This is a genomic window from Escherichia sp. E14S1 (assembly GCF_004211995.1).
In the GTDB taxonomy this organism is placed as follows: Bacteria; Pseudomonadota; Gammaproteobacteria; order Enterobacterales; family Enterobacteriaceae; genus Escherichia.
In genome coordinates this window covers 104,059-219,401 of the sequence record NZ_RHJQ01000006.1, presented here as the reverse complement: position 1 = coordinate 219,401, position 115,343 = coordinate 104,059, and the positions used below count along the sequence as shown (strand labels likewise).

Sequence of the window (115,343 nt, the reverse complement as noted above, 5' to 3'; positions counted from 1 at the left end):
GGCAAAATCGGTTACGGTTGAGTAATTAATGGATGCCCTGCGTAAGCAGGGCATGTGACTGCTGACAAACGCAAAACTGCCTGATGCGCTACGCTTATCAGGCCTACGTGGTTACTGCAATATATTGAATTTGCACTATTTTGTAGACCGAATAAGAGGTTCACGCCGCATCCGGCATGAACAACGCGCACTTTGTCAATAATCTGATGCCCTGCTTTCGCAGGGCATTTTTCGATCCCCTCTCTCATCGTCTCATCTTCAGCTATTTTTAAACTGTCACAGAAAGAAAATTTTTCTGCCAAGCTATTGTCACTTTCACTTCTAACTTATTGATTTTTCACCAGCCAAAAAGAGTTTTCTTTCGTGTCATAAAACTGTCATAAACCTTACATATAACTGTCACCTGTTTGTCCTATTTTGCTTCTCGTAGCCAACAAACAATGCTTTATGAATCCTCCCAGGAGACATTATGAAAGTTATGCGTACCACCGTCGCAACTGTTGTCGCCGCGACCTTATCGATGAGCGCTTTCTCTGTATTTGCAGAAGCAAGCCTGACAGGCGCAGGTGCAACCTTCCCTGCGCCGGTGTATGCCAAATGGGCTGACACTTACCAGAAAGAAACCGGTAATAAAGTTAACTACCAGGGTATCGGTTCTTCTGGTGGCGTAAAACAGATTATCGCCAACACCGTTGATTTTGGTGCTTCTGACGCGCCGCTGTCTGACGAAAAACTGGCTCAGGAAGGTCTGTTCCAGTTTCCGACCGTAATTGGCGGCGTGGTGCTGGCGGTTAACCTGCCTGGTCTGAAATCTGGTGAACTGGTTCTGGATGGTAAAACCCTCGGTGACATCTACCTGGGTAAAATTAAAAAGTGGGATGACGAAGCGATCGTCAAACTGAATCCGGGTCTGAAACTGCCTTCACAGAACATCGCCGTGGTGCGCCGCGCAGATGGCTCCGGGACTTCCTTCGTCTTCACCAGCTACCTGGCAAAAGTGAACGAAGAGTGGAAAAACAAAATTGGTTCTGGCTCTACCGTAAACTGGCCAACCGGTCTGGGCGGCAAAGGTAATGACGGTATTGCTGCGTTCGTTCAGCGTCTGCCGGGTGCGATTGGTTACGTTGAATATGCTTACGCTAAGCAGAACAACCTGGCGTACACCAAACTGATCTCCGCTGATGGTAAACCTGTTGCGCCGACCGAAGAAAACTTCGCAAATGCGGCAAAAGGCGCAGACTGGAGCAAAACATTCGCTCAGGATCTGACCAACCAGAAAGGCGAAGATGCGTGGCCTATTACCTCTACCACGTTCATTCTGATCCACAAAGATCAGAAGAAACCAGAACAAGGCACAGAAGTGCTGAAATTCTTCGACTGGGCGTACAAAACCGGGGCTAAACAGGCTAACGACCTGGATTATGCCAGTCTGCCGGATAGCGTAGTTGAACAGGTTCGCGCTGCGTGGAAGACCAATATTAAAGACAGTAGCGGTAAGCCGCTGTACTAATAAAACTCCAGGCCGGATGAGGCGTTAACGCCGCATCCGGCATTACAAAATGACTTTGTAAACGCGTTTAACTGAAGAGTAACTTATGGCTGCAACCAAGCCTGCTTTTAACCCACCGGGTAAAAAGGGCGACATAATTTTCAGCGTGCTGGTAAAACTGGCGGCGCTGATTGTGCTATTGATGTTGGGTGGCATTATTGTCTCTCTGATCATCTCCTCCTGGCCGAGCATTCAGAAATTTGGTCTGGCTTTCCTGTGGACCAAAGAGTGGGATGCGCCGAACGATATCTACGGGGCGCTGGTACCGATCTACGGTACGCTGGTGACTTCGTTTATCGCGCTGCTGATCGCCGTTCCGGTGAGTTTCGGTATCGCCCTGTTCCTGACCGAGCTTGCGCCTGGCTGGCTGAAACGCCCGCTGGGTATCGCCATTGAGCTGCTGGCAGCCATTCCAAGTATCGTTTACGGCATGTGGGGCCTGTTTATCTTCGCGCCGCTGTTTGCTGTTTACTTCCAGGAGCCGGTCGGCAATATCATGTCGAATATCCCGATTGTCGGCGCGCTGTTCTCCGGCCCGGCCTTTGGTATCGGTATCCTCGCAGCAGGCGTCATCCTCGCCATCATGATCATTCCGTACATTGCGGCAGTTATGCGCGATGTGTTTGAACAAACCCCGGTGATGATGAAAGAGTCGGCCTACGGTATCGGCTGCACCACCTGGGAAGTTATCTGGCGTATCGTTCTTCCGTTCACCAAAAATGGGGTCATCGGCGGCATTATGCTGGGTCTGGGGCGCGCGCTCGGTGAAACTATGGCGGTGACCTTTATCATCGGTAACACCTACCAGCTCGACAGCGCCTCTCTGTACATGCCGGGCAACAGTATCACCTCTGCGCTGGCCAACGAATTTGCCGAAGCGGAATCCGGTCTGCACGTTGCCGCACTGATGGAACTGGGCCTGATCCTGTTTGTGATTACCTTCATCGTCCTCGCTGCATCGAAATTTATGATTATGCGCCTGGCTAAGAATGAGGGGGCTCGCTAATGGCTATGGTTGAAATGCAAACCACTGCGGCGCTGGCAGAATCCCGCCGCAAAATGCAGGCGCGTCGCCGCCTCAAAAATCGTATTGCACTGACGCTCTCGATGGCGACGATGGCCTTCGGTCTGTTCTGGCTGATCTGGATTTTAATGTCCACCATCACTCGCGGTATCGATGGTATGTCGCTGGCGCTGTTCACTGAAATGACGCCGCCGCCAAATACGGAAGGCGGTGGTCTGGCGAACGCCCTGGCGGGTAGCGGGCTGTTAATTTTGTGGGCCACGGTATTCGGTACGCCGCTGGGCATTATGGCGGGGATTTATCTGGCGGAATATGGTCGTAAATCCTGGCTGGCAGAAGTGATTCGCTTTATTAACGACATTCTGCTCTCCGCGCCGTCGATTGTGGTTGGTCTGTTTGTTTACACCATCGTGGTGGCGCAGATGGAGCACTTCTCCGGCTGGGCGGGTGTGATTGCACTGGCGCTGTTACAGGTGCCGATTGTTATCCGCACCACCGAGAACATGCTGAAACTGGTGCCGGACAGCCTGCGTGAAGCGGCTTATGCGCTGGGTACGCCGAAGTGGAAGATGATCTCCGCGATTACGCTGAAAGCGTCGGTGTCCGGGATTATGACCGGTATCCTGCTGGCGATTGCCCGTATTGCTGGTGAAACCGCGCCGCTGCTGTTTACCGCGCTCTCCAACCAGTTCTGGAGCACGGACATGATGCAACCGATCGCCAACCTGCCGGTAACGATCTTTAAGTTTGCGATGAGTCCGTTTGCGGAATGGCAGCAACTGGCCTGGGCCGGGGTGTTGATCATTACCCTGTGCGTACTGCTGCTGAACATTCTGGCGCGCGTTGTATTTGCGAAGAATAAACACGGTTAACACTTTGCCGGATGCGGCGTGAACGCCTTATCCGGCCTACGGTAAGCCTGATTAGCGAAGTGCATCAGGCACGATGAGGAAAAGATTGCAATGAGTATGGTTGAAACTGCCCCGAGTAAAATTCAGGTTCGTAATTTGAACTTCTACTACGGCAAATTCCATGCCCTGAAAAACATCAACCTGGATATCGCTAAAAACCAGGTTACGGCGTTTATCGGGCCGTCCGGCTGCGGTAAATCGACGCTGCTGCGTACCTTCAACAAAATGTTTGAACTGTATCCAGAGCAGCGCGCGGAAGGTGAAATTCTGCTCGATGGCGACAACATCCTGACCAACACTCAGGATATCGCTCTGCTGCGTGCGAAAGTGGGCATGGTGTTCCAGAAACCGACGCCGTTCCCGATGTCCATTTACGACAACATCGCCTTTGGCGTGCGTCTGTTTGAGAAGCTCTCCCGTGCTGACATGGACGAGCGCGTGCAGTGGGCATTGACCAAAGCCGCATTGTGGAACGAAACCAAAGATAAATTGCACCAGAGCGGTTACTCTCTCTCTGGCGGTCAGCAACAGCGTCTGTGCATTGCGCGTGGTATCGCCATTCGCCCGGAAGTGCTGCTGCTCGACGAACCGTGTTCGGCGCTCGACCCCATCTCTACCGGGCGTATTGAAGAGCTGATCACCGAACTGAAGCAGGATTACACCGTGGTGATCGTAACCCACAACATGCAGCAGGCTGCGCGTTGTTCCGACCACACGGCGTTTATGTATCTGGGCGAATTGATTGAGTTCAGCAACACGGACGATCTGTTCACCAAGCCAGCGAAGAAACAAACAGAAGACTACATCACCGGTCGTTACGGTTGATTCAGGAGTGCGTTATGGACAGTCTCAATCTTAATAAACATATTTCCGGCCAGTTCAACGCCGAACTGGAAAGCATCCGCACGCAGGTGATGACCATGGGCGGCATGGTGGAGCAGCAGCTTTCTGATGCAATCACCGCGATGCACAACCAGGACAGCGATCTGGCGAAGCGGGTCATCGAAGGCGATAAAAACGTCAACATGATGGAAGTGGCAATCGATGAAGCCTGCGTGCGCATTATTGCCAAACGTCAGCCGACGGCGAGCGACCTGCGTCTGGTTATGGTTATCAGTAAAACCATTTCCGAGCTGGAGCGTATTGGCGACGTGGCGGATAAAATCTGTCGCACTGCACTGGAGAAATTCTCCCAGCAGCATCAGCCGTTGCTGGTAAGCCTGGAATCACTGGGGCGTCACACTATCCAGATGTTGCATGACGTGCTGGACGCGTTTGCGCGCATGGATATTGACGAAGCGGTGCGTATTTATCGTGAAGATAAAAAAGTCGATCAGGAGTACGAAGGGATTGTTCGTCAGTTGATGACCTACATGATGGAAGATTCGCGCACCATTCCGAGCGTACTTACTGCGTTGTTCTGCGCACGTTCAATCGAACGTATTGGCGACCGCTGCCAGAATATCTGCGAGTACATCTTCTACTACGTGAAGGGGCAGGATTTCCGCCACGTCGGTGGTGATGAGCTGGATAAATTGCTGGCAGAGAAAGATTCGAAAGCGTAACGCAAACTGTAGGCCGGATAAGGCGTTTACGCCGCATCCGGCAATCTGCGAGTACGAAATCAGCCCGGAGAAATGCTCACCGGGTTTCTTTATTTATCGCGTAATATCCCATCCCCTGGCCTTCCAGAGTGCAGGTAACTGCGCCAACTCGGTAAAGGTGGTGACTTTCGGATGAACGATCGGCTTATTGTGCGGGTCAGCGCAGAAGTAAAACACCTCCATACCGGCATCGATTCCTGACTGCGCACCGGCGCTGGAGTCATCGACCAGAATGCAGTTTTCAACGTTCACATTCATCGCTTTTGCCGCATGGAACATTAACGCCGGGTCGGGCTTCCAGCGTTGGATGTCATAGCCACTGAACAACTTTTTCGGGAAATAGTGCAGCATATTGAGCTTACCAAGCGAATGCTGCATCTTGCTGACCGGACCGTTAGAGACGACGCACATCGGCACTTTCACACTAGCCAGCAATTCGTTCGCTCCTGCAATCACCTCAAGCTCGCTATCAAACAGGCGCGCCACTTCCGCACGGTAAACGTGTTCGGCATCGGCACGGACTATTTCTACGCCCTGTTCTTTGCTAATGATGTCGATGATTTCGTAGAGTTTTACGCCTTTAAAGCGGGTAAAAATTTCTTCAAGGTCAACGTTAATGCCAAATTCCCTGAACATCGTGACATAGGCTCGAGAGCAAATAACCTCACTGTCGACCAGCGTACCGTCGCAGTCGAAAAATACCGCTTCTATCTGGGACATGTCTTTCCTTTATCGTTAGTTTAACGTTTTCGTCAGGCATATTCGCATGACGCAATCGTTGCCGTATAAGCAAATACAATGAAAAAAAGTTATCTTCAGCCGTCCATATTGTCTCATTTTGGTATACGATAGCGACGTATTTTCCCTCCTTGTTCGGAAATAGATAATGAGTCAACAACACACAACCCAGGCTTCTGGCCAGGGGATGCTGGAACGCGTGTTTAAACTGCGCGAACATGGCACGACGGCACGGACCGAAGTGATCGCCGGTTTTACCACCTTCCTGACGATGGTTTACATCGTTTTTGTTAACCCGCAAATTCTCGGCGTTGCTGGCATGGACACCAGCGCCGTCTTCGTCACCACCTGTCTGATTGCTGCGTTCGGCAGTATTCTGATGGGGCTGTTTGCTAATCTTCCAGTTGCGCTAGCACCAGCTATGGGCCTGAACGCATTCTTCGCCTTTGTCGTTGTGCAGGCGATGGGCTTACCGTGGCAGGTCGGGATGGGTGCAATCTTCTGGGGCGCAATTGGTCTGCTGTTACTGACAATCTTCCGTGTTCGCTACTGGATGATTGCCAACATTCCGGTGAGTCTGCGTGTGGGGATCACCAGCGGTATCGGCCTGTTCATTGGCATGATGGGGCTGAAAAACGCAGGTGTGATTGTCGCTAATCCGGAAACGCTGGTGAGTATCGGTAATCTGACTTCTCACAGTGTGCTGCTGGGTATCCTCGGCTTCTTCATCATCGCCATTCTGGCTTCACGTAACATTCACGCAGCGGTGCTGGTTTCTATCGTGGTGACAACGCTGCTGGGCTGGATGTTGGGTGATGTGCACTACAACGGCATTGTCTCCGCGCCGCCGAGCGTGATGACCGTGGTGGGGCATGTGGATTTAGCTGGTTCATTCAACCTCGGACTGGCTGGCGTGATTTTCTCTTTCATGCTGGTTAACCTGTTTGACTCCTCCGGTACGCTGATTGGCGTGACTGATAAAGCAGGTTTGGCGGATGAGAAAGGTAAATTCCCGCGCATGAAGCAGGCGCTGTATGTCGACAGTATCTCTTCCGTGACCGGTTCGTTTATCGGTACGTCTTCTGTTACGGCGTATATTGAATCTTCTTCCGGCGTTTCCGTTGGTGGGCGTACTGGTCTGACGGCAGTGGTTGTTGGTTTGCTGTTCCTGCTGGTTATCTTCCTGTCGCCGCTGGCGGGGATGGTGCCTGGCTACGCCGCGGCTGGCGCGCTGATTTACGTTGGCGTACTGATGACATCAAGTCTTGCGCGTGTGAAATGGCAGGATCTCACCGAATCCGTTCCGGCGTTTATTACTGCCGTGATGATGCCGTTTAGCTTCTCGATTACCGAAGGTATTGCGCTGGGCTTTATCTCCTACTGCGTGATGAAAATCGGTACAGGCCGTCTGCGCGACCTTAGCCCGTGCGTGATTATCGTGGCGCTGCTTTTTGTGCTGAAAATTGTCTTTATCGACGCCCACTAAAATCGATAGCGCCTTAAAAACCCGCCATGCATGATTGCTGGCGGGTTTTTTATTTAGATCTTAACGCGTTGAATAAACTCTCCAAATGCGGTCAACTGCCCGGTCAGGTGGTCTAGCGTTCCCTGATCAATCACTTCTCCTGTCTGCGGATCGACTTTGTTCTGAATCACACCGCCCATAAACTCTGGTTTGTTCATTACCATTGCATCCAGGAAGACCAGAATCTGGCGCAGATGATACTGACAGCGTGCGCCGCCAATTACGCCCATTGAGCTGGTCTGAATCAACACCGGTTTACCGGCCAATGGCTGATCGGGCAGGCGGGAAAGCCAGTCGATGGCATTTTTCAGTCCACCCGGCACCGAGTAGTTATATTCCGGCGTCACGATCACCACACCATCTGCCTGACGAATCTGTTCCGCCAGAGCTTCAACCGTTGCTGGAAAACTGTCTTCCTGCTGTACGTCTGCGTCATATAAGGGAATGTCAGCAATAGATGGCAACGCGTTAACTTCCATACCCGCTGGGGCAATTTTCGGCAGCGTACGTGCAACCATGCCATTAAATGAACCTTTGCGCAGGCTTCCCAATAACGTAACCACCTTCAATTTTTCAGACATGATGACTCCTGTGGTTGTCTATCAATTTGGCAAAAATGACTTCACGGTAGAGAGCTGGGCAAAACGCATCATCCGGCTGGTTGGATTATTGGCGCGGCTGTGAATATCCGGCAGGCTTTTCCAGCCTTGCTTGCCATCAAACTCCCAGACATTGAGCTTTTCAATCGCTGGGCTGACCGCCACGGACCATACCAGCACTTCCTCTGCGTCGCATATCGCTTCTACATGATTTACATGGGCACATTTCAGGCGTCCCGCAATGGGCATCAACTGCAGATTTCGCGGGTCGTCATTCAAAACATCACCGGTAAGTTTTAGCACGCTTCGGCGCAGCGTGATGAGCTGCGCTCGCGCTTCGTTAGGATCGTTTTGCTTACTGATCCATAGTGATTCATTGCTGGAAAAAGCATGGTTATCGGGCGCGTGAGGGCTATGAAACCCGCGAGTCGCGCGCTGTAGTTCCATATCGAGGCCACATTCACCTTCGGTTGTTAACGCCACTCCGACCATGTTTCCGGCATAGGCTATTGAAAATGATGGTAAATTTTTATCGTGGAAAACCGGCTTTCCTTTAGCCTGGGTGACGATTTCCGGCAATTCACTAATGCCGTACAGCAAGAACATCAGTTCTGCGAGTAAACCTCTGGACGCCAGGAAACGACTTTGACGATGAGGGGGAAGATTTAGGGCTTCTTGATGACACTGGGAGGGTAGACGAACAGATATCAGGTGTCCTTCCGTTAAAATCCCTCGGGCAAAGTGAGTCGCCATTTTTCGCTCCATGCTTAATGGTCCATTATGAATACAGAGTAATCATTTACTAAAATTATGGACAGACTAAAGCGGCGAAAAGTTCGATTCAGACAAATTTATTACATGTTTTTTACATTTTATCGCGAAATGTGGTCGCATTTTATACGATTTAATTATGCCATCGAGGCGTAAAGATTTTTAATGGTTTCCCGTAACCAGACGATCTTCGGGTTATGGCTGTTCCGTTTGTGCCACAGCAGAGTAAACGGCACTTCCAGCTTTTTTTGCTGGATTTCGTCAAACGGGAGAGGGAGTGCAACCAGTGGAAGCTGGTGGAGTTGGTTGTAGTACTGACAGTAGCGCGGTGCGGTCGCCAGTAGCAGATTGTCGGGCTGCGCCGCCATAAATAGTGACTGCTCGAATTCCGGCAGACTCATGGCAATCGTGCGTTCGCGTCCTGATTCCTGCAACACATTGTCCAGCGCCCAGGTATCGCTCAGTTCCCAGCAAATGCTGATATGTGGATAACGTAAAAAAGCATCCAGATCCCATTCTTCACGCAGCGCCGGATGATCTTTGCGTAACCAGACGCACGGTAAGTCTGTAAATAATACGTCATAATCAATAGACAACGGCAGAAGACTAAGCTGTTCTCGCGAGCGGGGGTGGCTTTCTCGTCCGGTAAAGCCGATATCCACTTCGCCACGAATAATTGCATCCAACGAGTCATAATCCCAGTTGCGTAGTTTAATCGTCGCCTGTGGGTAACGTTGGTAAATATGTTTCGACAGCGCATTAAACATAATCATCATCAGCGGCGATTCTGCTGCCAGCTCAAACTTCAGACCACGTGGCGTTTGGTGGTGCGGTTTATCCAGCAGCAGATTGCTCATTTGCATCCACTCCGCCAGATTTTGCTCCATGCTGACCATCAGCGGCGTTGGCGTCAGGCCCAGCGGTGAGTTCACAAAGAGCAGGTCATCAAACCATATCCGAAGCTTTGCCAGAGATTTGCTCACCGCCGAAGGCGTCACGTTCATCCGTTTCGCCGCTTTGGTCACGCTGCGCTCCTGCATCAGCAGTTGCAGGCAGAGCAGCAAATTCAGATCAAGTGTGGTGATGGATTTCTTCATGAGCGGTAACGGGGCGTCCAGGCGCGACGAGCATAATCAGCAACAGGCTCACTATGCTACAGGCAATCAGAATCCCGATCAGCATATTCCATGCGCTTACGCCGACTACCGCCGCTAGCCAAATCCACAGTGATGAACCGCAAACCTGTGCAATGCCTAATGTCGAACTGGCTACGCCCGCGCGTAATGAAAACGGCCCTAATGCCTGACTCATTGCCACGCCGAATCCCACCGAAAAACCAGCGCAAATCAACGTGATGCCAAACAGCGAAACTGCATGGGAAGGCGAAACCGCAAGGATGATTCCCGCCGCCAGAAATAACACCTGCGAGGTGATCATCAACGTACGTGGCTTAAAAATTCCCAGCGCAAATGGCGTAGAAAATGAAACGGTCATGCTGACGCCAGCGGTCAACGCCATAATGGTGGCGTATTCTCCGCGCGCAAATCCCATGATTTCCATCAGCAATACTGGCGACGTATTCACGAAGGTAAGGATGACTGAGACGCTGAGGGTGGTGATAAGCACTCGGCTGAGGAAAAAGCGGTTAAGCAACGACTCGGTATTTTCTCGTGTTTTGCCCGAAGCGGCAGGTGCCGCAGGGCGGGTTTCTTTTAAAATAAACAATGACAACATGAGTACCGCGACACCCATCAGCGCCATTACCCAGAACAGGCTCTGCCACGGGAACTTAAGCATAATCAGGTGGCCAAGCACTGGCGCTAACACCGGAATGATGCAGGTAATGCCGTTGAGTAATGACAGCACTTTTGCCCGACGTCGATCGTCCAGCGTGTCGCGTAAAATCGCGAATGCCACCACGTAACAACAGCCCGCGCCGAGTCCCTGCAGAAAGCGTCCTGCAAGAAATAACGCGCTGGTTTCAGCCAGTGAACAGAGCACAGAGGCGATAATAAATAGCGCCGCGCCGGGGATGGCGACAGGTTTTCTCCCTGAACGGTCGGCCACTTTACCGGCAAATAACATTGCTGCTGCCATCCCCGCAAGGTAAACGGAGAACGCAATATGCAACTGCGCTTCGCTGGCATTGAGATCGGCGGCGATGCGCGGTAAGCCGACCAGGTACATATCAATACCTGCGGGATAGAGTAAAACCAGGGCAAAACTACAAATTAAAAAGCGGGACATGGGATAAAGCGTCCTGACGGAAAGGTGACGCAAAGCATACGTGGTGAAGGAGAATCAGGCGAGTTGCCATTTGGACAAAAGAGATTTCCTGACAGGCAAGAAGCCAGCGAATGACCGCTGGCTTCTTTAAGGGCTTAGCCAAATTTAGGTAACACGTTAAAGACGTTGCCGAACCAGCACAAAATCACGGTGATACCAAAGAGAATGACAATCGCCGGAATAAGATTGCCGCCCCAGACCGTGAATATCTGATTGGGAAACTTCTTGCGAGCTTTGATTGCCAGTACCGCGGGGATAATGACCACCCAGATGGTGGCGCACAGTCCGGCACCGCCAATCCCGTAAATAAAGCCATTCGGGAAGACGAGATACAACAAAGCGGGTGGCAGGAAGGTTAACAGCACGGTTTTGAAACGTCCGCCGTGGGAGTTATCAATCTTAAACAGATCCGCCAGGTAATCGAACAGCCCAAGCGTGACGCCAAAGAACGAACTGGCGACAGCTAAGTTGGAGAACACCAGCAGGCAAAATTCGATAATGCCATGCTGTTTGGTGCCGAGGAACGTTTTTACCAGTGAATCAACGTTGCCGCCCGAGGAGATGATCGCTTTAAAACTTTCTCGCGAGATATTCCCCATTGTGCAATAAAGCCAGAAGAGATAAATCACCAGTGCCAGCAGCGAGCCGAAAACTACGCTTTTGATTAGTTTATCTTTCTTTTTGCCATAGCAAATAATCAGACTGGGAATATTGCCGTGGAAACCAAATGACGCCAGACACACCGGCAAAGCCATAAAGATATACGGGAAGTAAGACGTCCCCGCAGTCGTGCTGGTGGAATCGCGCAGAATGGAATAATCGACCTGGAAGAAGAATGAACCAAACACGATCACAAAGGAGATAATCTTCAGCCCGAGGAACAACGAGGTAATACGACTGGCGGCTAAAGAGCTTATCCACAATACGCTGGCAACGAAAATGGCCGTACAGATCCCGACAATGCGTGGATTAGCGTGATAGCCCAAATTCATCGATATCGTTTCGCTAATGATTGCGCCGTTAGCAGAGATATAGGCATAAGTGAGAATATAGAGAACGAAGGCAACGGTAATACCGCTAATAATGTTCCAGGTGTTGCCAATTAAATCTTTGGTGATGGTGTTAAAACTGGAGCCGACGGGATAATTTAAGTTTGCTTCTAATAATAATAGCCCTGAATGTAACATTGAAAACCAGGCGATAATAAGAATAAAAGCGCCCCAAAAAAACCAGGCACCGGCAAGGTCAACAGGTAAAGCAAACATCCCACCGCCAATTACTGTACCGGCTATAACCATAACACCCCAAAATGCAGAGTGCTTTTTTTCTGATTGATCAGTCATGATGCCACCTTTAGAGGAAGGCTATTTTTGTTATTGAGGATGTAGGGGAAATAGAGTGGCTAACATCCTTATAGCCACTCTGTAGTGTTAATTAAACTTCTTTCAGTTTTGCGGTGAAGTGACGCAATACTTTTGGTTCGTAGGTAAAGGTTAATCCTTTAATATTTGTCGCGTTCTCTTTCACATGTTTGAAGGCTTCAATAATGAAGTCCATATGTGTTTGGGTATATGTTGCGCGTGGAATGGTTAAACGCAGCAGTTCTGCCGGGCAAGGCAGTTGTTTACCGGTTTTCGGATCGCGACCTAACAGGAAGGAACCAATTTCTACCGCACGGATACCGGCAACTTTATACAGCTCGCACGCCAGTGCCTGTGCCGGGAATTGATCTGCCGGGATATGTGGCAACAGTTTACCGGCATCAACGAACGCCGCATGACCGCCCGCCTGCTGGCATACTACGCCAATCTCTTCCAGACCATCGACCAGATACTGCACCTGCGCAATACGATAAGCCAGCCAGTCATGGTTCATGCCGTCATACAGCCCCACCGCCAGACGCTCCATCGCACCGCCTTCCAGACCACCATAAGTCGGGAAGCCTTCCTGCACTACGCACAGCGTTCTGCATTCGGTGTAGACATCGAAGAAGCTGTCGTCTTTCACGCACAGCAGGCCGCCCATCGGCACCATCGCATCTTTCTTGGCGGACATCGCCAGCATATCGGCATATTTATAGGTTTCGCGAGTGATCTGCTCGATAGTCCAGTCTTTATATTCCGCTTCACGCTGTTTGATGAAATAGGCGTTTTCGGCAAAGCGTGCGGAGTCCATTACCACCGGAATATCGTATTTCTTCGCGATGCTGTACATCGCTTTCATATTTGCCAGTGAAACCGGCTGGCCGCCTGCGGAGTTACTGGTAATGGTTGCAACGATATACGGCACGTTATTCGGGCCAACTTCTTCAATACCGCGTTCTAATCCTTCGAGGTCAAAGTTGCCTTTAAAGTCGTAACGTACGCCAGTATCGAAGGCTTCTTTGATATAGACGTTACGCACGGTACAGCCGTTAATCTGGCTATGGCCCTGAGTGGTATCGAAGAAATAGTTAGAGAACGCCACCATTTTGCTGCGATCCAGACCTTTTTCCTGCTCGCGTTTTTTAATCAGTACCGGAATATAGATTTGCTCTGCGCCACGGCCCTGGTGGGTCGGAATAGTGTATTGATAACCAAAGATATTTTTTACTGACTCGGCTAACGCATAGTAGCTGCGGCTGCCACTGTAGGCTTCGTCGCCGCGCATCATCGCAGCCTGCATACTCTGCGTTACCGCCCCGGTGCCGCTGTCGGTTAGTAAATCGATAAACACATCTTCGCTATCCAGCAGGAACGGGTTCATACCAGATTTAATAATCGCTTCTTCACGGTAAGCGCGAGTCGTACGTTTTACTGGCTCAATAACACGAATGCGGAACGGTTCAGGGAGATGTTTAAAGTTTTCCATTGCATAATCCTTCATTTATTTTAATTACAGTGATCCCTGTGAATATTGCGTCTGCAATAACCATTAATTCACCATAATTATGTATACGAGTACATTTATTTAGACGAGCAAATAGATAAAACAATAATGGCTTGTCTAAAAGGTAAAATTAAGGCATGGCAAACTAATAGATCACATTGAATCTAATTGGTTTGGCTCTGGTGATGGCTACAGAAGGGCAAATTAAGGGCGGTGATCGACAATCTTGTTGTCAATATTGAACCACTTTGAGGTCACACATATATGTAAGATATTCATAATGCACTTATCCTCGAAAGACATGTTGCTACACTATTACATTAAGATTTTTATATCTATTCCTAAGTTTATTAAATGTGAATCGAATCACAATCGTTCGAGATGCATTATTAAATGTTTTTTTTCAGAAAAATACGCTGCATTAAAATTTTAATGTTTATAAGATGAATTGATTAATAAAAAGAATGCAAACAGGAAAACAAAGCCGCATCCTGACTACCAGATGCGGCTTCGTAAGTGCGGTTACTTACCGATACAGAAGCTGGAGAAAATCCGCCCCAGTAGGTCGTCAGAGGTAAACTCCCCGGTAATCTCGCTCAAGTTCTGCTGTGCCAGGCGCAGCTCTTCCGCCAGCAATTCGCCCGCCCATGCGCCCAACAGCTGTGCTTTACCTTGCTGCAAATGCTCCGCTGCCTGTTCCAGTGCCTGTAGGTGGCGACGACGCGCCAGGAAGCCGCCTTCCATGTTGGTGTCAAAGCCCATGCTCTGTTTGAGATGGTTACGCAGCACGTCCACACCTTCACCAGTTCTTGCCGAGAGACGAATTAACGCGTGACCGTTCACTTCGCTCATTCCCAGCGTTTCGCCGGTGATATCGGCTTTATTGCGCACGACGGTGATCGGTAGTTTGGCGGGCAGACGGGCGATAAATTCCGGCCAGATCACTGCCGGATCAACGGCATCCGTGGTGGTGCCATCAACCATAAACAGCACACGGTCGGCTTGTTCAATTTCCTGCCATGCGCGCTCGATACCAATACGTTCCACTTCATCGCTGGCTTCGCGTAGCCCGGCGGTATCGATGATATGCAGAGGCATCCCGTCAATGTGGATATGCTCGCGCAGCACGTCACGCGTGGTTCCGGCGATATCCGTCACGATTGCCGCTTCACGCCCCGCCAGCGCGTTTAACAGGCTAGATTTACCGGCGTTAGGACGTCCGGCAATCACCACTTTCATCCCTTCGCGCAACAGGCTGCCCTGACGAGCTTCGGCGCGTACCGCGTCAAGATCGGCAATCACGTCATTGAGCTGGGCTTCAATTTTGCCGTCGGAGAGGAAATCGATCTCTTCATCGGGGAAATCAATCGCCGCTTCGACGTAAATACGCAGGTGGGTAAGGGCTTCTACCAGATGATTAACCCGTGCGGAGAACGCGCCTTGCAGCGAATTAAGCGCCGAACGGGCTGCCTGTTCCGAGCTGGCATCGATCAGATCGGCAATCGCTTCTGCCTGGGCTAAATCAAGTTTATCGTTAAGAAACGCGCGTTCTGAAAACTCGCCAGGGCGGGCAATTCGCAGGCCGGGAATGGTCAGAATACGTTTTAACAGCAGGTCGAGGATCACCGGACCGCCATGACCCTGCAGTTCCAGCACATCTTCGCCGGTGAACGAGTTCGGGCCAGGGAACCATAGCGCAATCCCCTGATCGAGCACGCTGCCGTCGGCGTCTTTAAACGGAAGATAATCGGCGTAGCGCGGCTTAGGCAGTTTACCCAGCACGGTTTCGGCAACTTCACGGGCTTTGAGGCCGGAGATGCGCAGGATGCCAACGCCGCCACGTCCCGGAGGCGTGGCCTGGGCTACGATAGTGTCATTATCGCTCATGATGTTCCTGTTGCTTTGTGTGGCGGATGCGCGGTGCTTATCCGCCCTACGAAAAGAAAAAAGGCGGTCAACTGACCGCCCTTATTTTAGCGAAAACTCACCGAATCAGGATTTTTTCTTCTCGCGGCTATGCAGGCCACGTTTTTCCAGACCACGGTAAATCAGCTGCTGCTGAATAATGGTAACCAGGTTGCTGACGATATAGTACAGCACCAGACCTGACGGGAACCACAGGAAGAACACGGTGAAGATGACCGGCATAAAGGTCATGATCTTCTGCTGCATCGGGTCGGTCACAGTGGTCGGCGACATCTTCTGAATGAAGAACATCGTTACGCCCATCAGGATCGGCAGGATATAGTACGGGTCCTGTGCAGACAGGTCGTGGATCCACAGTGCGAACGGTGCCTGACGCAGTTCAACGGAACCCATCAGCATGTAGTACAACGCCAGGAAGATTGGCATCTGGATAATCAGCGGGAAGCAGCCGCCCAGCGGGTTAACCTTCTCAGCTTTGTACAGCGCCATCATTTCCTGGCTGATACGCTGTTTGTCATCGCCCAGACGCTCACGCATAGCCTGAATCTTCGGCTGCAGCATACGCATCTTCGCCATGGAGGTGTACTGCGCTTTGGTCAGCGGGTACATGATGCCACGAACGATAAAGGTGATGATGATAATGGAGAAGCCCCAGTTACCCACAAAGCTATGGATCCATTTCAGCAGTTTGAACAGCGGCTGAGAAATGAACCACAACCAACCGTAATCAACGGTCAGATCCAGGTGCGGAGCAACAGCTGCCATTTTGTCCTGGATTTCCGGGCCAACCCACAGGGTGCTGTTCATCGCGCCAGTCTGACCAGGCTGAACCAGTACCGGCTGAGATTTATAGCCGATAGCGGCGATGCCGTTACCCAGATTAGCGGTGTAGAAGTTGTTGGTGCCGTCGTTATGCGGGATCCACGCAGTCGCGAAATACTGTTGCAGCATCGCCACCCAACCACCTTTCGAAGAGATGTTCAGGTTTTCGTTATCGGCAATGGTATCGAACTTGTATTTCTCGTACTTCTCGTCAGGCGTGGAGTACGCTGCGCCACGGAAGGTATGCAGTGCGAAGTTGCTGCTTCCAGTGTCGAGATGCGGTGGCAGATTGATGGATTGCTTCAACTGACCAAAGGTGGAGATCTCCAGCGGTTTTTCGCCAGCGTTCTGCACGTTGTAGTTGACGTTGACAGCGTAATCACCACGTTTCAGGACAAACGTTTTGGTAAACGTGTTGCCTGCCGCGTCGGTATACGTCATCGGCACCTGCAGTTCGTTTTGGCCTTCAGCCAGCACATAAGCGTCTTTTTCAACGTTATACAGCGGACGCGGGCCGTTAGCCGGGTTATCCGGGCCATCACGACCGGTCAGACCGCTCTGTGCCTGATAAATAAACTGCGGTGAAGTTTCCAGCAGCTGGAACGGCTGGGTAGAGTTCAGCTCTTTCGGGTAAGCCGGGAGCAGAGCCTGTTCAACATCACCACCACGGGTGTTGATGGTCAGATCAAGCACGTCGGTCTTAACCGAAATCAGTTTCCCCTGGCCACTGGCCGGTACGCCCTGGTCGGCGGCGCTACCCGCTGCGGTGGTCGTTGTCTGCGTGGTCTGTTGGGCCTGAGGTTGCGGGTTTTTATCCTGCTCCCAAGCTTGCCAGATCATGAAAGACACGAACAGCAAAGCGATGACTAAAAGATTGCGTTGCGAATCCATCGTTAGTGTTCTCTGGTATCAAATGGTCCGGGCGGGACGGGATCGTCACCACCAGGGTGTAAAGGGTGGCATTTTAATACGCGTTTCACCGTCAACCAACTGCCTTTTATCACTCCAAACCTGCGCAATGCCTCAATTCCGTAGCTTGAACAGGTTGGAGTGAAACGACAATGCGGCCCGAGTAGCGGACTAATCAGGCGTTGATAGACCCGAATGAGGGCTATCAGGACCCGCGAGCCAGGCGACAGTGGCGGCGCCATAATTTTTCCAACGCTTCCGAGAGAGCACGGTTATCGAGGTCGGCAACCCCTTTTTTCGCCACCACCACGAAATCCATAGCCGGGAGTTCATGTTGGCGCAGACGGAAGCTTTCACGCGTCAGACGTTTAATCCGATTGCGTTCATGCGCGCGTCGAACGTTTTTCTTGGCGACAGTAAGACCGATACGGGGATGCCCCAGCGAATTCAGGCGGCCGAGAATGGTAATTTGCGGCGTGCCAGCCCGTTGTGGCTGCTGGAAGACGAATGTGAATTGACTGGGAGTTAACAAACGTAACTCCCTGGGAAATGCGAGCTTAACCACGCAGGGGTTAGCTATATTACTTAGAAACGGTCAGACGAGCGCGGCCTTTAGCACGACGACGTGCCAGAACCTGACGACCATTTTTAGTAGCCATACGAGCACGGAAGCCGTGAGAACGGTTGCGCTTCAGTACAGACGGTTGAAAAGTGCGTTTCATGGCGATTTCTACCTAAACTTGAATAAATTCAATGGCTTTATTGGATATCCGCCGAAAAATGAAACGATGGACACCGAAGCCATGGGTGATTAAAGAGGCCGGATTGTAATAATTGTACACTCCGGAGTCAATTCTCTTTCCTTATTTACCGCGCTTTTCCGCACCTTTTCGCTGGGAAAATGTACGGCTTCACACCAGTGAAAACCAGCATGGCGCGCCGGGGCGAGGATTATACGGGCTACCGGGTAAAGCGCAAGGATCGTCCAGGATCTTTCTTAGATCGATTAAGCCTAATTTTGTCTAAGGTCATTAAATTTTCCAATATGCGGCGTAAATCGTGCCCGCCTTGCGGCAGGATCGTTTACACTTAGCGAGTTCTGGAAAGCCCTGTGGATAAATCGGGAAAATCTGTGAGAAACAGAAGATCTCTTGCGCAGTTTAGGCTATGATCCGCGGTCCCGATCGTTTTGCAGGATCTTGATCGGGCATATAACCGCAGACAGCGGTTCGTGCGTCACCCTCATGCAGGGTCTTTTCGACGTGCGTCAACAATCATGAATGTTTCAGCCTTAGTCATAATCGACTTTTGTTCGAGTGGAGTCCGCCGTGTCACTTTCGCTTTGGCAGCAGTGTCTTGCCCGATTGCAGGATGAGTTACCAGCCACAGAATTCAGTATGTGGATACGCCCATTGCAGGCGGAACTGAGCGATAACACGCTGGCCTTGTACGCGCCAAACCGTTTTGTCCTCGATTGGGTAAGGGACAAGTACCTTAATAATATCAATGGACTGCTAACCAGTTTCTGCGGAGCGGATGCCCCACAGCTGCGTTTTGAAGTGGGCACAAAGCCCGTGACACAAACGCTGAAAGTCCCTGCCAGCAATACAGTTGCACCCGCTCAGGCAGCGCAGGTGCAGCCGCAACGTGCTGCGCCTTCTACGCGCTCAGGCTGGGATAATGTTCCGGCTCCGGCAGAACCGACCTATCGTTCCAACGTCAACGTTAAACATACGTTTGATAACTTCGTCGAAGGTAAATCTAACCAACTGGCGCGCGCGGCGGCTCGCCAGGTGGCAGACAACCCGGGCGGCGCCTATAACCCGCTGTTCCTTTATGGCGGCACGGGGCTGGGTAAAACCCACCTGCTTCATGCGGTGGGTAATGGCATTATGGCGCGCAAGCCGAATGCCAAAGTGGTTTATATGCACTCCGAACGCTTTGTTCAGGACATGGTAAAAGCCCTGCAAAACAATGCGATCGAAGAGTTTAAACGCTACTACCGTTCCGTTGATGCGCTGCTGATCGACGATATTCAGTTTTTCGCCAATAAAGAACGATCCCAGGAAGAGTTTTTCCATACCTTTAACGCCCTGCTGGAAGGTAATCAGCAGATCATCCTCACGTCGGATCGCTATCCGAAAGAGATCAACGGTGTTGAGGATCGTTTGAAATCTCGCTTCGGCTGGGGGCTGACTGTAGCGATCGAACCGCCAGAGCTGGAAACCCGCGTGGCGATCCTGATGAAAAAGGCCGACGAAAACGACATTCGTTTGCCGGGCGAAGTCGCGTTCTTTATTGCCAAGCGTCTACGATCTAACGTACGTGAGCTGGAAGGGGCGCTGAACCGCGTCATTGCTAACGCCAACTTTACCGGACGGGCGATCACGATTGACTTCGTACGTGAGGCGCTGCGCGACTTACTGGCTTTGCAGGAAAAACTGGTCACTATCGACAATATTCAGAAGACGGTGGCAGAGTACTACAAGATCAAAGTCGCGGATCTCCTTTCCAAACGTCGATCCCGTTCGGTAGCGCGTCCACGTCAGATGGCGATGGCGCTGGCGAAAGAGCTGACTAACCACAGTCTGCCGGAGATTGGCGATGCGTTTGGTGGTCGTGACCACACGACGGTGCTTCATGCCTGCCGTAAGATCGAGCAATTGCGTGAAGAGAGTCACGATATCAAAGAAGATTTCTCTAATTTAATCAGAACATTGTCATCGTAAACCTATGAAATTTACCGTAGAACGTGAGCATTTATTAAAACCGCTACAACAGGTGAGCGGTCCGTTAGGTGGTCGTCCTACGCTACCGATTCTCGGTAATCTGCTGTTACAGGTTGCTGACGGTACGTTGTCGCTGACCGGTACTGATCTCGAGATGGAAATGGTGGCACGCGTTGCGCTGGTTCAGCCGCACGAACCAGGGGCGACGACCGTTCCGGCGCGCAAATTCTTTGATATCTGCCGTGGTCTGCCTGAAGGCGCGGAAATTGCCGTGCAGCTGGAAGGTGAGCGAATGTTGGTGCGCTCCGGGCGTAGCCGTTTTTCGCTGTCTACCCTGCCAGCGGCGGATTTCCCGAACCTCGATGACTGGCAGAGTGAAGTCGAATTTACCCTGCCGCAGGCGACGATGAAGCGTCTGATTGAAGCGACCCAGTTTTCTATGGCGCATCAGGACGTTCGCTATTACTTAAACGGTATGCTGTTTGAAACCGAAGGTGAAGAACTGCGCACCGTGGCGACCGACGGCCACCGTCTGGCGGTCTGTTCAATGCCAATTGGTCAATCTTTGCCAAGCCATTCGGTGATCGTGCCGCGTAAAGGTGTGATTGAACTGATGCGTATGCTCGACGGCGGCGACAATCCGCTGCGCGTGCAGATTGGTAGCAACAATATTCGTGCCCACGTCGGCGACTTTATCTTCACTTCCAAACTGGTTGATGGTCGCTTCCCGGATTACCGCCGTGTTCTGCCGAAGAATCCGGACAAACATCTGGAAGCAGGCTGTGATTTACTCAAACAGGCTTTTGCTCGTGCGGCAATTCTCTCTAACGAGAAATTCCGTGGCGTGCGTCTGTATGTCAGCGAAAACCAGCTGAAAATCACCGCCAACAACCCGGAACAGGAAGAAGCGGAAGAGATCCTCGACGTTACCTATAGCGGTGCGGAGATGGAAATCGGCTTCAACGTCAGCTATGTGCTGGATGTCCTGAACGCACTGAAATGCGAAAACGTCCGCATGATGCTGACCGATTCGGTTTCCAGCGTGCAGATTGAAGATGCGGCTAGCCAGAGCGCGGCTTATGTTGTCATGCCAATGAGACTGTAATGTCCCTCTCCCGCTTGTTGATCCGCGATTTCCGCAATATCGAAACCGCGGATCTCGCTTTATCTCCTGGCTTTAACTTTCTGGTAGGTGCCAACGGCAGTGGCAAAACCAGCGTGCTGGAAGCCATCTATACGCTCGGCCACGGTCGGGCGTTTCGTAGTTTGCAGATTGGTCGCGTTATTCGCCACGAGCAGGAGGCGTTTGTGCTCCACGGGCGTTTGCAGGGCGAAGAGCGCGAGACGGCGATTGGCTTAACCAAAGACAAACAGGGCGACAGCAAAGTCCGTATCGACGGTACTGACGGGCATAAAGTCGCGGAGCTGGCGCACCTGATGCCGATGCAGTTGATCACGCCAGAAGGGTTTACTTTACTCAACGGCGGCCCCAAATACAGAAGAGCATTCCTCGACTGGGGATGCTTTCACAACGAACCTGGATTTTTCACCGCCTGGAGCAATCTCAAGCGGTTGCTCAAGCAGCGTAATGCGGCGCTGCGCCAGGTGACACGTTACGAACAGCTACGCCCGTGGGATAAAGAATTGATCCCGCTGGCGGAGCAAATCAGCACCTGGCGCGCGGAGTATAGCGCCGGTATCGCGGCCGATATGGCTGATACCTGTAAGCAATTTCTCCCTGAGTTTTCTCTGACTTTCTCTTTTCAGCGCGGCTGGGAGAAAGAGACAGAGTACGCTGAGGTGCTGGAACGTAATTTTGACCGCGATCGCCAGCTAACCTACACCGCGCACGGCCCGCATAAAGCGGACTTACGCATTCGCGCCGACGGTGCGCCGGTGGAAGATACCTTATCGCGTGGGCAGCTTAAGCTGCTGATGTGCGCCTTACGTCTGGCGCAAGGAGAGTTCCTCACCCGTGAAAGCGGGCGGCGGTGTCTCTACCTGATAGATGATTTTGCCTCTGAGCTTGATGATGAGCGTCGCGGGCTGCTTGCCAGCCGCTTAAAAGCGACGCAATCACAGGTCTTTGTCAGCGCGATCAGTGCTGAACACGTTATAGACATGTCGGACGAAAATTCGAAGATGTTTACCGTGGAAAAGGGTAAAATAACGGATTAACCCAAGTATAAATGAGCGAGAAACGTTGATGTCGAATTCTTATGACTCCTCCAGTATCAAAGTCCTGAAAGGGCTGGATGCGGTGCGTAAGCGCCCGGGTATGTATATCGGCGACACGGATGACGGCACCGGTCTGCACCACATGGTATTCGAGGTGGTAGATAACGCTATCGACGAAGCGCTCGCGGGTCACTGTAAAGAAATTATCGTCACCATTCACGCCGATAACTCTGTCTCTGTACAGGACGACGGGCGCGGTATTCCGACCGGTATTCACCCGGAAGAGGGCGTATCGGCGGCGGAAGTGATCATGACCGTCCTGCACGCAGGCGGTAAATTTGACGATAACTCCTATAAAGTGTCCGGCGGTCTGCACGGCGTTGGTGTTTCGGTAGTAAACGCCCTGTCGCAAAAACTGGAGCTGGTTATCCAGCGCGAGGGTAAAATTCACCGTCAGATCTACGAACACGGTGTACCGCAGGCTCCGCTGGCGGTTACTGGCGACACCGATAAAACCGGTACGATGGTGCGTTTCTGGCCCAGCCTCGAAACCTTCACCAATGTGACCGAGTTCGAATATGAAATTCTGGCGAAACGTCTGCGTGAGTTGTCGTTCCTCAACTCCGGCGTTTCCATTCGTCTGAAAGACAAGCGTGATGGTAAAGAAGACCACTTCCACTATGAAGGCGGTATCAAGGCGTTCGTTGAGTATCTGAACAAGAACAAAACGCCGATCCACCCGAATATCTTCTACTTCTCCACCGAAAAAGACGGTATCGGCGTTGAAGTGGCGCTGCAGTGGAACGATGGCTTCCAGGAAAACATCTACTGCTTTACCAACAACATTCCGCAGCGTGACGGCGGTACTCACTTGGCAGGCTTCCGTGCGGCGATGACCCGTACTCTGAACGCCTACATGGACAAAGAAGGCTACAGCAAAAAAGCCAAAGTCAGCGCCACCGGTGACGATGCGCGTGAAGGCCTGATTGCGGTCGTTTCCGTGAAAGTGCCGGACCCGAAATTCTCCTCCCAGACCAAAGACAAACTGGTTTCTTCTGAGGTGAAATCGGCGGTTGAACAGCAGATGAACGAACTGCTGGCGGAATACCTGCTGGAAAATCCGACCGACGCGAAAATCGTGGTTGGCAAAATTATCGATGCTGCCCGCGCCCGTGAAGCTGCGCGTCGCGCTCGTGAAATGACCCGTCGTAAAGGTGCGCTGGATTTAGCTGGCCTGCCGGGCAAACTGGCGGACTGTCAGGAACGCGATCCGGCGCTTTCTGAACTGTACCTTGTGGAAGGGGACTCTGCGGGCGGCTCTGCAAAACAGGGGCGTAACCGCAAGAACCAGGCGATTCTGCCGTTGAAAGGTAAAATCCTCAACGTCGAGAAAGCCCGCTTCGATAAGATGCTAGCTTCCCAGGAAGTGGCGACGCTGATCACCGCGCTTGGCTGCGGGATTGGTCGTGACGAGTACAACCCAGACAAACTGCGTTATCACAGCATCATCATCATGACCGATGCGGACGTCGACGGCTCGCACATTCGTACGCTGCTGTTGACCTTCTTCTATCGTCAGATGCCAGAAATCATCGAACGTGGTCACGTTTACATTGCCCAACCGCCGCTGTACAAAGTGAAGAAAGGTAAGCAGGAACAGTACATTAAAGACGATGAAGCGATGGATCAGTACCAAATCTCCATTGCACTGGATGGTGCTTCCTTACATACCAACGCCAGCGCACCAGCTTTAGCGGGCGAAGCGTTAGAAAAACTGGTGTCTGAGTACAATGCGGCGCAGAAAATGATCGTGCGTATGGAGCGTCGTTATCCGAAAGCAATGCTGAAAGAGCTTATTTATCAGCCGACGCTGACGGAAGCCGACCTCTCTGATGAGCAGACCGTTACCCGTTGGGTGAACGCGCTGGTCAGCGAACTGAACGACAAAGAGCAGCACGGCAGCCAGTGGAAGTTTGATGTCCACACCAATGCCGAGAAAAACCTGTTCGAGCCGATTGTTCGCGTGCGTACCCACGGCGTGGATACTGACTACCCGCTGGATCACGAGTTCATCACCGGTGGCGAATATCGTCGTATCTGCACTCTGGGCGAGAAACTGCGTGGTTTGCTGGAAGAAGATGCGTTTATCGAACGTGGTGAGCGTCGTCAGCCGGTAGCCAGCTTCGAGCAGGCGCTGGACTGGCTGGTGAAAGAGTCCCGTCGCGGCCTCTCCATCCAGCGTTATAAAGGTCTGGGCGAGATGAACCCGGAACAGCTGTGGGAAACCACTATGGACCCGGAAAGCCGTCGTATGCTGCGCGTTACCGTTAAGGATGCGATTGCCGCCGACCAGCTGTTCACCACGCTGATGGGCGACGCCGTTGAACCGCGTCGTGCATTTATCGAAGAGAACGCACTGAAAGCGGCGAATATCGATATTTAATGGCGTTAACAATGCGAGCGTGCCTGATGCGCTACGCTTATCAGGCCTACAAGACTCATGCAATATATTGAATTTTCATGATTTTGTAGGCCGGAGAAGGCGTTAACGCCGCATCCGGCAAGAAGCTATAAGAAAAGGGCGGAGATCATCTCCGCCCTTTTTATTCCTGTAATCCGCAATTATCATCCCGCAGAACTATACTTTTTGAGTCAACACGTAACGCTTTACAGGTGATTATCATGGGGCTTTTTGATGAAGTTGTAGGTGCCTTTTTGAAAGGCGATGCGGGGAAATATCAGGCGATTTTAAGTTGGGTCGAGGAGCAGGGCGGCGTTCAGGTACTGCTGGAAAAACTGCAAAGTGGCGGCTTAGGTGCCATTCTCACAACCTGGTTGAGTAATCAACAAAGCAATCAACCGGTGAGCGGCGAACAACTGGAATCGGCACTTGGCACAAATGCGGTGTCCGATCTTGGACAAAAACTCGGTGTTGATACCAGTGCTGCTTCCAACATGCTGGCGGAACAATTACCGAAGATTATTGATGCTCTATCGCCGCAGGGCGAAGTTTCGCCGCAAGCCAATAACGATCTGCTTTCCGCAGGCATGGAGTTGCTAAAAGGAAAACTTTTCAGCTAAGCAAAAGGGGGGCACGCAACGCGCGTTGCATCCCCCTTTTCCCTCGGGTGTTGTACTGATTTTTGAGCGCAATCGCGTTAGCATGGGTCAGGAATCAATCTACCTGGGGAACTCATGGCTATCAAACTCATTGCTATCGATATGGATGGCACCCTTCTGCTGCCCGATCACACCATTTCACCCGCTGTTAAAAATGCGATTGCCGCAGCTCGCGCCCGTGGCGTGAATGTTGTGCTAACGACGGGCCGCCCTTATGCAGGCGTTCACAACTACCTGAAAGAACTGCACATGGAACAGCCAGGCGACTACTGCATTACTTACAACGGCGCGTTGGTGCAGAAGGCCGCCGATGGCAGCACTGTGGCGCAAACAGCCCTGAGCTATGACGACTACCGTTTCCTGGAAAAACTCTCTCGCGAAGTCGGTTCCCATTTCCACGCGCTGGACCGCACCACGCTGTACACCGCTAACCGTGATATCAGCTATTACACGGTACATGAATCATTTGTGGCTACCATTCCGCTGGTATTCTGCGAAGCGGAAAAAATGGACCCCAATATACAGCTCCTGAAAGTGATGATGATTGATGAACCCGCCATCCTCGACCAGGCCATTGCGCGTATTCCGCAGGAAGTGAAAGAGAAATATACCGTGCTGAAAAGTGCGCCGTACTTCCTCGAAATCCTCGATAAACGCGTTAACAAAGGTACGGGTGTGAAATCATTGGCCGACGTGTTAGGTATTAAACCGGAAGAAATCATGGCGATTGGCGATCAGGAAAACGACATCGCAATGATTGAATATGCAGGTGTTGGTGTGGCAATGGATAACGCTATTCCTTCGGTGAAAGAAGTGGCGAACTTTGTCACCAAATCCAACCTTGAAGATGGCGTGGCATTTGCTATTGAGAAGTATGTGCTGAATTAATCAGTGGGCGGGCAAACAGCACGAACGCGTTTGCCCGCAGCGATTAACAATTTCTGGTCGTGCATAAAATCAGGAACTGGAGTGGTGACGTTACTATATCCAGCGTAAGAGTGACTGGCAGCAGAGCATTAGCGAGGCCGCGCGGAACTCCATCTGTTGTTTTGTACGCATAAAATCCCACCGTAAAGGGTTGGTGGAAAACCATCATATTTGAGTAATCTGCTTTTTTATTTTTCTGGTGGATAGAGCCTTTCAGGCTGTCCAGCATCCATGTACAACGCCGGGTATCACAAATAAAACCATATTGTGTCGCCAGTGCTTTATCTTCCTCACCGTTCCAGTCGTAATAGAGCGTAATAGCACCAGAAAAATTCTTATGACCGCTGCTTAAAATAAATTTCGCATTATCGGAAACGGTGATTCTTGCGCCATGAATTGCCGGATCGTTCAGCATTTTAACCACCTCATCGCCGCCGTTGGTCAACAGGTAGTCCAGCGATTCTCCTACAAAAACATAGCCTTTCGTACCATTACTACCCTCTGCCAGCGATAAACCCTTAATTGAGTCTGACCGCCATTGTTCGGCATGTGGAGGGCTTGCGGTATTGAAAAGCAGTCCTGCTGTTAGACATCCGGTCAACGCGAATGCCAAAGAACACAAACCGGCAGCCTTAAAAAATCCCTTAAAATTCCACTTCATAATTAATCCTTTAAACGAGTGGCTAAGCCGTTGAAAGCATACTCTTATTTCCCCCCTGTTTAGCGCCCGACATCCCTTTTCAGATTTCTGCCTGAGGCAGGACATTTTCTTATCTGTTGTTCTTTTTGTGATCTAAATTGTAGTACAACAATATTAACCTGTACTACATTACACACACGGCAAACGCGAATGTCATCACGCTGGTACTACAAAGTTGCCGCGTTATGCATCGATCGGGGTAAAGTAGAGAAGAACATACAGAGCACAAGGACTCTACATGACTCTCAATAAAACCGATCGCATCGTCATTACACTGGGTAAACAGATCGTTCACGGCAAATACGTGCCTGGCTCACCGCTTCCGGCCGAGGCGGAACTCTGTGAGGAGTTTGCAACCTCGCGCAACATCATCCGTGAAGTGTTCCGTTCGCTGATGGCGAAGCGGCTGATTGAAATGAAACGTTATCGCGGGGCGTTTGTGACAGCGCGTAACCAGTGGAATTACCTCGACACTGACGTACTGCAATGGGTGCTGGAAAACGACTACGACCCACGGCTTATCAGTGCAATGAGCGAAGTGCGAAATCTGGTGGAACCGGCGATTGCCCGCTGGGCGGCGGAGCGCGCGACCTCCAGCGATCTGGCGCAGATTGAGTCCGCGCTGAACGAGATGATTGCCAACAATCAGGATCGCGAGGCGTTTAACGAAGCGGATATTCGCTATCACGAGGCGGTGTTGCAGTCGGTGCATAACCCGGTGTTACAGCAACTTAGCATTGCGATCAGTTCGTTGCAGCGAGCGGTTTTTGAACGAACCTGGCGAGGGGATGAGGCTAACATGCCACAAACTCTCCTGGAACATAAAGTGTTATTCGATGCGATACGGCATCAGGACGGCGATGCGGCAGAGCAGGCGGCGCTTACCATGATCGCCAGCTCGACACGAAGGTTAAAGGAAATCACATGACAGTGTGCTATATCGCAATTGACTGGGGAATATCTCCATAATCCCCAGCGTGTGCCTCTCTCATGACGATAACCACAATGATATGCGTGGTGAAGAAACCCAATTGCACGGCGCGCAGGCACCGGGCAATCCGTAGAACGTACCACGTAGCAGGCAGCAGCATTTGTTAAGGCGTATCGAGAGGCAGTGCAATGAAAATCACCAAAATTACCACGTATCGTTTACCTCCCCGTTGGATGTTCCTGAAAATTGAAACCGATGAAGGCGTGGTCGGTTGGGGCGAGCCAGTGATTGAAGGCCGCGCGCGCACGGTTGAAGCGGCAGTTCACGAGCTGGGTGACTATTTGATTGGTCAGGATCCTTCGCGCATCAACGACTTATGGCAAGTGATGTATCGTGCCGGATTTTATCGTGGTGGTCCGATCCTGATGAGCGCCATTGCCGGGATTGACCAGGCGTTATGGGATATCAAAGGCAAAGTGCTGAATGCGCCAGTCTGGCAACTGATGGGCGGCTTGGTTCGCGACAAAATCAAAGCCTACAGTTGGGTCGGTGGCGATCGTCCGGCGGATGTTATCGACGGCATTAAAACTCTGCGTGACATTGGCTTCGATACCTTCAAGTTGAATGGTTGCGAAGAACTTGGGCTGATTGATAACTCCCGCGCGGTGGATGCGGCGGTCAACACCGTGGCACAAATTCGTGAAGCCTTTGGCAATCAGATTGAGTTTGGCCTTGATTTCCACGGTCGCGTCAGCGCGCCTATGGCGAAAGTGCTGATTAAAGAACTGGAGCCGTATCGCCCGCTGTTTATTGAAGAGCCGGTGCTGGCGGAACAAGCCGAATACTACCCGAAACTGGCGGCACAGACGCATATTCCACTGGCGGCGGGTGAGCGCATGTTCTCACGCTTCGATTTTAAACGCGTGCTGGAGGCGGGCGGTATTTCGATTCTGCAACCGGATCTCTCCCACGCAGGCGGTATTACCGAATGCTACAAAATTGCCGCAATGGCAGAAGCCTATGATGTGACCCTTGCGCCGCACTGTCCGCTCGGACCGATTGCACTGGCGGCTTGCCTGCATATCGACTTTGTTTCCTATAACGCCGTACTTCAGGAACAAAGTATGGGCATTCATTACAACAAAGGCGCGGAGTTACTCGACTTTGTGAAAAACAAAGAGGACTTCAGCATGGTCGGCGGCTTCTTTAAACCGCTAACGAAACCGGGCTTAGGCGTGGAAATCGACGAAGCTAAAGTTATTGAGTTCAGTAAAAATGCCCCGGACTGGCGTAATCCGCTCTGGCGTCATGAAGATAACAGCGTAGCAGAGTGGTAATTCCTGCCACGTAAGCCCCTCATCGGGCACTAAAACAGCAATACAAAAATATAACCCTCTGTAAATTACAGGGCATGGTGAGCGGCTTCGCTATGCCCAAAATCTGGAGACAGCTCGCTATGGATATTCCCGTTAATGCAGTAAAGCCGGGGCGTCGGCGTTATCTGACGCTGGTGATGATCTTTATTACGGTGGTCATTTGTTATGTTGACCGCGCTAACCTGGCCGTGGCTTCTGCCCATATTCAGGAAGAGTTCGGCATTACGAAAGCGCAAATGGGCTATGTATTTTCGGCCTTCGCTTGGCTTTATACCTTATGTCAGATCCCTGGCGGTTGGTTTTTAGATCGCGTAGGTTCTCGCGTGACTTATTTTATTGCGATATTTGGCTGGTCAGTGGCGACATTATTTCAGGGCTTTGCCACGGGCTTAATGTCATTAATTGGCCTGCGCGCGATAACCGGTATTTTCGAAGCGCCCGCTTTCCCGACCAATAACCGGATGGTGACCAGCTGGTTCCCGGAGCATGAACGTGCTTCCGCCGTTGGTTTTTATACTTCTGGTCAGTTTGTCGGTCTGGCGTTTCTGACTCCGCTGCTGATCTGGATCCAGGAGATGTTGAGCTGGCACTGGGTGTTCATTGTCACCGGTGGTATCGGCATTATCTGGTCGCTGATTTGGTTTAAGGTTTATCAGCCGCCGCGCCTGACCAAAGGTATCAGCAAAGCTGAACTGGATTACATTCGTGATGGCGGCGGTCTGGTGTATGGCGATGCGCCGGTGAAAAAAGAGGCGCGTCAGCCGTTAACAGCCAAAGACTGGAAACTGGTGTTCCATCGTAAACTGATCGGCGTCTATCTTGGGCAATTTGCGGTGGCTTCTACACTGTGGTTTTTCTTAACCTGGTTCCCGAACTATTTAACCCAGGAAAAAGGAATCACCGCGCTGAAAGCAGGCTTTATGACCACGGTGCCATTCCTCGCTGCGTTTGTCGGCGTCCTGCTCTCTGGCTGGGTCGCGGATCTGCTGGTACGTAAGGGCTTTTCACTGGGCTTTGCGCGTAAAACGCCGATTATCTGCGGCTTGCTGATCTCCACCTGCATTATGGGCGCTAACTACACCAACGATCCGATGATGATTATGTGCCTGATGGCGCTGGCATTCTTTGGCAACGGTTTTGCTTCGATTACCTGGTCGCTGGTCTCTTCTCTGGCACCGATGCGCCTGATTGGTTTAACCGGCGGCGTGTTTAACTTCGCCGGTGGTCTGGGCGGCATCACCGTTCCGCTGGTGGTGGGGTACCTGGCGCAGGGTTACGGTTTCGCACCTGCACTGGTTTATATTTCCACCGTCGCGTTGATTGGCGCGCTCTCTTACATCCTGCTGGTGGGCGATGTGAAGCGCGTTGGATAACCTTTCAACTGTGGAATATGCGCCACACCACTGCGCATAATCCACTGTCTTAAGGCCGGTGTGGTCAGGCATCGGCTTTTTACTATCTTGCCGTAGAGCTTTAAACGAAGTTTGCGGGTGGTGCGCCAGTAGGCGGCGTTGATCTTCTCTGGCTGCTTCAGCAACACCGAACACAGAATCTCTGCACTATCCAGCGCATAGCTAATCCCCTCCAGCGAGCTGGCGCTGATAAATCCCGCCGCTTCACCAATCAGAAAGGCGTTGTCCTTACCGCAGACAAAATCCTGCCAGCGTGAGGGAAACAGCACCGTGCATTTTTCGCTTTTCACCGCCTTACCAAACTGGAACTGAAAGGCGCTCATTTTCTCTTTCAGCGCCGTGAAACGTGTCTGACCGTCTTTCATCGGATAGGCACCGCCAAAGATAAAATAACCGTCTTTGCTGATACTCCATGAGTAACAGTCAGTTATCGCATTATCAAAGATGCAGGAGTAGAACGGCACCGGATGTTTCTCTGCGAACCATTGCTGGATAGCGACATATTTACGAATTTGATGGTCCGGGTAGAGATGTCGCCGCACCATCGAGTTGGCACCATCGGCACCGACCAGATAGCGGGCAGTAATATGCTGCTCCCAGCCGTCTGCACGAAAAATGACATGCCATTTGTCATCCTCACGCCAGATTTTCCGGCACAGGCTATCGTGATAAACCTCAACGCTGGCGGGGATCAGCGATTTCATCCACAAGTCGAAAGCGTGGCGATTAATATTGATATAGCTTCGCTGGTAGTTACGCGTGAGAGATGCGGCGACGTCGACGGTTTTGACGCTGAAAATCTGCGGATTAGCGATCACATCGACAGGAAGCGTCAGTCCATCGCGAATAAAAGATCGCTGCGCGTCCGGTGCCAGCAGACCGCCACAAGGTTTGCTGAAACCTTCAGTACCATGCTGGTGCTTTTTATCCAGCGCGATCACCTGCATTTTGCCTGCTAACTTTCGCGCCAACGCCGACCCTGCCGGGCCGAGGCCAATAATCGCCACGTCAAAATGTTCCATCTTTTCACTCACATTCATCACGATGGCAAAAGACTAATGTCTGAAAGTGAAGTCCTTGTGAAGTATGATGGCGGGAACCGTTTTGTATCAGGACCGCGCCATGAAACAGATAACCTTTGCTCCCCGTAATCACCTGCTCACCAATACCAATACCTGGACGCCCGACAGCCAGTGGCTGATATTTGACGTGCGTCCTTCTGGCGCGTCGTTTACCGGTGAAACCATTGAGCGTGTGAATATCCATACCGGCGAGGTCGAGGTTATCTACCGCGCGTCACAGGGCGCGCACGTCGGCGTGGTGACCGTTCATCCGAAGTCAGAGAAGTATATCTTCATCCACGGCCCTGAAAATCCTGATGAAACATGGCATTACGATTTCCATCACCGTCGCGGCGTGGTTGTTGAAGACGGCAAGGTGAGCAATATCGATGCAATGGATATTACCGCGCCGTATACGCCAGGAGCGCTGCGCGGCGGCAGTCATGTACATGTCTTTAGCCCAAACGGTGAAATGGTGAGTTTTACCTATAACGACCACGTGCTGCATGAACGCGATCCAGCGCTGGATTTGCGAAACGTCGGGGTGGCAGCGCCGTTTGGTCCGGTCAATGTGCAAAAACAGCATCCGCGTGAATACAGCGGTAACCACTGGTGCGTGCTGGTGAGTAAAACAACGCCCACGCCGCAGCCTGGCAGTGATGAAATCAATCGTGCTTATGAAGAAGGATGGGTAGGAAACCACGCTCTGGCGTTTATTGGCGATACGCTTTCGCAAAAGGGCGAGAAAGTGCCGGAGCTGTTTATTGTTGAATTGCCGCAAGATGAAATTGGCTGGAAAGCGGCAGGTGATGTGCCGTTAAGCGGAACGGAATCAACTCTGCCCGCGCCACCGCGTGGCGTCGTGCAGCGACGTTTAACCTTTACGCACCATCGTAATTACCCGGGGTTAGTCAACGTCCCGCGCCACTGGGTGCGGTGTAACCCACAAGGAACGCAAATCGCGTTTTTAATGCGTGATGATAACGGCATTGTGCAACTGTGGCTTATCTCGCCACAGGGCGGCGAACCGCGCCAGTTAACACATAACAAAACGGATATTCAGTCAGCATTCAACTGGCATCCATCGGGAGAATGGCTGGGCGTTGTGCTGGATAACCGTATTGCCTGCGTACACGCGCAAAGCGGCGAAGTTGAGTATTTAACCGAAAATCACGCCAACTCACCTTCAGCGGACGCGGTGGTCTTCTCGCCGGATGGTCAATGGCTGGCGTGGATGGAAGCCGGCCAGTTGTGGATAACCAAAACTGGCCGCTAAATCAGTTCACGGGCATTCTGGCTGGTGGAATGACGGCATTGATGGCTTGCGCGTCGGCTTCGCTTTTTTCCACGCGCGAGCGCACTGAACTGTCTTTGCGGAACGCATCCCATGGCAGAAGTAGCGTATCCATGACTGCGGTAAATGGCATATCGAGAATTGCCAGCGATTTGGTTCCCCAGTTTGTTGTGTCATCACCAATCATGGTGGCACTGGCGCGGGTGCCTGGATACGTTCCCTCCTTCCCCCCGGTATGGGACATTACGCTGGAGCATCCTCCGAGTAACGTCATTCCGCTGCATATCATGAGCGCTAACAACACATTTCTTATCATAATAAATTCATCTGTTGATCGTGGGTGTTGGCATGATGTGTTATAGCGATCCCTTGCTGAAAATAACATCATCATCATGTCGCACTGTGGCGGCTATCGCACTTTAACGTTTCGTGCTGCCCCCCAGTCTATGCAATAGACCACAAACTGCAAAAAAAAGTCCGTCGAAAAGACTTGAAAAGTGCATATCCAGACCCATTTTTATACCATAGCCAATGAGAACACGCCTGATGGGTGTTCTGGCTATCCGACCTGTCCATTGTGGAAGGTCTTACATTCTCGCTGATTTCAGGAGCTATTAATTATGCGTAACTTTGATTTATCCCCGCTTTACCGTTCTGCTATTGGATTTGACCGTTTGTTTAACCACTTAGAAAACAACCAGAGCCAGAGTAATGGCGGCTACCCACCGTACAATGTTGAACTGGTAGACGAAAACCATTACCGCATTGCTATCGCGGTGGCTGGCTTTGCCGAAAGTGAACTGGAAATTACCGCCCAGGACAATCTGCTGGTAGTGAAAGGTGCTCACGCCGACGAACAAAAAGAGCGCACCTATCTGTACCAGGGCATCGCTGAACGCAACTTTGAACGTAAATTCCAGTTAGCCGAGAACATTCATGTTCGTGGCGCTAACCTGGTGAACGGTCTGCTGTATATCGATCTCGAACGCGTGATTCCTGAAGCGAAAAAACCGCGCCGTATCGAAATCAACTAATTCTCTAAGGCCGCAGTGCGCGGCCTGACATTTGATGCTCGCCGTCAGGGAGCATATGCGAATCTTCGGATTTGCAGGTACTTACTCGCTTCTTAGAAGGAGAAATGACTATGCGTAACTTCGATTTATCCCCACTGATGCGTCAATGGATCGGTTTTGACAAACTGGCCAACGCACTGCAAAACGCCGGTGAAAGCCAGAGTTTCCCGCCGTACAACATTGAGAAAAGCGACGATAACCACTACCGCATTACCCTTGCGCTGGCAGGTTTTCGTCAGGAAGATTTAGATATTCAACTGGAAGGAACGCGCCTGAGCGTAAAAGGCACGCCGGAGCAGCCAAAAGAAGAGAAGAAATGGCTGCATCAAGGGCTTATGAATCAGCCGTTTAGCCTGAGCTTTACGCTGGCTGAAAATATGGAAGTCTCTGGCGCAACCTTCGTTAATGGTTTACTGCATATTGATTTAATTCGTAATGAGCCTGAACCCATCGCAGCGCAGCGTATCGCTATCAGCGAACGTCCCGCGTTAAATAGCTAATTAGCTATTCTCTTTGCCCCGCCAGTTTGGTGGGGCTTTTTTTGCCTGCAATCTTCAACAATGTTTTAATTTTCGCCAATTTAAGATGTTCCGGCACTTTCTTTACCGTGATAATGTGCGCCATAAGGCAAATCTGCTTCACCGATTCAGCCATAATCCGTAGCAATTAAAATGTTATTTCAAGAGAAATGGACGATGAGTGATATAGCATTAACGGTCAGTATTCTGGCTTTGGTGGCGGTCGTCGGGTTGTTTATCGGCAACGTCAAGTTTCGCGGTGTTGGATTGGGCATTGGCGGCGTGCTGTTCGGTGGGATCATCGTCGGCCATTTTGTTTCACAGGCGGGGATGACATTAAGCAGCGACATGCTGCATGTTATCCAGGAATTTGGTCTGATCCTGTTCGTTTATACTATCGGTATTCAGGTGGGGCCGGGCTTCTTTGCCTCGTTGCGTGTCTCCGGATTACGCCTCAATTTGTTTGCTGTTTTGGTTGTCATCCTCGGTGGTCTGGTCACCGCCATCCTGCATAAACTGTTCGATATTCCACTTCCCGTGGTACTGGGGATTTTCTCCGGCGCGGTCACCAATACACCAGCGCTGGGTGCAGGTCAGCAGATCTTACGCGACCTGGGGACACCGATGGAGATGGTCGATCAGATGGGGATGAGCTATGCGATGGCGTATCCATTTGGGATTTGCGGCATTTTGTTCACTATGTGGATGCTGCGGGTTATTTTCCGCGTCAATGTTGAGACTGAGGCGTTGCAACATGAGTCCACGCGGACTAACGGTAGCGTGCTGATCAGGACCATTAACATCCGTGTTGATAACCCTAACTTACATAATTTAGCGATTAAAGACGTACCGATTCTCAATGGCGATAAAGTTATCTGCTCGCGATTGAAACGAGAGGAAACCCTCAAAGTACCTTCTCCGGAAACCATTATTCAGTTGGGCGATTTGCTTCATCTGGTGGGGCAGCCTGCGGATTTACATAATGCGCAATTGGTGATTGGTCAGGAAGTGGATACCTCGCTGTCGACGAAAGGCACCGATCTGCGCGTCGAACGCGTGGTGGTCACCAATGAGAATGTGCTTGGTAAACGTATTCGCGACCTGCACTTTAAGGAGCGCTATGACGTCGTTATTTCGCGCCTGAACCGTGCTGGCGTTGAATTAGTTGCAAGTAGCGATATTAGCCTGCAATTTGGCGATATTCTCAACCTGGTTGGACGCCCGTCCGCGATTGATGCCGTTGCTAATGTATTAGGTAATGCGCAGCAAAAATTGCAACAGGTACAAATGTTACCGGTGTTTATTGGTATTGGGCTTGGCGTATTGTTGGGTTCCATTCCGGTGTTTGTGCCTGGATTCCCGGCTGCGTTGAAGTTGGGGCTGGCGGGTGGTCCGCTGATTATGGCGCTGATCCTCGGGCGTATCGGCAGCATTGGTAAGCTTTACTGGTTTATGCCGCCAAGTGCCAACCTGGCGCTGCGCGAACTGGGTATCGTACTGTTTCTCTCGGTAGTTGGCCTGAAATCCGGCGGCGATTTTATCCATACACTGGTGGATGGCGAAGGGTTAAGCTGGATAGGCTATGGCGCATTGATTACTGCAATTCCGTTGATCACGGCTGGCATTCTGGCGCGGATGTTAGTCAAAATGAATTATCTCACGATGTGCGGGATGCTCGCGGGTTCAATGACCGATCCTCCGGCACTGGCGTTTGCCAATAATCTTCATCCTACCAGTGGCGCGGCAGCGCTCTCTTACGCCACGGTGTATCCGTTAGTTATGTTCCTGCGCATTATTACACCACAGTTACTGGCGGTGCTTTTCTGGAGTATCGGCTAACGCTTTTCCGGGTGGAGTCGCCATAAATGGTTCTCCACCTGGCATTCACAATGCATTTCTGAACATTACCGCGTTGCTTAAACCAGTGAACCGCCGGTCAGGAAGGAAAAGATAAGGAATATCAGCAAAATGCTGCACACGATGCCGATACCAAAAAGCAAGGTATGGAAAGCCAGCGTCCCGCCGCCAAATACCAGTGCGCCTCGAATGCCCCAGCGATTTTCCTTACGCATACCGCCAACAAATGCGCAGAGTAGCGCGGCAATGGCCAGTGCGATACCGCCTTGATCGAGGATTTTATCGACATCAACCGTCTCTTTTTTCTCTACCGTAGTAATTTTTTCACCTTTTATTCCGGCGAGAAGACCTCTTTTAATTTCAGCCGTTTTGTCTGCCACGATGCTTTCCAGCGTTGGTGGTGGCGCGGCAAAAGGGCCGAATGAAAAGTGGATAATACCCATCAATAAAGCGATGGCACCGAACAGCATGCCCAGAGAACTGCTTTTATTTTGCGCTATGATACCCATCAGACCTCCTTGTAGTGGATGGCAAAAGCATATCAGGAAACGGGTGGACGAAATTCTTAAAAATAACCGCTATAGGCAGAGCGTTAGTGAAAGTGCAAAGGAGCAACAATGAAAATTTCCCGCCTTGGAGAAGCGCCTGATTACCGCTTTTCGTTGGCTAATGAACGTACATTTCTGGCATGGATCCGTACCGCGTTGGGATTTCTGGCGGCGGGCGTCGGGTTGGATCAACTTGCGCCAGACTTCGCCACGCCCGTCATTCGTGAGCTGCTGGCGTTATTGTTATGCCTGTTTTCCGGCGGGTTAGCGATGTATGGCTATCTGCGCTGGTTACGCAATGAAAAAGCGATGCGTCTGAAAGAGGACTTACCCTATACCAACAGCTTATTAATCATCAGCTTAATATTGATGATCGTAGCGGTAATAGTCATGGGCCTGGTGCTGTATGCCGGATAGTCGCAAAGCCAGACGCATTGCTGATCCCGGACTTCAGCCAGAACGGACATCGTTGGCGTGGTTTCGCACCATGCTGGGTTATGGCGCGCTGATGGCGCTGGCAATTAAACACAACTGGCATCAGGCCGGCGCGTTGTTCTGGATTTCTATTGGCATCCTCGCCATTGTGGCATTAATACTTTGGCGCTATACCCGTAATCGTAATTTAATGGATGTGACTAATAGTGATTTTTCTCAATTTAACGTAATCCGTGACAAATTTATGATCTCCCTCGCGGTGTTATCTCTTGCAATACTGTTTGCTGTAACGCATATACATCAACTAATCGTATTGATTGAGAGAGTCGCATGACAGGAAGTCAGGTTGTAAATGCTGAAGAGGACAGGCATAAACTGGTTGTAGAGTATAAAGATGCGCTACAACCTGCCGATTTTTATCAGAATTTCAAACAGCGGGGTCTTCGCTCCGTGCAACTTATTCCCCATATAGAATTTGATGACCGGGGCGAGCTGACAGCTTCTTCGGTGACAGCTGAACTGTGGGGGCAATTTTTAATCGCTCTGTTCGAGCGTTGGGTACGTGCAGATATTGGTCGTATATCAGTCGAACTTTTTGACGCTACGCTGCAAAAATGGTGCGGGAGCGAAAACGTACAACTTCGGCGGGAGTGTCAGGTGTGCGACTGGCGTCGCTTGTGCCGGCATTCCCAGGAGGATTGTCCTGGCAACGTGCTTTGTGTTGGCTATCAAGCTTTTTATTCCCACTCTGCGCCGCACATGCGGGTGATGCGTGACCTGATAAAGCAGCATCGTTCTCCTATGGAGTTGATGACGATGCTGCGGTGACGTGAGCTTAAACGGGCTGCCCCTGATGCGACATCCGCGTCGCCAGCGGTAGCCAGCACAGCACGATCAACAATCCCATTAAGGTCATCAACAACCCCAGGCTGCCCTGACCGGTTTGCGGCAGCATCGCGGAGAGCGACGCCAGCACGCCGGAACCAATGTTTTGCAGGCCGCCGACCAGCGCACCAGCCGTGCCAGCAAGGAAGGGGAATGGCTCCATTGCGCCGCTGGTTGCCAGCGGAAACAGCATCCCGGCACCGAAAAAGAACAGCGCGGCGGGAACGAGCAACGTCCAGACATTCATCACGCTAAACCAGCCGGGGATCCACATCATCATTCCTGCCAACAGGCAACAGATAACCGACTGCCACATTAACGTAGAGAAACGTTTATTCGGTCGACCAGCAAACCATGCGCCGAAGAATGCCGCTGGAATTGGCAGAATAAACAAAATACTGACTGTCATGCTGCTCAACCCTAACACTGCCCCCATCAACACACCGGAACAGGCTTCGAAAGCGGCAATCCCTGCCAGACCACCAATTAACATCAGCAAATAGCAGTTAAAGCTACCATTGCCAAAGAGTGTTTTATAACTGGTGAGCAGGCGCGTACGCGGCGCATCGACAGGGCGTGTTTCCGGCATCCAGCGCGCCATGCTGAACGTCACACTGGCACAAAGCACCAGTAAAAACAGATAACAGGCCCGCCAGCTCCACAGGGTATTCAGCAGGCCGCCAATGAGTGGTGCGAGCAACGGACTTACGAGAATCCCCATATTTAACATGCTATTAGCGTGACGAAGCTGTGTCCGTTCATATAAATCACGCGGCAATGTACGCGCCATTACGCCGCCGACCCCGGTCCCCATCCCCTGAATCGCACTGGCGGCAATTAACACCGTCAGGCTGGAAGTGGTGACTGCCACCAGTGTCGCCAACATAAAAATGGACATTCCGACGAGGATCACCGGGCGGCGTCCCACTCTGTCGGAAATTGGGCCATAAAATAGTTGTGAGATACCGTAGGTCAGCAGATAAGCGCCCATTACGCTCTGCACCGCCCCTTCACGGACGTTGAGATCTTGTGCCATATCGGCAATAGCAGGAATATAAATAGTTTGTGCCATCTGACCGACGGCCACGAGTAATACCAACATCAATAATAAATTGACGTTTCTATGCCTTTTCATTATCACGGACGCTTTTAAAAATATATTTAGAATAAGTTACTACGCATTCGAATAAATGCAGGAGAGGAATCTATCACATTGATAAATGTTAGCCAGATATATATACGGAATGATGAATAACAAAACGGCAGAAAATATAAACAACAGCGGCAATAAATGTTGCCGGAAGGGACTTTAGCTTAAATAAATACTGTAGGTCGGACAAGATGCGTCAGCATCGCATACGACACCAATCTGCCAGCAGAATATGAAAGGGGAGCGGTTTCCCGCTCCCCTTTAGTGCGGCTTGAATCTGAATCACTTCGGGTATTTCAGAACAGCATCAAGCAGTTGCAGTGCAGCAACAATGAGTTTGAAGATAAGAATGGCAATATCCACCAGGCTCATACGCGTCTCCTGTGGTTCAGGAGCACTGCCAGCTGACGTACCTTTCCGCTGCCTGTTGCCAGCTGTTGCGCACGCAGCTTCTTCAGAAGAAACGTTGTGCTTGTTGACATAACACAGTGTGCTCACGCGGGGTTAAGGCGCTGACGGCACCACCCGTTTCAGCCAGGACTTATTGCGCCGGGTAACGATGCGGCCCCGCATAACACATTGCGTACAGTGATATTATAGAATTATACTGTACAAATAAACAGTAAAAATTAGACAAAATCCAAACTGTGATCGATACTCAATTATGCGCTAAATAAGTCAAAATTCGTGCCGAAATTGCGCGTTCTACGCGGAACACGTATACTTTCAGTGTTGACATAACACAGTGTGCTTTGCGGTTACCAGCCGCGGGCGGCTGACAAAACCTCGCTCCGGCGGGGTTTTTTGTTACCTGCATTTCAGTACAAAACGTGATCAACCCCCCAATTATTCCTTGATGAAAAATTTTCCATTGTCTCCCCTGTAAAGCTGTGCTTGTATAAATATTGTTAAACACAAAACCAACAAGGTCCCCAATGACTACTTCCATGCTCAACGCAAAACTACTACCAACTGCGCCATCCGCCGCAGTGGTCGTCGTGCGTGTGGTGGTGGTCGTCGGCAATGCGCCGTAGGGACTGGAACAACACACGATTCCAAAACCCCGCCGGCGCAAACCGGGCGGGGTTTTTCGTTTAAACACCTCCCGGAAAGTCGGCCCAGAAGAAAAGGACTGGAGCATGGCAAGTTCGGGCAGCACAGCGACACGCAAGCGCTTTACCGGCGCAGAATTTATCGTTCATTTCCTGGAGCAGCAGGGCATTAACATTGTGACGGGCATTCCGGGCGGTTCGATTCTGCCTGTCTACGACGCCTTAAGCCAAAGCACACAAATTCGCCATATTCTGGCTCGCCATGAACAGGGCGCGGGGTTTATCGCTCAGGGAATGGCGCGCACTGACGGCAAACCGGCGGTCTGTATGGCCTGTAGCGGACCGGGCGCAACCAATCTGGTGACCGCCATTGCCGACGCGCGGCTGGACTCCATCCCGCTGATTTGCATCACCGGCCAGGTTCCCGCCTCGATGATTGGCACCGACGCCTTTCAGGAAGTGGACACCTACGGCATCTCTATCCCCATCACCAAACACAACTATCTGGTCAGGCATATCGAAGAACTCCCGCAGGTCATGAGCGATGCCTTCCGCATTGCGCAATCAGGCCGCCCTGGCCCGGTGTGGATAGACATTCCTAAGGATGTGCAAACGGCGGTTTTTGAAATTGAAGAACAGCCCGCGGCGGCAGAAAAAACCGCCGCGCCCGCCTTTAGCGAAGAAAGTATTCGTGACGCTGCGGCAATGATTAACGCCGCCAAACGCCCGGTGCTTTATCTGGGGGGCGGTGTCATTAACGCGCCCGCGCGGGTGCGTGAACTGGCTGAGAAAGCGCAGCTGCCCACCACCATGACCTTAATGGCGCTGGGCATGTTGCCAAAAGCACATCCGCTGTCGCTGGGCATGCTGGGGATGCACGGCGTGCGCAGCACCAACTATATCTTGCAGGAGGCGGACCTGCTGATTGTTCTCGGTGCGCGTTTTGATGACCGGGCAATTGGCAAAACGGAAGAGTTCTGCCCGAACGCCAAAATTATTCATGTGGATATCGACCGCGCGGAGCTGGGTAAAGTTAAGCAACCGCACGTGGCGATTCAGGCGGATGTTGATGATGTGCTGGCGCAGCTGATCCCGCAGGTGGAAGCCCAGCCGCGTGCAGAGTGGCACCAACTGGTGGCGGATTTACAGCGCGAGTTCCCGTGTCCTATCCCGAAAGCGTGCGATCCATTAACACATTACGGGCTGATTAATGCCGTTGCCGCCTGTGTCGATGACAACGCGATTATCACCACCGACGTGGGTCAGCATCAGATGTGGACGGCGCAGGCTTATCCGCTCAATCGACCACGTCAGTGGCTGACTTCTGGTGGGCTGGGAACGATGGGCTTCGGTTTACCCGCAGCGATAGGTGCGGCGCTGGCTAACCCAGATCGCAAAGTGTTGTGTTTCTCCGGCGACGGTAGCCTGATGATGAATATTCAGGAGATGGCGACCGCCAGTGAAAACCAGCTGGATGTCAAAATCATCCTGATGAATAACGAAGCACTGGGGCTGGTGCATCAGCAACAGAGTCTGTTCTACAAGCAGGGTGTTTTTGCGGCCACCTATCCGGGAAAAATCAATTTTATGCAAATCGCTGCCGGGTTCGGCCTCGAAACCTGTGATTTGAATAATGAAACCGATCCGCAGGCGGCATTACAGGAAATTATCAATCGCCCTGGTCCGGCGCTGATCCACGTACGCATTGATGCTGAAGAAAAAGTGTACCCAATGGTGCCGCCAGGCGCGGCAAATACTGAAATGGTGGGGGAATAAGCCATGCAAAACACAACTCATGACAACGTGATTCTGGAGCTCACCGTTCGCAACCATCCCGGTGTAATGACCCACGTTTGTGGGCTTTTTGCCCGTCGTGCTTTTAACGTCGAAGGCATTCTTTGTCTGCCGATTCAGAACAGCGACAAAAGCCACATCTGGCTACTGGTCAATGACGATCAGCGACTGGAACAAATGATAAGCCAGATAGACAAACTGGAGGATGTGGTGAAAGTGCAGCGTAATCAGTCTGACCCGACAATGTTTAACAAGATAGCCGTATTTTTTCAGTAACCGCTCAAGGCTTGAACAGTGGCGCGCTTATCGTTAAGGTAAGCGCGTTTTTTTTACCCGCCAGGACAAGACCATGATAACCGTTGCTCTTATAGACGATCACCTTATCGTCCGCTCCGGCTTTGCGCAGCTGCTGGGGCTGGAACCTGATTTGCAGGTAGTTGCCGAGTTTGGTTCCGGGCGTGAGGCGCTGACTGGCTTACCTGGGCGCGGTGTGCAGGTGTGTATTTGCGATATCTCAATGCCGGATATTTCTGGGCTGGAGCTGTTAAGCCAGCTACCGAAAGGTATGGCGACAATTATGCTCTCCGTTCACGACAGTCCGGCGCTGATTGAACAGGCGCTTAACGCGGGGGCGCGCGGCTTTCTCTCTAAACGCTGTAGCCCGGACGAGCTGATCGCTGCCGTGCATACGGTTGCAACTGGCGGCTGTTATCTGACGCCGGATATCGCGATTAAACTGGCATCGGGCCGTCAGGACCCGCTAACCAAACGCGAACGCCAGGTGGCAGAAAAACTGGCGCAAGGGATGGCGGTGAAAGAGATTGCCGCCGAACTGGGGTTGTCGCCAAAAACTGTGCATGTACATCGTGCCAATCTGATGGAAAAACTGGGCGTCAGCAACGACGTTGAACTGGCGCGGCGCATGTTTGATGGCTGGTGATGAAGACATTTTTCTCCCGCTTGAATACTGTAGTTTCCTGCTTTTTTATCTTCTCTGCCGCATGGTTTTGCCTGTGGAGTATCAGCCTGCACCTGGTTGTACGACCGGATCTGGCGGTATTGCTGTTTCCGTTCGGTCTGCGACTGGGGCTGATGTTGCAATGCCCGCGCAGATACTGGCTGGTGCTGATGGGCGCAGAATGGCTGCTGATTTACTGGCTGACGCAGGCGGTTGGGTTAACGCATGATCCGTTATTGATGATCGGTAGTTTGCTGACGTTACTTCCTGTGGCGTTGATTTCCCGTTATCGCCATCAGCGCGACTGGCGCACGTTGCTGTTACAGGGCGCGGCACTGACGGCGGCGGCGTTATTACAGTCATCACCCTGGCTTTGGCATGGGTACGGAAACGAGCCCTGTAACGCCCTACTGATGACCTTAACCGGCGGCCTGACGCTGGCCCCCATTTGCCTGGTGTTCTGGCACTATCTGGCGAATAACACCTGGCTGCCGCTGGGGCCATCGCTGGTTTCCCAGCCGATCAACTGGCGTGGGCGGCATCTGGTCTGGTATTTGCTGTTGTTTGTTATCAGCCTGTGGTTGCAACTGGGGCTGCCGAACGAACTCTCGCGCTTTACCCCGTTTTGTCTGGCGCTGCCGATTATCGCCCTGGCCTGGCATTATGGCTGGCAAGGGGCGCTGATTGCGACGCTGATGAACGCCATCGCGCTGATCGCCAGTCAGACCTGGCGCGATCATCCGGTCGATTTATTGCTTTCGCTGCTGGTGCAAAGCCTCACTGGCCTGTTACTGGGCGCAGGCATCCAGCGGTTGCGTGAACTTAACCAGTCGCTGCAAAAGGAACTGGCGCGTAATCAACATCTTGCCGAGCGGTTGCTTGAAACCGAAGAGAGTGTGCGTCGCGACGTAGCGCGTGAACTGCACGATGATATCGGCCAGACCATCACTGCCATTCGTACTCAGGCTGGCATTGTCCAGCGGCTGGCGGCGGATAACGCCAGTGTGAAACAGAGCGGACAGCTCATCGAACAACTGTCGCTGGGCGTTTACGACGCGGTTCGCCGCTTGTTAGGGCGGTTACGTCCGCGCCAGTTGGATGATCTGACCCTGGAGCAGGCCATCCGTTCATTGATGCGGGAAATGGAGCTGGAAGGGCGCGGCATTGTCAGTCATCTCGAATGGCGGATAGATGAATCAGCGCTAAGTGAGAACCAGCGCGTAACCCTATTTCGTATCTGTCAGGAGGGGCTGAACAACATTGTGAAACATGCAGATGCCAGTGCGGTTATCCTGCAAGGCTGGCAGCAGGATGAGCGTTTAATGCTGGTGATTGAAGACGATGGTAGTGGTTTGCCGCCAGGTTCCGGACAGCAAGGTTTTGGCCTCACAGGAATGCGCGAGCGCGTAACGGCGCTGGGCGGCACCTTGACCATCTCCTGCCTGCACGGCACGCGTGTCAGTGTCTCTCTACCTCAACGTTATGTTTAAGGCTTGATGATGTTGCCGTTTCTGAAAGCACCTGCCGACGCACCGCTGATCAGCGATAAAAGTGAAATTGATGCTCGCTACCGCTACTGGCGTCGGCATATTTTGCTGACCATCTGGCTGGGCTATGCGCTGTTTTACTTCACGCGTAAAAGTTTTAACGCCGCCGTACCAGAAATCCTTGCCAACGGCGTGCTCAGCCGTAGCGATATCGGCCTGTTAGCAACGCTGTTTTACATTACCTACGGCGTATCGAAATTTGTCTCCGGCATTGTCAGTGACCGCTCTAATGCCCGCTATTTTATGGGGATTGGGCTTATCGCCACGGGCATCATCAACATTCTGTTTGGCTTCTCCACCTCGTTGTGGGCGTTTGCCGTGCTGTGGGTGCTGAACGCCTTTTTCCAGGGCTGGGGTTCGCCGGTTTGTGCGCGTCTGTTGACTGCCTGGTATTCTCGTACCGAGCGCGGCGGTTGGTGGGCGCTATGGAATACGGCGCATAACGTCGGCGGTGCGCTCATTCCCATTGTGATGGCAGCGAGCGCGCTGCATTACGGCTGGCGTGCCGGGATGATGATTGCCGGTTGTATGGCGATAGTCGTGGGGATTTTTCTTTGTTGGCGGCTGCGCGATCGCCCGCAGGCGTTAGGTTTACCGGCGGTCGGAGAATGGCGGCACGATGCGCTGGAAATCGCCCAACAACAAGAAGGGGCGGGGCTGACGCGTAAAGAGATCCTCACCAAATATGTGTTGTTGAATCCGTATATCTGGCTGCTTTCGTTCTGTTATGTGCTGGTCTATGTGGTTCGTGCGGCGATCAACGACTGGGGCAACCTGTATATGTCCGAGACGCTGGGCGTCGATCTGGTCACGGCGAATACGGCAGTAACGATGTTTGAACTGGGCGGGTTTATCGGTGCGCTGGTAGCCGGTTGGGGCTCGGACAAACTGTTTAACGGCAACCGTGGGCCGATGAATTTGATTTTTGCTGCGGGGATTTTGCTCTCCGTTGGCTCGCTGTGGTTGATGCCATTTGCCAGCTACGTGATGCAGGCAACCTGCTTCTTCACCATTGGTTTTTTTGTCTTTGGCCCGCAGATGTTAATTGGTATGGCGGCGGCAGAGTGTTCTCACAAAGAGGCGGCAGGTGCGGCGACGGGGTTTGTCGGCTTGTTTGCTTATCTGGGGGCGTCGCTTGCCGGTTGGCCGCTGGCGAAAGTGCTGGATACCTGGCACTGGAGTGGCTTTTTCGTGGTTATCGCCATTGCTGCCGGGGTTTCGGCACTGTTGTTACTGCCCTTTTTGAACGCCCAGGCACCACGCGAAGCGTGATGCATCTCACTTTTCTACCTCATATCCGGCAAAACTAAGAAATTTTCCTGGTTTTGCCTGGACGCTATCTCAAGCCTGATTTGCTGCAGGTTTTTACAATGCCATCATTCGTTAATTCTTTCCCAAAATAATTCAAGTTGCAGGAACGCGAGCAGCTAAGGCACCTGCGGCCTGAAGTATGAAGGGAAATCAGGAGTAACCCATGCTGGCTTTCTTAAACCAGGTTCGCAAGCCGACCCTGGATCTTCCGCTCGAAGTGCGGCGCAAAATGTGGTTCAAACCGTTCATGCAATCCTATCTGGTGGTCTTTATTGGCTACCTGACGATGTACCTGATTCGCAAGAACTTTAACATCGCACAGAACGACATGATCTCGACCTACGGGTTGAGCATGACGCAGCTGGGGATGATTGGCCTGGGCTTCTCCATCACTTACGGCGTGGGTAAAACGCTGGTTTCCTACTACGCCGACGGCAAAAATACCAAACAATTCCTGCCGTTCATGCTGATCCTGTCCGCTATTTGTATGCTGGGCTTCAGCGCCAGCATGGGCAGCGGCTCGGTTAGCCTGTTCCTGATGATTGCCTTCTACGCCTTAAGCGGTTTTTTCCAGAGCACCGGCGGTTCATGCAGTTACTCCACGATTACCAAATGGACGCCGCGTCGTAAGCGCGGGACCTTCCTCGGTTTCTGGAACATTTCCCACAACCTCGGCGGCGCGGGGGCGGCGGGTGTGGCGCTATTCGGCGCAAATTACCTGTTCGACGGTCACGTGATCGGCATGTTTATCTTCCCGTCGATTATCGCGTTGATTGTCGGTTTTATCGGTCTGCGTTACGGCAGCGACTCCCCTGAAGCGTATGGTCTTGGCAAAGCTGAAGAACTATTCGGTGAAGAGATCAGCGAAGAGGACAAAGAGACGGAATCCACCGACATGACCAAGTGGCAGATCTTTGTCGAATATGTTTTGAAAAACAAAGTGATCTGGCTGCTGTGCTTTGCCAACATCTTCCTGTACGTGGTACGCATTGGTATCGACCAGTGGTCAACCGTGTACGCTTTTCAGGAGTTGAAACTCTCTAAATCGGTGGCGATTCAGGGCTTTACGCTGTTTGAAGCCGGTGCTCTGGTTGGCACGCTGCTGTGGGGCTGGCTCTCTGACCTGGCGAACGGGCGCCGTGGCCTGGTGGCGTGTGTTGCACTGGCGCTGATTATCGCCACGCTTGGTGTGTATCAACACGCCAGCAACCAATATATCTATCTGGCTTCTCTCTTTGCATTAGGTTTCCTGGTATTTGGTCCGCAACTGTTGATTGGCGTGGCGGCTGTTGGCTTCGTACCGAAAAAAGCGATCGGCGCTGCCGATGGAATTAAAGGCACTTTCGCCTACCTGATTGGTGACAGCTTTGCCAAATTAGGTCTGGGAATGATTGCCGATGGTACGCCAGTGTTCGGCCTCACCGGCTGGGCAGGCACCTTCGCTGCACTGGATATCGCCGCTATTGGCTGTATCTGCCTGATGGCGATAGTCGCGGTGATGGAAGAACGAAAAATCCGCCGCGAGAAAAAAATTCAGCAGTTGACAGTGGCATAAACGTAACTGGTGACTTTTGCCCGGCATGGCGCCGGGCTTTTTTTATTATTCCGTGACTTCCAGGGGGGTGAAGGCAAACTTCTCGCCATCAAACAGCCCCTGACTGGTCAGTTTCAATGCGGGGATCACCGGCAGGGAAAGAAACGCCATCTGAATAAACGGTTCATCGGGTAACGGACCACATTCACGGGCAGCGACTTTTAACGCGTCAATTTGCTCTGCCAGCGACTGCGCCGTGTCGGTACTCATCAGCCCGGCAATGGGCAACGGCAGATGACTCTGTACCTGGCCGTTACGGACCACGCACAGCCCGCCGCCATCCTGAATCACCTGATTGACCGCCAGCGCCATCTCTTCTGCGCTACGACCGATCACCACAATATTATGGCTGTCATGGCTGACTGTCGCCGCCAGCGCGCCTTCATTCAGGCCAAAGCCGCCGAGCAAACCACAGGCCGGAGCCAGACGTTGCCCGTAACGCTCAAGTACGGCAATAAAGCACACATCATCACGATCAAAACCATTTTCACTGTAGACGCTGGAGCGGGAGTGCGTGATCAGTTCGTTATGGATGACATCAATGACGCGATAGCGTTTTCCGGGGGTAAATTGCAGGGCAAAGTCGCTGGCGGAAACTGGCTGGCGGGCAATGGTATTGCCATATGGCGGGGCGGATTGTGCCAGTCTCGCCGACTCTTCTGCCTGCAAGGTTTGTGCGTCAATCGGTTCGCCTTTCACCAGTACCTGTTGCACAGTGACTTTACGGGCGTCACTTAACAGGACAATGTCGGCCTGCTTGCCGGGAGCCAGTAAACCGAGATGATTCAGACCAAAATGGCGCGCCGTCGACCAGCTGGCTACGCGATATGCCACATGCAACGGCACATTGTGTTGTTCAATCAGGCGGCGAATTAAGGCGTCGATATGCCCTTCGTGAGCGATTTCCCACGGGTTACGGTCATCAGTACAAAGCATGCATTGTGGGCTGTTAAATTCGTTGATCAACGGAGCCAGCGCGTTGAGATTGCGGGCAGCGGACCCTTCGCGGATCATCAACGACATGCCGAGTTGTAATTTTCGGCGTCCTTCTTCCAGCTGATAACTTTCGTGGCAGTTTTCAATACCCGCGGCAATATAGGCGTTAAGTTCTTTACCGCTTAGACCGGGGCAGTGACCATCCAGAGTCAGATGGCGAAAGGTGTCCAGTTTATCGAGCAGCGCATTTTGTCCGCTAATTACGCCAGGATAGTCCATCATCTCAGCAAGGCCGGTAACCTGCGGATGGTCGCGCCAGGCGAGCATCTGCTCGAGCGTAAAACTGGCACCATTAACATCGCAGCCTTCCAGAGCGGGTACGCAAGAGCTGACCTGCAAATACTGGTTTTGCTTTGCCTGTTCGGCACAGCGGGCAAACCAGGCAAATCCAGCTTCGCCCATCACGTTGACGATTTCATGAGGGTCGCAAATTACAGTTGTGAGGCCGCGTGGCAGGGTAGCTGTTTCAAAAGTGACCGGCGTCATCATGCTGGATTCAATATGCAGGTGAGCATCAATAAACCCCGGCACCGCCGTTGCGCCGCGGGCATCAATCCGCCGCAAAGCCTGAGCGTCGGCATATTCTTCGCCAACACCGGCAATGTAACGTCCTTTAATCACAATCGGGCCGGGAATTTCTCCGCCATTGATCAGATCCAGAATAGCGACATTATCAATAATATAATCGGCAACAGCGTCGCCACGGGAAACAGCCAGCAAATCCTGGTATTCAGCTCGACTAATGTGATGAAATTTATGGTTAATAGGATTATTCATATTTTTCTCATTTTGATTTTATCAATTTGATTATTATTTATCATAAAGAAACATCGCGTGATTATTAAAGAATATCCATTAATGTGCAATTGAAATGTGATAATTATCACTGAACCGTTGTTGTCATTTGTTTTACAAAAGCAAAGGATTAAATCTCCTCCAATGGACAAGAAAATGAATAATGATAATACCGATTACGTGAGTAATGAATCAGGGACGCTTTCTCGATTATTTAAACTGCCACAACATGGGACTACCGTCCGCACAGAATTGATTGCGGGGATGACCACTTTTTTAACTATGGTGTACATCGTTTTTGTTAACCCACAAATACTCGGTGCGGCACAAATGGACCCGAAAGTGGTGTTTGTCACCACTTGTTTGATTGCCGGTATCGGTAGTATTGCGATGGGGATATTTGCTAACTTGCCCGTGGCGCTGGCTCCGGCAATGGGGCTGAACGCCTTCTTTGCGTTCGTGGTTGTAGGGGCGATGGGCATCTCCTGGCAGACCGGAATGGGGGCGATATTCTGGGGGGCAATAGGGCTATTTTTGCTGACTCTGTTTCGTATCCGTTACTGGATGATCTCTAACATTCCGTTAAGTTTACGTATTGGTATCACCAGTGGTATCGGGCTATTTATTGCCTTAATGGGATTAAAAAATACCGGTGTTATTGTCGCCAATAAAGACACGCTGGTGATGATTGGTGATTTAAGTTCCCACGGCGTGTTGTTAGGTATTTTAGGGTTTTTTATTATAACCGTGTTGTCATCGCGTAATTTTCATGCGGCGGTGTTGGTTTCTATCGTCGTTACTTCCTGTTGTGGATTATTTTTCGGAGATGTTCATTTCAGCGGAATCTATTCTATTCCACCTGATATTAGCGGTGTTATTGGCGAGGTTGATTTGAGCGGGGCATTATCGCTTGAGCTTGCCGGTATCATTTTCTCCTTTATGTTGATCAACCTATTTGATTCATCAGGAACATTAATTGGTGTAACTGATAAAGCTGGCTTAATAGATAGTAACGGTAAATTCCCTAACATGAATAAGGCGCTATATGTTGATAGCGTGAGTTCGGTGGCTGGCGCGTTTATCGGAACTTCCTCTGTTACCGCCTATATTGAAAGTACTTCTGGCGTGGCGGTCGGCGGTCGCACGGGGCTGACTGCGGTTGTTGTTGGCGTTATGTTCCTGCTGGTTATGTTCTTCTCACCGCTGGTGGCGATGGTTCCACCTTACGCCACCGCCGGGGCGTTAATCTTTGTTGGCGTGTTGATGACCTCAAGTCTGGCGCGCGTTAACTGGGATGATTTTACCGAATCGGTACCTGCATTTATCACCACGGTGATGATGCCCTTTACTTTCTCGATCACTGAAGGGATTGCGCTCGGCTTTATGTCTTACTGCATCATGAAAGTGTGCACCGGGCGCTGGCGCGATCTGAATCTGTGTGTGGTGGTTGTAGCGGCATTGTTTGCGCTGAAAATCATCCTGGTGGATTAGTATCTGATAAGCGTTTCCAGATATCATGAGTGCCGGTTACGCAGGAGAACTCATGATCTGGATAATGCTCGCTACGCTGGTGGTGGTGTTTGTGGTTGGTTTTCGGGTGCTGACATCCGGGGCCAGAAAAGCGATTCGCCGCCTCAGCGATCGGCTGAATATTGATGTTGTACCCGTTGAGTCAATGGTCGATCAAATGGGAAAGTCAGCCGGTGACGAATTTTTACGTTATCTGCATCGCCCGGATGAGTCGCATCTGCAAAATGCCGCGCAGGTGTTGCTTATCTGGCAGGTTGTCATTGTCGATGGCAGCGAACAGAACCTGCTGCAATGGCATCGGATTTTACAAAAAGCCCGCCTTGCCGCGCCGATTACCGATGCTCAGGTCAGGCTGGCGCTGGGTTTTCTGCGCGAAATAGAGCCTGAAATGCAGGAGATTAATGCATTCCAGATGCGCTACAACGCGTTTTTTCAGCCTGCTGAGGGCGTTTACTGGCTGCATTAAAACCGCTTTGCCTGATGCGACGCTGGCGCGTCTTATCAGGCCTACAGACCGAGTACGGATAAGGCGTTCACGCCGCATCCGCTATCGGATCTGACAGTAGACGGACGCATTCTCTACGTTCTATTTACAGCAGCACCTCTAGCCCGTGTTTTTGCACAATACTAAGTAGTTTTAATGACATGCCGCTGGGGCGTTTAGCGCCACTTTCCCATTTTTGTACAGTTGAAACGCTGGTATTGAGATAGTGAGCGAAGACGGGTTGACTCACTTTTAATTTTTCCCGTAGTGCTTTTATCTCAACAGGTTGTAAGTCTGGTACGCTGGTCAGGCAGGCTTTGTCAAAAGTACGCATTGTTTCGGCAGAAATGGCATCAACGCTGGACAATCCAGCAGCCGCGCTGTGAATGGCCTCAAATGCAGGGCTTTTGAATTTAGTTTTTGCAGTCATAGCAGATCTCTGTCAGTTCTTTACTGTTAATCATTGCTGTCAGTTGGGCTTTCGTCAGGAAGGCATAATGCTTTGCGAGTTCACGAAATCCTGACAGTTCCTGACTACTGATGTTCGACATATCCTGTTTTGCATATAAAAACGTGTAAAACCAATTGCTACCCCCTTTCGCCAGAATAATCGCACGCTCACGATTTTGGTGAAGGCGCTTTTTAAAAACGCCACCACCAAGCGCATCAGCTTTACCCTGATCTGTTTCTAAAATGGCCCGGCATAACTCTTCATCTGTTATTGCATGAGACTTGGCTTCCCTTGCAAACCATTTGGTTTTAAACACACGCATATCGTTGATGTCCTGTTATTAAAGCATATCACTAAGTGCGATACTTTATCCCTTGTTTCCAACGAAATCGCGTCAATGCATATCACCTTGCCATATGATTTTTATTTCCTCGAGCAGCCTCGAATTTTTCCCACAACACTGTAAAAGTTGCAAAAACGTTAAATGTGTCACACATTTCAATGTTAAACTGATCGGCTTTTCCCCTGAAACATGCCACGGGTAACACCATGAGTGAATTTATTGCAGAAAACCGCGGCGCGGACGCCATTACCCGACCGAACTGGTCAGCCGTTTTCTCGGTGGCGTTTTGCGTCGCCTGTCTGATTATCGTTGAGTTTTTGCCCGTCAGTTTGTTGACGCCGATGGCGCACGATTTAGGCATTTCGGAAGGGGTTGCCGGGCAATCGGTGACCGTAACCGCTTTTGTGGCGATGTTTGCCAGTTTGTTTATTACCCAGACTATTCAGGCCACTGACCGCCGCTACGTTGTCATTCTGTTCGCTGTTTTGCTGACGCTTTCCTGCTTACTGGTTTCCTTTGCCAACTCATTCAGTCTGCTGTTAATCGGTCGCGCCTGTCTGGGGCTGGCACTGGGTGGATTCTGGGCGATGTCGGCGTCGCTGACCATGCGCCTGGTACCGCCCCGTACGGTGCCGAAGGCGCTGTCGGTGATCTTCGGCGCGGTGTCCATTGCGCTGGTAATTGCCGCGCCATTGGGCAGTTTTTTAGGCGAGCTTATCGGTTGGCGCAATGTCTTTAATGCGGCGGCGGTGATGGGCGTGCTGTGTATTATCTGGATTATCAAATCATTGCCTTCGCTGCCTGGCGAACCGTCACATCAGAAACAAAATACCTTTCGCCTGTTGCAGCGTCCGGGGGTGATGGCCGGGATGATCGCCATCTTTATGTCCTTCGCCGGACAGTTTGCTTTTTTCACTTATATTCGCCCAGTGTATATGAATCTGGCGGGATTCGGCGTTGATGGCTTAACGCTGGTGCTGTTGAGTTTTGGTATCGCCAGTTTTGTTGGTACATCGCTTTCGTCGTTTATTCTCAAACGTTCGGTGAAACTGGCCTTAGCGGGCGCACCGTTTGTGCTCGCCCTGAGCGCGCTGGTACTGACGCTGTGGGGAAGCGATAAAATTGTTGCTACCGGTGTGGCGATTATCTGGGGGCTGACCTTTGCTTTAATTCCCGTTGGCTGGTCAACGTGGATCACTCGCTCATTGGCCGATCAGGCAGAAAAGGCTGGGTCTATTCAGGTGGCCGTTATTCAGCTTGCCAATACCTGCGGTGCGGCAATCGGCGGTTATGCGTTGGATAACATTGGTCTGACTTCGCCGCTGATGTTGTCCGGCACATTGATGTTGCTGACTGCATTGTTGGTTACGGCAAAGGTGAAAATGAAGAAATCCTGATATCAGGTAAAGAAGCGTTGGTCAGTGGTTGTTGCCGTACTTACATATCCGGGCATTCTACCTTACCCAACGCTTCCCAATAATTGCTCTGATTATTACGTTCCATCGCCACGATGGCCTCGCGTATGTGTTGTTTATTGTTTTCATCTGACAACATTAACTTTTCCCACGCTTCATCTGACAACGATGCCTTTGGGGTGCAAATTTTCCGCAAATCCTCTAATACCGTATTTTTCTCTTTTGCGGACTGCAGTGAGCTAAAAGGCGACTCGGCGTATACGATGCCTGGCATAGCGAAAAAAGTGAAAATAAGCAGTAGCGTCGTTGGTTTCATGGATTCAACCTTTTACAAATGTGTATCGAATGAAGCATAAGTGTAGTTTGCTTTTATCGCTCTCATCATGCTGTACGAAACGCGCTTACGCGGTCAGTAAGAAGTGCCAGACCTTATATTCCACTTTTATTCCTTTTTATTCTTATCGATAGCGTTTCGTTTTTTAAACCGCAGCGACCTTACCGCTATAGTCAGGTAATCATTAATAAAAGGATAAAAAATGAAACTGACAACACATCATCTACGGACAGGGGCAGCATTATTTCTGGCGGGGATCCTGCTGGCAGGCTGCGACCAGCAAAACAGCGATGCAAAACACATTAAAGTTGGCGTCATTAACGGTGCCGAACAGGATGTGGCAGAAGTCGCTAAAAAAGTGGCCAAAGAGAAGTATGGTCTTGAAGTTGAATTGGTTGGATTTAGTGGTTCGTTGTTGCCGAACGATGCAACTAATCAGGGTGAACTGGATGCCAATGTCTTCCAGCATCGTCCTTTCCTTGAACAGGATAATCAGGCGCACGGTTACAACTGGTGGCGGTAGGAAATACCTTTGTCTTCCCCATGGCTGGCTATTCGAAAAAAATTAAAACAGTCGATCAGCTAAAAGAAGGAGCGACTGTAGCGATTCCGAATGATCCGACCAATCTGGGGCGTGCGCTGTTACTGTTGCAAAAAGAGAAACTTATTACCTTAAAAGAGGGGAAAGGTTTACTGCCAACGGCGTTGGATATTACTGAGAATCCACGCCATTTGCAGATAATGGAGCTGGAAGGGGCACAGTTGCCACGTGTACTGGACGACCCGAAAGTGGATGTAGCGATTATCAGCACCACTTACATCCAGCAAACAGGGCTTTCTCCGGTTAACGACAGCGTATTTATTGAAGATAAAAATTCACCATATGTGAACATTCTGGTGGCGCGGGAAGATAATAAGGATGCAGAAAACGTGAAGGAGTTTCTGCAATCTTATCAGTCACCAGAAGTTGCTAAAGCGGCAGAAACCCTCTTTAACGGTGGCGCGGTGCCTGGCTGGTAATGCTCAACCGCGCCGCGCCGGATGATTACATTTTTCTGGCGCGGCGGCGGGAATCCATTGAAATCAAGATCACCGATGACAGAATCAGCAGCGTTCCCAGCCAATCTGGTAATGTGAAGGTGATCCCCAGCAACAGCAAAGAGAGCAGCGCGCTACTTAATGGTTCTGCGCAACTCAAAATACTGGCTTTCGGCCCGCCAATTAACTGTGCACCTTTCAGATACAGACTAAAGGTCAGCGAAGTTCCAATTACCACCAGATAGAAAAAAGCCAGGATCAGGCTGCCATTAACCACGAAATTTGTTCCTTGCCCGGCATAAAAGGGCAGCAGGACCATCCCACCAATGAGCATACTCCAGCCGACGACGGGCAGCGTGCCGTAACGGGCAATGAGCGTTGAGGGGTATGTCGTATAGAATGCGGCAGCAAAGGCTGAAGCAACTCCCCAGAACAGCGCAGCAGGAGAGATCGACAACGATGTTGGATTACCGTGGGTGACCAGCAAAAATGTGCCTATCAGGGAGGTCAAAATCGCGGTAAATACCAGAATACCGGGGCGCGATTTTCGTACCAGTGAGAACCAGGCCACAATAATCGTTGGTGATAAAAATTGCAGCACCGTTGCTGTAGCTGCATTTGATTTTTCAATCGTCAGTAAGAATGTTAGCTGGACGGTCAGAGCGCCAACAATGGAAAAAATAAGCAGGCTGATGGCATCTTTATGATTCTTAATGATTGAGAAGACTTTATCGCCGTGGACAAAAGAGAGCGTCAGCAGAATAAATCCGGCAAATATCAGCCGCGTCATGGTCAGAAACTGCGATGACATCTGACTTTGTTCCATGATGTATTGCGCGCAAACGCCTGAACTTCCCCATAATACGGCGGCAATCAGAACGTTCATCATCCCCTTTCTGGTGGAACCCATTTTTCCCTCTGCATACTGTTTTGTCGTTTATGTATGCAGGCATGATAGCAAAAATGGTGAGAATGACCCCTTCAGGTAAACCATTCATTTGATGGGGCGAGCATTTATGAAACGAGTGAAATACTTGTTAAACCGTCAGGTTATGACGTTATCATTTTGTTCTGACAGCGTGCTACTGTTCGCTTTTTAAACGCGAAGAATGTTATGCAAATCCATAAAGTAGTAACCCCCGAGTTTGTGAAGAAGTTTGCCTGCGTCGGCCCCAACTGCCTGATTTCCTGCTGTCAGGGATGGAAGATACACATCGACAAGAAAACCCATCATACTTACCTCAACGAACAACACCCGAAAATTGCCCAGTTGGCGAAAGAGAATTTATTACGGGTGCGAAATGGTAAAAGCCGCTATTCGATAATCAAACTGGACGCGCAGGGTCAGTGTCCGTTTCTCGATGAAAATAAACTCTGCCTGGTCCATCGCGATCTGGGAGAAAAAGCACTTTCAGAAACCTGTTCTACTTATCCACGTAGCAAAAAACACTACGCGGATACAACTCGCCATTCGATGGTGCTCTCATGTCCAGAAGTAGCCCGACTGGTATTGTTTGATGCCGACAGCATGTTAGTGCACGAACAGGATGATCTGTTGGCGAAGGCGAAAAACACCTGCACCACCAGCCAGCCGGTTAATCAGATCCACCAGATTGTGCATCTCTTTGCCTGGCACCTTCTACAGGCGCCATCGTTGAACGTTGAAGAAAACCTGATGGCGCTGGCACAGTTTATGGTTTATCTGCAGCGCATTGAGTTCGATCTGCACAACCATTTTGCGCAGGCTGAACAGTACCATCAGGAGCTATTAAGCGAGCTGGCGGCAGGTATTAGCCTGATGAGTCAATCAACGCCTACGGAGTCGGTGGGATTGAAGGTGCGTGCGCTGACGGTATTGGGGTCGCTTGTCGCGAATAAGAGCAGCAGGGATCGTATTATTACTGACTTGCATCGTAAGATGGCGGTGTATTTAGACGTGGCAAACAGCCCGGATAAGCAGGCTCTGGCTGATAAGTTTGCTGTCCTGAATAAACAGTGGCAGCAGCTTTGCCAGGATTCTATTCTCAGTGCTCCGCATGTATTGCGCAATTTGCTGACCTACAAAATTTACCACAGTTATTTTCCGGGAGCTGATTTCTCAACGGCCATGCGTCAGGTTTACCATTTGATCCTCGACTATTTCTACATTAAGCATTTGTTGAGTCTGACATCGCTGGAAGCAACTCTGGATGAGGCAACGGTACTGAAAATTGTGGCGAGCCTTGCCGAGTCAACCTTGCATTCGTCAACGATTAACCAGCGAATGAATGAAGCGATCGACATGATCAATGCCGGGGACGATCTCTCCTGCCTGCTGTTGATTCGTTAAATTCGCCTGTCGGGGACTGGGTTAAACGTTTGTCTGGCATGTCGCTTCCGCTGTAATAAATATTAAGAACAACTTCGGTAAAGCAGGTTGAATCATGAACAGAAGAAATTATCTGCTTTAAACGGTATTACAAGGGATTGGTGAACGTCAGAAGAGGCATTTTGGCGGAAGATCACAGGAGTCGAACCTGCCCGGGACCGCTGGCGGCCCCAACTGGATTTGAAGTCCAGCCGCCTCACCGGAGACGACGATCTTCCGCGCCTCGATTGCTACATGGAGGCGGGGCGCATTATAGCTACTTCCTCGCCTTATCACATCCCCCATCACACTTTTTTCCGCTTCGTTTCGCCTTGCCATGATCCTCTTCACAGAAACTCTCGGCAAATCCATAAGTTACGCTTTGGCACAATCGCGCTCCCAGAAAAAAGAAACGTAAGTTGATAACAAAAAATAGCAATATCCGTATTCTTAAGGATGGTTTACGCCGTGCAATGAGCGGGAACGAACATGGTAATTGGATACTCTACTGTTTGTTATTTATTGAAAAAATGCCGGGTACGGCTGTGTCGTACCCGGTGAGATTGATTTTTACTGCACTGGCTCCGTTGACGTAACTTCGCCACTGGAAACGACGCCAGCATTCATGGTTTGGGTCACTTGCTGTTTTTCAGCGTTCACGGCATGGAGTTGCCCGTTAACCGTGGGTTTTAGTGGTGCATCGGCCTGAATATTGCCGCTTGCGGTAAGCTGAATATTGCCGTCGCCAGTAATCGGTAGCTCTGGCCATCCCCACTGTTGCAGGATATTCACCGGCACACCGCGTCCGTTCAGGCTGATATGAGTCTGGCGCTGCGGCGTTTGTGAAACACTGGCAGTGGCTTCCAGAATGCCTTTCTCGGTAAACGCGCTAAGTTCGTTGATATTCACCGTGCTGCTGTTGGCGGCCAGTGCCAGTGACGGACGGCGAACATCAACACGATTGAACGTCGCGGCGGCGGCATTCAGATTCGCTGTGCCACTCCAGACGCCCCATTGGTGATTGGCAACCAGTGTCAGATTCGCGCCATAGCCATCGAGCGCGGTGAGTTGCCACGGGAAGGCCGGGTCGATATCAATGATCAGGTTGCGGCTGGCGCTAAATCTCTTCAGTTGCAGACTGTTTAACCAGCCGGGTGTCGTTTCCATCCATAACTGTTGCCAGTTTTTGGGCAGGGTATATTCCAGCCCGACAATTGCCGCATCATCGAGGATCAGCGTTTTCCCGTCGCGTTGCCAGTTTCCTGACGTTCTCACCATGCCACCTTCCCAACGGCTGGTAAACTGGCGCAGCGCCACGCCCTGCGGGGAAAATTCTGCGTTCATAATCGGGTCAAACAAATGCAGCGAACCATAAATAAACTCGCTGGCATTCATCGACAGCTTTCCTTCCTGTGTCTGCCAGTCATCTTTACTGAAGGTCATGTTGCGTAAGCTGAGATCGAGATCGGTCACCGCCCAGTCCGGGCCTTGTAGGCGAGCATCTATCACTTCCAGGCGACCAATCTGTAACGAAGGCACAGAGCGCAATGGCGCAAAGAAATCAGTCAGCGATTTTTCGCTTTGCAGACGGATATCCGCCATGCGCAGGTTTTCCACCTGCCAGCTACCGTCGGCGTTACGCTGCGCGTTTCCGGTTAATGTACCGCGCGCGATATCGGCACCCAGATTGGTCAGCGTAACGCGATCGTTATCAATACTGCCTTCAACCAACACATTGGTGGCAGGAACATCATTGAGCGACAGGGAGCCAGCACTGAATTGAATCTGCGCTTTCGTTCCCAACACTTTACCGGCTTCTGGCGACCACGGAATGACGCCGCCATTTACCCGCTGAGCACTTAATTTCCACTCGCTATTTGGGCTATTAAATGCCATATCGCGCAGTTGCAGGCGATCGGCTTTGAACGGTAGCGGGGCGGTCTGGTCGGTGAGATTCAGTGTCCCGTTTTCCAGCAGAATGGTATCGACATGGCGCGGTTCGGTCAGTTGCCGACTACTCAATGCGATATCAACACTTTTTGCCACCAGGGTCGCGGGCTGTCCATCACGACCAAACGTGACGTTCTCCAGTATGATATGAGACGGCGCGGAAAAGCGGTGATCCATTGCCCCGAAGACCAAATGGTAGTCGCTATTTTCGGAAATCCATGCGCTGATATGCTCCGCACCCCAACGGGTTTGCAGAAGAAAATAGAGGCCAGTTATCACTACGAGTAGCGCGACGAAAATGTAGAGAAGCAGCTTCCCAATAAATTTCATAGTCTTCCATCCCGCGAAATACACATAAGGGAGTTATGCACGATTTACGCGCATTCCTCAAGGCGGGAATGGTGAAAGAGAGTCGCTGCGGCGGTAAAGAAACTTACCGCCGTTAAGTGAATTACGGTTTTTCCGGCGGGAAAATCAGGTTCAGCACAATGGCAGTAATACCGCCAGCGGCAATACCTGAAGAGAGCAGGTTTTTCAGCCAGTCAGGGGCAAATTGCAAAATCAGCGGCTGCTGAGAAACGCCCAGGCCGACGGCCAGCGACAGTGCAATAATCAGAATTGCCCGACGGTTCAACGGCTCGCGGGAAACGATGCGTACACCGGATGCGGCGATGGTGCCAAACATCACAAGCGTAGCGCCGCCCAGAACTGGCTCTGGGATGTGTTGCACGAAACCACTCACTGCCGGGAACAGGCCCAGCACGATCAACATCAGCGCCACCACAAAACCGACATAACGGCTGGCAACACCCGTTAACTGAATTACACCGTTGTTCTGTCCGAAGCAAGAGTTCGGGAAGGTGTTAAATACTGCCGAGACAAACGAGTTCAGGCCGTTTGCCAGCACGCCGCCTTTCAGACGTTTCATGTACAGCGGGCCGGAAACCGGCTGTTCGGAAACGTCAGAGGTCGCGGTGATATCGCCAATGGTTTCCAGTGAGGTGATCATAAAGACCAGCATCAGCGGCAGCAGTAGGCTCCATTCAATACCAAGACCGTAATAGAGCGGCGTTGGTACCATAATCAGTTCTTGCGTCATCGGTTCGTTGCTTTCTGGCAACATACCCATAAACCACGCCAGCGCATATCCGGCCGCCATCGCAATCACCAGCGAGGCCACGCGTAAGTAAGGGTTACGTTGGCGGTTAAGCAGGATGATTAAGGCTAAGACCACGCCCGCCAGCAGCAGGTTTTTCGGTGCGCCAAAGGTGTTGTCGCTCATCGCCGCATAGCCGCCACCAATGGACGTTAACCCAACCTGAATTAGCGACAGGCCGATAATCATCACCACGACGCCAGAAACCAGCGGCGTAATAATGCGGCGCGCCAGATGCAGTACGCGGGAGATCACCATCTCCGTGCAACTTGCCAACATCAGGGTACCAAACAGTGCCGCCATCATGGTGGGAACATCAGCACCACCGGTCTTCAGCGCCGTGCCGCCCATAATCAGCGGGGCAACGAAGTTGAAACTGGTCCCCTGAATCGACAACAACCCGGAACCTACCGGCCCCCAGGCTTTAATCTGAATAATCGATGCCACACCGGAGGCAAACAGCGACATACTAATAATGTGTTGTGTGTCCTGTGCCGGTAAACCTAGCGCCTGGCAGATGAGAAGCGCAGGGGTGATAACCGCGACAAACATCGCCAGCAGGTGCTGACAGGCGGCAAACAAGGTTTGAGGAAGCGGCGGACGATCCTCAAGACGGTAAATCAGTTCGCTGTTTTGAGCCTGCGCAACCGGTTGCGCATTTTCTGGCTCGAGGGTGGAAACAGACATCGAAAACAATCCCGTGGTAGCAAAGCGGGCATTTTAGCTGACCGAAAGGCAAAAGCAAACGTTTGCCAGCCATTCTTCTAAATATTTAAATGCGATAAATGCACTTTTTTATATAACTTTTGGTTGTTTTCTGCTTAAAATCCATGCCATTTTTCTATTTTCAGCTGAGAATTCGAACCAGGAAAGCATGACTCGATACTCGTCATATTTCGCCTTACTGCAAATGCGCGATGATGTATGACGAGTATGAAAGAGTGGTGCGGACACAAAGGAGTAACTATGTTTCATCTCGATACTTTAGCAACGCTTGTTGCCGCAACGCTAACGTTGCTGCTCGGGCGAAAGTTGGTCCATTCCGTCTCCTTTTTGAAGAAATACACCATACCTGAACCGGTTGCTGGAGGGCTGCTGGTGGCGCTGGCGCTGTTGGTACTGAAAAAAAGTATGGGCTGGGAAGTCAACTTTGATATGTCCCTGCGCGATCCGTTGATGCTGGCTTTCTTTGCCACCATCGGCTTGAACGCCAACATTGCCAGCTTACGTGCCGGTGGCCGTGTGGTGGGGATTTTCCTGATTGTGGTTGTTGGTCTGTTGGTGATGCAAAACGCCATCGGTATTGGTATGGCCAGTCTGTTAGGTCTTGATCCGCTGATGGGGCTGTTAGCAGGGTCTATTACGCTTTCTGGCGGTCATGGGACTGGCGCGGCGTGGAGTAAATTGTTTATTGAACGTTATGGCTTTACTAACGCGACTGAAGTAGCGATGGCCTGTGCGACGTTCGGTCTGGTGTTGGGCGGTCTGATTGGTGGCCCAGTGGCGCGTTATCTGGTGAAACACTCCACCACGCCGGACGGTATTCCGGATGACCAGGAAGTACCGACCGCGTTCGAAAAGCCTGATGTGGGGCGCATGATCACCTCGCTGGTGCTGATTGAAACTATTGCGCTGATTGCTATCTGTCTGACGGTAGGGAAAATCGTTGCGCAACTTTTGGCTGGCACTGCTTTTGAATTACCAACCTTCGTTTGTGTGCTGTTTGTAGGCGTGATTCTGAGCAACGGTCTGTCAATGATGGGCTTTTATCGCGTCTTTGAACGTGCGGTATCGGTGCTGGGTAACGTTAGCCTGTCGTTGTTCCTGGCGATGGCTCTGATGGGCCTGAAGCTGTGGGAACTGGCTTCGCTGGCGCTGCCGATGCTGGCGATTCTGGTGGTACAGACCATCTTCATGGCGTTGTATGCCATCTTCGTCACCTGGCGCATGATGGGCAAAAACTACGATGCGGCGGTGCTGGCTGCGGGTCACTGTGGCTTTGGTCTTGGCGCGACACCAACGGCAATCGCCAACATGCAGGCGATTACTGAACGCTTTGGCCCTTCACATATGGCCTTCCTGGTGGTGCCGATGGTCGGTGCGTTCTTTATCGATATCGTTAACGCCCTGGTGATTAAGCTGTATTTAATGTTGCCGATTTTTGCGGGTTAACCGATGAAGCGGCGGTAGAAGTGCCGCCGCAACAAAGACAAATGCCTGATACGCTTCGCTTATCAAGCCTGCGTATTGATTCACAATTTATTGAATTTGTAGGTTTTTGTAGGGCGGATAAGGCGTTCACGCCGCATCCGGCAGGAAGGTAGATCAACCTGAAACGGCGGTCTTCTCACCGCCGCCTTTTACGCATTCGAGTAACGTTCAGTCTCTGGCATCCAGCGTTCTATCAGGGCTTTTGCCTGCTGTGGGTAACGTTCGTGAATATGTCGCGCCAGGCGCTGAACTTCCGGGATCATCGCCTGGTCGCGCAGTAAATCTGCCACTTTAAATTCGGCATTACCCGTCTGACGTGTGCCTAACAGTTCACCCGGTCCGCGTATCTCCAAATCTTTCTGCGCAATCACAAAACCGTCGTTACTGTCACGCAGCACTTGCAGGCGGATTTGCGCCGTTTTGGAGAGCGGTGTTTTGTAGAGCAGGACACAGTGAGAAGCCACCGCGCCACGACCTACACGCCCGCGAAGCTGGTGTAACTGCGCCAGACCCAGACGCTCCGGGTTTTCGATAATCATCAGACTAGCGTTAGGCACATCAACGCCGACTTCAATAACAGTAGTGGCAACCAGCAGGTGTAGCTCACCTTGCTTAAACGATGCCATCACCGCCTGTTTCTCGGCTGGTTTCATCCGCCCGTGCACCAGACCGACATTCAACTCTGGTAGCGCCAGTTTCAACTCTTCCCACGTGGCTTCCGCCGCCTGCGCTTCCAGTAATTCCGATTCTTCAATCAACGTACAAACCCAGTACGCCTGACGGCCTTCCGTCATGCAGGCGTGGCGAACGCGGTCGATAATATCGTTACGGCGCGTATCAGGAATTGCCACTGTCGTCACTGGTGTGCGGCCTGGCGGCAGTTCATCAATGACCGAGGTGTCGAGATCGGCATACGCGGTCATTGCCAGCGTGCGGGGGATCGGCGTGGCGGTCATGATCAACTGATGTGGATGGAAGCCTTGCTGCTGGCCTTTCTCCCACAATGCCAGACGCTGATGCACGCCAAAGCGATGCTGTTCGTCGATAATCACCAGCGCCAGGCCGTTAAACTGCACCTGTTCCTGGAAAATGGCATGAGTGCCAACAATCATCTGCACCTGACCGCTGGCGATGGCTTCTTGCTGAGCCAGTCGCGCTTTACCTTTCTGCTTACCGGCGAGCCAGCCCACTTCGATACCGAGCGGTTCAAACCAGTTGCGGAAGTTATTGGCGTGCTGCTCGGCAAGTAACTCGGTTGGCGCCATCAATGCCACCTGTTTACCGTGAGCAATCGCACGCAGCGCGGCGAGGGCGGCAACCAGCGTTTTACCGGAGCCTACATCGCCTTGTACCAGGCGCATCATCGGTACATCGAGCGCCATATCGCGCTCAATCTCCGCCACTACGCGTGCCTGTGCGCCCGTTGGCTTGAACGGTAAGGCGGCGAGGAGTTTATTTTTCAGCGCGTCACTGGCGCTAAGCGGCTGGGCATGGAAACGTTGCGCTCCGGCGCGTAACGCCAGCATGCTAAGGTTGTGCGCCAGCAGTTCTTCCAGAATCAGACGACGTTGCGCCGGATGCTGCCCGGTTTCCAGATCGCTAAGTTGCAGCGTTGGCGGTGGGCGATGCAGAGTGCGCAACGCTTCCGGTAACGTCATCATTCCTTGTGACAGTTCCGGCGGCAGGAGTTCTTCAATGGCGCAGGTGTCGAGCAGATCCAACGCCTGATCGGTCAGTTTTCGAAGCGTCGCCTGCTTTACTCCTTCGGTGGTTGGGTAAACCGGCGTGAGCGTTTCCTGCAACTCTGGTGTACTGAGATCGCCCTGCACGCGGTATTCCGGGTGGATCATCTCCGCACCATATTTGCCGCGCTTTGCTTCGCCATAGGCCAGCACGCGGCGGCCCGTCGCCAGGCTATTTTTCATTGCTGCGTTGAAGTTGAAAAAGCGCATGGTGAGAATGCCGGAACCGTCGCTAATCTGGCAGGTCATCATTCGCCGACCGCCGAAGGAGATATTGCAGTTCAGCACTTCGCCTTCCACCGTGGCATAAACGCCCGGCAGTAGCTCACCGATGGGGTAGAGATGGGTGCGATCTTCATAGCGCAGGGGAAGGTGTAATAACAAGTCCTGCACGGTATGCAGATTGATTTTCGCCAGTTTGTTACTTTGCGCTGCGCCCACGCCCGTTAGGGAACTGAGCGGGACAGCATCTAACAGGCGACCTTTCATGGCGCTTACCCTGCGGCCTGCATAGTGGCCCACCAGTTGGCATCAGCTTCAATCTCGCCTTGCTGATTGACATGAGGGTAGGGCAGACCTTTGCGTTTCGCGACTTTCGCCAGCACCGGATAGCCGCCTTCAAACAACAGGCGTTGTTGCTCTGCTTCCGGCAACATACTGTTTTCACGCAGGTACATACCTGCGTTTTGCCGCTGGCGCTGGGCTTCGTAAAGAATGAGGGCTGAGGCAACGGAAACATTCAGCGACTGCACCATGCCGATCATCGGAATGATGATGTCCTGATCCGCCAGGGCTAATGCTTCCTGAGTGATGCCCGTTTTCTCCTGACCCATCAAAATACAGGTCGGGCGGGTGTAATCAATTTCGCGGAAATCGACAGCGTTATCAGAAAGATGGGTTGCCAGAATCTGCATGCCCTGGCCTTTCAGATGGGCGACGGCATCGCCAATGGTACGGTGCGTTTTCACCTGTACCCAACTGTTGCTGCCAGCCGCAGCCGAAGCCATAGTGCGCATCCGGCTGCCAGGCCAGACGGCGTGAACTTCATGTACGCCAACGGCATCTGCAGTACGAATAATCGCAGAAACGTTATGGGGTTTGTGGACCTGCTCCATGCAGACGGTCAGATCAGGCTGCCGCCTGGCGAGCATTTCGCAGATACGTGCATAACGTGTTGGGTTCATAAAACATTAATTTCGGTTTCGGGTGACTTTAATCACGTCTGGCATCACGCGGATTTTGCGCATGATATTCGCCAGATGCACACGGTCACGGGCGGTCAGACGAATAAAGGCGCTGTAGACGCGACCATCCTTTTCTTCTGTATTCAAACTTTGAATATTGGAGTTGGTCGTATTGATCGCTGCCGTCAGGTTAGCTAATGCGCCCTGATGATTGAACATCTCCACCTTGATTTCGGTGATGAACTCTTGCGCCGTCTCTTTATCCCATTCCACAGCCATAAATTTCTCTGGCTCTTTCTGGTAGCCACGGATGTTACGACAGGATTCATGGTGGATCACCAGACCTTTACCGGGGCTGACGTGAGCGATAATCGGGTCGCCAGGAATTGGGCGGCAGCATTTCGCAAAGGTGATCAGCACACCATCGGCACCTTTAATTGGCAGATGTCCGTGACTTTGGGTCGCCGGTGGAATGGAAGCGTCCCCATGTTGCAGATTCTTCGCGACCACCACGCTCATCGCGTTGCCAAGACCAATTTCCGCCAGCAGATCGTCAAGCGTAGCCAGCTTCATGCGGTCCAGTTCACGCTGAATATTTTCCTGCGGGATTTCATTGAGCTTACGGCTACCACCCAACGCATGGTTGAGCAGGCGGCGGCCCAGGCTTACAGAATCATCACGCTTGAGGTTTTTCAGCAACTGACGAATTTTGGCGCGCGCTTTCGAGCTGACGACAAAATTCAGCCATGCGGCATTCGGGCGAGCGCCAGGTGCGGTAATGATTTCAACGGTCTGGCCGCTGGAGAGCGGCTGCGACAGCGGGTAAGGCTGACGGTCGACGCGCGCGCCCACGCAGGCATGACCGATATCGGTATGCACCGCATAAGCGAAGTCGACGGGCGTTGCACCGGCAGGCAGTTCGACAATGCGCCCTTCCGGTGTGAAAACGTAAATCTCATCCGGGAAGAGATCGGATTTAACGCTCTCGATAAATTCAAACGAGCTACCGGCGCTCTGTTGCAGCTCCAGCAGGCTTTGCATCCAGCGCTGGGCGCGGATTTGTGCAGTCGTGCTGGTTTCGCCGTGCTCTTTATAAGCCCAGTGCGCGGCAACACCCATTTCCGCCATCTGATCCATATCTTCGGTACGGATCTGGACCTCAACCGGCACACCGTGCGGGCCAATCATCGAGGTGTGCAAAGACTGATAGCCGTTCGCTTTGGGAATGGCGATATAGTCTTTCACGCGACCCGGACGCGGCTTGTACAGGCTGTGCATCTGGCCGAGCACGCGATAACAGGTGTCGGAATCATTGACGATCACGCGGAAGGCGTAGATGTCCATGATCGAGTGAAAACGCTGCTCTTTGAGCACCATTTTGCAGTAGATCGAATAAAGATGCTTTTCGCGACCACTGACGCGGCACGGTATTCCCGCTTCCTGCAAACGCCCTTCGATTTCCGAGAGGATTTTTTGGATCATCTCTTTACGGTTGCCGCGCGCGGCTTTCACCACTTCTTTGATTACGCGATAACGGTTGGGATACAGCGCCTCAAAACCCAGCTCTTCGAGTTCGGTTTTAATGTGGTGGATACCTAAACGGTGCGCCAGCGGGCTGTAGATTTCGAGAGTTTCACGGGCGATGCGGCGACGTTTGTCCGGGCGAAGTGAGCCCAGCGTGCGCATGTTGTGGGTACGGTCTGCGAGTTTGATGAGAATGACGCGGATATCCTGCACCATCGCCATAATCATCTTGCGAAAGTTTTCGGCCTGCGCCTCTTTCTTATCGCGGAACTTGAGCTTATCAAGCTTTGATACTCCCTCTACCAGTTCGGCGACGCTTTTACCAAAAAGCTGTTCCATGTCCTGGTAGGTGGCGGGAGTATCTTCAATCACGTCATGCAGCAGCGCTGCCATTAGCGTTTCATAGTCGAGTTTCATCTCGGCCAGAATGCAGGCAACCGCGACCGGGTGCGTGATATAGGGTTCACCGCTTGAACGTGTTTGCCCCTCGTGAGCATCACGTGCAACGAGATACGCCTGCCGCAGACGTTTGATTTGGTCTTCCGGCAGGTAGTTTTGAATCAGTTGATTCAGGCTTTCAAACAGATACAAGGGCGACCCGCTTTGTGATTAACGACGACCTTCAGCAATAGCGGTAACGGCTTGTAATTCAGCGGCTTCCTGCTCTTGCTGTTCCTGGCGTTCGCGCACGTCGAGGATCTGGTTGTTGATCAGACCTTCTTCGATTTCGCGCAACGCGATTACTGTGGTTTTATCGTTTTCTTCCGGTACCAGCGGATCCTTTCCGCCTACCTGCATCTGACGAGCGCGACGCGCGGCGACCAGTACCAGGTCAAAACGGTTACCAATTTTCTCTACAGCGTCCTGAACAGTTACGCGTGCCATACTTAAAAAGCTCCACAGGTGAAGAAATGACTGGGCATGATACTGAAAGAAGGTTCAGTCTGCCAACAATTTGCTGATTAAAGCGTCATGACGCTGCTTTTGGCGGCTCATGCGCAAGCGTTCGGCGCGAATGATAGTCTTTAGATCACCCAGAGCGGTGTCGAAATCATCATTCACTATTAAATAATCATATTCGGCGTAATGGCTCATTTCTGCAACTGCTTGCGCCATACGCTTTGCAATGACCTCTTCGCTGTCCTGACCTCGACCCCGTAAACGACGGTCTAACTCAATTTTTGACGGCGGTAAAATAAAGATACTCCGCGCATGCGGCATTTTCTGGCGAATTTGCTGTGCGCCCTGCCAGTCAATATCCAGAAAAACATCCACGCCGCTCGCCAGTACTTGCTCAATGGCCTCGCGTGAAGTGCCATAGTAATTACCGAACACTTCCGCGTGCTCAAGGAATGCATCTCTGCTAATCATCTCTTTAAATTCATCATGATTAACAAAGAAGTAGTGTTCACCATGGACTTCACCCGGACGCGGTGCGCGCGTGGTGTGTGAAACAGAAACCTGAGTGTCGTACAACGGTTGGGTTTTTAATAAAGCCTGAATCAGACTGGATTTACCCGCGCCACTGGGGGCTGAAACAATATAAAGCGTGCCTTGAGCCATGAGTATCTTTCGTATGTGATTAGCGAAATAAAGCCTACATACGAGCTTATTATACACGGCGCGGCCATGTGACGTAGCCCTTGCTCACACTTTTTGCGCAAAGTTGTTGCGTTTTGCGTACCTGTTTCCGCAATTCCCGGTCATTTACTGCAACAAGAACGATTCTCTGGAAGCGTCATCTCACACTTTATTTTTGTCCCTCGGTTTTGCATTCATCTCGTTGTATATCTGGCCGCCTGACTACAGCGGAGGTGACGATGAAAGTATGGATTGCAGTGTTAATGAGTATTTTATGCTGGCAATCATCAGCGAAGGCGGTCTGTCCGGCCTGGTCGCCAGCCAGAGCGCATGAAGAAATCTCCCGCCTACAACAGCAAGTAAAACAGTGGGACGATGATTACTGGAAAAAAGGGAAAAGTGACGTGGAAGATGGGGTTTACGATCAGTTAAGCGCCCGCCTTGCACAGTGGCAACGCTGTTTTGGCGAAGAGACAACGGGTGACGCTATGCCGCCGCCGTTGAGTGGCACGGTTATCCATCCGGTTGCGCATACGGGGGTACGTAAGTTAGCGGATAAAAATGCGCTACGTCTGTGGATGCATGAGCACAGCGATCTTTGGGTACAGCCAAAAGTTGATGGCGTTGCGGTAACACTGGTCTACCGTGATGGAAAACTGATTAAAGCGATCAGTCGTGGCAATGGGCTTAAAGGTGAGGACTGGACGCAGAAAATACGCTTGGTTCCTTCTGTACCGCAATCTGTTAGCGGAGCTTTGGCCAACAGCACCCTGCAGGGTGAGATATTTCTCCAGCGTGAGGGGCATATCCAACAACAAATGGGAGGAATGAATGCCCGTTCAAAGGTCGCTGGCATTTTGATGCGCCAGGACAATAGCGACACGCTGCATTCACTGGGCGTGTTTATCTGGGCGTGGCCGGATGGACCACAGTTGATGGCCGAGCGATTACAGCAGCTTGCTACTGCGGGCTTTACTTTGACGCAGAAGTATACCCTTGCGGTGAAAAGCGCAGACGAGGTTGAGCGAGCACGTAATGAGTGGTGGAAAGCGAAATTGCCCTTCGTCACCGATGGCGTGGTGGTGCGAGCGGCTAAGGAAGCCGAATCCCGTCATTGGCTACCGGGTCAGGCGGACTGGCTGATAGCGTGGAAATATCAGCCTGTGGCCCAGGTTACTGAAGTAAACGCGATACAGTTTGCTGTCGGTAAGAGCGGAAAAATCTCTGTGGTGGCGTCACTCGCGCCTGTCATGCTGGATGATAAAAAAGTCCAGCGGGTGAACATTGGTTCCGTCAGACGTTGGCAGGAGTGGGACATTGCACCTGGCGATCAAATCCTTGTGAGTCTTGCCGGTCAGGGTATTCCACGCATTGATGAAGTGGTCTGGCGCGGTGCTGAACGCACAAAACCGACGCCGCCAGAAAACCGTTTTAACGCGTTGACCTGCTACTTTGCTTCTGATGTTTGTCAGGAACAATTCATATCGCGATTAGTTTGGCTGGGATCAAAACAGGTTTTGGGGCTGGAGGGCATCGGTGAATCTGGCTGGCGCTCGCTACATCAGACGCATCGCTTTGAGCATATTTTTTCCTGGCTTTCATTAACGCCAGAGCAATTGCAGCACACGCCGGGGATCGCGAAGAGTAAAGGTGAGCAGTTATGGCATCAGTTTAACCTGGCACGTCAGCAGCCTTTTACTCGCTGGGTGATGGCAATGGGAATACCGTTAACCCAAACGGCGCTTAATGCCAACGACTTCAGCTCCTGGGCGCAACTTTTGCAGAGAAGCGAACAGTATTGGCAGCAACTACCGGGGACAGGGCTGCGTCGTGCAAGTCAGGTTATGGAATGGAAGGATAATGCGCAAATCAAGATGCTGGGCAACTGGCTGGCTGCCCAGCAGATCACAGGTTTTGTGCCTTAGTGACCTTCGTGGCTGTAATAAAAAACCGGTAATCCCAGTTTAAGACGCAGCGCCAGCAAGCGAGCGAAAAAGCCGAATACCAGGGTGGAAATAATCACCACATCATGGTTGGAAACATAGTGTTGCAGCGCGATATACAGCACGGCGGAAGCAAAGGAAACCCCGGCGTACAGCTCTTTCTGGAATACCAGAGGGATGCGTTTACAGAACATATCGCGCAAAACGCCGCCAAACACGCCAGTCGTCACAGCCGCGACAACGGCAATGATCGGGCCGTGTCCCATATCCAGCGCGACCTGTGCGCCAATGATAGAAAAAACCACCAGTCCGAGTGCATCGAGCACCAGAAAGACTTTACGCAGGTAAGGCATCACGGGAGCAACGATAGTGGTGAACACGGCGGCGGTGGCGACGATAATCACATACTCCGGGTGTTTGACCCAGCCAAGCGGATAGTGGCCCAGCAGAATATCGCGCACTGACCCTCCGCCAATTGCGGTGGCGGTCGCAATGATAATTACGCCAAATGTATCCATGCGCCGCCGTCCGGCCGCCAGCGCCCCTGTCATGGCTTCGGCAGTAATGCCAACCAAATACAAAATGTGTAACAGCATGGTTTTCCCCCTAAAAATCTGCCTGGCAGGGTAGCGACTTGTGTGCATTGTCACGATTGAGATTTTTTAAGGAGAGAATGGATTGATAATTTGTAGTTATGTGAAATTGCTATTTTCTGTAGCAGGAATGCATTTTTCTGATTTTGTGATAAGTAAAATGCATTAGAAAAAGTATGGAGTAAATAAATATGAGGACGAAACTATATGCGTAGCGCCGCTGTAATTAACAACGGCCTACGGAGATATGTCGCTTACTCGATGTTCTGAATCTGCTCGCGCATTTGCTCGATCAACACTTTCAGCTCGATGGCGGAGTTTGTCACTTCGGCATTGATAGATTTCGACGCAAGAGTGTTCGACTCGCGGTTGAACTCCTGCATCATAAAGTCCAGACGACGGCCAACCGCTTCTTTTTTCTTCAGAATGTTGTACGTCTCTTTAACATGCGCTTCGAGGCGGTCCAGCTCTTCGGCAACGTCAATTCGTTGTGCCAGCAGAACCAACTCCTGCTCCAGACGGTTGTTTTCCAGTTGCACCTGGGCGTCTTCCAGCTTCGCTACCAGACGCTCACGCTGCCATTGCAGGATTTCCGGCATATGGGCGCGGACTTTGACCACTTCGGCGGTGACGCCTTCCAGACGCTGCTCGAGCAATGCTTTCAGCGCCTGACCTTCGGTTTCACGCGCGATGATAAAGTCGTCCAGGGTGCCATCCAACGCCGCAAGAATTTCAGCAGCAATGGCGTCGAGATCCTGCTCCTGAGCTGCCATCACGCCTGGCCAGCGTAGAATATCAACCGGGTTGATTTCCCCTTCGTCGCTCTGCATTTTTACCCAGTTCGCAGCAGTTACCAGCTGTTTAGCCAGTTTTTCGTTGAGGATCAGCTCACCTTGCGCGCTGACATCTGGCTCATAGCGCAGGGTACATTCCACTTTACCGCGCGTCAGGCGAGAACGAATACGCTCGCGAACGACAGGTTCAAGGCTACGGAACTGCTCCGGCAGACGAAAGTAAGTTTCCAGATAACGCTGGTTTACCGAGCGCATTTCCCAGGTTGCGCTCCCCCATTCACCCTTGATTTCACGCCGGGCGTAGGCGGTCATACTGCGGATCATAGACGTTCCTGTTTATAAAAGGAGAGGTGGAAGGATTATAGCCATCGATGCCTTGTCAGGATAGGAATAACCGCCGGAAGTCCGTATAATGCGCAGCCACATTTGTTTCAAGCCGGAGATTTCAATATGCGTCCAGCAGGCCGTAGCAATAATCAGGTGCGTCCCGTTACCCTGACTCGTAACTATACAAAACATGCAGAAGGCTCGGTGCTGGTCGAATTTGGCGATACCAAAGTGCTGTGTACCGCCTCTATTGAAGAAGGCGTGCCGCGCTTCCTGAAAGGTCAGGGCCAGGGCTGGATCACCGCAGAATACGGTATGCTGCCGCGTTCTACTCATACCCGTAATGCCCGTGAAGCGGCGAAGGGTAAACAGGGCGGCCGCACGATGGAAATCCAGCGTCTGATCGCCCGTGCATTGCGCGCCGCAGTAGATTTGAAAGCCCTCGGTGAGTTTACTATTACGCTGGATTGCGACGTACTTCAGGCCGATGGCGGCACCCGCACTGCTTCTATCACCGGTGCTTGTGTTGCACTAGCCGATGCCCTGAATAAACTGGTTGAAAATGGCAAGCTGAAAACCAATCCAATGAAAGGGATGGTAGCCGCGGTTTCTGTCGGTATTGTTAACGGCGAAGCGATTTGCGATCTGGAATACGTTGAAGACTCAGCGGCTGAAACGGACATGAACGTGGTGATGACCGAAGACGGGCGCATCATTGAAGTGCAGGGAACGGCAGAAGGTGAACCGTTCACCCACGAAGAGCTACTCACCTTGTTGGCCTTGGCTCGAGGGGGAATCGAATCCATTGTAGCGACGCAGAAGGCGGCGCTGGAAAACTGATTTTTAAGGCGACTGATGAGTCGCCTTTTTTTTGTCTGTAGAAAAGTAAGATGAGGAGCGAAGGCATGAAACCATATCAGCGCCAGTTTATTGAATTTGCGCTTAGCAAGCAGGTGTTAAAGTTTGGCGAGTTTACGTTGAAATCCGGGCGCAAAAGCCCCTATTTCTTCAACGCCGGGCTGTTTAATACCGGGCGCGACCTGGCACTGTTAGGCCGTTTTTACGCTGAAGCATTGGTGGATTCCGGCATTGAGTTCGATCTGCTGTTTGGCCCTGCTTACAAAGGGATCCCGATTGCCACCACAACCGCCGTGGCGCTGGCGGAGCATCATGACCTGGACCTGCCGTACTGCTTTAACCGCAAAGAAGCAAAAGATCACGGTGAAGGCGGCAATCTGGTTGGTAGCGCGTTACAAGGGCGTGTGATGCTGGTGGATGATGTGATCACCGCCGGGACGGCGATTCGCGAGTCGATGGAAATTATTCAGGCCAATGGCGCGACGCTTGCTGGCGTGCTGATTTCGCTCGATCGTCAGGAACGGGGTCGCGGCGAGATTTCGGCGATTCAGGAAGTTGAGTGTGATTACAACTGCAAGGTGATCTCTATCATCACCCTGAAAGACCTGATTGCCTACCTGGAAGAGAAGCCAGAAATGGCGGAACATCTGGCGGCGGTTAAGGCCTATCGCGAAGAGTTTGGCGTTTAAAAATATGCGCTGCGCAGGGTTTTTGCTGTGCGCAGCGTGATGCGTTTTAAGATATCGTGTTAATCTGCTTTCGCCAGCAGTGGCAATAGCGTTTCCGGCCTTTTGTCCGGGAGGGTCGGCGAGTCGCCGACTTAACGCCAGTAGTATGTCCATATACCCAAAGCCGCTTCATTGTACTTAAGTACGCTTCGCGTACGTCGCGCTGACGCGCTCAGTACAGTTACGCGCCTTAGGGATGGTTTGATGGTATTGCCGCTGTTGGCGCCTCTTTTGGCCGCTGTGATGTGGAGAGTGGAATGGATGCTACCCGGATAACCCTTCTGGCGCTCGATTTGTTCGGCTCGCCGGGCTGGAGTGCCGATAAAGAAATACAGCGGCTGTATGCGCTCAGTAATCATGTCGGACGCCATTACCGATGCATTATTCTTTCTAAGCGCCACGGTGGTCAGCGGATGCTGCTAGCCCCTGATTACTTGCTCAAAACCGTACAGCGCAACATTCTTAAGAACGTACTTTCACGATTTCCGCTTTCCCCTTTTGCTACCGCCTACCGGCCAGGTTGCCCAATCGTCAGCAACGCGCAGCCTCACTGCCAACAGTCGCAGATCCTGAAACTCGATATCGAAAACTTTTTCGATAGCATTAGCTGGTTACAGGTCTGGCGTGTGTTTAGCCAGGCTCAGTTGCCACGCAATGTGGTAACCATACTGACTTGGCTTTGTTGCTATAACGACGCGTTACCTCAGGGGGCGCCAACTTCGCCTGCCATTTCCAATCTTGTGATGCGCCGTTTTGATGAGTGCATTGGGGCATGGTGCCAGACACGAGGAATTATCTATACCCGCTACTGCGATGACATGACCTTTTCAGGTCACTTCAATGCCCGCCAGGTTAAAAATAAAGTGTGCGGATTGTTAGCGGAGCTGCTGGGCCTGAGCCTCAATCAACGCAAAAGCTGCCTGGTCGCGGCCTGTAAGCGCCAGCAGGTAACCGGGATTGTTGTTAATCACAAACCACAGCTTGCCCGTGAAGCGCGCCGGGCGCTGCGTCAGGAGGTGCATTTGTGCCAAAAATATGGCGTTATTTCGCATCTTAGTCATCGTGGTGAACTTGATCCTTCTTGCGATCTCCACGCACAGGCAACGGCGTATCTGTATGCTTTGCAGGGAAGAATAAACTGGTTATTGCAAATCAACCCTGAGGATGAGGCCTTTAAACAGGCGAGGGAAAGTGTAAAGCGAATGTTGGTGGCATGGTAAGAAAAGCGTCAGGCAGACGTTTCTGCCTGAACGTTTAGGGGAGAATTACTGCAACTGCGCAGCAATCAGTGGCCAGCGGGCGTCAAAATCATCCGTCGGGCGGTATTTAAACTCGCTGCGGACAAAGCGTGACAGCATACCTTCACAAAATGCCAGCAACTGGCTTGCCAGCAGCGTTTCATCGGTGGTGTAACCTTCACCCTCACGCATTCTCTTTTCACGCAATACCTGACGCAACTGCGCTTCAATACGCTCGAACAGTTGGTTGATGCGCCCTTGCAGGCGGTCTTGTTCAAACATCAGCGCATGCCCTGTAAGGATGCGGGTCAGGCCAGGATTACGCTCACCAAAACCGAGGAGCAACAACACAATCAGACGTAGGCGCGTTGTGGTGTCCTTCTCATCTTTCAGAATCAGATTGATGCGAGTAATCAGGCTATCTTCGATAAACTCAATCAGGCTATCGAACATGCGGGTTTTACTGGGGAAGTGGCGATACAGAGCCGCTTCGGAAACGCCGACGGAGGCGGCCAGTTTCGCTGTCGTGATACGTTGGCTTCCATCGCTGGATTCCAGCATCAGCGCCAGAGACTGAAGTATTTCTTCGCGACGGTTCCTTTTCGCAGTTTGTTTTTCTGCCATGTTACAAAATACCCCTGAAAATAAGCACTTGCCAGGCGGCACCCACGCTATGACCGCAAACGAAATGTTTGCGGCAATGTTATGACGTTATTCGGATGCGTATGTGTTACTGACGACCAGAGTGACCAAAGCCGCCTTCACCGCGGTCGGTGGCGTCAAAATCTTCCACCAGATTAAATTCGGCCTGTACCACCGGAACAAAAATCATCTGCGCGATACGTTCGCCTGGTTGAATGGTGAAGCTGTCCTGGCCACGGTTCCACACGGAAATCATCAACTGGCCCTGATAGTCAGAATCGATCAATCCTACCAGGTTGCCGAGCACGATACCGTGCTTATGTCCCAATCCGGAGCGCGGCAGCATCATCGCCGCCAGTGAAGGGTCGGCAATATGAATCGCCAACCCGGTAGGTACCAGGGTGGTGTCGCCCGGCGCCAGTTCTACGGCGTCGTCGAGACAGGCGCGCAGGTCAAGTCCGGCAGAACCAGAAGTGGCATAAGTCGGGAGCGGAAATTCCTTCCCAACGCGCGGGTCCAGAATCTTAACGTCGATTTTTTTCATCATAACGGGTCACGATCTCGTCGAGTAATAATTGGCCAAGGAGCTCTTTGCGCTCAAGCGGTAAGACTTTATCTCCGTCTTGCCAGAAAAGGTGTAATGCATTGCTGTCGCTGTTAAATCCTTGAGTTGGCCGGGAAACATCGTTCGCGCAGATCAGATCAAGGTTTTTACGAATACGTTTTTGCCGGGCGTATTCTTCCACATTATTTGTTTCGGCCGCAAATCCAACAACATAAGGCCTTTGGTCTTTTAGTGCGGCAACTCCAGCGACGATATCAGGGTTTTTGACCATTTTTATTGTTAATTCATCCCCCTGAGTCGCCTGCTTTTTGATTTTTTCACTGGCGACAGCGGCTGCGCGATAATCAGCCACGGCGGCACAACCGATAAAAATATTTTGCTGCTGTACAGAGGCCTTCACAGCGGCTTCCATCTCCAGTGCGGTCATCACATCCACACGTTTAACAAACGGCGGTGTCGGTAGCGAAACCGGTCCGGAAACCAGTGTAACGTTCGCTCCGCGACGGGCAGCGGCTGCGGCGATAGCAAAGCCCATCTTGCCGGAGCTGTGATTAGAGATATAACGCACGGGATCGAGCGGTTCACGCGTCGGGCCGGCGGTAATCATAATATTCAGATGTTTCAGGTCGTTGACGGGCGAAAAATGTGCGACAGCCATATCCACAATGGTTAATGGATCGAGCATTCGCCCAGGGCCGATATCACCACAGGCCTGACTGCCGCTATCTGGCCCCCAGATCAGTAAACCACGTGAGGCAAGTACCTCTAAATTATGTTGGGTAGCCGCAGCACGATACATCTGCTGGTTCATGGCTGGCAGTACGGCAACAGGCGCAGGCGTGGCCAGGCAAATCGTTGACACCAGATCATTCGCCATCCCGGCAGCTACGCGGGCAATCAAATCAGCGGTGGCTGGGGCGAGAATTACTAAATCAGCCCATTTACCCAGCTCAATATGACCCATAGCCGCCTCGGCTGCTGGATCCAGCAGACTATCGGAAACGGGATACCCAGAAACCGCCTGCAAGCTAAGTGGGGTGATAAAGGCTTTTGCCGCTTCGGTCATGGCTACGCGGACGTCTGCTCCGCGATCGCGCAAACGACGCACCAGCTCAGGGATTTTATAGGCAGCAATACCGCCGCTGACGCCGAGAACGATTTTTTTACCGGCCAGGCTCATGATGATTTTTCCTGTAGGGGGACACCAGAAGTTGGCGATTTTATCACAATACTTTTGTTGTCGTGCTTTCACCTGAGAATCACTTTGCGAGGCGCTTTCCAGGATTGAAAACTGGCCGTCGATTTAACCAAACGACTATGACAGGATGCGCCCTCCACAAAGGAGGTGAAGGTGAAAAGCAATGTAGAATTGTTGATGCCACGCGAAAAAATGCTGAAGTTGGGCATTGGCGCGTTAACGGATGTTGAACTGCTGGCGTTATTTCTGCGTACGGGTACGCGCGGTAAGGATGTGTTAACCCTGGCGAAAGAGATGCTGGAGAATTTTGGGTCGCTTTACGGCTTGTTATCCTCTGAATATGAACAATTTAGTGGCGTTCATGGAATTGGTGTGGCGAAATTCGCCCAGTTAAAGGGAGTTGCGGAACTGGCGCGGCGTTACTACAACGTGCGGATGCGCGAAGAAAGCCCGTTGCTCAGCCCAGAGATGACGAGGGAGTTTTTACAAAGCCAACTTACGGGAGAGGAACGAGAGATCTTTATGGTGATCTTTCTCGATTCCCAACACCGGGTCCTTACTCACAGCCGACTCTTTTCCGGCACGTTAAATTATGTGGAAGTCCATCCACGAGAAATTATTCGTGAAGCGATAAAAATAAACGCCTCGGCGCTGATCCTTGCCCATAATCACCCTTCTGGTTGTGCTGAACCCAGTAAAGCGGATAAACTCATTACCGAACGGATAATAAAAAGTTGTCAGTTCATGGATTTACGCGTGCTCGACCATATCGTGATTGGGCGTGGAGAATATGTTTCTTTTGCCGAACGCGGCTGGATTTAATCCGCTATGCGCGATCCTTCGGGATCTTTGTCTGTTCGGGACTTGAGCACATCGCCGAGTCAGCGTATACTACGCCACCTTTGAGAATCTCGGGTTTGGCATTTGGGCCTGGCAATCGAGAGTTCACATAGAACTGCGATGACCGGGCTGTAAAGCCTGACGAGGCGCCAATACCCCATACGAAGCTCGAGCTAATTTGATTTTTGGAGAATAGACATGTCCCGAGTCTGCCAAGTTACTGGCAAGCGTCCGGTGACCGGTAACAACCGTTCCCACGCACTGAACGCGACTAAACGCCGTTTCCTGCCGAACCTGCACTCTCACCGTTTCTGGGTTGAGAGCGAGAAGCGTTTTGTCACCCTGCGCGTATCTGCTAAAGGTATGCGTGTAATCGATAAAAAAGGCATCGATACAGTTCTGGCTGAACTGCGTGCCCGTGGCGAAAAGTACTAAGTACTTAGAGGAAATAAATCATGGCTAAAGGTATTCGTGAGAAAATCAAGCTGGTTTCTTCTGCTGGTACTGGTCACTTCTATACCACTACGAAGAACAAACGTACTAAGCCGGAAAAACTGGAACTGAAAAAATTCGATCCAGTTGTTCGCCAGCACGTGATCTACAAAGAAGCGAAAATCAAATAATTTTCGCTTTGATGTAACGAAAAACCTCGCTACGGCGGGGTTTTTTGTTATCTGCCTGCCCCCATATTGACTGCATCTGTTCATTCCTGGAGATGCTATGCCTGAATTACCCGAAGTTGAAACCAGCCGTCGCGGCATAGAACCGCATCTCGTTGGTGCAACCATTCTTCATGCGGTGGTGCGCAACGGACGCTTGCGCTGGCCGGTTTCGGAAGAAATCTACCGTTTAAGCGATCAACCAGTGCTAAGTGTACAGCGCCGTGCTAAATATCTGCTGCTGGAGCTGCCTGAGGGCTGGATTATCATTCATCTGGGCATGTCTGGCAGTTTGCGCATACTTACGGAAGACCTTCCCCCTGAAAAGCATGACCATGTTGATTTGGTGATGAGCAACGGTAAAGTGCTGCGCTACACCGATCCGCGCCGCTTTGGTGCCTGGCTGTGGACCAAAGAGCTGGAAGGGCACAACGTGCTGGTCCATCTTGGACCGGAGCCGCTTAGCGACGATTTCAACGGTGAGTACCTGCATCAGAAGTGCGCGAAGAAAAAGACGGCGATTAAGCCCTGGCTGATGGATAACAAACTGGTGGTAGGCGTAGGGAATATCTATGCCAGCGAATCTCTGTTTGCGGCGGGGATCCATCCGGATCGGCTGGCGTCATCACTGTCGCTGGCAGAGTGTGAATTGTTAGCTCGGGTGATTAAAGCGGTGTTGCTGCGTTCAATTGAGCAGGGCGGCACGACGCTGAAAGATTTTCTGCAAAGTGATGGTAAACCGGGCTATTTCGCGCAGGAATTGCAGGTTTACGGGCGAAAAGGTGAGCAGTGTCGGGTGTGCGGTACGCCGATTGTGGCGTCTAAACATGCGCAGCGGGCAACGTTTTATTGCAAGCACTGCCAGAAATAATTGATGCTTGCCGGATGGCATACCATCCGGCATAAACGCTACGCTAACTTCGCCATCAGCGCCTGATGGACATTCTCCGGCAGGAAATGGGTGACATCGCCCTGATGGCGCGCCACCTCTTTCACCAACGATGAAGATATAAACGACCACTCTTTCGACGGCATCAGAAACACACTTTCCAGTTCTGGCATTAAGTGGCGATTCATATGCGCCAGCTGCATTTCATATTCAAAATCTGCCACCGCACGCAGGCCACGAATCAGCACCGTAGCGTGTTGATTGCGGGCGAAGTTTGCCATCAAATCGCTAAATCCGACCACTTCAACGTTTCCCAGATGCGCAGTTGCCTGTTGTGCCAGCGCCACACGCTCTTCCAGAGTAAACATCGGTTTTTTACTGGGGCTGGCGGCAATCGCCAGAATAACGTGATCGAACATCTGCGTGGCGCGCGTCACGATATCGATATGACCATTGGTAATGGGATCGAAAGTACCCGGATAAATCGCCCGTTTTTGCATAACAACCTCAATGCGTTTTCGGTGGCAGGTAAGGTTCCAGCAGTTGAAGCAGACGCTGTAGCGCGCCCTGGTTTTGATACAGCACTTCAACGGCATGACGGCCATAGAAACTACGGTAATCGGCGTCGGTGAGTAAAGAGGAAACCTCTTTCGCCAGCGACGTGGCATCGGTGACGGTAATCAGCCCGCTTGCCTGCTCCAGCCGCGCGCAAATGTCTTTAAAGTTAAAGGTATGCGGCCCCATCAACACCGGGATAGCGTGTGCGGCGGCCTCCAGCGGATTATGCCCACCGCGTTCAACCAGTGAACCGCCAACAAACGCGAGATCGGCAATACCGTACAGCAACATCAGTTCGCCCATCGTATCGCCAACCACAACCTGCGTGCTGGTGGAGGGGACTTCCCCTGAGGAGCGTGTGATATAGCTTAGTCCAGCCTGGCGGACAAGGTTAATCGCATCCGGGAAGCGTTCCGGATGACGGGGTACCAGGATGAGCAATAAATTCGGGAACTGTTGTAACAGCGCCTGATGGGCGGCAATCACTACGCTCTCTTCGCCATCATGAGTGCTGGTGGCAATCCATACCGGACGATGCGGCGCCCACTGGCGGCGCAGTGTTACTGCTTTAGCGGCCAACTGTGGCGTCACTGAAATATCGAATTTCAGGCTACCGGTAACGGTCACCTGATTATTTTTTGCACCCAGTGTCACAAAGCGCGCAGCATCTTCTTCATTTTGCGCAGCAATCAGCGTAATACGGCGGAGCAAGCGACGAACAAATTTACCCAGTTTGGCGTAACCTGCGGCAGAGCGTGCAGAGAGTCGCGCATTAGCGATAACCAGTGGAATTTTACGTTTATGTAGCGCCGCAATCAGGTTAGGCCATAGTTCGGTTTCCATAATCAACACCAGTTTTGGGTCGACTTTATTCAGGAAACGGTTGAGCGCATCGGGCAGATCGTAAGGCAGATAGACGTGCTGAACATCTTTTCCAAAAGCCGATTGTACGCGCTCCGAACCAGTCGGCGTCATAGTCGTGACTGTGATTGGTAAATCAGGATAGCGATGACGCAGCGCGCGCACCAACGGGATTGCCGCCAGGGTTTCACCGACGGAGACGGAGTGCAGCATAATGCCGCCTGGTGTTAGCGGATGGCGGTAAAAACCGTAACGTTCACCCCAGCGTTTTCGATAGGCCGGAGCCTTACGTCCGCGCACCCAGAGCCGTATCCAGATTAGCGGCTGAATAAGGTAGAGAAGGGCGGTGTAAAGCAATTCGAGCATAATAAATAGCTGACTTATGGATGTGCTGGGGATTCTATGTATTTAACGGTGGCTTTACCATTACTTTTCCCGTTTTTGACTTAAATAGCTTCAGTTTGGTCTGATCTGCCGCTACATCTTCATTTTTTTTGTATTTTTATGCGAATCATTGAAACTCGGCCCCATTTTCAACTCTACATTGGCCGTACCGACATTATCGACATGCTATTTTTTATCTGTTTGATTTCTATGATTAAAACATATTTCGTGTATAAAAATCATTCGGGTCGGATTGCTGCGAAAGAAATGATACACTAGCACGTCAAGTAAGTGCGTTATCAGTATTCAGGTAGCTGTTGAGCCTGGGGCGGTAGCGTGCTTTTTTTCTGCTTAACTTAATCAGACAATCACACAAAAGAGTCGCTAGTGGAAAAGCCATTTCGAAAAATTCTGGTCATAAAGATGCGATATCATGGAGATATGTTATTAACTACTCCTGTCATCAGTACGCTCAAGCAGAATTATCCTGATGCAAAAATCGATATGCTGCTTTATCAGGATACCATCCCTATTTTGTCTGAAAACCCGGAAATTAATGCGCTCTACGGGATAAGCAATAAAGGTGCGGGAACATTCGATAAAATTAAAAATGTGCTTTCGTTGATAAAAACTCTGCGTGCGAATAATTATGACCTGGTCATTAATCTTACGGATCAGTGGATGGTGGCGCTGCTGGTACGTTTTTTACCCGCACGGATGAAAATATCGCAACTTTATGGTCATCGGCAGCATGGCATTTGGAAAAAAAGCTTCACACACTTAGCGCCAATACACGGCACACATATTGTTGAGCGTAATTTATCGGTCCTTGAGCCATTAGGTATTACCGATTTCTACACTGACACAACAATGAGTTACGCCGAAGATTGCTGGAAGAAGATGCGCCAGGAATTAGATGCCCTGGGCGTAAAAGATCATTATGTTGTCATCCAGCCGACAGCGCGTCAGATATTTAAGTGCTGGGATAACGATAAATTTTCTAAGGTTATCGATGCGCTGCAACAGCGAGGGTATCAGGTTGTCCTGACCTGTGGGCCTTCGGCAGATGATCTCGCTTGTGTAGATGAGATTGCACGAGGTTGCGAAACAAAACCCATTACTGGCCTTGCAGGTAAAACACGTTTTCCTGAACTAGGCGCGTTAATTGATCATGCAGTGCTTTTTATTGGTGTGGATTCTGCGCCGGGGCATATTGCGGCGGCGGTGAAGACGCCAGTTATTAGCCTCTTTGGGGCCACTGATCATGTATTCTGGCGCCCATGGACCGAGAATATTATTCAATTCTGGGCGGGGAATTATCAGAAAATGCCGACCCGGCATGAACTTGACCGCAACAAAAAATATCTTTCTGTTATTCCAGCGGAAGATGTGATCGCCGCTACGGAAAAGCTGTTGCCAGAAGATGCCCCATCAGCTGACAGGAATACACAATTATGATCGTGGCGTTTTGTTTATATAAATATTTTCCATTTGGTGGGCTTCAACGTGACTTTATGCGCATTGCATCAACAGTTGCCGCACGGGGCCACCATGTTCGAGTCTATACGCAGTCATGGGAAGGTGATTGCCCAAAAGCATTTGAGCTTATTCAGGTGCCAGTTAAGTCCCATACCAACCATGGACGCAATGCAGAATATTATGCCTGGGTACAAAATCATCTCAAAGAGCATCCCGCTGATCGCGTTGTTGGGTTTAATAAGATGCCAGGTCTGGATGTTTATTTTGCCGCTGATGTTTGTTACGCCGAGAAAGTTGCGCAAGAAAAAGGTTTTTTATATCGTTTAACATCACGATATCGCCATTATGCCGCATTTGAGCGAGCGACTTTCGAGCAGGGTAAATCGACGAAACTTATGATGCTGACCGATAAGCAAATCGCCGATTTCCAGAAGCATTATCAAACTGAATCTGAACGTTTTCAAATTCTTCCTCCCGGTATTTATCCGGACAGAAAATACAGCGAGCAAATCCCAAACAGTCGTGAAATTTATCGCCAGAAAAATGGCATAAAAGAGCAACAAAACTTATTACTGCAGGTTGGATCAGATTTTGGTCGTAAAGGTGTTGATCGCTCAATTGAAGCTTTGGCATCGTTACCGGAATCATTACGTCACAATACGCTTTTATTTGTTGTTGGTCAGGATAAACCGCGGAAATTTGAAGCGTTGGCAGAAAAACTCGGCGTGCGGAGCAATGTGCATTTCTTCTCCGGTCGCAATGATGTGTCAGAATTAATGGCAGCCGCTGATTTATTACTGCATCCCGCTTATCAGGAAGCCGCGGGTATCGTTCTTCTTGAAGCGATCACTGCTGGATTACCTGTTTTAACAACTGCAGTATGTGGGTATGCGCATTATATTGCAGATGCCAATTGTGGAACGGTCATTGCTGAACCTTTCTCCCAGGAACAATTAAATGAGGTTTTACGTAAAGCGTTAACTCAGTCTCCATTACGAATGGCCTGGGCGGAGAATGCTCGCCATTATGCCGATACTCAGGATTTGTATAGCCTGCCAGAGAAAGCCGCAGATATCATTACAGGTGGTTTAGATGGTTGAATTAAAAGAGCCGCTTGCCACACTTTGGCGTGGTAAAGATGTTTTTGCAGAAGTCAAAGAACTGAACGGCGAGGTCTTTCGTGAACTCGAGACGCGTCGCACATTACGCTTTGAGCTGTCCGGGAAAAGCTATTTTCTTAAATGGCACAAGGGGACGACATTAAAAGAGATTGTAAAAAATCTACTCTCATTACGGATGCCCGTTTTGGGCGCAGACAGAGAGTGGCACGCTATTCATCGCCTGAGTGATGTTGGCGTTGATACAATGAAGGGCATTGGGTTTGGTGAGAAAGGTTTAAACCCATTAACCCGTACATCATTTATTATTACCGAAGATCTCACTCCCACGATTAGCCTTGAAGATTATTGTGCTGATTGGGCAGTCAACCCGCCTGATATACGTGTAAAGCGTATGCTGATTACACGAGTGGCAACCATGGTGCGTAAAATGCACGCCGCAGGGATAAATCACCGTGACTGCTACATTTGCCACTTTTTACTTCATTTGCCATTTACTGGCCGGGAAGATGAATTAAAAATTTCGGTTATCGATCTGCATCGGGCACAGATACGTGCAAAAGTACCGCGTCGTTGGCGCGATAAAGACCTGATTGGTTTGTATTTCTCATCAATGAATATTGGGCTGACGCAGAGAGATATCTGGCGATTTATGAAGGTTTATTTTGGGATGCCTTTACGAAAGATATTATCTCTTGAACGGAATTTATTGAACATGGCAAGTGTTAAGGCCGAGCATATTAAAGAGCGAACACAACGCAAAGGATTATAAAAATATTTATCAGTATGTACTGGAACTAACTTCATTATGACTATTTATTTTATAAACTGGATTGCAGATTATGAATTAAGAATGATCCAGTACCTGAAAAAAAAGTACAAGATAAAAAATATAACAACACCAAAAAAATACAACTGGGTTAATAAGAAAATTTCGAAATTAGGGATGGATAATGCATGGCTGGGGCGATTATTCATCAAGCATTACCTCAATGATATCAGAAAAGATGACATAATTATCTTTAATGACAGTGTTATTAATAAAGGTATCAATAAACAAATATTAAAAAACATTAACTGTCATAAAGTTTTGCTTCTAAGAAATACTGTCAGCGAAGATTTTATTTTTGATAACACTAATTATTTTGATATTATCTATGATTTTGAGCATAGATTTATAGGGAATGAAAAGACCAAGGCAATAGAACAATTTTTTCCTATAGGAATGGATGAAATTAGAAATTATAGTTTATCTGACAAAAATAACAGTCAGCCAATATGTTTTTTTCTTGGTCGTGATAAAGGACGTCTTCAAATAATTAATGAATTAGCCGATAGATTAACAACACTAGGATGTAAGTTAGATTTTAATGTTGTCAAAGATAAAACATCATCTCCGACTTCAAAGTATTTGATTGAAGAACAAATACCGTATGAAGAGAATATTAGAAGAACATTAAATGCTAATATAATTGTTGATATAACTAAAGAAAACCAATCTGGCTGGACTCTTCGTATACTTGAGGCACTATTTTTCAATAAAAAATTAATTACTAATAATATAAATATACTTGGTTCAGAAATCTATAGTGAGTCTCGCTTTTTTATAATAGGTCATGATGATTGGGATAAGTTAGAGTATTTTATTAACTCATCTGTTAAACCAATGGATTATGATAGCTTATATAAATTCAGCCCTGATAAAATGATGTCAACAATTGTTTCTGATTTTATAGAAAAATAAAATCATTAAAACAGTGAGCTTTACTCAATTAATGAGAGTTTCAATGAAAATAGCATTTATCGGCGAAGCTGTTTCTGGATTTGGCGGCATGGAAACAGTCATTCGTGATGTTATTACTACATTCAGGAAACAACATATCCATAGTGAAATGTTTTTCTTTTGTCGTAATGATAAAATGGATAAGGGATGGCTGGACGGTATTAAGTACTCGTGTTCATTTTCCAATATTCGCTTAGGTTTTTTGCGTCGCGCGAAACATATTCATGCGTTAAGCAAATGGCTTCAGGATTATCAGCCAGATGTTGTTATTTGTATTGACGTGATCTCGTGTTTGTATGCGGCCAAAGCTCGTAAAAAATCGGGAGTTGATGTGCCAGTATTTTCATGGCCACATTTTTCTTTAGATCACAAAAAACATGCTGCATATATCACCTGTGCCGACTATCATTTAGCAATCAGCTCTGGCATTAAACAGCAAATGATTAATCGGGGTGTAGCAGAATCGACGATAAATGTTATTTTTAATCCAGTCGAAGCTAAAGACACAGTCATTCCTGCGCCTGAGGAAGGCGAAACGGCAACGTTCATTTATGTTGGGCGTATGAAATTCGAGGGCCAGAAGCGGGTTAAAGATCTCCTTGATGGCTTATCACAAGCGCAAGGTAACTGGAAACTCCATGTATTGGGTGATGGTTCCGATTTCGAAAAATGCCAGGCTTATGGTAGAGAATTAAATATTGATGATCGAATTGTCTGGTATGGTTGGCAACAACATCCCTGGGAATTGGTCCAGCAAGATATTAAAAAAGTGAGTGCGTTATTGCTCACGTCATCTTTTGAAGGTTTCCCAATGACCCTACTTGAAGCCTTGTCATGGGGAATTCCTTGCATCAGCGCCGATTGTGTCTCCGGGCCTGCTGACATTATTCAACCTGATGTTAATGGTCATCTGTATCAATCGGGAGATATTGCTGGTTTTGTAACGCTTCTCAATAAATATATAGCAGGTGAAATTTATATCGAACATGAAACAATTCCTGCGTCGATCGATAAATTTTACCAATCGAAGTATTACGATAGATTACATAAGATAATTATTTCTGCTATTTCCCGGAGGAAATAATGCAGCAGGTGTTTTTCCAGGAAACTGAGTTTCTTAATTCAGTTATTGATTATAATCATAAAGTAGAAACAGAAAATCTTTGTCTGGATATCGCTTATGGGACTGACAGAAATTTTCTATTTGGTTGCGGAATTTCGATTGCTTCAATATTAAAGTATAATGAAGGAAGTCGATTGTGTTTCCATATTTTTACTGACTATTTTGGTGATGATGATCGTAAGTATTTTGATGCCCTGGCGCTGCAGTATAAAACCAGAATTAAAATATATCTGATTAATGCTGATCGACTCCGCTCATTGCCTAGCACTAAGAACTGGACTCATGCAATATATTTTCGCTTTGTTATTGCAGATTACTTTATTAATAAGACGTCTAAAGTCCTTTATCTGGATGCAGATATCATTTGTCAGGGGACTATTGAGCCACTAATTAATTTCTCATTTCCTGACAATAAAGTCGCAATGGTTGTTACAGAAGGGCAAGCTAAGTGGTGGGAAAAACGCGCCCATTCGTTAGGTGTTGCGGGAATTGCTAAAGGTTACTTTAACTCCGGTTTTTTATTGATTAATACTGACCAATGGGCGGCTCAGCAGGTTTCTGCACGAGCCATAGCAATGCTAAATGATCCAGAAATAGTCAAAAAAATAACACATCCTGATCAGGATGTATTAAATATGTTGCTGGCAGACAGACTTATTTTTGCTGATATAAAATATAACACCCAGTTTAGCTTAAACTATCAACTCAAAGAAAGTTTTACAAACCCAGTAACCAACGATACTATTTTTATCCACTATATCGGTCCAACCAAGCCCTGGCATGATTGGGCCTGGGATTATCCTGTATCACAAGCCTTTATGGAGGCAAAAAATGCTTCGCCATGGAAGAGCACGGCGTTGCTGAAACCGAACAATAGCAATCAATTAAGATATAGCGCAAAACATATGCTTAAAAAGCATAGATATCTAAAAGGATTTAGCAATTATCTTTTTTATTTTATTGAAAAGATAAAGCATTAAAACTGGGAAACTATAAAGTAATGATATAAGGGTAGCATTGTGGACTCATTTCCTGCCATAGAGATAGATAAAGTTAAAGCCTGGGATTATCGGCTAGTTAATATAAATACTTCTGAATGTTTAAATGTTGCCTATGGTGTCGATGCTAATTATCTTGATGGTGTAGGTGTTTCCATCACATCAATTGTCCTAAACAATCGACATATTAATCTTGATTTTTATATTATTGCTGACGTTTATAATGATGTTTTTTTTCAAAAAGTCGCAAAGCTTGCAGAGCAATACCAATTAAGAATCACGCTATATAGAATTAACACTGATAAGCTCCAGTGCTTGCCTTGTACACAGGTCTGGTCAAGAGCAATGTACTTCCGTTTATTTGCATTTCAATTATTGGGTTTAACGCTTGATCGTTTGCTTTATCTTGATGCAGATGTTGTTTGTAAAGGCGATATTAGCCAACTATTGCATCTGGATTTAAACGGAGCGGTCGCTGCTGTTGTTAAAGATGTTGAGCCAATGCAGGAAAAGGCGGTATCCAGGTTGTCTGATCCTGAATTACTTGGGCAGTACTTTAATTCCGGCGTCGTTTATTTAGATTTAAAAAAATGGGCTGACGCAAAACTAACAGAAAAAGCGTTGTCTATTCTTATGAGTAAAGATAATGTTTATAAATACCCTGATCAGGATGTTATGAATATCTTACTGAAAGGGATGACAATATTTTTGCCTCGTGAGTACAATACAATTTATACAATTAAAAGTGAATTAAAAGACAAAAAACATCAAAACTATAAAAAGCTGATTACAGAAAGCACTCTGCTTATTCATTATACAGGTGCAACTAAACCGTGGCACAAATGGGCAATTTATCCATCGGTAAAATACTATAAAATAGCTTTAGAAAATTCACCATGGAAAGATGACTCTCCACGAGATGCAAAATCAATTATTGAATTTAAAAAAAGATATAAACACCTTTTAGTGCAGCATAATTATATCTCAGGAATTATAGCAGGAGTCTGTTATCTTTGCCGAAAATATTACCGTAAATAACATTTAACTGGGTTATTATGATTCAGAAGAGCAAGATCAAAGACTTGGTTGTTTTTACCGATGAAAACAATTCAAAGTATCTCAATGTATTAAATGACTTCTTGTCTTATAATATAAATATCATCAAGGTTTTTCGTTCTATTGATGATACAAAAGTTATGCTTATTGATACCGATTACGGTAAATTGATTCTTAAGGTTTTTTCTCCGAAAGTTAAGCGTAACGAACGTTTCTTTAAGTCTCTGTTAAAAGGTGATTATTACGAACGCCTTTTTGAGCAAACCCAAAAAGTACGAAATGAAGGGTTAAATACACTCAATGACTTTTATTTATTGGCTGAACGCAAAACCTTACGATTTGTCCATACTTATATCATGATCATCGAGTATATTGATGGCATAGAGTTGTGTGATATGCCCGATATTGATGATGTGCTAAAAAATAAAATTCAGCAATCAATTAATTCCTTACATCAACATGGCATGGTTTCTGGCGACCCCCATCGTGGTAACTTCATTATAAAAAATGGTGAGGTTCGAATTATTGATCTCTCCGGAAAACGTGCTTCAGCGCAGCGTAAAGCGAAAGATCGTATTGACTTAGAGCGTCATTACGGTATTAAAAATGAGATTAAAGATCTAGGCTATTATCTTTTAGTATATCGTAAAAAAATGCGCAATTTTATGCGGCGTTTGAAAGGGAAACCAGCGCGCTAAAATAGAAATATCCAAAATTGCGTGTCTTCACCAGGACAGTTTTAAGCGGAGTTATTTATTTCACAGGTTTATCATGAAGAATATTAGATACATTGACAAAAAAGATGTTGAAAACCTGATTGAAAATAAAACATCTGATGATGTTATTATTTTTCTTTCTGGCCCTACATCGCAAAAAACACCTTTGTCTGTATTGCGAACAAAGGATATTATTGCTGTCAATGGTTCTGCGCAATATCTGTTAAGTAATAATATCGTTCCTTTTATATATGTACTTACAGATGTCCGCTTTTTACATCAGCGTCGTGATGATTTTTATAAATTTAGCCAGAGAAGTCTTTATACCATAGTAAACGTTGACGTTTATGAACACGCTTCCAAAGAAGATAAACTTTATATCCTCCAGAACTGCTTCGTATTACGATCCTTTTACCGCCGAGAAAAAGGCGGTTTTATAAAGAAGATTAAATTTAATATTTTGAGCCAGATTCACAAAGAACTGCTGATCTCTGTACCGTTGTCTAAAAAAGGTCGTCTGGTTGGATTTTGCAAGGACATTAGTCTTGGTTATTGCTCATGCCATACTATTGCCTTTGCTGCAATTCAAATAGCATATTCACTTAAGTATGCACGGATTATTTGTTCCGGTCTGGATTTAACGGGTAGCTGTTCGCGTTTCTATGATGAAAATAAGAATCCCATGCCCTCGGAATTAAGTAGGGATTTATTCAAAATCTTGCCATTTTTCCGTTTTATGCGTGATAATGTAAAAGATATTAATATTTATAGTTTATCAGATGATACGGCTATTTCTTACGATGTAATTCCATTTATTAAACTTCAAGATATCAGTACGGAAGAGGCAAAAGATAAGACAAGAAAAAAAATGCAATATAAAGCTTCAACTGATTCTTATGCTAATTAGTCATCCTGAAACTAAAATAATATGGTATAAAAATGCGTTTAGGAACTTTTCACAAAAAGAAAAGATTTTATATAAACAAAATCAAAATTAATTTCCTTTCTTTTTTATTTCGTAAGAAAATCAATAACCAAGTTACAGAACCAGCACAAATTAAATCATGCCTAATCATTCATGATAATAATAAACTCGGTGATCTAATTGTATTAAGTTCGATTTATCGTGAGCTTTATAGTAAAGGAGTTAAAATAACCATCCTCACAAATAGAAAGGGTGGGGAGTTTCTCTCTAATAATAAAAATATATTTGAGTTCTGTATCAAAGAATCGACGGGTTCCCTTAAAATGCTTACTCTATGTAAGCATCTGCGGGATTTACAGTTCGATATTGTATTAGATCCCTTTGAAACAATGCCCTCATTTAAGCATAGTTTAATATTATCAAGTTTAAAAGATTCTTACATTCTGGGGTTTGATCAATGGTATAAGCGTTACTATTCATTTTACCATCCCCACGATGAATGTTTAAAAGAACATATGAGTACACGAGCAACAGAAATACTGAAGCATATTTATGGTGAGGGTGAATTTTCCACCGACTACGACTTGCATTTACCTGTAGATGTTGAAAATAAAATAAAAGATTTTATTGGAAATACAAGAATAATCATCATTAACCCATTAGGTGCAAAAAAAATATGCCGACTTACGTTTGAGCAAATAAAAATCATATATCAAGAAGTGAAAGCACAGTTTGAAAATTATCGAGTGATATTTACCGGGTTACCGCAAGATTTATTGACAATACCAATACCTGAAATTGAAACACTACCATTTGACGAGTTTATTTATACTGTTGCGTTGACCCGGTATAGTGATTTTGTCATTTCTGTTGATACAGCTCTTGTTCATATCGCTGCGGCTTATCATAAACCAACGCTTGCATTTTATCCTAATTCACGTACTCCGGAATATCCCTCACATTTAATTTGGGCCCCGAATAATCATCAATCTATACAAATAGTATCTCCAACATTTACGATAAAAGATATCGATACTGAAACTTTAACTGATTCAGTAAAGAGATTAAGTTGCATAGATAAGAAGTGAGTTTTAACTCACTTCTTAAACTTGTCTATTCTTGATTAATAGTATTGTTACGATTATTAATAACGAGTAAGAGGACTATCGCGGATATAACGATAATTGGAATGCTGCGTGCCCATATGATCACATCACTGAGTCCGATCCCCACAATGCCGAGCGTTAATATCAACAAACCCAATGCGCGTTTTTTATATACTGTATAAAATAGTGAAAAATAGAGGAAAAGGGTGGAAAAAATCCCCATCAGACCTTTCAGTGACCCTGCTTCAATTATCTCATTATGTAGGTGTACGTTAGCAAAATCCAATGCCCCTCTTAGTCTATTGTTTTCTGCGACTAACAAATTCATACTTTCAGCGCGCGACTCTGCAGATCTAAATGAAAAGGGCGATTCTTTGAATAAATCAAAACCAATTTCGTACATTGCCAGTCTTGCACCTAAGGAAGTCACGCTATTAGCATTGGTATAACTGTTTAAATCATTTAATGCTTCGTTATAGCGATATTGAATTGGTTTATTAAATATAATTACAACACTGGCCAATATAGCAATTAGAAGAACAATAGCGGAAGTGAATTTTTTTGGGGATTTGTTGTAATATGTAATTAGTGCAACAGCACAAATTACAGGGAAAAGGAGTAGAGTTGCTCTGGTTTGTGTCAGTGCCAGAACATAAAGTACCGCGCAACTATTTAATAAAAATAAAAAAGGATGGTTTTTTTTAGTATAAAGAATTGCAACACCACTAACTATCCCTATTAGCATTGTTGAATATGCTGCTCCTGTTGCCGCTCCTATACCAAAAGAAATGCGGTCATATTCATGAATGCTATTAGTATAAATTGCATATGCAGCAATTATAAATGACAGGGAATATAAAATGTATAACACACTTTCTTTTTTTGTTTTTAGCTGGCTAGTTAGTGCTAAAAAAACAATAAAAGATCCAAATATAAATATTTTGGCAGTATTTAAATAACTGTGGTAAGTAGCACGAAATGGAGAGTTGTCTACTTTAAACACAGAATACCAAATTAAATCAAGCAATCCTATAAAAAATATAGAAAGTGGAAGGATAAGGTTTTTTATATTATAATTTCCTTGTCTGCCACGTAAAATTAGTGATAACAAGCAAACTATAGCAGTGATATTATATATCTTTATGCTGAAAGTGTTATCGATGAATGCAATTATCAATGAAAAAAAACATAATATATAAGTCATTATCTCTAGAATCACAGATGATTTCAGAGTGTAAGGTTTCCATGAGTGAAATTTAATGAAGGTTGGCATGTTTTACCTTTATAATGATGATAATTTTTCCAAAACTGCTTGACCGTTGAGATTAATTAAACTTTTCCCCGGTGCCATGCAAACTACCTGATTCTTCCCATAACCGCCAATTAATCCCGGGTCTGTCGGCCCATAAACTGTGATATTGGGTTTATCGAGTGCCGCAGTTAAATGGCTTAATCCTGTATCGACTGACACAACAAATTTAGCTCCAGCCAGCACACGGGCAACGCCTTCCAGAGTCATCTTCGGCAGTACGTCGACATAATCAAAGCCTTCCGCCAGCCTTTTTGCCCGCTCTTCTTCATGCGGCGCTCCCCACGGTAGTTTAATTCGAATCCCTGAACCTGCCAGTAAACCAATTAATTCTCGCCAGTGCTCTTCCGGCCAGTGTTTATCATCGCGGGTGGTCGCATGAAGGAATACAGCATACTCCCCAGCATCCGGTAGTGGATTTGTCAGGAAATGCTGCGCAATAGCATAATCGCCCTGGGCCTGCGGTTTGCTATACCCAAGGCTTTTTGCAAACAGTTCACGGGTACGTTCTACAGCATGCTGCTGTTTCGCAATATGATGTTTGCGATTGTAAAACAGGCTGGCTAAAGGCTCGCGAGCGGTTTGCCAGTCCATTCCATGTTTAACGCCATGTGCTAAACGTGTCACCAGCGCTGCGCTTTTTACCAGCCCCTGGGCGTCGATAATTGCGTCATAGTTTTCCGCTTGAAGGACTTCACGAAACGCTTTCCGTTCCGCTTTTATGGGGGCCGAGAACCAGGCTTTACGCCAGCGTCGTATCGCCACCGGAATAACCCGCTCAACGGCGGCGTGCCAGGACGGAATTTGCGCGAATCCCTCTTCCACCACCCAATCAAACTTAATCCCCGGGATTGCCTGCTGGGCATCGGTGAGTGCGGGCAGCGTATGGAGAACATCGCCCATCGACGATGTTTTAACGATCAGAACCCGCATCCGTCAGGCTTCCTCTTGTAACAATAGCGCGTTGAGTTCTTCCAACACGTGCTGGGGAGTAATGTCGATCAAGCTCTGATGATAACCCTCTGCAGCGTCACCTTTACGCACTTTGTGATAGCCGGTAATCAGGCGGATCACGCGCGCTTTGTGGGAAAGCGGCGGCGTAAAGTCCGGACTGCTCGGCCCATACAGAGCAACCAGTGGACGATTGAGCGCCGCAGCAACGTGCATCAGGCCAGAATCGTTAGTGACAATGGCTTTACAGGCGGCAATCAAAATGACTGCCTGCTCAAGCTGTGTTTCCCCCGCCAGGTTCCGACACCATGCCTGCTGCTCGGTATTCAAAGCGGCAAGAATCTCATTGCCCGCCTCATGATCTTTCGCAGAGCCAAACAGAACCACCTGATAACCTTCATCAATCAGCTGCTTTGCCAGCTCTGCATAGTGGTAGTGTGGCCAGCGTTTCGCCGGGCCAAACTCCGCACCCGGGCAAAAGCCAATCATCGGACGTTCTGATGAGAGCGAAAATTGGTTACAGGCATACGATTTTTCACCTTCGCTCACCTGCAATTGCGGCCATAACAACGGTTTTGGTAGATCTTGTGCGGTACGCATTACGCCTTTGTCATAGGCCAGCGCCACATAGCGTTCCACCATTAGTGGCCAGGCTTCTTTATCGAGCACACGTACATCGTTGAGTAAACCGTAGCGCATCTCGCCGCGCCAGCCGGTGCGATGAGGAATACCCGCGAAGAAAGGCACTAATGCGGATTTGAAGGAGTTGGGTAAGACGTAGGCGCGGTCGTAGCGCTTTTCACGCAGACTATGACCCAGTTTGCGGCGTTCACCGATTTCCAGCGCCCCGTGACCGAGAGGCATCGGGATAGCTTCGTTAACTTCCGGCATCCGCGATAATAATGGACGGCACCATGCCGGTGCCATCACGTCGATTATCGCCTGGGGATAGCGCGCCTGGAGCGTGCGATAGAGACTTTGCGACATCATCATGTCGCCAACCCACGACGGGCCGATCACCAATATTTTCATTCACTTCATCCTTCAAGCTGTCTCTGCGGCGGCTGCCTGCGTTCACTCCGGTCACTTACTTTTGTAAGCTCCCGGAGATTCACTTCGTTGCCGCCTTGATACCGCTCGAATGATTTTGTGAATTTACGTTGATGTCGCGATTCAGCCAGGCCATGTATTCCGTTACACCTTCAGCAACAGTTTTGAACGGTTTGTCGTAACCCGCAGCGCGCAGATTAGTCAGATCCGCCTGAGTAAACGCCTGGTAGCGGCCTTTCAGTTTATCCGGGAACGGAATGTATTCGATCTGACCTTTCTTGTGATAAGCAAGCGTTGCATCTGCTACTGCCTGGAAGGATTCCGCACGGCCAGTACCGAGGTTGAAGATGCCGGAAACGCCATTTTCCAGGAACCACAGATTCACATCAGCCACGTCGCCCACGTAGACGAAGTCGCGTTTAAAGTTCTCGCTACCTTCGAACAGTTTCGGAGACTCACCGTTGTTAAGCTGGGTGTTGAGATGGAAAGCGACGCTCGCCATGCTGCCTTTATGGCCTTCACGCGGTCCATAAACGTTGAAATAGCGGAAACCAACAATCTGCGAGTTCGCTTCTGGCAGGATTTGACGAACATATTCATCAAACAGGAACTTCGAATAACCGTAGACATTCAGTGGTTTTTCGTATTCGCGGGATTCAATAAAGTCGGAGGTGCGACCGCCGTAAGTGGCTGCGGAAGAGGCGTACAGGAACGGGATTTCGCGCTCCAGACAGTAGTGCAGCAGCTCTTTGGAGTATTGATAGTTGTTATCCATCATATACTTGCCGTCCCACTCGGTAGTGGAAGAGCACGCGCCTTCGTGGAAAATCGCTTCGACATCGCCGAACTCTTCACCCGCCATAATCTGGATCAGGAAGTCTTCCTTATCCATATAGTCCGCGATGTTCAGGTCCACCAGGTTCACAAACTTGGTGCCGTCTTTCAGGTTGTCCACCACCAGAATATCGGTGATGCCTTTATCATTCAGGGCCTTAACGATGTTGCTGCCGATAAAGCCCGCGCCGCCGGTAACGATGATCATAACTGTAACCTTCGAATTATGGAGTCAGAGACAATCTCAGACACGAATGCTTCTATCATATCACTACACGGCGTTGGCTTCAGCCATTCGCCGAAAGTGAGGGGGATGGACGTTATTTATTCTAAATTTTACAGAAGTGTTAACGCGTCATCTCGTCGCGAACTATAAGTTTGGGTAATATGTGCTGGAAATTGCCCTGTCTGGAGAACCGCAATGCGTGGAGAATTTTATCAGCAGTTAACTAACGATCTGGAAACCGCAAGGGCGGAAGGGTTGTTTAAAGAAGAACGCATTATTACGTCTGCGCAGCAAGCAGACATCACTGTGGCTGATGGAAGTCACGTCATAAACTTTTGCGCCAATAACTATCTCGGACTGGCGAATCATCCGGAGCTGATTGCGGCGGCAAAAGCGGGAATGGATTCTCACGGTTTCGGCATGGCTTCGGTGCGATTTATCTGCGGCACCCAGGATAGCCATAAAGAGCTTGAGCAGAAACTGGCAGCATTTCTCGGCATGGAAGATGCGATTCTCTACTCTTCCTGTTTTGATGCCAACGGCGGTCTGTTTGAAACGCTGCTGGGCGCGGAAGACGCCATTATCTCCGATGCTCTGAACCATGCCTCGATCATCGACGGCGTGCGGCTGTGCAAAGCGAAACGCTATCGCTATGCCAACAACAATATGCAAGAGCTGGAAGCGTGCCTGAAAGAAGCGCGTGAATCCGGGGCGCGCCATGTGTTAATCGCCACCGATGGTGTGTTCTCTATGGATGGCGTAATTGCCAACCTGAAAGGGGTTTGCGATCTCGCGGATAAATACGACGCTTTGGTGATGGTTGATGACTCTCATGCGGTCGGTTTTGTCGGTGAAAACGGACGTGGCTCCCATGAATACTGCGATGTGATGGGCCGTGTCGATATCATCACCGGCACGCTGGGTAAAGCACTGGGCGGGGCTTCTGGTGGTTACACCGCAGCGCGTAAAGAAGTGGTTGAGTGGCTGCGTCAGCGTTCTCGTCCTTACCTGTTCTCCAACTCACTGGCACCTGCCATTGTGGCTGCTTCCATTAAAGTGCTGGAGATGGTCGAAGCGGGCAGTGAGCTTCGTGACCGTCTGTGGGCGAACGCGCGTCAGTTCCGTGAGCAGATGTCGGCGGCGGGCTTTACCCTGGCGGGTGCTGATCACGCCATTATTCCGGTCATGCTTGGCGATGCTGTAGTGGCGCAAAAATTTGCCCGTGAACTGCAAAAAGAGGGCATTTACGTCACCGGTTTCTTCTATCCGGTCGTTCCGAAAGGTCAGGCGCGTATTCGTACCCAGATGTCTGCGGCGCATACCCCTGAGCAAATTACGCGTGCGGTAGAAGCGTTCACGCGTATTGGTAAACAACTGGGCGTAATCGCCTGAGTGAGGATGTGAGATGAAAGCGTTATCCAAACTGAAAGCGGAAGAGGGCATCTGGATGACCGACGTTCCTGAACCGGAACTCGGACATAACGATCTGCTGATTAAAATCCGTAAAACAGCCATCTGCGGGACTGACGTTCACATCTATAACTGGGATGAGTGGTCGCAAAAAACCATCCCAGTACCGATGGTTGTAGGCCATGAATATGTTGGTGAGGTGGTTGGCATCGGTCAGGAAGTGAAAGGCTTCAAGATCGGCGATCGCGTTTCTGGCGAAGGCCATATCACCTGTGGTCATTGCCGCAACTGTCGTGGTGGTCGTACCCATTTGTGCCGCAACACGATAGGCGTTGGTGTTAATCGCCCGGGCTGCTTCGCCGAATATCTGGTGATCCCGGCATTCAACGCCTTCAAAATCCCCGACAATATCTCCGATGACTTAGCCGCAATTTTTGACCCGTTCGGAAATGCGGTGCATACGGCGCTATCATTTGATCTGGTCGGCGAAGATGTTCTGGTTTCTGGTGCAGGCCCAATTGGTATTATGGCCGCGGCGGTAGCGAAACACGTTGGTGCACGCAACGTGGTGATCACTGATGTTAACGAATACCGTCTGGGGCTGGCGCGCAAAATGGGCATCACTCGTGCGGTTAACGTCGCGAAAGAGAATCTCAACGACGTAATGGCAGAACTGGGCATGACTGAAGGCTTTGATGTTGGTCTGGAGATGTCTGGTGCGCCGTCAGCGTTCCGCACGATGCTGGACACCATGAATCACGGTGGCCGTATTGCGATGCTGGGTATCCCGCCGTCTGATATGTCTATCGACTGGACAAAAGTGATCTTTAAGGGACTGTTCATTAAAGGTATTTACGGTCGTGAGATGTTTGAAACCTGGTACAAGATGGCGGCGCTGATTCAGTCTGGTCTGGATCTCTCGCCAATCATTACCCATCGTTTCTCCATCGACGATTTCCAGAAAGGCTTTGATGCCATGCGTTCGGGCCAGTCTGGGAAAGTTATTCTGAGCTGGGATTAACACGAACAAGGGCTGGTATTCCAGCCCTTGAAGCTGATGGAAAACACAAAATTGCCTGATGCGCTACGGCTTATCAGGCCTACGTGGTTCCTGCAACATATTAAATTTGCACAATTTGGTATGCCGGATAAAGCGTTTACGCTAGATCCGGCATAAACAAAGCGCACTTTGTCTACAATCTGAAAATCCAAAATTCCAGCCATTTTCCCTGAGGATAATCCGTTAAATATGTAAAATCCTGTCAGTGTAATAAAGATATCGTAATTGCGCTGTTATCTTATATTTCTGCTCTCATTATCTCTCTAGCCTGAAGTTACTTTCTCACCCGTAAAAATAATATTTCACAGGCTTAATAGTTTCTTAATACAAAGCCTGTAAAACGTCAGGGTAACTTCAGAGGTCGTCGGTAATTTATGATGAACAGCACTAATAAACTAAGTGTTATTATCCCGTTATATAATGCGGGCGATGATTTCCGCACTTGTATGGAATCTTTAATCGCGCAAACCTGGACTGCTCTGGAAATTATTATTATTAACGATGGGTCAACGGATAATTCTGTTGAAATAGCAAAGCATTACGCAGAAAAACATCCGCATGTTCGCTTGCTGCATCAGGCGAATGCTGGCGCATCGGTGGCGCGTAATCGCGGGATCGAGGCAGCGACGGGCAAATATGTTGCTTTTGTCGATGCTGATGATGAAGTCTATCCCACTATGTACGAAACGCTGATGACCATGGCGTTAGAGGACGATCTCGACGTGGCGCAGTGCAACGCTGACTGGTGTTTTCGTGAAACGGGGGAAACCTGGCAATCCATTCCCACCGATCGCATACGCTCAACCGGCGTATTAACCGGCCCGGACTGGCTGCGGATGGGACTTTCTTCTCGCCGCTGGACTCACGTTGTCTGGATGGGCGTTTATCGCCGCGATGTTATTGTAAAAAATAACATTAAATTTATTGCCGGATTACATCATCAGGATATTGTCTGGACAACAGAATTTATGTTTAACGCGCTGCGTGCGCGATATACCGAGCAATCGTTATATAAATATTATCTGCATAATACGTCAGTGAGTCGGTTGAATAGACAAGGGAATAAAAACCTTAATTATCAACGGCACTATATTAAGATTACCCGACTGCTGGAGAAATTAAATCGAAATTATGCCGACAAAATTACAATTTATCCGGAATTTCATCAGCAAATAACTTACGAAGCATTGCGTGTTTGCCATGCGGTGCGCAAAGAGCCAGATATTCTTATCCGCCAACGGATGATTGCTGAGATATTTACTTCCGGCATGTATAAGCGCCTGATTACTAATGTCCGCAGCGTAAAGGTGGGTTATCAGGCATTACTGTGGTCTTTCCGCTTATGGCAATGGCGCGACAAAACACGATCGCACCATCGCATTACGCGTAGCGCCTTTAATTTGCGCTAGCGTTAAACTTCGCCGCTTCGGGCTGTTTGCCCCAGCCTTGCCACTGATGCTGGAAGTAAACGATCAGCGTGCTCTGGCTGATGCTTTCGCTTAATACTTCAAAGAAGCGATTCGCATAAACGGGTTCCAGCGGTTTTTTCGGTTTACACAGCTTCACGCCATGGAACGGATTACGCGGCGCGTTGGGCACCGTATTTTTCGGTGGCGTAGACGTATCGACCTGCGGTTCATTCAGCAAGCTGCTGGCTTTCACCAGCGTAATGTCTGGCGGCAGGTTATAAACCATCTGTTGTAGCACGCGTACCGTTGAAGGGTGAGGATGCCCGATGGCGATGGTCGAACCGTTGCGACGCGCCAGGTCAATTGCGCGATTGAACTGCACACGGATGTCCGCTTCATTTTGCGAATCGTCGAGGAACACCTTCCGTTTAATAACCTTCACGCCAGTGCCTTGTGCGGCGCGCATCGCCTGGGTATTACCGATGGTTACGCTGTCGAGGAAGTAAAGATTGTAACGCGCCAGCGCCTGCATCACTTTCTGCATACCAAACAGGTTAGAGGTCATCTTGCTGCCCATGTGGTTGTTGATCCCCACAGCATAGGGCACGTTATTGACCGCACTACGAATAATGCGCTCAATTTCGTCGCTGCTCATCTCCGGGCGCAGCGTGTTTTTCTCCAGCGGCTGTTTACTCAATGGTGCCATTGGCAGATGGATCAACACCTCGTGACCGCTGTTATGCGCTTTGGTCGCCATCTCTCTGGCGTGCGGTGAGTCGGGTAACACGGCGACGGAGATAGCGGAGGGCATCGCCAGCACCTGGTTTTCGTTGTGCGGGCGATAACCAAAATCATCAATGACAATGGCTAGTTTGCCAGCAAGTACGGGGGAGGAAAGCGCTAACAGAGCGGCAAATGCAAGAACGTTACGACGAAATGGAAACAAAACTTATCTTCCCAACCACGGCTGTGGATTGACCGCCTGACCCTGGCGGCGAATTTCGAAATAGAGTGAAGGCCGACCCTGACCACCACTGCTGCCCACCAGTGCAATTGGCTGGCCCGCGCGAACCTGCGAACCAACGCTCACCAGTGCGCTCTGATTATAGCCGTAAAGACTCATATCGCCTTTACCGTGCTCAACCACCACCACCAGACCGTAGCCTTGCAGCCAGTCAGCCAGAATCACCCGACCGTCGGCAATCGCTTTAACTTCAGTACCTTCAGAGGCACCGATAACCATCCCTTTCCAGCGCAGTTCGCCTTGTAGCTGTTCGCCATAGCGATGCAGCGTTGGCCCGCGAACCGGCCAGAATGCCTGACCGCGCGGTGCGCCCAGACCACCAGTTCGGGACATCAGCGATTTTTCGCTTTCGGTCGGTTTGTAGGTGGTGCCTTTACGCGTCGCTTCTTTCTGACGGTCGCGAACCGCCTGGGCTTCGCGCGCTTCACGTTCAGCACGCGCTTTCGCTGCCGCTTCTGCACGGGCAATGCTGTTACGCAGACGGGATTCGTTGGCACGCAGTTCACTTAGCTGCTGCTGACCTTGCTGGATGGAAGATTCCAGCCCCGCCAGCGTCTTTTTACGCTCGTTCAGCGCCTGAGTCAGTTTCGCCTGTTGGGCGCGCTGCTCATATAACAGCGTTTGTTGCTCGCTTTGTTTCTCTTCCAGTTCAGCACGCTGCATGGCGACTTCTTCACGCGTTTGCTTCAACTGGGCGATGGTTTCTTGTCGAGCCTGGTTGAGATAGCCGAAGTAAGCCTGCAATCGTTGACCGCGCTGGCTTTCTTCACCGCTGAGAATCAGCTGAATACCGGTATGTTCACCCTGACGAAACGCGGCATCCAGTTGCGCGGCGAGGCTGCGTTCCTGGGCGGCTTTTTGCTGCTCCAGTTTGGCAATCGACGCGTTCATCTCATCAATCTGTTTATTCAGTTGATTGAGCGTGTTTTGCGTTTCGCGCAGCTTGCGGGTGGCTTCGGAGATCGCCTCTTCCTGCTTTTTCAGCTGAGCAAGCAGGCTTGAGCGTTGTTGCTGCTGTTGGCGTACCGCGCGCTCTTTCGCGGCGATATCGGCCTGAATAGACTTGAGTTGGTCGCGGTCATCCGCGTGGGCGGAAAACGTGCACAACAATACGCCAGCGCTAAGAACGCTGGCGTAAATGATGGGCCTGACTGCAAACCTGCGCGGTTTCGTGGCCCGTGTCATGGTATTAATCGCCTTTCCCCTCATGGGGAGGGATTATTCCACGATGAACAGCGGCTTACCAGTCATCTCTTGCGGGATTTCCATCCCCATCAGCGACAACATGGTCGGTGCGATGTCAGAAAGCTTACCGCCTTCAACCGCTTTCACGTTCTTATCACCAACGTAAATCAGCGGAACTGGCAGGTTGGTGTGTGCTGTGTGTGCCTGACCCGTTGCCGGATCGCGCATCTGTTCAGCGTTACCGTGGTCAGCGGTGATCAGCAGTTGTCCACCCACGGACTCAACGGCTTTTGTCACTTCTTCAACACAGTGATCCAGCGCTTCTACCGCTTTAACCGCCGCTTCCATCACTCCGGTGTGACCTACCATGTCGCCGTTCGGATAGTTACAGATAATGGTGTCGTATTTGCCGCTCTTGATTGCCGCAACCAGTTTTTCGGTCAGCTCTGCGGAGCTCATTTCCGGCTGCAGGTCGTAGGTAGCGACTTTCGGCGAGTTGATCAGAATGCGGTCTTCGCCTTTGAACGACTCTTCTACACCACCGTTAAAGAAGAAAGTGACGTGAGCATATTTTTCAGTTTCGGAAATACGCAGCTGAGTTTTGTCGTTTTTCGCCATCCACTCGCCGAAGGTGTTAACCAGAGACGCCGGTGGGTAAGCCACTGCGGTTTTGATGTCGGCAGCGTATTCGGTCAGCATCACGAAATCGACGTTAACCACTTTCTTACGCGCGAAGCCGTCGAAATCAGCGTTCACGAACGCACGAGTAATTTCACGCGCACGGTCAGCACGGAAGTTCATGAAAATCAGCGCGTCGCCGTCTTCCATTGCTGCATCTGGCTGGCCTTCTGCACGAATAACGGTCGCTTTCACGAACTCGTCGTTTTCGTCGCGAGCATAAGCAGCCTGCAAACCAGCAACGGCGGTATCGGCCTGGAATTCACCCTGCGCCAGAGTCAGCAGGTCATAGGCTTTTTCAACGCGATCCCAACGGTTGTCGCGGTCCATCGCGTAGTAACGGCCAATGATGGACGCTACGCGACCTTTACCCAGCGCGGCAAATTTCTCTTCGAATTTTTTCAGCGAAGATTCAGCACTGCGCGGCGGAGTGTCGCGACCGTCAAGGAATGCGTGCAGGTAGATTTTTTCTGCGCCGCGTTCAGCTGCCAGTTCTACCATCGCCATGATGTGATCTTCGTGGCTGTGTACGCCGCCTGCGGAGAGCAGACCCATAATGTGTACTGCTTTACCTGCGTTTTTCGCTTTATCTACCGCACCAGTCAGTACCGGGTTAGCGAAGAAAGCGCGATCTTTGATTTCAACGTCCAGACGAGTCAGGTCCTGATACACGATGCGGCCGGCACCCAGGTTAACGTGGCCTACTTCGGAGTTACCCATCTGACGGTCAGGCAGACCGACTTCCAGACCGGAAGCGTCGATCAGGGTATGCGGACGATTGGCCCACAGTGCATCCATTACCGGGGTTTTAGCACTAAAAATGGCGTTATCCTGCTGTTCTTCGCGATAGCCATAGCCATCCAGAATCACCAGTACCATAGGTTTTTTAGAAACCGACATTGCGACAACCTCATACTCAAGAGTCAAAATTTGCGTAATTTTACTACAGCTGAATCGATAAAATAGCCTCTGAAGATCAAAATATACGACCGCTCGCGGCAAGCCGATGCCAGATTTGCGATTTTTTTTCGTAGCGCCCCGCAAAATTGCATTCCAGTTAACGCGCTGGCTGTATTTGCCGCACTGCGCAGGTATACTCCTTTCCTGGTTTTTTTAATCACTACGTCGGGAGTTGTTACCCCCCATGCAAGAAATTATGCAATTTGTTGGCCGTCATCCCATACTGAGTATCGCCTGGATCGCGTTACTGGTGGCGGTTCTTGTCACTACGTTTAAGAGCCTGACCTCGAAAGTGAAGGTGATTACTCGTGGTGAAGCTACGCGTCTGATCAACAAAGAAGACGCTGTGGTTGTGGATTTACGTCAGCGTGATGACTTCCGTAAAGGCCATATCGCAGGTTCTATCAATCTGTTGCCGAGCGAAATCAAAGCTAACAATGTTGGTGAGCTTGAGAAGCACAAAGACAAACCGGTTATCGTGGTAGACGGTTCTGGCATGCAGTGCCAGGAGCCTGCAAACGCGCTGACGAAAGCTGGTTTTGCGCAAGTATTCGTGCTGAAAGAAGGCGTCGCTGGCTGGGCTGGCGAAAACTTGCCTCTGGTGCGCGGCAAATAATTTACCTGTCGTCTTTCATGATGCAGGCCGTTAGCTGCAATTATGCCCCCAGCGACTTATTGTTATAAGCTTCTGGGGACACTCCATTTTGCTGCCGCCCTGCAACATGAAATTTCAGGGTAAAAAAACAGGAGCTAAGTTATGGCCAATGTTGAAATCTATACCAAAGAAACCTGCCCGTATTGCCATCGTGCAAAAGCACTGCTGAGCAGCAAGGGCGTGAGTTTTCAGGAGCTGCCGATCGATGGCAACGCCGCCAAGCGTGAAGAGATGATCAAACGCAGCGGTCGCACCACGGTTCCCCAGATTTTTATTGACGCACAGCACATTGGCGGCTGTGATGACTTGTATGCATTGGATGCACGTGGTGGACTGGATCCCCTGCTGAAATAACGTGTGAACGTTGGCATTACATTGCGCAGTATTTAAGGACAACACTTAAGGGTTTTCTACACATGTCAGAACAAAACAACACCGAAATGACTTTCCAGATCCAACGTATTTATACCAAGGATATTTCTTTCGAAGCGCCGAACGCGCCGCACGTTTTCCAGAAAGATTGGCAGCCAGAAGTTAAACTTGATCTGGATACGGCATCTTCTCAACTGGCAGATGACGTTTACGAAGTGGTACTGCGTGTTACCGTAACGGCATCCCTGGGCGAAGAAACTGCGTTCCTGTGTGAAGTTCAGCAGGGCGGTATTTTCTCCATCGCGGGTATTGAAGGCACCCAGCTGGCACATTGCCTGGGCGCATACTGCCCGAACATTCTGTTCCCGTATGCTCGTGAATGCATCACCAGCATGGTATCCCGCGGTACATTCCCGCAACTGAACCTTGCGCCGGTTAACTTCGATGCGCTGTTCATGAACTATTTGCAGCAGCAGGCTGGCGAAGGTACTGAAGAACATCAGGATGCCTGATGAACCAACGTAATGCTTCAATGACTGTGATCGGTGCCGGCTCGTACGGCACCGCTCTTGCCATCACCCTGGCAAGAAATGGCCACGAGGTTGTCCTCTGGGGCCATGACCCTGAACATATCGCAACGCTAGAACGCGACCGCTGTAACGCTGCGTTTCTCCCCGATGTGCCTTTTCCCGATACGCTCCATCTTGAAAGCGATCTCGCCACCGCGCTGGCAGCCAGCCGCAATATTCTCGTCGTCGTACCCAGCCATGTCTTTGGTGAAGTGCTGCGCCAGATTAAACCGCTGATGTGTCCTGATGCGCGGCTGGTGTGGGCGACTAAAGGTCTGGAAGCGGAAACCGGGCGTCTGTTACAGGACGTGGCGCGTGAGGCGTTAGGCGATCAAATTCCGCTAGCGGTTATCTCTGGCCCAACATTTGCGAAAGAACTGGCGGCAGGTTTACCGACGGCTATTTCGCTGGCCTCTACCGACCAGACCTTCGCCGATGATCTCCAGCAGTTGCTGCACTGTGGCAAAAGTTTCCGCGTTTACAGCAACCCGGATTTCATTGGCGTGCAGCTTGGCGGCGCGGTGAAAAACGTTATTGCCATTGGCGCGGGGATGTCCGACGGTATCGGTTTTGGCGCAAATGCGCGTACGGCGCTGATCACCCGTGGACTGGCTGAAATGTCGCGTCTTGGTGCGGCGCTGGGTGCCGATCCTGCCACCTTTATGGGCATGGCGGGGCTGGGCGATCTGGTGCTTACCTGTACCGACAACCAGTCGCGTAACCGCCGTTTTGGCATGATGCTCGGTCAGGGCATGGATGTACAAAGCGCGCAGGAGAAGATTGGTCAGGTGGTGGAAGGCTACCGCAATACGAAAGAAGTCCGCGAGTTGGCGCATCGCTTCGGCGTTGAAATGCCAATAACCGAGGAAATTTATCAAGTATTATATTGCGGAAAAAACGCGCGCGAGGCAGCATTGACTTTACTAGGTCGTGCACGCAAGGACGAGCGCAGCAGCCACTAAACCCAGGGAACCTTTGTTACCGCTATGACCCGGCCCGCGCAGAACGGGCCGGTCATTATCTCATCGTGTGGAGTAAGCAATGTCGTGTGAAGAACTGGAAATTGTCTGGAACAATATTAAAGCTGAAGCCAGAACGCTGGCGGACTGTGAGCCAATGCTGGCCAGTTTTTACCACGCGACGCTACTCAAGCACGAAAACCTTGGCAGTGCCCTGAGCTACATGCTGGCGAACAAGCTGTCATCGCCAATCATGCCTGCCATTGCTATCCGCGAAGTGGTGGAAGAAGCCTACGCCGCCGACCCGGAAATGATTGCTTCTGCGGCCTGCGATATTCAGGCGGTGCGTACCCGCGACCCGGCAGTCGATAAATACTCAACCCCATTGTTATACCTGAAAGGTTTTCATGCCTTGCAGGCCTATCGCATCGGTCACTGGCTGTGGAATCAGGGCCGTCGTGCACTGGCTATTTTTCTGCAAAACCAGGTTTCTGTGACGTTCCAGGTCGATATTCACCCGGCGGCAAAAATTGGCCGTGGCATTATGCTCGACCACGCGACGGGCATCGTCGTTGGTGAAACGGCGGTGATTGAAAACGACGTGTCGATTCTGCAATCCGTCACCCTTGGCGGTACTGGGAAAACCAGCGGTGACCGTCACCCGAAAATTCGTGAAGGCGTGATGATTGGCGCGGGCGCGAAAATTCTTGGCAATATTGAAGTTGGGCGCGGCGCGAAGATTGGCGCAGGTTCCGTGGTGCTGCAACCGGTGCCGCCGCATACTACTGCCGCTGGCGTTCCGGCACGCATTGTCGGTAAACCAGACAGCGATAAGCCATCAATGGATATGGACCAGCATTTCAACGGTATTAACCATACGTTTGAGTATGGGGATGGGATCTGACGTCCTGTGATTGTGCCGGATGCGATGTAATCATCTATCCGGCATACAGTAACTAATCTCTCAACACCGCTCCCGGATACCCCAGCTGCCGCCAGGCTTCATACACCACTACCGACACCGCATTGGACAGGTTCATGCTTCGGCTGTCCGGCACCATTGGAATACGAATTTTTTGTTCAGCGGGCAGGGCATCAAGAATGCTCGCTGGCAGGCCGCGCGTTTCCGGGCCGAACATCAGATAGTCGCCATCCTGATAGCTTACGGCGCTATGTGCGGGCGTACCTTTTGTAGTGAGAGCAAACAGGCGCTGGGGATTTTCTGCTTCGAGGAACGCGCTGTAGTCATGATGACGCGTAACGGCGGTAAATTCGTGGTAGTCCAGCCCTGCGCGGCGTAGGCGCTTATCGTCCCAGGCAAATCCCATTGGTTCGATGATATGCAGACGAAAGCCGGTGTTAGCGCAAAGACGGATGATGTTGCCAGTATTTGGCGGAATTTCTGGTTCGTAAAGTACGATGTTTAGCATACTGCCCCCTTAGTGCGGGGGCAGGATAGCAGAAAATTGGTGAGCCGTGCGGCCTTTTCCCCTCACCCCGGACTGTGCATCCGAGAGAGGTGATTCAGTCTGAGGGAGCACAAACAACACCGATCGGTCCCCTCTCCCTGAGGGAGAGGGTTAGGGGGCTCAAACGACTATGCCGCATTCCCTTTCGCCATCGGGGCCAGCGCCGCAGGCAACTCTTTACCCAGCCCCTGCACCAACGAATCTTGCGTAATTTCACTGATCGATTTCGCGCCCGTCAGCGTCATCGCCACTTTCATCTCTTTCTCAATCAGATTCAGCAGGTTAGCCACGCCCGCCTGGCCCGCTGTTGCCAGCGCATACAGGAAAGCACGACCCAGCAGTACGGTATCGGCACCGAGCGCAATCATACGCACGACATCAAGCCCGTTACGAATGCCGCTATCTGCCAGAATGGCGATATCCCCTTTTACCGCGTCCGCAATAGCAGGCAGTGCGCGGGCAGAAGAGAGCACGCCATCTAACTGACGACCGCCGTGGTTAGAAACCACAATCCCGTCAGCGCCAAAACGTACCGCATCACGCGCATCTTCTGGGTCGAGGATCCCTTTGATCACCATCGGGCCATCCCAGAAATCGCGGATCCACTCAAGGTCTTTCCAGGAGATGGACGGATCGAAGTTATTCCCCAGCCAGCCGATGTAATCTTCCAGCCCGGTCGGTTTGCCAAGGTAAGCCGAGATATTCCCTAAATCATGTGGACGACCATTCAGGCCCACATCCCACGCCCATTGTGGATGAGTCACCGCCTGCAAGTAGCGGCGCATTGCCGCATTTGGGCCGCTCATACCCGAATGCGCATCACGGTAGCGTGCGCCCGGCGTTGGCATATCCACGGTGAAAACCAGCGTAGAACAACCCGCGGCTTTTGCTCGTTCCAGTGCGTTACGCATAAAACCGCGATCGCGCAGTACGTAAAGCTGGAACCACATTGGGCGCTTGATGGCGGGTGCGACTTCCTCAATCGGGCAAACGGAAACCGTTGAGAGAGTAAACGGAATGCCATGCGCATCCGCCGCTTTTGCGGCCTGAACTTCGCCGCGTCGCGCATACATGCCGCACAAGCCCACTGGAGCCAGCGCTACTGGCATCGACAATTTCTCATTAAACAGCGTCGTTTCCAAGCTTAAGTCGGACATGTTTTTCAGAATGCGCTGGCGCAGCGCCACTTCTGATAAATCTTCCATGTTACGACGCAGGGTATATTCAGAATATGCGCCGCCATCCATATAGTGGAACAGGAACGGCGGCAGAATGCGTTGTGCTGCGGCGCGATAATCGCTGGCTGCAGAAATAATCATGCGTTTTTCTCCCTCGAATGCTCATTATGCTCACCGGGCAGGCGGGTAATACGTGCACGGCGCGCTTGATCTTCATCGAATCTTTTCATGGTGCTGTGGACAAAACTGAGATGCGCCATCATCGCTTTACGCGCCCCGTCGGCATCCCCGGCAAAAATGGCGTCAATGACTGCCTGATGCTGCTCGGTCAGTTGTGAAAAAACGGGCGGCACGAGATACATCCGTTGACGGCTTTGCATCACCGAGGATTGCAGAACATCAAAGAAACCACGCATGGTTTGTAGCAGCACGATGTTATGCGAGGCTTCGGCAATCGCCAGATGAAAACGAACGTCCGCTTGCGAAGCGAGGTCCGGGTCTTCGCTGAGCGTTGCCCCAAAGCAAAGCTGAATTTTCTCTTTGTCACCAGGCGTGGCGCGCATCGCTGCATGCCATGCGGTGCTGGCTTCAATGGCGTAGCGGGCTTCCAGAATATCGAAACTGTAATCCGGATCATCGGCCATCAGCGTTTTCAGCGGCTGGACGATGTTTTGCTCCGACCACGCGTCATGACGCCAGCGCACAAATGTGCCACCACCGCGACGACTAAGAAGTACGCCTTCGCTCACCAGTTTTGCCAGCGCTTCGCGCAGTGAATTACGCGACACGCCGAGTTGCATCGCCAGTTGGCGTTCAGCGGGCAACTTCATGCCCGCCTCCAGCTGTTTTTCATCAATCAGCGCCCGCACACGGGAGGCAACCTCGTCTGACAGGCGTCTGGGTGTAGCAATCATTAAGGAATCATCCACGTTAAGACGTAAGCCTGAAGCGTGGTGATCACGCCCACCATACAGGTGAATATCAGGCTGTGTTTGACGGTAAAGCGGAACAGGTCTGACTCTTTGCCAACCAGGCCTACCGCCGCACAGGCGATAGCGATGGATTGCGGGGAGATCATCTTCCCGGTAACACCGCCGGTGGTATTGGCGGCAACCAGCAACAGGTCAGAGACGCCAATTTGTTGTGCGGCCGTGGCTTGCAGAGCGGCAAACAGAGCGTTAGATGACGTATCCGACCCGGTCAGGAATACCCCCAGCCAGCCGAGGAACGGCGAGAAGAAGGTGAATGCATGACCGGTGTGCGCCAGTGCCAGCGCCAGTGTTGACGACAGCCCGGAATAGTTCGAGATAAAGGCGAACGCCAGCACCATACCGATAGAATAGATGGGCAGCGCCAGTTCTTTCAGCGTGCTGCCGAAGGTGCTGAGAGCGTCAGACGGTTTCATCTTCAGCCAGACAACCGAGAGCAGCGCAGCAAACAGAATGGCGGTGCCGGTGGCTGAGAACCAGTCAAACTTAAACACGGCGGCGTAAGCGGTAGCTTCGTTGACCACCGGCGGCATACGAGCAACCAGTTTGTCGAGATACGGTACCGGAATGTTGATCACCCATTCATACAGCGCGCCGCCCGAAGCGAACAGAGCTTTAAATGGCGGGATACTCCAAAGTGTTACGGTGGCGGTCAGGAACAGGAACGGTGTCCAGGCACGCAGCACCTGACCCGCCGTGTAACCTGTGTGAGCCAGCGTCATATCAACCTGCGATGCCCCCAGATCGCCGAAGCGGAAAACGCGTACTGGCTGCCAGCGTTTGAGGAACAGTGTCAGGCAGAGCAGCGATACCAGCGAAGAGATAATGTCCGGCAGTTCCGGCCCAATGAAGTTGGAGCTGAGATACTGTGCGATGGCAAACGAACCACCTGCAACCACGACCGCAGGCCACGTCTCTTTAATACCGCGCCAGCCGTCCATAATCGCCATGATCCAGAACAGGACGATAATGGTCATAAACGGTAGCTGACGACCCACCATCTGGCCGATCTCAAAGCTGTCGATGCCCGTTACCTGTCCGGCAACCAGAATTGGAATACCCATCGCACCAAATGCCACTGGCGCGGTGTTAACAATCAGGCACAGTCCGGCGGCGTACAGAGGTTTAAAGCCCAGGCCGACCAGCAATGCGGCGGTGATCGCCACCGGTGCGCCGAAGCCCGCAGCCCCTTCGAGAAATGCGCCGAAACAGAAACCGACGATCAGCATTTGCAGACGCTGGTCTGGGGTTATTGAGAGAATAGACGAGCGGATAATGTCAAACTGTCCGGTTTTCACCGAGATCTTATAGACGAACACCGCCGCAATAATGATCCACGCGATGGGCCACAAACCGTAGAAGAAGCCATAAACCACCGAGGCCAAGGCATTGGCGACCGGCATTTTATAGAACAGCAAAGCCACGGCCAGGGCGATGGCAACCGTCCAGGTGGCGGCAACGTATCCTTTCAGTTTGAGCTTAATCAGCGCAAAGAAGAAAAACAGGATGGGAAGCGATGCTATCAGGCTGGAAAGCCAGATATTCCCGGCGGGATCATAGTTTTGTTGCCAGAGATTCATTGCAGGTCTCCTGGAGTCCACGCACATCGTGTAATGAGTCTGTTGCTCATCTCCGTGTCACACGTTGTGTAAAAGTGGTACTGCCAATTTTGTTGTGTAGGGATAATGACAATGAATGGTTAACTAAATGTTATTTATTGGCAACGTTAATGTGAGTTTTAATTGGGAAAATGTGAACCAGAGGTCAGATAAGCGAAGAATTGGTAGGGCCAATTTTTTGGCGAAGGGAGATGTCTGGTAAAGAAAAGGGCAATCCTCATCAGAGAATTGCCCTTAGATTGTTGACCCGGTGCGCCTTATCTTGCCGGAATATTCGGCCTACAGGAATGTGCAGAATCACCCTGTAGGCCTGATGCGCGTAACGCATCAGGCAATTTGGCGTTTACCCATTCGTTAATGGATGATTACCACTGAATACCGGCACCGAGTGCGGCGGAGTATTCACCCTGGCTATTGGTACTACCTTGTAATTTGTAGACCCAACGACCATTGGCGCTCACCATCGACACACCTAAAGCAACAGCTGATTCACCGTTGTAAGTACCGCCACCAATAGAGGCCATGCTGGCACCCGGAGTGTAAGCCTGCGGCAGGCCGGTCATCGCCATTGCAGAAGCGATACCACCACTCAGCTTGCTTTCAGTTTTGGACAGTTTGTTATCCATCTCAACCATGCGCTGATCGGTGTATTGCTTCGTTTCCTGCACGCTTTGCTTCAACTGCGCGTAGTTCACCGCGTCGTTGTTGTTCACGCCAGCGGAAACGTTGCTGATGCGAGTCGTACCACCGTTGCCACCACCGAGAGTGATGTTGCTGTAGTCGATAGAGCCATCAGCTTTGGTGTCGTAGCGAACGCCGCCTGCTTCGGAAGACTTCAGCTGCGAAACGTTAACCGCGTCAGTCGCGTTTTTACCTGCGGCAACGTTAGTAATACGGCGTTGATTAGTGGAAGAACCTACGGAAATCGTATTTTCCTCGTTTGCCACGGAACCCGTACCCAGTGCGACGCTGTTGTCAGCGGCAGCAATGGAACCAGAGCCAATTGCGACGCTATCTTTACCCTGCGCGTTAGCATCGACGCCATCGGTATTGGTCTTGAAGTACTTGGTGCTACCGGTGGTCACGATGTCGCCAATACCGTTTTCGATATTAGTAACGCGAGTATCCAGATTAGTGACCTGATTGTTCAGGTTAGTAATGCTCTGGGTATTCTGGGAAACCTGCGCGTCTGTTACTTTCAACTGACCCACGTTAACCGCATCGGTATCCGCTGAACCTGCCGCGACGTTGGTAATCTGACGTTGACCGTCTTCGCTGCCGACAGAGAACTCACCGACAGAGTTTTGCGGAGCGTCCATGTTATAGGCGGTGTAGCCAGTCTGCGCACCTCGGGTAGTCTGAGAACCATTACCCATCGCAATACTGTTGGCATGATTTGCACTCGCGTTGCTGCCGATTGCGATACCGTTGATGGCATCTGCCAGCACCAGAGTGTTCAGGCCAATACCAATACCGGCGTTACCATTAACGATGGTTTTCGCACCCATTGCCAGCGAGTCTTCACCGACCGCCAGTGAGTCCTCAGCCGTTGAGTTGGCGTGATAGTACTTGGTCGGCGTCGTCGCTACTGCACCAATCGCATTCTGCAACTGGCGAACCGTAACGGCGTCATGGGCTTCGGAACCATCGGCTACGTTGATGATTTGACGATATTTACCATCATCACCAATCGACAATGCGCCGAGTAATTCACCGTCAGTGGTGTCGTAGCCAATCTCTACGCCATTTTCCGTTACGCTGGTGTTACGAGAACCTTTAACAATCACACGGTCGGAAACAGAGCTGCTACCCAGGGCGATACCCGTCTCAACGTCGCTGTAGCTGCCCTGACCAATGGCTACGCTGCTATCACCAGAGGCAACAGCGTTATAACCCACTGCGGTAGCACCAATGCCAGAGGCGCTGGCGTCGTTGAACGCTAAGCCGCTGTCGTTAGTACGCACATAGTTAATGCCCGCACCGTTGTTTTCGATGTACTTCGTGTCAGTATTTCCGGCAAGCTGATTGATGATTTGGCTATTTTGCTCGATCAGCAGGTTAGCGGCATTCAGTTGGGAACCATTGACGGCGTCAGTGCTGCCCGCTTCAATCAGACCATCAGCCACATTGGTGATTACACTGGCTTTGCCTTCATGGTTGGCGCTGTAGGCACCCGCAGCGTCATCCCACAACAGGGCATTATCATCGAGCGCATCCAGAGCTTCACCGACGTTGTTGTAATCGGTATTTGCAATGGTGTAAGTCGGCGCAGTGATAGAACCGTCAGAGTTGACTTCTGCATCTCCACCCAGGGCATCAGCAATGTACTTATTGGTGTCGTAGAGTTGCGAACCGTTAATGGCATCGCTGCTGGTATCAGAAATTGCACCGTCTGCGACATTAGTAATAATGCTGGCCGTTTTATCTATCCCGCGACCGGCGCTAAATGCACCTTGACCGTTATTTGCTGTTGCATCCCACAGCAGAGCATCATCGAGAGTGGTGTCGATTGCGTTCAGAGCTTCACCGACGTTGTTGTAATCGGTATTTGCAATGGTGTAAGTCGGCGCAGTGATGGTGCCATCAGCGTTAACTTCTGCGTCACCACCCAGCGCATCGGCAATGTACTTGTTGGTGTCGTAGAGTTGCGAACCGTTAATGGCATCGCTGCTGGTATCAGAAATTACACCATCTGCGACGTAAGTAATGACGCTGTCGGTACCACCGTGTTTGGCGCTGAATTTTTTGGCGGCAGTATCCCAGAGCAGAGCATCACCGAGCGAATCGGTAAATGACGAGTTAATGGCTGCCAGAGCATCACCGACGTTAGTGTAGGCATTATTACCAATAGTGTAGGTTGGTCCGGTTAATACGCCCGTATCGCTGATATCAGCACCACCGCCAAGATAAGTCGTGAAGGAATCAGCTAAACCATAAAGCTGGCTACCATTAATGGCATCGAAGCTGTTGGAAGAAACTGTGCCAGCCAGTAC

The 115,343-nt window shown here is 50.3% G+C and carries 111 protein-coding genes, 1 tRNA gene, 3 pseudogenes and 1 other annotated feature (1 of these 116 running past the window's edge); of the genes and pseudogenes, 64 read left to right on the top strand and 51 right to left on the bottom strand.

The window, feature by feature from the left end; translation table 11 throughout:
- The 6 genes from glmS to phoU all read left to right on the top strand — a co-directional run.
- Positions 1–25, top strand: the 3' portion of a protein-coding gene (gene glmS, locus D9734_RS08640; protein WP_130206822.1) for a glutamine--fructose-6-phosphate transaminase (isomerizing). Its footprint begins 1,805 nt before the window's first position; 25 of the gene's 1,830 nt are visible here — the last part of the coding sequence; the start codon falls outside the window, past its left edge; it ends in the stop codon at positions 23–25.
- A gap of 444 nt (positions 26–469) precedes the next feature.
- A complete protein-coding gene (gene pstS / locus D9734_RS08635) occupies positions 470–1,510 on the top strand; it encodes a phosphate ABC transporter substrate-binding protein PstS (RefSeq protein ID WP_130206820.1) in 1,041 nt (346 codons plus the stop codon).
- Positions 1,511–1,595: 85 nt separating this feature from the next.
- The gene (gene pstC / locus D9734_RS08630) at positions 1,596–2,555 is read left to right on the top strand and encodes a phosphate ABC transporter permease PstC (protein WP_000741620.1); all 960 of its coding nucleotides are present in this window, start codon (positions 1,596–1,598) and stop codon (positions 2,553–2,555) included.
- The gene (gene pstA / locus D9734_RS08625) at positions 2,555–3,445 is read left to right on the top strand and encodes a phosphate ABC transporter permease PstA (protein ID WP_001251991.1); all 891 of its coding nucleotides are present in this window, start codon (positions 2,555–2,557) and stop codon (positions 3,443–3,445) included. The genes pstC and pstA overlap by 1 nt, the downstream gene beginning before the upstream one ends.
- A 90-nt stretch (positions 3,446–3,535) precedes the next feature.
- Entirely contained in the window at positions 3,536–4,309 is a 774-nt protein-coding gene (gene pstB / locus D9734_RS08620; protein ID WP_000063126.1) for a phosphate ABC transporter ATP-binding protein PstB, read from the top strand.
- A gap of 14 nt (positions 4,310–4,323) precedes the next feature.
- The gene (gene phoU / locus D9734_RS08615) at positions 4,324–5,049 is read left to right on the top strand and encodes a phosphate signaling complex protein PhoU (RefSeq protein ID WP_130206818.1); all 726 of its coding nucleotides are present in this window, start codon (positions 4,324–4,326) and stop codon (positions 5,047–5,049) included.
- Positions 5,050–5,142: 93 nt separating this feature from the next.
- Here the strand turns inward: phoU and yieH are convergent, their stop codons facing one another.
- Positions 5,143–5,808, bottom strand: a complete 666-nt coding sequence (gene yieH / locus D9734_RS08610; protein ID WP_130206816.1) for a 6-phosphogluconate phosphatase — start codon at positions 5,806–5,808, stop codon at positions 5,143–5,145.
- Between the two features lie 166 nt (positions 5,809–5,974).
- Between yieH and adeP the strand changes: the two genes are divergently transcribed.
- A complete protein-coding gene (gene adeP / locus D9734_RS08605) occupies positions 5,975–7,312 on the top strand; it encodes an adenine permease AdeP (protein ID WP_064525932.1) in 1,338 nt (445 codons plus the stop codon).
- 53 nt (positions 7,313–7,365) lie between these two features.
- Here the strand turns inward: adeP and yieF are convergent, their stop codons facing one another.
- From yieF to rpmH, 12 genes are all read right to left on the bottom strand, one after another.
- Complete coding sequence (gene yieF, locus D9734_RS08600; RefSeq protein ID WP_130206814.1) at positions 7,366–7,932, bottom strand: class I chromate reductase YieF; 567 nt, start codon at positions 7,930–7,932, stop codon at positions 7,366–7,368.
- A gap of 21 nt (positions 7,933–7,953) precedes the next feature.
- Positions 7,954–8,703: a 4'-phosphopantetheinyl transferase superfamily protein gene (locus D9734_RS08595; protein WP_130206812.1), complete on the bottom strand. Its 750-nt coding sequence runs from the start codon at positions 8,701–8,703 to the stop codon at positions 7,954–7,956.
- A gap of 155 nt (positions 8,704–8,858) precedes the next feature.
- The gene (gene yidZ / locus D9734_RS08590) at positions 8,859–9,818 is read right to left on the bottom strand and encodes an HTH-type transcriptional regulator YidZ (protein WP_130206810.1); all 960 of its coding nucleotides are present in this window, start codon (positions 9,816–9,818) and stop codon (positions 8,859–8,861) included.
- A complete protein-coding gene (mdtL, locus tag D9734_RS08585) occupies positions 9,793–10,968 on the bottom strand; it encodes a multidrug efflux MFS transporter MdtL (protein ID WP_130206808.1) in 1,176 nt (391 codons plus the stop codon). The genes yidZ and mdtL overlap by 26 nt, the downstream gene beginning before the upstream one ends.
- 134 nt (positions 10,969–11,102) lie before the next feature.
- Positions 11,103–12,350, bottom strand: a complete 1,248-nt coding sequence (gene tnaB / locus D9734_RS08580; protein WP_130206806.1) for a low affinity tryptophan permease TnaB — start codon at positions 12,348–12,350, stop codon at positions 11,103–11,105.
- Positions 12,351–12,441: 91 nt separating this feature from the next.
- Entirely contained in the window at positions 12,442–13,857 is a 1,416-nt protein-coding gene (gene tnaA / locus D9734_RS08575; protein WP_130206804.1) for a tryptophanase, read from the bottom strand.
- Between the two features lie 222 nt (positions 13,858–14,079).
- Positions 14,080–14,154 carry a tryptophanase leader peptide gene (gene tnaC, locus D9734_RS08570; RefSeq protein ID WP_001364348.1) on the bottom strand — a complete coding sequence of 25 codons (75 nt, stop codon included), beginning with the start codon at positions 14,152–14,154 and terminating at the stop codon, positions 14,080–14,082.
- Positions 14,155–14,397: 243 nt separating this feature from the next.
- Positions 14,398–15,762 (bottom strand): tRNA uridine-5-carboxymethylaminomethyl(34) synthesis GTPase MnmE, encoded by a 1,365-nt coding sequence (mnmE, locus tag D9734_RS08565; protein WP_130206802.1) that lies wholly within the window; start codon positions 15,760–15,762, stop codon positions 14,398–14,400.
- Between the two features lie 105 nt (positions 15,763–15,867).
- The gene (gene yidC / locus D9734_RS08560; RefSeq protein ID WP_064525945.1) at positions 15,868–17,514 is read right to left on the bottom strand and encodes a membrane protein insertase YidC; all 1,647 of its coding nucleotides are present in this window, start codon (positions 17,512–17,514) and stop codon (positions 15,868–15,870) included.
- A 2-nt stretch (positions 17,515–17,516) separates the two neighbouring features.
- A complete protein-coding gene (gene yidD, locus D9734_RS08555; RefSeq protein WP_001307474.1) occupies positions 17,517–17,774 on the bottom strand; it encodes a membrane protein insertion efficiency factor YidD in 258 nt (85 codons plus the stop codon).
- Complete coding sequence (rnpA, locus tag D9734_RS08550) at positions 17,738–18,097, bottom strand: ribonuclease P protein component (protein ID WP_000239730.1); 360 nt, start codon at positions 18,095–18,097, stop codon at positions 17,738–17,740. The genes yidD and rnpA overlap by 37 nt, the downstream gene beginning before the upstream one ends.
- Before the next feature lie 16 nt (positions 18,098–18,113).
- On the bottom strand, positions 18,114–18,254 hold the full coding sequence (rpmH, locus tag D9734_RS08545) for a 50S ribosomal protein L34 (RefSeq protein ID WP_000831330.1): 141 nt from the start codon (positions 18,252–18,254) through the stop codon (positions 18,114–18,116).
- 606 nt (positions 18,255–18,860) lie between these two features.
- Between rpmH and dnaA the strand changes: the two genes are divergently transcribed.
- From dnaA to yidA, 6 genes are all read left to right on the top strand, one after another.
- The gene (gene dnaA, locus D9734_RS08535) at positions 18,861–20,261 is read left to right on the top strand and encodes a chromosomal replication initiator protein DnaA (protein WP_000059100.1); all 1,401 of its coding nucleotides are present in this window, start codon (positions 18,861–18,863) and stop codon (positions 20,259–20,261) included.
- Positions 20,262–20,265: 4 nt separating this feature from the next.
- The gene (dnaN, locus tag D9734_RS08530) at positions 20,266–21,366 is read left to right on the top strand and encodes a DNA polymerase III subunit beta (protein ID WP_000673464.1); all 1,101 of its coding nucleotides are present in this window, start codon (positions 20,266–20,268) and stop codon (positions 21,364–21,366) included.
- Positions 21,366–22,439: a DNA replication/repair protein RecF gene (recF, locus tag D9734_RS08525; RefSeq protein ID WP_130206800.1), complete on the top strand. Its 1,074-nt coding sequence runs from the start codon at positions 21,366–21,368 to the stop codon at positions 22,437–22,439. Before dnaN ends, recF begins: the two co-directional genes overlap by 1 nt.
- A 28-nt stretch (positions 22,440–22,467) precedes the next feature.
- Entirely contained in the window at positions 22,468–24,882 is a 2,415-nt protein-coding gene (gene gyrB, locus D9734_RS08520; RefSeq protein ID WP_130206798.1) for a DNA topoisomerase (ATP-hydrolyzing) subunit B, read from the top strand.
- A gap of 239 nt (positions 24,883–25,121) precedes the next feature.
- On the top strand, positions 25,122–25,520 hold the full coding sequence (locus D9734_RS08515) for a YidB family protein (RefSeq protein WP_205712815.1): 399 nt from the start codon (positions 25,122–25,124) through the stop codon (positions 25,518–25,520).
- A 114-nt stretch (positions 25,521–25,634) separates the two neighbouring features.
- On the top strand, positions 25,635–26,447 hold the full coding sequence (gene yidA / locus D9734_RS08510) for a sugar-phosphatase (RefSeq protein WP_130206794.1): 813 nt from the start codon (positions 25,635–25,637) through the stop codon (positions 26,445–26,447).
- Between the two features lie 43 nt (positions 26,448–26,490).
- On the opposite strand, the gene D9734_RS08505 is transcribed toward yidA, so the two are convergent.
- Positions 26,491–27,147 (bottom strand): hypothetical protein, encoded by a 657-nt coding sequence (locus tag D9734_RS08505; RefSeq protein ID WP_130206860.1) that lies wholly within the window; start codon positions 27,145–27,147, stop codon positions 26,491–26,493.
- Positions 27,148–27,424: 277 nt separating this feature from the next.
- Here D9734_RS08505 and dgoR point away from each other — a divergent pair, with 277 nt between their 5' ends.
- From dgoR to D9734_RS08480, 5 genes and pseudogenes are all read left to right on the top strand, one after another.
- A complete protein-coding gene (gene dgoR, locus D9734_RS08500) occupies positions 27,425–28,114 on the top strand; it encodes a D-galactonate utilization transcriptional regulator DgoR (protein WP_130206792.1) in 690 nt (229 codons plus the stop codon).
- Between the two features lie 28 nt (positions 28,115–28,142).
- Positions 28,143–28,244 (top strand): annotated as a pseudogene (locus D9734_RS08495) (2-oxo-3-deoxygalactonate kinase); the annotation flags it as partial.
- Positions 28,238–28,309 (top strand): annotated as a pseudogene (locus D9734_RS08490) (2-dehydro-3-deoxy-6-phosphogalactonate aldolase); the annotation flags it as partial. The pseudogenes D9734_RS08495 and D9734_RS08490, both read left to right, overlap by 7 nt.
- Positions 28,306–29,454 (top strand): galactonate dehydratase, encoded by a 1,149-nt coding sequence (gene dgoD, locus D9734_RS08485; RefSeq protein ID WP_130206790.1) that lies wholly within the window; start codon positions 28,306–28,308, stop codon positions 29,452–29,454. The pseudogene D9734_RS08490 and the gene dgoD, both read left to right, overlap by 4 nt.
- A gap of 74 nt (positions 29,455–29,528) precedes the next feature.
- Positions 29,529–30,866 carry an MFS transporter gene (locus D9734_RS08480; RefSeq protein ID WP_165383274.1) on the top strand — a complete coding sequence of 446 codons (1,338 nt, stop codon included), beginning with the start codon at positions 29,529–29,531 and terminating at the stop codon, positions 30,864–30,866.
- Here the strand turns inward: D9734_RS08480 and cbrA are convergent.
- Positions 30,827–31,927 (bottom strand): colicin M resistance lipid reductase CbrA, encoded by a 1,101-nt coding sequence (gene cbrA / locus D9734_RS08475; protein WP_130206786.1) that lies wholly within the window; start codon positions 31,925–31,927, stop codon positions 30,827–30,829. The two genes, D9734_RS08480 and cbrA, sit on opposite strands and share 40 nt — an antisense overlap.
- 100 nt (positions 31,928–32,027) lie before the next feature.
- Here cbrA and D9734_RS08470 point away from each other — a divergent pair, with 100 nt between their 5' ends.
- On the top strand, positions 32,028–33,242 hold the full coding sequence (locus D9734_RS08470) for a DUF3748 domain-containing protein (RefSeq protein ID WP_205712814.1): 1,215 nt from the start codon (positions 32,028–32,030) through the stop codon (positions 33,240–33,242).
- A 1-nt stretch (position 33,243) separates the two neighbouring features.
- On the opposite strand, the gene D9734_RS08465 is transcribed toward D9734_RS08470, so the two are convergent.
- Complete coding sequence (locus D9734_RS08465; RefSeq protein WP_130206784.1) at positions 33,244–33,576, bottom strand: YceK/YidQ family lipoprotein; 333 nt, start codon at positions 33,574–33,576, stop codon at positions 33,244–33,246.
- Positions 33,577–33,814: 238 nt separating this feature from the next.
- Positions 33,815–33,887, top strand: a sequence feature (ROSE (Repression Of Heat Shock gene Expression) occurs in the 5'-region of heat shock genes and acts as an RNA thermometer to modulate expression.).
- On the opposite strand from D9734_RS08465, the gene ibpA reads away from it, so the two are divergent.
- From ibpA to D9734_RS08450, 3 genes are all read left to right on the top strand, one after another.
- Positions 33,881–34,294 (top strand): small heat shock chaperone IbpA, encoded by a 414-nt coding sequence (gene ibpA, locus D9734_RS08460; protein ID WP_001243437.1) that lies wholly within the window; start codon positions 33,881–33,883, stop codon positions 34,292–34,294. (Overlaps the previous feature by 7 nt.)
- Before the next feature lie 110 nt (positions 34,295–34,404).
- Positions 34,405–34,833, top strand: coding sequence for a small heat shock chaperone IbpB (ibpB, locus tag D9734_RS08455; RefSeq protein ID WP_001243426.1), 429 nt, complete (start codon positions 34,405–34,407; stop codon positions 34,831–34,833).
- A 195-nt stretch (positions 34,834–35,028) separates the two neighbouring features.
- The gene (locus D9734_RS08450) at positions 35,029–36,690 is read left to right on the top strand and encodes a putative transporter (RefSeq protein ID WP_130206782.1); all 1,662 of its coding nucleotides are present in this window, start codon (positions 35,029–35,031) and stop codon (positions 36,688–36,690) included.
- Between the two features lie 77 nt (positions 36,691–36,767).
- Here the strand turns inward: D9734_RS08450 and yidI are convergent, their stop codons facing one another.
- Entirely contained in the window at positions 36,768–37,217 is a 450-nt protein-coding gene (gene yidI / locus D9734_RS08445; RefSeq protein WP_130206780.1) for a protein YidI, read from the bottom strand.
- 108 nt (positions 37,218–37,325) lie between these two features.
- On the opposite strand from yidI, the gene D9734_RS08440 reads away from it, so the two are divergent.
- From D9734_RS08440 to D9734_RS08430, 3 genes are read left to right on the top strand one after another with little or no spacing between them, the layout of a single operon-like run.
- Positions 37,326–37,673 carry a YidH family protein gene (locus D9734_RS08440; protein WP_000703955.1) on the top strand — a complete coding sequence of 116 codons (348 nt, stop codon included), beginning with the start codon at positions 37,326–37,328 and terminating at the stop codon, positions 37,671–37,673.
- Complete coding sequence (locus D9734_RS08435) at positions 37,663–38,025, top strand: DUF202 domain-containing protein (RefSeq protein ID WP_130206779.1); 363 nt, start codon at positions 37,663–37,665, stop codon at positions 38,023–38,025. The genes D9734_RS08440 and D9734_RS08435 overlap by 11 nt, the downstream gene beginning before the upstream one ends.
- Complete coding sequence (locus tag D9734_RS08430) at positions 38,022–38,519, top strand: radical SAM protein (RefSeq protein ID WP_130206778.1); 498 nt, start codon at positions 38,022–38,024, stop codon at positions 38,517–38,519. The genes D9734_RS08435 and D9734_RS08430 overlap by 4 nt, the downstream gene beginning before the upstream one ends.
- 7 nt (positions 38,520–38,526) lie before the next feature.
- On the opposite strand, the gene emrD is transcribed toward D9734_RS08430, so the two are convergent.
- Positions 38,527–39,711, bottom strand: a complete 1,185-nt coding sequence (gene emrD / locus D9734_RS08425; protein WP_130206777.1) for a multidrug efflux MFS transporter EmrD — start codon at positions 39,709–39,711, stop codon at positions 38,527–38,529.
- A gap of 297 nt (positions 39,712–40,008) precedes the next feature.
- Positions 40,009–40,098 (bottom strand): type I toxin-antitoxin system toxin TisB, encoded by a 90-nt coding sequence (tisB, locus tag D9734_RS08420; RefSeq protein ID WP_130206776.1) that lies wholly within the window; start codon positions 40,096–40,098, stop codon positions 40,009–40,011.
- A 563-nt stretch (positions 40,099–40,661) separates the two neighbouring features.
- Here tisB and ivbL point away from each other — a divergent pair.
- From ivbL to uhpT, 7 genes are all read left to right on the top strand, one after another.
- Entirely contained in the window at positions 40,662–40,760 is a 99-nt protein-coding gene (ivbL, locus tag D9734_RS08415; protein ID WP_001300753.1) for an ilvB operon leader peptide IvbL, read from the top strand.
- A gap of 105 nt (positions 40,761–40,865) precedes the next feature.
- Complete coding sequence (gene ilvB, locus D9734_RS08410; protein ID WP_130206775.1) at positions 40,866–42,554, top strand: acetolactate synthase large subunit; 1,689 nt, start codon at positions 40,866–40,868, stop codon at positions 42,552–42,554.
- 3 nt (positions 42,555–42,557) lie between these two features.
- Positions 42,558–42,848: an acetolactate synthase small subunit gene (gene ilvN, locus D9734_RS08405; protein WP_104920000.1), complete on the top strand. Its 291-nt coding sequence runs from the start codon at positions 42,558–42,560 to the stop codon at positions 42,846–42,848.
- A gap of 73 nt (positions 42,849–42,921) precedes the next feature.
- On the top strand, positions 42,922–43,512 hold the full coding sequence (uhpA, locus tag D9734_RS08400; RefSeq protein ID WP_130206774.1) for a transcriptional regulator UhpA: 591 nt from the start codon (positions 42,922–42,924) through the stop codon (positions 43,510–43,512).
- Entirely contained in the window at positions 43,512–45,020 is a 1,509-nt protein-coding gene (gene uhpB, locus D9734_RS08395; protein ID WP_130206856.1) for a signal transduction histidine-protein kinase/phosphatase UhpB, read from the top strand. The genes uhpA and uhpB overlap by 1 nt, the downstream gene beginning before the upstream one ends.
- Before the next feature lie 9 nt (positions 45,021–45,029).
- Positions 45,030–46,349, top strand: a complete 1,320-nt coding sequence (gene uhpC, locus D9734_RS08390; protein ID WP_130206854.1) for an MFS transporter family glucose-6-phosphate receptor UhpC — start codon at positions 45,030–45,032, stop codon at positions 46,347–46,349.
- Between the two features lie 202 nt (positions 46,350–46,551).
- Positions 46,552–47,943, top strand: coding sequence for a hexose-6-phosphate:phosphate antiporter (uhpT, locus tag D9734_RS08385; protein WP_130206773.1), 1,392 nt, complete (start codon positions 46,552–46,554; stop codon positions 47,941–47,943).
- Positions 47,944–47,988: 45 nt separating this feature from the next.
- Here uhpT and adeD read toward each other — a convergent pair whose 3' ends face one another.
- The gene (adeD, locus tag D9734_RS08380) at positions 47,989–49,755 is read right to left on the bottom strand and encodes an adenine deaminase (RefSeq protein WP_130206765.1); all 1,767 of its coding nucleotides are present in this window, start codon (positions 49,753–49,755) and stop codon (positions 47,989–47,991) included.
- A gap of 174 nt (positions 49,756–49,929) precedes the next feature.
- Here adeD and adeQ point away from each other — a divergent pair, with 174 nt between their 5' ends.
- On the top strand, positions 49,930–51,264 hold the full coding sequence (gene adeQ, locus D9734_RS08375; protein ID WP_016159934.1) for an adenine permease AdeQ: 1,335 nt from the start codon (positions 49,930–49,932) through the stop codon (positions 51,262–51,264).
- Between the two features lie 52 nt (positions 51,265–51,316).
- Positions 51,317–51,769, top strand: coding sequence for a DUF1198 family protein (locus D9734_RS08370; RefSeq protein ID WP_130206763.1), 453 nt, complete (start codon positions 51,317–51,319; stop codon positions 51,767–51,769).
- Positions 51,770–51,893: 124 nt separating this feature from the next.
- On the opposite strand, the gene D9734_RS08365 is transcribed toward D9734_RS08370, so the two are convergent.
- Entirely contained in the window at positions 51,894–52,217 is a 324-nt protein-coding gene (locus D9734_RS08365) for a DNA-binding transcriptional regulator (protein ID WP_130206761.1), read from the bottom strand.
- Entirely contained in the window at positions 52,201–52,554 is a 354-nt protein-coding gene (locus tag D9734_RS08360; RefSeq protein ID WP_130206759.1) for a type II toxin-antitoxin system RelE/ParE family toxin, read from the bottom strand. Before D9734_RS08360 ends, D9734_RS08365 begins: the two co-directional genes overlap by 17 nt.
- A 233-nt stretch (positions 52,555–52,787) precedes the next feature.
- On the opposite strand from D9734_RS08360, the gene nepI reads away from it, so the two are divergent.
- The gene (nepI, locus tag D9734_RS08350; protein WP_130206755.1) at positions 52,788–53,978 is read left to right on the top strand and encodes a purine ribonucleoside efflux pump NepI; all 1,191 of its coding nucleotides are present in this window, start codon (positions 52,788–52,790) and stop codon (positions 53,976–53,978) included.
- A gap of 40 nt (positions 53,979–54,018) precedes the next feature.
- Here the strand turns inward: nepI and yicS are convergent, their stop codons facing one another.
- Positions 54,019–54,312 carry a protein YicS gene (yicS, locus tag D9734_RS08345; protein ID WP_064526021.1) on the bottom strand — a complete coding sequence of 98 codons (294 nt, stop codon included), beginning with the start codon at positions 54,310–54,312 and terminating at the stop codon, positions 54,019–54,021.
- A 220-nt stretch (positions 54,313–54,532) separates the two neighbouring features.
- Between yicS and nlpA the strand changes: the two are divergent.
- Positions 54,533–55,350: pseudogene (gene nlpA / locus D9734_RS08340) on the top strand (lipoprotein NlpA).
- A 25-nt stretch (positions 55,351–55,375) separates the two neighbouring features.
- Here nlpA and D9734_RS08335 read toward each other — a convergent pair.
- The gene (locus D9734_RS08335; protein WP_130206753.1) at positions 55,376–56,278 is read right to left on the bottom strand and encodes a carboxylate/amino acid/amine transporter; all 903 of its coding nucleotides are present in this window, start codon (positions 56,276–56,278) and stop codon (positions 55,376–55,378) included.
- Between the two features lie 204 nt (positions 56,279–56,482).
- Here D9734_RS08335 and fliB point away from each other — a divergent pair, with 204 nt between their 5' ends.
- Positions 56,483–57,697, top strand: coding sequence for a flagellin lysine-N-methylase (gene fliB / locus D9734_RS08330; protein ID WP_130206751.1), 1,215 nt, complete (start codon positions 56,483–56,485; stop codon positions 57,695–57,697).
- 162 nt (positions 57,698–57,859) lie between these two features.
- Here the strand turns inward: fliB and D9734_RS08325 are convergent.
- The 3 genes from D9734_RS08325 to xanP all read right to left on the bottom strand — a co-directional run bounded on the left by D9734_RS08325 (position 57,860) and on the right by xanP (position 61,508).
- Positions 57,860–57,954, bottom strand: a tRNA-Sec gene (locus tag D9734_RS08325).
- 331 nt (positions 57,955–58,285) lie between these two features.
- Positions 58,286–59,995, bottom strand: a complete 1,710-nt coding sequence (locus D9734_RS08320) for an AsmA family protein (RefSeq protein WP_130206749.1) — start codon at positions 59,993–59,995, stop codon at positions 58,286–58,288.
- A 121-nt stretch (positions 59,996–60,116) separates the two neighbouring features.
- A complete protein-coding gene (xanP, locus tag D9734_RS08315) occupies positions 60,117–61,508 on the bottom strand; it encodes a xanthine/proton symporter XanP (RefSeq protein ID WP_130206747.1) in 1,392 nt (463 codons plus the stop codon).
- A gap of 279 nt (positions 61,509–61,787) precedes the next feature.
- Between xanP and gltS the strand changes: the two genes are divergently transcribed.
- Positions 61,788–62,993, top strand: a complete 1,206-nt coding sequence (gltS, locus tag D9734_RS08310) for a sodium/glutamate symporter (RefSeq protein ID WP_130206745.1) — start codon at positions 61,788–61,790, stop codon at positions 62,991–62,993.
- A 188-nt stretch (positions 62,994–63,181) separates the two neighbouring features.
- Here the strand turns inward: gltS and recG are convergent, their stop codons facing one another.
- Genes recG through gmk form a run of 5 tightly spaced genes read right to left on the bottom strand, consistent with a single transcriptional unit; the run spans position 63,182 to position 69,045 of the window.
- Positions 63,182–65,263 (bottom strand): ATP-dependent DNA helicase RecG, encoded by a 2,082-nt coding sequence (gene recG, locus D9734_RS08305; protein WP_130206743.1) that lies wholly within the window; start codon positions 65,261–65,263, stop codon positions 63,182–63,184.
- 5 nt (positions 65,264–65,268) lie between these two features.
- Positions 65,269–65,958 (bottom strand): tRNA (guanosine(18)-2'-O)-methyltransferase TrmH, encoded by a 690-nt coding sequence (trmH, locus tag D9734_RS08300; protein WP_001070180.1) that lies wholly within the window; start codon positions 65,956–65,958, stop codon positions 65,269–65,271.
- Between the two features lie 6 nt (positions 65,959–65,964).
- Positions 65,965–68,073, bottom strand: a complete 2,109-nt coding sequence (gene spoT / locus D9734_RS08295) for a bifunctional GTP diphosphokinase/guanosine-3',5'-bis pyrophosphate 3'-pyrophosphohydrolase (protein WP_130206741.1) — start codon at positions 68,071–68,073, stop codon at positions 65,965–65,967.
- Between the two features lie 18 nt (positions 68,074–68,091).
- Positions 68,092–68,367 carry a DNA-directed RNA polymerase subunit omega gene (gene rpoZ / locus D9734_RS08290; RefSeq protein ID WP_000135058.1) on the bottom strand — a complete coding sequence of 92 codons (276 nt, stop codon included), beginning with the start codon at positions 68,365–68,367 and terminating at the stop codon, positions 68,092–68,094.
- Positions 68,368–68,421: 54 nt separating this feature from the next.
- Complete coding sequence (gene gmk / locus D9734_RS08285; RefSeq protein WP_010344504.1) at positions 68,422–69,045, bottom strand: guanylate kinase; 624 nt, start codon at positions 69,043–69,045, stop codon at positions 68,422–68,424.
- Between the two features lie 257 nt (positions 69,046–69,302).
- Here gmk and ligB point away from each other — a divergent pair, with 257 nt between their 5' ends.
- Positions 69,303–70,988, top strand: coding sequence for an NAD-dependent DNA ligase LigB (gene ligB / locus D9734_RS08280; protein WP_130206739.1), 1,686 nt, complete (start codon positions 69,303–69,305; stop codon positions 70,986–70,988).
- On the opposite strand, the gene D9734_RS08275 is transcribed toward ligB, so the two are convergent.
- The gene (locus tag D9734_RS08275) at positions 70,985–71,602 is read right to left on the bottom strand and encodes a trimeric intracellular cation channel family protein (protein ID WP_064526048.1); all 618 of its coding nucleotides are present in this window, start codon (positions 71,600–71,602) and stop codon (positions 70,985–70,987) included. The genes ligB and D9734_RS08275 overlap by 4 nt on opposite strands.
- Before the next feature lie 251 nt (positions 71,603–71,853).
- Positions 71,854–72,717 (bottom strand): YicC/YloC family endoribonuclease, encoded by an 864-nt coding sequence (locus D9734_RS08270; protein ID WP_130206737.1) that lies wholly within the window; start codon positions 72,715–72,717, stop codon positions 71,854–71,856.
- A 126-nt stretch (positions 72,718–72,843) separates the two neighbouring features.
- Here D9734_RS08270 and rph point away from each other — a divergent pair, with 126 nt between their 5' ends.
- The 3 genes from rph to D9734_RS08255 all read left to right on the top strand — a co-directional run bounded on the left by rph (position 72,844) and on the right by D9734_RS08255 (position 75,526).
- Entirely contained in the window at positions 72,844–73,560 is a 717-nt protein-coding gene (gene rph, locus D9734_RS08265) for a ribonuclease PH (RefSeq protein ID WP_130206735.1), read from the top strand.
- A gap of 65 nt (positions 73,561–73,625) precedes the next feature.
- Positions 73,626–74,267, top strand: coding sequence for an orotate phosphoribosyltransferase (pyrE, locus tag D9734_RS08260; RefSeq protein ID WP_124035007.1), 642 nt, complete (start codon positions 73,626–73,628; stop codon positions 74,265–74,267).
- A 296-nt stretch (positions 74,268–74,563) separates the two neighbouring features.
- A complete protein-coding gene (locus tag D9734_RS08255; protein ID WP_130206733.1) occupies positions 74,564–75,526 on the top strand; it encodes a reverse transcriptase family protein in 963 nt (320 codons plus the stop codon).
- A 45-nt stretch (positions 75,527–75,571) separates the two neighbouring features.
- On the opposite strand, the gene slmA is transcribed toward D9734_RS08255, so the two are convergent.
- The 3 genes from slmA to coaBC all read right to left on the bottom strand — a co-directional run bounded on the left by slmA (position 75,572) and on the right by coaBC (position 77,931).
- Positions 75,572–76,168 (bottom strand): nucleoid occlusion factor SlmA, encoded by a 597-nt coding sequence (gene slmA / locus D9734_RS08250; protein ID WP_130206731.1) that lies wholly within the window; start codon positions 76,166–76,168, stop codon positions 75,572–75,574.
- A 106-nt stretch (positions 76,169–76,274) separates the two neighbouring features.
- Entirely contained in the window at positions 76,275–76,733 is a 459-nt protein-coding gene (dut, locus tag D9734_RS08245; RefSeq protein WP_000976070.1) for a dUTP diphosphatase, read from the bottom strand.
- Positions 76,711–77,931: a bifunctional phosphopantothenoylcysteine decarboxylase/phosphopantothenate--cysteine ligase CoaBC gene (gene coaBC / locus D9734_RS08240; protein WP_130206729.1), complete on the bottom strand. Its 1,221-nt coding sequence runs from the start codon at positions 77,929–77,931 to the stop codon at positions 76,711–76,713. Before coaBC ends, dut begins: the two co-directional genes overlap by 23 nt.
- A 171-nt stretch (positions 77,932–78,102) precedes the next feature.
- Here coaBC and radC point away from each other — a divergent pair, with 171 nt between their 5' ends.
- From radC to mutM, 4 genes are all read left to right on the top strand, one after another.
- On the top strand, positions 78,103–78,771 hold the full coding sequence (radC, locus tag D9734_RS08235; RefSeq protein ID WP_130206727.1) for a DNA repair protein RadC: 669 nt from the start codon (positions 78,103–78,105) through the stop codon (positions 78,769–78,771).
- Between the two features lie 216 nt (positions 78,772–78,987).
- Positions 78,988–79,224 (top strand): 50S ribosomal protein L28, encoded by a 237-nt coding sequence (gene rpmB, locus D9734_RS08230; protein WP_000091955.1) that lies wholly within the window; start codon positions 78,988–78,990, stop codon positions 79,222–79,224.
- Positions 79,225–79,244: 20 nt separating this feature from the next.
- Entirely contained in the window at positions 79,245–79,412 is a 168-nt protein-coding gene (gene rpmG / locus D9734_RS08225; RefSeq protein ID WP_001051798.1) for a 50S ribosomal protein L33, read from the top strand.
- A 97-nt stretch (positions 79,413–79,509) separates the two neighbouring features.
- Positions 79,510–80,319, top strand: a complete 810-nt coding sequence (gene mutM, locus D9734_RS08220; protein WP_130206725.1) for a bifunctional DNA-formamidopyrimidine glycosylase/DNA-(apurinic or apyrimidinic site) lyase — start codon at positions 79,510–79,512, stop codon at positions 80,317–80,319.
- Positions 80,320–80,357: 38 nt separating this feature from the next.
- On the opposite strand, the gene coaD is transcribed toward mutM, so the two are convergent.
- Together coaD and waaA are read right to left on the bottom strand one after the other, a co-directional pair.
- Complete coding sequence (coaD, locus tag D9734_RS08215) at positions 80,358–80,837, bottom strand: pantetheine-phosphate adenylyltransferase (protein WP_001171866.1); 480 nt, start codon at positions 80,835–80,837, stop codon at positions 80,358–80,360.
- 7 nt (positions 80,838–80,844) lie between these two features.
- Positions 80,845–82,122, bottom strand: a complete 1,278-nt coding sequence (gene waaA, locus D9734_RS08210; protein WP_130206723.1) for a lipid IV(A) 3-deoxy-D-manno-octulosonic acid transferase — start codon at positions 82,120–82,122, stop codon at positions 80,845–80,847.
- A 405-nt stretch (positions 82,123–82,527) separates the two neighbouring features.
- Here waaA and rfaQ point away from each other — a divergent pair, with 405 nt between their 5' ends.
- From rfaQ to D9734_RS08160, 10 genes are all read left to right on the top strand, one after another.
- Positions 82,528–83,598, top strand: coding sequence for a lipopolysaccharide core heptosyltransferase RfaQ (gene rfaQ, locus D9734_RS08205; protein WP_130206721.1), 1,071 nt, complete (start codon positions 82,528–82,530; stop codon positions 83,596–83,598).
- Positions 83,595–84,719 (top strand): lipopolysaccharide glucosyltransferase I, encoded by a 1,125-nt coding sequence (gene rfaG, locus D9734_RS08200; RefSeq protein WP_130206719.1) that lies wholly within the window; start codon positions 83,595–83,597, stop codon positions 84,717–84,719. Before rfaQ ends, rfaG begins: the two co-directional genes overlap by 4 nt.
- Positions 84,712–85,509, top strand: coding sequence for a lipopolysaccharide core heptose(I) kinase RfaP (gene rfaP / locus D9734_RS08195; RefSeq protein WP_130206717.1), 798 nt, complete (start codon positions 84,712–84,714; stop codon positions 85,507–85,509). Before rfaG ends, rfaP begins: the two co-directional genes overlap by 8 nt.
- A gap of 36 nt (positions 85,510–85,545) precedes the next feature.
- Complete coding sequence (rfaS, locus tag D9734_RS08190) at positions 85,546–86,481, top strand: LPS core biosynthesis protein RfaS (protein ID WP_130206715.1); 936 nt, start codon at positions 85,546–85,548, stop codon at positions 86,479–86,481.
- 43 nt (positions 86,482–86,524) lie between these two features.
- Positions 86,525–87,604: a lipopolysaccharide 1,6-galactosyltransferase gene (gene waaB, locus D9734_RS08185; protein ID WP_130206711.1), complete on the top strand. Its 1,080-nt coding sequence runs from the start codon at positions 86,525–86,527 to the stop codon at positions 87,602–87,604.
- Positions 87,604–88,623, top strand: a complete 1,020-nt coding sequence (gene waaO, locus D9734_RS08180; RefSeq protein WP_130206709.1) for a lipopolysaccharide 3-alpha-galactosyltransferase — start codon at positions 87,604–87,606, stop codon at positions 88,621–88,623. The genes waaB and waaO overlap by 1 nt, the downstream gene beginning before the upstream one ends.
- 39 nt (positions 88,624–88,662) lie before the next feature.
- Positions 88,663–89,679, top strand: a complete 1,017-nt coding sequence (rfaJ, locus tag D9734_RS08175) for a lipopolysaccharide 1,2-glucosyltransferase RfaJ (RefSeq protein ID WP_130206707.1) — start codon at positions 88,663–88,665, stop codon at positions 89,677–89,679.
- 17 nt (positions 89,680–89,696) lie between these two features.
- On the top strand, positions 89,697–90,395 hold the full coding sequence (gene rfaY, locus D9734_RS08170; RefSeq protein WP_130206705.1) for a lipopolysaccharide core heptose(II) kinase RfaY: 699 nt from the start codon (positions 89,697–89,699) through the stop codon (positions 90,393–90,395).
- A 73-nt stretch (positions 90,396–90,468) separates the two neighbouring features.
- On the top strand, positions 90,469–91,320 hold the full coding sequence (waaZ, locus tag D9734_RS08165) for a 3-deoxy-D-manno-oct-2-ulosonate III transferase WaaZ (RefSeq protein WP_130206703.1): 852 nt from the start codon (positions 90,469–90,471) through the stop codon (positions 91,318–91,320).
- Between the two features lie 32 nt (positions 91,321–91,352).
- Positions 91,353–92,426: a glycosyltransferase family 9 protein gene (locus D9734_RS08160; RefSeq protein WP_130206701.1), complete on the top strand. Its 1,074-nt coding sequence runs from the start codon at positions 91,353–91,355 to the stop codon at positions 92,424–92,426.
- A gap of 25 nt (positions 92,427–92,451) precedes the next feature.
- Here the strand turns inward: D9734_RS08160 and D9734_RS08155 are convergent, their stop codons facing one another.
- The 4 genes from D9734_RS08155 to rfaD form a co-directional block, all read right to left on the bottom strand.
- Positions 92,452–93,717 (bottom strand): O-antigen ligase, encoded by a 1,266-nt coding sequence (locus D9734_RS08155; protein ID WP_130206699.1) that lies wholly within the window; start codon positions 93,715–93,717, stop codon positions 92,452–92,454.
- A 9-nt stretch (positions 93,718–93,726) separates the two neighbouring features.
- Complete coding sequence (gene rfaC / locus D9734_RS08150) at positions 93,727–94,686, bottom strand: lipopolysaccharide heptosyltransferase RfaC (protein WP_130206697.1); 960 nt, start codon at positions 94,684–94,686, stop codon at positions 93,727–93,729.
- A gap of 3 nt (positions 94,687–94,689) precedes the next feature.
- Entirely contained in the window at positions 94,690–95,736 is a 1,047-nt protein-coding gene (gene rfaF / locus D9734_RS08145; protein ID WP_130206695.1) for an ADP-heptose--LPS heptosyltransferase RfaF, read from the bottom strand.
- A 79-nt stretch (positions 95,737–95,815) separates the two neighbouring features.
- Positions 95,816–96,796 carry an ADP-glyceromanno-heptose 6-epimerase gene (rfaD, locus tag D9734_RS08140; RefSeq protein WP_000587766.1) on the bottom strand — a complete coding sequence of 327 codons (981 nt, stop codon included), beginning with the start codon at positions 96,794–96,796 and terminating at the stop codon, positions 95,816–95,818.
- 213 nt (positions 96,797–97,009) lie between these two features.
- Here rfaD and kbl point away from each other — a divergent pair, with 213 nt between their 5' ends.
- The 3 genes from kbl to waaH all read left to right on the top strand — a co-directional run bounded on the left by kbl (position 97,010) and on the right by waaH (position 100,693).
- Positions 97,010–98,206, top strand: a complete 1,197-nt coding sequence (kbl, locus tag D9734_RS08135) for a glycine C-acetyltransferase (protein WP_064526086.1) — start codon at positions 97,010–97,012, stop codon at positions 98,204–98,206.
- 13 nt (positions 98,207–98,219) lie between these two features.
- Positions 98,220–99,245, top strand: a complete 1,026-nt coding sequence (gene tdh, locus D9734_RS08130) for an L-threonine 3-dehydrogenase (RefSeq protein ID WP_130206693.1) — start codon at positions 98,220–98,222, stop codon at positions 99,243–99,245.
- A gap of 413 nt (positions 99,246–99,658) precedes the next feature.
- The gene (gene waaH, locus D9734_RS08125; protein ID WP_130206691.1) at positions 99,659–100,693 is read left to right on the top strand and encodes a UDP-glucuronate:LPS(HepIII) glycosyltransferase; all 1,035 of its coding nucleotides are present in this window, start codon (positions 99,659–99,661) and stop codon (positions 100,691–100,693) included.
- On the opposite strand, the gene D9734_RS08120 is transcribed toward waaH, so the two are convergent.
- The 3 genes from D9734_RS08120 to gpmM are packed head-to-tail and all read right to left on the bottom strand — an operon-like array spanning position 100,680 to position 104,480.
- On the bottom strand, positions 100,680–101,639 hold the full coding sequence (locus D9734_RS08120; protein ID WP_130206690.1) for a divergent polysaccharide deacetylase family protein: 960 nt from the start codon (positions 101,637–101,639) through the stop codon (positions 100,680–100,682). The genes waaH and D9734_RS08120 overlap by 14 nt on opposite strands.
- 3 nt (positions 101,640–101,642) lie before the next feature.
- Positions 101,643–102,902, bottom strand: coding sequence for a murein hydrolase activator EnvC (envC, locus tag D9734_RS08115; RefSeq protein ID WP_001626259.1), 1,260 nt, complete (start codon positions 102,900–102,902; stop codon positions 101,643–101,645).
- Between the two features lie 33 nt (positions 102,903–102,935).
- Positions 102,936–104,480, bottom strand: coding sequence for a 2,3-bisphosphoglycerate-independent phosphoglycerate mutase (gpmM, locus tag D9734_RS08110; RefSeq protein WP_064526112.1), 1,545 nt, complete (start codon positions 104,478–104,480; stop codon positions 102,936–102,938).
- A gap of 244 nt (positions 104,481–104,724) precedes the next feature.
- Here gpmM and D9734_RS08100 point away from each other — a divergent pair, with 244 nt between their 5' ends.
- The 5 genes from D9734_RS08100 to cysE all read left to right on the top strand — a co-directional run bounded on the left by D9734_RS08100 (position 104,725) and on the right by cysE (position 107,999).
- Positions 104,725–105,156, top strand: a complete 432-nt coding sequence (locus D9734_RS08100) for a rhodanese-like domain-containing protein (protein ID WP_001156181.1) — start codon at positions 104,725–104,727, stop codon at positions 105,154–105,156.
- Positions 105,157–105,297: 141 nt separating this feature from the next.
- Positions 105,298–105,549, top strand: a complete 252-nt coding sequence (gene grxC / locus D9734_RS08095) for a glutaredoxin 3 (RefSeq protein ID WP_000024392.1) — start codon at positions 105,298–105,300, stop codon at positions 105,547–105,549.
- 62 nt (positions 105,550–105,611) lie between these two features.
- The gene (secB, locus tag D9734_RS08090; RefSeq protein ID WP_130206686.1) at positions 105,612–106,079 is read left to right on the top strand and encodes a protein-export chaperone SecB; all 468 of its coding nucleotides are present in this window, start codon (positions 105,612–105,614) and stop codon (positions 106,077–106,079) included.
- Positions 106,079–107,098 carry an NAD(P)H-dependent glycerol-3-phosphate dehydrogenase gene (gene gpsA, locus D9734_RS08085; RefSeq protein ID WP_130206684.1) on the top strand — a complete coding sequence of 340 codons (1,020 nt, stop codon included), beginning with the start codon at positions 106,079–106,081 and terminating at the stop codon, positions 107,096–107,098. The genes secB and gpsA overlap by 1 nt, the downstream gene beginning before the upstream one ends.
- Before the next feature lie 79 nt (positions 107,099–107,177).
- Complete coding sequence (gene cysE / locus D9734_RS08080; RefSeq protein WP_001277565.1) at positions 107,178–107,999, top strand: serine O-acetyltransferase; 822 nt, start codon at positions 107,178–107,180, stop codon at positions 107,997–107,999.
- 52 nt (positions 108,000–108,051) lie between these two features.
- Here cysE and trmL read toward each other — a convergent pair whose 3' ends face one another.
- The 5 genes from trmL to D9734_RS23510 form a co-directional block, all read right to left on the bottom strand.
- Positions 108,052–108,525 carry a tRNA (uridine(34)/cytosine(34)/5-carboxymethylaminomethyluridine(34)-2'-O)-methyltransferase TrmL gene (gene trmL / locus D9734_RS08075; protein WP_000932351.1) on the bottom strand — a complete coding sequence of 158 codons (474 nt, stop codon included), beginning with the start codon at positions 108,523–108,525 and terminating at the stop codon, positions 108,052–108,054.
- 167 nt (positions 108,526–108,692) lie between these two features.
- Positions 108,693–109,883 carry a quinone-dependent L-lactate dehydrogenase gene (gene lldD, locus D9734_RS08070; RefSeq protein WP_130206682.1) on the bottom strand — a complete coding sequence of 397 codons (1,191 nt, stop codon included), beginning with the start codon at positions 109,881–109,883 and terminating at the stop codon, positions 108,693–108,695.
- Positions 109,880–110,656 (bottom strand): transcriptional regulator LldR, encoded by a 777-nt coding sequence (gene lldR / locus D9734_RS08065; RefSeq protein ID WP_130206680.1) that lies wholly within the window; start codon positions 110,654–110,656, stop codon positions 109,880–109,882. The genes lldD and lldR overlap by 4 nt, the downstream gene beginning before the upstream one ends.
- Positions 110,656–112,311, bottom strand: a complete 1,656-nt coding sequence (lldP, locus tag D9734_RS08060; protein ID WP_130206678.1) for an L-lactate permease — start codon at positions 112,309–112,311, stop codon at positions 110,656–110,658. The genes lldR and lldP overlap by 1 nt, the downstream gene beginning before the upstream one ends.
- Positions 112,312–112,715: 404 nt before the next feature.
- Positions 112,716–115,343 (bottom strand): YadA family autotransporter adhesin (locus tag D9734_RS23510; RefSeq protein WP_240780537.1); only part of this gene is annotated, 2,628 nt, incomplete at its 5' end.

Excerpts from the sequence above, each read along its gene's own strand:
- gpmM (WP_064526112.1), bottom strand. The coding sequence starts at position 104,480 with ATGTCGGTTTCTAAAAAACCTATGGTACTGGTGATTCTGGATGGCTAT.
- pstB (WP_000063126.1), top strand. The coding sequence starts at position 3,536 with ATGAGTATGGTTGAAACTGCCCCGAGTAAAATTCAGGTTCGTAATTTG.
- yidA (WP_130206794.1), top strand. The coding sequence starts at position 25,635 with ATGGCTATCAAACTCATTGCTATCGATATGGATGGCACCCTTCTGCTG.
- trmL (WP_000932351.1), bottom strand. The coding sequence starts at position 108,525 with ATGCTAAACATCGTACTTTACGAACCAGAAATTCCGCCAAATACTGGC.
- yieF (WP_130206814.1), bottom strand. The coding sequence starts at position 7,932 with ATGTCTGAAAAATTGAAGGTGGTTACGTTATTGGGAAGCCTGCGCAAA.
- uhpC (WP_130206854.1), top strand. The coding sequence starts at position 45,030 with ATGTTGCCGTTTCTGAAAGCACCTGCCGACGCACCGCTGATCAGCGAT.
- D9734_RS08435 (WP_130206779.1), top strand. The coding sequence starts at position 37,663 with ATGCCGGATAGTCGCAAAGCCAGACGCATTGCTGATCCCGGACTTCAG.
- waaO (WP_130206709.1), top strand. The coding sequence starts at position 87,604 with ATGCAGCAGGTGTTTTTCCAGGAAACTGAGTTTCTTAATTCAGTTATT.
- coaD (WP_001171866.1), bottom strand. The coding sequence starts at position 80,837 with ATGCAAAAACGGGCGATTTATCCGGGTACTTTCGATCCCATTACCAAT.
- rfaC (WP_130206697.1), bottom strand. The coding sequence starts at position 94,686 with ATGCGGGTTCTGATCGTTAAAACATCGTCGATGGGCGATGTTCTCCAT.
- rfaF (WP_130206695.1), bottom strand. The coding sequence starts at position 95,736 with ATGAAAATATTGGTGATCGGCCCGTCGTGGGTTGGCGACATGATGATG.
- tdh (WP_130206693.1), top strand. The coding sequence starts at position 98,220 with ATGAAAGCGTTATCCAAACTGAAAGCGGAAGAGGGCATCTGGATGACC.
- recG (WP_130206743.1), bottom strand. The coding sequence starts at position 65,263 with ATGAAAGGTCGCCTGTTAGATGCTGTCCCGCTCAGTTCCCTAACGGGC.
- rph (WP_130206735.1), top strand. The coding sequence starts at position 72,844 with ATGCGTCCAGCAGGCCGTAGCAATAATCAGGTGCGTCCCGTTACCCTG.
- waaZ (WP_130206703.1), top strand. The coding sequence starts at position 90,469 with ATGAAGAATATTAGATACATTGACAAAAAAGATGTTGAAAACCTGATT.
- rfaD (WP_000587766.1), bottom strand. The coding sequence starts at position 96,796 with ATGATCATCGTTACCGGCGGCGCGGGCTTTATCGGCAGCAACATCGTT.
- ibpA (WP_001243437.1), top strand. The coding sequence starts at position 33,881 with ATGCGTAACTTTGATTTATCCCCGCTTTACCGTTCTGCTATTGGATTT.
- pstA (WP_001251991.1), top strand. The coding sequence starts at position 2,555 with ATGGCTATGGTTGAAATGCAAACCACTGCGGCGCTGGCAGAATCCCGC.
- ibpB (WP_001243426.1), top strand. The coding sequence starts at position 34,405 with ATGCGTAACTTCGATTTATCCCCACTGATGCGTCAATGGATCGGTTTT.
- kbl (WP_064526086.1), top strand. The coding sequence starts at position 97,010 with ATGCGTGGAGAATTTTATCAGCAGTTAACTAACGATCTGGAAACCGCA.
- D9734_RS08515 (WP_205712815.1), top strand. The coding sequence starts at position 25,122 with ATGGGGCTTTTTGATGAAGTTGTAGGTGCCTTTTTGAAAGGCGATGCG.
- ilvB (WP_130206775.1), top strand. The coding sequence starts at position 40,866 with ATGGCAAGTTCGGGCAGCACAGCGACACGCAAGCGCTTTACCGGCGCA.
- D9734_RS08155 (WP_130206699.1), bottom strand. The coding sequence starts at position 93,717 with ATGCCAACCTTCATTAAATTTCACTCATGGAAACCTTACACTCTGAAA.
- rfaG (WP_130206719.1), top strand. The coding sequence starts at position 83,595 with ATGATCGTGGCGTTTTGTTTATATAAATATTTTCCATTTGGTGGGCTT.
- D9734_RS08270 (WP_130206737.1), bottom strand. The coding sequence starts at position 72,717 with ATGATCCGCAGTATGACCGCCTACGCCCGGCGTGAAATCAAGGGTGAA.
- D9734_RS08370 (WP_130206763.1), top strand. The coding sequence starts at position 51,317 with ATGATCTGGATAATGCTCGCTACGCTGGTGGTGGTGTTTGTGGTTGGT.
- uhpT (WP_130206773.1), top strand. The coding sequence starts at position 46,552 with ATGCTGGCTTTCTTAAACCAGGTTCGCAAGCCGACCCTGGATCTTCCG.
- dnaN (WP_000673464.1), top strand. The coding sequence starts at position 20,266 with ATGAAATTTACCGTAGAACGTGAGCATTTATTAAAACCGCTACAACAG.
- fliB (WP_130206751.1), top strand. The coding sequence starts at position 56,483 with ATGCAAATCCATAAAGTAGTAACCCCCGAGTTTGTGAAGAAGTTTGCC.
- mnmE (WP_130206802.1), bottom strand. The coding sequence starts at position 15,762 with ATGAGCGATAATGACACTATCGTAGCCCAGGCCACGCCTCCGGGACGT.
- tisB (WP_130206776.1), bottom strand. The coding sequence starts at position 40,098 with ATGAGCCTGGTGGATATTGCCATTCTTATCTTCAAACTCATTGTTGCT.
- D9734_RS08595 (WP_130206812.1), bottom strand. The coding sequence starts at position 8,703 with ATGGCGACTCACTTTGCCCGAGGGATTTTAACGGAAGGACACCTGATA.
- slmA (WP_130206731.1), bottom strand. The coding sequence starts at position 76,168 with ATGGCAGAAAAACAAACTGCGAAAAGGAACCGTCGCGAAGAAATACTT.
- cbrA (WP_130206786.1), bottom strand. The coding sequence starts at position 31,927 with ATGGAACATTTTGACGTGGCGATTATTGGCCTCGGCCCGGCAGGGTCG.
- gltS (WP_130206745.1), top strand. The coding sequence starts at position 61,788 with ATGTTTCATCTCGATACTTTAGCAACGCTTGTTGCCGCAACGCTAACG.
- D9734_RS08255 (WP_130206733.1), top strand. The coding sequence starts at position 74,564 with ATGGATGCTACCCGGATAACCCTTCTGGCGCTCGATTTGTTCGGCTCG.
- phoU (WP_130206818.1), top strand. The coding sequence starts at position 4,324 with ATGGACAGTCTCAATCTTAATAAACATATTTCCGGCCAGTTCAACGCC.
- D9734_RS08505 (WP_130206860.1), bottom strand. The coding sequence starts at position 27,147 with ATGAAGTGGAATTTTAAGGGATTTTTTAAGGCTGCCGGTTTGTGTTCT.
- D9734_RS08440 (WP_000703955.1), top strand. The coding sequence starts at position 37,326 with ATGAAAATTTCCCGCCTTGGAGAAGCGCCTGATTACCGCTTTTCGTTG.
- lldD (WP_130206682.1), bottom strand. The coding sequence starts at position 109,883 with ATGATTATTTCTGCAGCCAGCGATTATCGCGCCGCAGCACAACGCATT.
- rfaY (WP_130206705.1), top strand. The coding sequence starts at position 89,697 with ATGATTCAGAAGAGCAAGATCAAAGACTTGGTTGTTTTTACCGATGAA.
- grxC (WP_000024392.1), top strand. The coding sequence starts at position 105,298 with ATGGCCAATGTTGAAATCTATACCAAAGAAACCTGCCCGTATTGCCAT.
- tnaB (WP_130206806.1), bottom strand. The coding sequence starts at position 12,350 with ATGACTGATCAATCAGAAAAAAAGCACTCTGCATTTTGGGGTGTTATG.
- ivbL (WP_001300753.1), top strand. The coding sequence starts at position 40,662 with ATGACTACTTCCATGCTCAACGCAAAACTACTACCAACTGCGCCATCC.
- adeQ (WP_016159934.1), top strand. The coding sequence starts at position 49,930 with ATGAATAATGATAATACCGATTACGTGAGTAATGAATCAGGGACGCTT.
- nepI (WP_130206755.1), top strand. The coding sequence starts at position 52,788 with ATGAGTGAATTTATTGCAGAAAACCGCGGCGCGGACGCCATTACCCGA.
- D9734_RS08100 (WP_001156181.1), top strand. The coding sequence starts at position 104,725 with ATGCAAGAAATTATGCAATTTGTTGGCCGTCATCCCATACTGAGTATC.
- recF (WP_130206800.1), top strand. The coding sequence starts at position 21,366 with ATGTCCCTCTCCCGCTTGTTGATCCGCGATTTCCGCAATATCGAAACC.
- D9734_RS08430 (WP_130206778.1), top strand. The coding sequence starts at position 38,022 with ATGACAGGAAGTCAGGTTGTAAATGCTGAAGAGGACAGGCATAAACTG.
- D9734_RS08450 (WP_130206782.1), top strand. The coding sequence starts at position 35,029 with ATGAGTGATATAGCATTAACGGTCAGTATTCTGGCTTTGGTGGCGGTC.
- rfaP (WP_130206717.1), top strand. The coding sequence starts at position 84,712 with ATGGTTGAATTAAAAGAGCCGCTTGCCACACTTTGGCGTGGTAAAGAT.
- tnaA (WP_130206804.1), bottom strand. The coding sequence starts at position 13,857 with ATGGAAAACTTTAAACATCTCCCTGAACCGTTCCGCATTCGTGTTATT.
- envC (WP_001626259.1), bottom strand. The coding sequence starts at position 102,902 with ATGACACGGGCCACGAAACCGCGCAGGTTTGCAGTCAGGCCCATCATT.
- yidI (WP_130206780.1), bottom strand. The coding sequence starts at position 37,217 with ATGGGTATCATAGCGCAAAATAAAAGCAGTTCTCTGGGCATGCTGTTC.
- gpsA (WP_130206684.1), top strand. The coding sequence starts at position 106,079 with ATGAACCAACGTAATGCTTCAATGACTGTGATCGGTGCCGGCTCGTAC.
- D9734_RS08480 (WP_165383274.1), top strand. The coding sequence starts at position 29,529 with ATGGTGAGCGGCTTCGCTATGCCCAAAATCTGGAGACAGCTCGCTATG.
- yidZ (WP_130206810.1), bottom strand. The coding sequence starts at position 9,818 with ATGAAGAAATCCATCACCACACTTGATCTGAATTTGCTGCTCTGCCTG.
- dgoD (WP_130206790.1), top strand. The coding sequence starts at position 28,306 with ATGAAAATCACCAAAATTACCACGTATCGTTTACCTCCCCGTTGGATG.
- adeD (WP_130206765.1), bottom strand. The coding sequence starts at position 49,755 with ATGAATAATCCTATTAACCATAAATTTCATCACATTAGTCGAGCTGAA.
- rpmG (WP_001051798.1), top strand. The coding sequence starts at position 79,245 with ATGGCTAAAGGTATTCGTGAGAAAATCAAGCTGGTTTCTTCTGCTGGT.
- D9734_RS08320 (WP_130206749.1), bottom strand. The coding sequence starts at position 59,995 with ATGAAATTTATTGGGAAGCTGCTTCTCTACATTTTCGTCGCGCTACTC.
- emrD (WP_130206777.1), bottom strand. The coding sequence starts at position 39,711 with ATGAAAAGGCATAGAAACGTCAATTTATTATTGATGTTGGTATTACTC.
- D9734_RS08160 (WP_130206701.1), top strand. The coding sequence starts at position 91,353 with ATGCGTTTAGGAACTTTTCACAAAAAGAAAAGATTTTATATAAACAAA.
- rpmB (WP_000091955.1), top strand. The coding sequence starts at position 78,988 with ATGTCCCGAGTCTGCCAAGTTACTGGCAAGCGTCCGGTGACCGGTAAC.
- uhpB (WP_130206856.1), top strand. The coding sequence starts at position 43,512 with ATGAAGACATTTTTCTCCCGCTTGAATACTGTAGTTTCCTGCTTTTTT.
- waaA (WP_130206723.1), bottom strand. The coding sequence starts at position 82,122 with ATGCTCGAATTGCTTTACACCGCCCTTCTCTACCTTATTCAGCCGCTA.
- pstC (WP_000741620.1), top strand. The coding sequence starts at position 1,596 with ATGGCTGCAACCAAGCCTGCTTTTAACCCACCGGGTAAAAAGGGCGAC.
- ligB (WP_130206739.1), top strand. The coding sequence starts at position 69,303 with ATGAAAGTATGGATTGCAGTGTTAATGAGTATTTTATGCTGGCAATCA.
- trmH (WP_001070180.1), bottom strand. The coding sequence starts at position 65,958 with ATGAACCCAACACGTTATGCACGTATCTGCGAAATGCTCGCCAGGCGG.
- dut (WP_000976070.1), bottom strand. The coding sequence starts at position 76,733 with ATGATGAAAAAAATCGACGTTAAGATTCTGGACCCGCGCGTTGGGAAG.
- coaBC (WP_130206729.1), bottom strand. The coding sequence starts at position 77,931 with ATGAGCCTGGCCGGTAAAAAAATCGTTCTCGGCGTCAGCGGCGGTATT.
- yidC (WP_064525945.1), bottom strand. The coding sequence starts at position 17,514 with ATGGATTCGCAACGCAATCTTTTAGTCATCGCTTTGCTGTTCGTGTCT.
- adeP (WP_064525932.1), top strand. The coding sequence starts at position 5,975 with ATGAGTCAACAACACACAACCCAGGCTTCTGGCCAGGGGATGCTGGAA.
- yicS (WP_064526021.1), bottom strand. The coding sequence starts at position 54,312 with ATGAAACCAACGACGCTACTGCTTATTTTCACTTTTTTCGCTATGCCA.
- rfaS (WP_130206715.1), top strand. The coding sequence starts at position 85,546 with ATGACTATTTATTTTATAAACTGGATTGCAGATTATGAATTAAGAATG.
- D9734_RS08365 (WP_130206761.1), bottom strand. The coding sequence starts at position 52,217 with ATGACTGCAAAAACTAAATTCAAAAGCCCTGCATTTGAGGCCATTCAC.
- secB (WP_130206686.1), top strand. The coding sequence starts at position 105,612 with ATGTCAGAACAAAACAACACCGAAATGACTTTCCAGATCCAACGTATT.
- D9734_RS08335 (WP_130206753.1), bottom strand. The coding sequence starts at position 56,278 with ATGGGTTCCACCAGAAAGGGGATGATGAACGTTCTGATTGCCGCCGTA.
- yieH (WP_130206816.1), bottom strand. The coding sequence starts at position 5,808 with ATGTCCCAGATAGAAGCGGTATTTTTCGACTGCGACGGTACGCTGGTC.
- rpmH (WP_000831330.1), bottom strand. The coding sequence starts at position 18,254 with ATGAAACGCACTTTTCAACCGTCTGTACTGAAGCGCAACCGTTCTCAC.
- yidD (WP_001307474.1), bottom strand. The coding sequence starts at position 17,774 with ATGGCGCCGCCACTGTCGCCTGGCTCGCGGGTCCTGATAGCCCTCATT.
- D9734_RS08470 (WP_205712814.1), top strand. The coding sequence starts at position 32,028 with ATGAAACAGATAACCTTTGCTCCCCGTAATCACCTGCTCACCAATACC.
- mutM (WP_130206725.1), top strand. The coding sequence starts at position 79,510 with ATGCCTGAATTACCCGAAGTTGAAACCAGCCGTCGCGGCATAGAACCG.
- uhpA (WP_130206774.1), top strand. The coding sequence starts at position 42,922 with ATGATAACCGTTGCTCTTATAGACGATCACCTTATCGTCCGCTCCGGC.
- D9734_RS08465 (WP_130206784.1), bottom strand. The coding sequence starts at position 33,576 with ATGATAAGAAATGTGTTGTTAGCGCTCATGATATGCAGCGGAATGACG.
- waaH (WP_130206691.1), top strand. The coding sequence starts at position 99,659 with ATGATGAACAGCACTAATAAACTAAGTGTTATTATCCCGTTATATAAT.
- D9734_RS08275 (WP_064526048.1), bottom strand. The coding sequence starts at position 71,602 with ATGCTGTTACACATTTTGTATTTGGTTGGCATTACTGCCGAAGCCATG.
- rpoZ (WP_000135058.1), bottom strand. The coding sequence starts at position 68,367 with ATGGCACGCGTAACTGTTCAGGACGCTGTAGAGAAAATTGGTAACCGT.
- xanP (WP_130206747.1), bottom strand. The coding sequence starts at position 61,508 with ATGTCTGTTTCCACCCTCGAGCCAGAAAATGCGCAACCGGTTGCGCAG.
- ilvN (WP_104920000.1), top strand. The coding sequence starts at position 42,558 with ATGCAAAACACAACTCATGACAACGTGATTCTGGAGCTCACCGTTCGC.
- lldP (WP_130206678.1), bottom strand. The coding sequence starts at position 112,311 with ATGAATCTCTGGCAACAAAACTATGATCCCGCCGGGAATATCTGGCTT.
- mdtL (WP_130206808.1), bottom strand. The coding sequence starts at position 10,968 with ATGTCCCGCTTTTTAATTTGTAGTTTTGCCCTGGTTTTACTCTATCCC.
- lldR (WP_130206680.1), bottom strand. The coding sequence starts at position 110,656 with ATGATTGCTACACCCAGACGCCTGTCAGACGAGGTTGCCTCCCGTGTG.
- gyrB (WP_130206798.1), top strand. The coding sequence starts at position 22,468 with ATGTCGAATTCTTATGACTCCTCCAGTATCAAAGTCCTGAAAGGGCTG.
- waaB (WP_130206711.1), top strand. The coding sequence starts at position 86,525 with ATGAAAATAGCATTTATCGGCGAAGCTGTTTCTGGATTTGGCGGCATG.
- dgoR (WP_130206792.1), top strand. The coding sequence starts at position 27,425 with ATGACTCTCAATAAAACCGATCGCATCGTCATTACACTGGGTAAACAG.
- cysE (WP_001277565.1), top strand. The coding sequence starts at position 107,178 with ATGTCGTGTGAAGAACTGGAAATTGTCTGGAACAATATTAAAGCTGAA.
- pstS (WP_130206820.1), top strand. The coding sequence starts at position 470 with ATGAAAGTTATGCGTACCACCGTCGCAACTGTTGTCGCCGCGACCTTA.
- pyrE (WP_124035007.1), top strand. The coding sequence starts at position 73,626 with ATGAAACCATATCAGCGCCAGTTTATTGAATTTGCGCTTAGCAAGCAG.
- gmk (WP_010344504.1), bottom strand. The coding sequence starts at position 69,045 with ATGGCTCAAGGCACGCTTTATATTGTTTCAGCCCCCAGTGGCGCGGGT.